We start from the raw sequence: 115,343 nt of genomic DNA on the forward strand, positions 1-115,343 counted from the left end.
CCGCTCTCGCCGAGTGGCGTCAACTTTGTTCCGGATAGGTTCGCGGTTCCCGCGGCACACTGAGACTGGTTCGAATTCGTCTGACAGCACCTCCCGGAAGACAAAAACAGTCTGCCTAGTTTTCATCATGCACAAAGATGCGAAAGTTGTCAGGAATAAGCTGCGCGGTATCAATAAACGGTTGACGTGCGTAGCACTGAAGTTGAGGCACAGGCTTATGGCTAAGTAACCATCTGGTAATCCGCTTAGCAGCCGTTCACGCCAAGGTCATCGAATGACTGCTGTGAGCCCAAATCCACCAAATGCTACACCGAATACCGATGTCTGCTTATCGGTAGTGATTTGGCAGAGGCCAGTCTGTAGCCTCTGCCCTGAGGGATCACTGATTGAAGAATTCAGCGTCAGCGTCACATGACGCTTTCACGGCTTCCGGCTTCCAGTAGAAATCAACGTGGCTGAACTCATCGAAAGCACGAACATCTGGGTCGTTCGTCAGCCGATAAATGAAGTTCGTTGAACAGATCGCCGTTGCCGCGCTTGTCCCGTAGATCACCATCGTCGGTTGCGTGATCTTATCTGCGTAGTGCTCGGCAATGTAAATCAGCGATTGCATGGGCTGATCACCGATGTGCTCGGCGGTAAAGTTCTTCACCTTTCCGGGGCCAGCAACGCCATCCTTGCCGTAGTAGTTGTAGGTGTTGTCTGACATTGGAATGCCAATGGCTTTGAACTCCTCCCGCGTCATGCTGTCTTGCAGAACAATCGGCCGCGTATAAGGCGTTCATGGCGTTGGCCGCGCAAAGCTTTGCGACTTTGCTGACAGAAACTGATCCGAAAGGGATCAGGGAATGCGCGAATGATCGATGCGTGCTGGTGTTCCGCGACATCTCAAAAAGCGGACGTCGCCGGTCGCGCAGCATGGAAACCGGCGGCGACCGAAGCAAGGCTGCCACATTGCGAGCAACATCGCACGAATAGGCTCTCAGCTTAAGAACTGCTCAATCACGGATGCCTGTTGCTTTTTGCCATCCGGGTCAGCTTCGGTTTTCAGGCGTGTAAACGCCTCACCCCAGTTTGAAGTGCGGATGCGGATCGGCGGGTCTGAGGCGTCAACCACGCCCATGACAACTGATGCCACTTGTTCCGAGGTTTGATAGATATCGCTGCCATCCATCCGCGCCTGCGCGCCGCCGATATACTTCTGGATAATGGGCAGATACTCATCCTCAAGCATTCCGCCCGTGGCCTCGACATGTTTCAGCACATTGGCGGCAAATTCGGATTGAATTCCGCCCGGTTCAACCGTCGAGAAATGGATGCCGAAATTGGGTGTAACATAGCTGGCCAGAGCCTCAGTGTATCCCTCAACGGCGAACTTTGCGGCGCAGTAGATCTCGTTGAACGGCTGACCCACAAGGCCGCCTACGGATGAGATTGAGATGACGTGACCCGAGCGCGCCGCGCGCATGTGTGGCATCACCGCTTTTGTGCAGCGCACGACACCCATGAAATTCACATCCATGACCCAGGCGACGTCTTCTTCTCTGGCTTGTTCGGTTGCGCGGACAAATCCAGCACCCGCATTGTTGATCAGTGTATCGATCCGGCCCTCGTTTGCGATGATCTTGTCGACTGCGGCGTTTACGCTGGCGCTGTCCTGCACGTCTAAGTTAAGCACGTTGAAATTGACGCCAGCGTCAGAGGCGGCCGCATCCAAAGTGCCGCGCTTGGCGAGGTTTCGCATCGTAGCATAGACAGTATGGCCTGCTCGGGCAGCTTGCACGGCAATTTGAACACCAAGGCCGGTCGACGTGCCGGTGATCAGAATGACTTTGGGCATAAGGGGAGCTCCGAATATCAAATGAATTGCTTGCGGCAACGATCCGATGTGTCAGGGCGAAGGTCAACAGCGGGACTTTAAGACGCCCAAAGCCTCATCGAAGGTATTCACATTCTCTTCTGCGCGTGCGGTCAGATGCGCGCCTTCCAAAAGGGCCAGTATCGCGCGGGCCTCCGAGATCGGATCGGTGATGCCAGTGATTGACATGTTTTCTTGGCCAAGCTTCAGGATCTCTTCGATTTGGGCAACCATCATGGCGCGGAATTTCCGGATCTTTTGGATCACGTCATCCGACAAGCTCTCCCGGCTGCTGATCAGCGACACGCAGAGACACAGGGTTTTCCCGTCATTGAGTGCATCGCGATACAATGCGATCAGGGCCAGCAATTGCTCAGCCCCGCTTTTGTGTTCTACCCGAATTCGGTTGCACGCTGCCTGCAGGGTCTCATGATAGCGATCCATGAGAGCCGCCGACAGCGCCGCTTTGGTCGGGAAATGATAGTGGATCGACGCCTTGCGAATGCCCACTGCCTCGGCCAGATCGGCATAGCTGAACCCGTCAAATCCGCGCGCCCGTGCGGCGTGTTCGGCAACATCCAGAAGGGCAGTCTTGGTATCACTCGTCATACGTGCTCAAACCTTTTCCGTCATGATCAGGGCCAGCGCGTTGTCCGCAGCCTCGAGGGCGCCTTCGATATAGCCCCCGAACTGTGGCGCAACTTCGGTCCCGCCAAAGATTAGTCGACCATCCCACAGACGGGTCATTGCATGGGGCAGCCCGTATTGCGGATGAGCGTATAACGGCTGTTGATCCGCTTCGACAGAGGTAAACGGATCGAAGGCCCAATCTTTGACAAAGAGTGTCTTTGGCTCCGCGGCTTCAGCGCCGAACAGCCGGGACAGTTGCTCTTTAAGCGCCTGCCGCAGCCGTTTTTCGTTGCTGCGGACGCGGGGAGGCAAGCCGATAAAGCCGAACAACGCGTAAGGTCCGCCCTCGGCAGGGGATGCGTCGTGTATTTCCACCATCGGCCCCCTGCGGCTCATCACGTCACCGGACAGCCCGGCCGTGCGCCAGAACGGGGTATCATAGACAGCGATGGCTTTGGCCTGTCCGGCCATCCAAGTCGCGATCCCGGTCATCGCCGCTAAAGCTTCATCTGCTAATGCAGGTGAGAACGCGATCTTGCTCGCCACGCGAGGAGGGAGGGCCAGTGCGACTTCCCGAGCATGGATGACTTGCCCAGTTTGAGTGGTCGCGGTGATCCCAGACGCAGACTTCTCTAACCCGACGATAGGCTCGGATAAGATAAGCCGCTTCTGCGGTATCTCAGCCGCCAACGCATCAATGAGGGCGCCCAGACCACCTTTCAGGCGATAAGACCCTTGCATCGAGGCAAACCCGCGATCGCGCTCGACCTGGCCTATCTCGTTTTCAAAGCTGAGCGCGCCTGTTGAATATTGCTCGAACCGCTCCAGTCCGAGCCGTTTTATCAACGCTGCAATACGCGGCTGTCCGGGCCAGAACCAGGCCGGACCCATGTCGAAATACCCACCCTCCAGCCTTTCCGTCAGGATACGTCCGCCCGGACGACCCCGCGCTTCGACCAGCAGGTAGTCATGGTTTTGTGCCTGTAGCTGTCGCGCAAGGCAGAGGCCAGAAAGACCTGCGCCAATGATCAGAGTTTGCGTCTGCACTGATCAGAACCCCTCAGATGCCGGGCGTATGTCCAGCTCATGGGTCCAGGTGGACTGCGGTTGGTGAACGATCTGCCAGTAGGCCTCGGCAATCTCGTCCGGATTCATCATCTTCGACGGATCCAGCGAGTGCAAATCCCACGAGCGCGGCGTATCGATGATTCCGTCCAGAACGACGTGCGAGACATGTACGCCAGCCTGTTGATATTCACGTGCCAGCGATTGTGTCAGCCCGCGCAGGGCGAACTTAGCCGACGCAAAAGCGGAAAACCGTGGGCCACCGCGCAGCGACGCCGTGGCCCCGGAAACGATCAGCGCGCCACCACCGCCGCGCACCATCGGTTGCAAAACACATTGCCCCAGCACGACCAGTGATTGCACCATTGATGTCCACGTCCTCTGGTAGTCCTCCAATGTGGTTTCGGGGAATGGCGCGATCACCAGCTCAGCCGTATTGTGTACCACGACCTTCGGCGGGCCATGCGTAGCGATCAATTCAGAAATAACTGGCGCAACCGCACTCGGATCGGACAGATCGACCTGATGAAACGGCGCGATCGTTTCCTGCGGCTGCGTACGTCCAAGACCAATGGTCGTCATGCCACCTGCCTGAAACCGCGCGAGAAGGGACTGGCCAAGGCCAGTCCCCGCACCGGCGACAATCGCCAGAGGTTTGTCAGAATTCATAGATCACACCGCTGGTGGTTGAGCAAAGGGCAGGTGGCCGGTTTTCATCCAGACCTTCGCCCCGTCCGGACCCGCAACTGCAGACAGCGCTTCGCCTTCGGGCAGGCGTAGCCAACCGTTCTTTTTCAGAACGTCATCGCCTGAGGTCAGCGATCCGCCAATCACCAACAGCTCGATACCACCTGGCGCATCCGAGGTAACCTCGGTGCCTGCATCAACATGGCTGTAAGTGACAACCTCGCGGTCATCCTTGTGCAGGGTCGCAGTGGCGACCCCGTTCACCGGTTCAGCCAGTTCGTCGGCCATGGTTTTGCGAAACTGATTGCGGTCATCCATGTCGAACTGCCAGAGTTTGACGAAAATCGTGCAGCCGGGTTCCGAGCCGGGCGTATGCCCGGTTGTGGGCGGATTGCGCACATAAGTGCCTTCCGGGAAATCGCCATGCTCATCCTGAAAGACGCCGTCCAGAACGATGAACTCTTCACCGCCTGTATGGGTGTGGGCCGAAAACTTGCTGCCGGGCGCATAACGCACAATGGTGGTGGCGCGGGCGACTTCGCCACCAATTCGATCCAGCATGCGCCGGTCCACACCCTTCATGGGCGAGGCCTGCCACTCAAGCTGATCAGAGTGAACAACGACACGCGAAGAGAAGTCCGAGTTGAGCTCCATGGGAGAGGTCCTTTCGACTTATATGGCAGTTCTTGCTTAGGTGGCGATAGATGGACGGGCCGCCATCTTAGCGCGCCAAGCTTGCAGGTTGGTCAGGGTTTCAGGAATTTCAACTTTGGCAAAATCGGCGAATGCCAATCCTGCAAAGGCAGTGATATCAGCCACCGAGAATGCGTTTCCGGCCAAGTATTCATTTTCGGCGAGAACCGAGTCCAGGTAGGTCATTGTGTTTCCGGCGATCTCTTTCTGCTTATTGCCCCATTCGGCGCATTGATAGGTTTCCAGATCGGGGCCCAGCCCAGGTGTAGCGTGGTGAAAATAAGTGCCTACTGCGTTCAGCAGACCGTTTTCGGCGCGCAGGTTCATCATCGAGATTTGTGCACGCTCTTTGGGGGTTTCGCCAGTCAGCGAGGGGCCTTCGAATTCGGCGTCAATATACTCGGTAATCGCGTTGCACTGCGAAATATGAGAGCCGTCTTCCAGCTCCAGACAAGGCACCGCGGCGTCGGGGTTCTTGGCTTTGAACTCAGGCGTACGATGCTCGCCGCCCATCACATCCACAGGGATGAATTCAACTTTATCTGCCACGCCTTTTTCAGCCAGCGCAATACGAACACGGGCAGGGTTCGGGAACCCTTCAACATCATAAATCTTCATCTGATTACCTCCGTCGGGGTTTGCGTTTCGTGCTATCTACCTATCGATAGGTAGATAGCATTACAACCCTTTTTTACCCTCCTTAACAAATGTTCTAATTCAATATGTTAAGATGCTCTCACTGATTTGGTTTGGTGCTGGTTCACTTTGTAACACCGAACTCAGCAAGAACAGATTCGGTATCTGCGCCATAAGTAGGGGCACTAAATAGTATCGTGGCAGAAGTTTTCGAGAACCGGGCCACAGCATCTGCTTGCCGCAGTCGGTCAGCCAATTGATGATCAAATTCCAACTGGGTTTTGTTCGTGCGGATTTGCGGATGTTCAGGTATCTGCGCACGGGTCAGGGCTGGCCGACACCAATGTAGTTCCATTAGTTGTACAGCGTCTTTGATGAGCCCATAAACACTGCGGCGAAAGCGAACTTTGTCCGCGCACCTGACCTTCGACGCCGACGAGACTTCGCAAGCGCACCGAACGGCCTGTGTGGATAGCTCCCGCATAGCAAGACATTTTTTGAAAGTAATTTCGCACTGGTCAGAAGCAGACGTGTGTCCGGCCTGTTTGCGCAGCACACGCGGCTGCTGGCCTTGATGGTTTCCGCGACCAAGTCCCATACGGGTATTGCGGACAACTAGTGTCCTTGCCGTTCGACGGGGTGTCTTGGCTGGCGGGCTGACGGTACTCCATCATTTCAAGGGTCTTGCTGTCTCGAGTATTCCCTTCTTGTTCTCTTAGATCGGGTGGGGACGGTAGTATTCGCTCTTGGTCAGCACAGCCCAGACGATCCGCGCCGTCTTATTGGCCATGGCGATTGTCGCCAAACGGGGAGGCTTGCGGGCGAGCAGGTCTATGGCCCATGGATCGACACGGTCGGGGTTCACCTTCATTTGCCGCAATCGCGCCGTCATACCGGTCACCAAGAGGCGCGGGATATATCGGTCGCCCATCTTCGTGATCCGCCCCAATCGTTCCTTACCACCACTGGATCGGTTGAGCGGCGTCAGGCCAAGCCAGGCTGCAAACTGTCTGCCGTTCTTGAACTGCTTCGCGTCACCGACGGTTGCAACAATTGCCGATGCTGTCACGGCTCCAATTCCTGGGATCGTGCGCAGCAACATCACGCGCTTGTCCAGTTTCGAATGCAGGCGCATGCGCACCTCGTACCAACGGAGGCGGAGATGCATGGCAACGAATTGATGACTCAGCTGCTTGAGAACATCCATCGCAATTTCAGGCAGGTCTGGTTTGTCTCCATCCAGAAGGCTCTTGGCATACTTCACGGCACTTCCTGTACCCTGCGCTATGATAATGCCAAACTCGACCAGCAGGCTGCGTAACATATTGCTGAGCTGTGTCCGTTGGCGGACTATCAGATCGCGAGCACGATGGAGAAATAGGACCGCTTGCTGCGCTTCCGATTTCGGCGCTACAAACCGCATTGTTGGGCGCGTCACTGCCTTGCAAACCGCCTCAGCATCAACCGCGTCAGATTTGCCGCGTTTCACATAAGGCTTCACGTAGTTGGCCGGGATCAGCCGAACATCATGGCCCAGCTTTGAGAGTTCTCGTGCCCAATGATGACTGGACCCGCATGCTTCCATCCCCACCAAACATGGCTCGAGTTCATCAAAGAAGGCGACAAGTTGGGCGCGCCGGATCGCTCGATTGAAAACGACGGTGCCATCCGCAGTAATCCCATGGACTTGAAAAACATGTTTGGCCAGATCGATGCCGACTGTTGTAACTTGCATTGGGTAGCTCCTTTCCTAGCAGTGATACACAACTGCAGTATGGCGCATTGCGACGCCGGTTGGAGCAGGAGCTATCCACCCCATCGGGTTTGACGAGCCGCAATGCAGCATCGGCGACTTCTGATGGATGGCGGCTTTGGGCCGAAATCTGCTTGCCGAATTCAAGCAGTTGTTTCGGCATGTTCGTTCATGGCATCGCGTTCTCAAACTACTCCGTCATTCTTGTTTGGCCTGAACATCCAAATGTCGAATTAGAACTCTTGGGATGGACGGTTAAAACCTACTGTGATCCTATGCTGTCGCAGTTCATGGGCATTTAATGCGATCAGCTTCGTATATTGTAGGTATTTTGGTAGCCATTGCCGCCAGCATTGGCCTTTATTTGGTTTCTTACCAGTACTTCGTTTCGGAGGAGCTTTCGAAGGTCTTGTCAGAAGAACTTTGGTTGAGCGTAGCAGGGGTGTTGCGTAGCTTTTGCCCATGACCAGACCTGCCTCTTTCAAATACTTTAAAACCAGTCCCGAGATCATCCGCTTGGCCGTGATGCTGTACATCCGTTTCCCGCTTTCGCTTCGGATGTCGAAGATCTGTTGCACGAGCGAGGCATCGACGTGAGTCACGAAACCGTCCGATATTGGTGGAACAGGTTTGGTCCAATGTTTGCGTCAGAGATCCGAAGAAAGCGTGTTCAGCAATTGAGAGCGTACTCCAAATGGAAGTGGCACGTGGACGAGGTATTCGTGAAGGTGAATGGCAAGAAATACTACCTCTGGCGGGCCGTCGATCATGAGGGCGAAGTGCTGGAAGCAATCGTTACCAAACGTCGAAACAAGCAGGCGGCATTGAAATTCCTCAGGAAATTGATGAAACGCCACGGCAAAGCGGAAACCGTCGTCACGGATCGCTTCGCATCCTACAAGGCTGCGCTTAGAGAAATGGGTGCTTTCGAAAAATAGCAAACGGGCAGGTGGCTCGACAACCGCGTCGAGAACTCACACCTGCCGTTTCGAAGACGCGAACGCGCCATGCAACGTTTCAGGCGCATGCGAAGTTTACAGAAATTCGCCTCCGTCCATTCCTCTGTCTACAACCACTTCAACCAGGAAAGATCGCTCACCAGCCGCGATATCTTCAAGCTGACCCGCGCCGCCGATCTTAGCGAGTGGCGTCAACTTTGTTCCGGATAGGTTCGCGGTTTCCGCGGCTAACTGAGACTGGTTCGAATTCGTCTGACAGCACCTCGTCATCGATTGTGGTATTGGCAATTGCCCTACCGTATACCCACAAACTGCATGGCGTCAAAAAAACCTATGTCTGCTGTGGGCGGGCTAACCGCCATTGTCTGCGATTGTGCCGATGGCGGCTTTGTCGACAGTTCTGAACCGCAAAGCCTATATTAGATAGTCTGGTTTGGGCTGGGAATTGCCGTTTGCAACGCAACGATCAACAGCGGCTTAGTCCGCATTGCGGTCGTTGTCGACATTTCGGCCAACATCCTCTGTGAGCCCATAGTTGACTCATTTCCATATCTACCTACCCTGCACGGCGGAAGATTGGCGCTCAGGCCCTGTCTGACTTTTAAGGCGACTGCAATCAAAAGTCGTTCATCCCACGAAGAGGCGACCACCTGAAGTCGTGCTCAAGGTGGCGTCACTAGACTATCTATGGGGAAACTTGACGTGGCGTCAGTCATAGTGCCACAGTTTGGGCTTCGGCGCCCGCGTCTTGGGGCGCGTTATTTTTTCAGGGAGGAAAAATGACAATGGAGACCAACCCAAAGTACACTTCAGAACAACTGGAAGATCTATCTTTTGACGATTTTGACGAGGCTATTAACCCGAAGCCGGAAAACAGTGAATTTGACGCAATTGTCGAAGAGGCTCTGTCACGGCGCGGATTCATGGGTGGTGTTCTGGCCTTTGGCGGTGTTGCAACCCTCGGAGTGGCCAGCACCGCGCTAACACCCATCAGGGCACACGCAAGTGACAATAGGTTCGGCTTCCAGCCTGTCGCCGCGAGTACCGAAGACACGATCATTGTGCCCGAAGGCTACAATTGGCATGTCGCCGCCCGGTGGGGTGACCCATTGTTCTCGGACGTGCCCGATTTCGATCACGCAACGCGGGGCACCGCTGACAGCCAAGCCCGCGCTTTCGGCGACAACAACGATGGGATGTCTCTCTTTACCGACAAGGACGGCCATCAGATTTTAGTCGTCAACAACGAGTACACAAACCGATCTGTTATGTGGGGCAACAATCCGGATGGGAAGTATGCCTCGGACGACGACATCAACAAGGGCAAGAATGCACACGGTCTGACGGCGGCGGAAATCAAGGAAGTCGACGGCAAATGGCAGATCGTCAAGGACTCACCCTATAACAGGCGTTTCACGCCGGACGAGCCGATGGATATCACCGGCCCCGCGCGCGGTCATGATTTGATGAAAACTACCGCTGATCCGGACGGTACAACGGTGCTTGGCACCTTCAACAACTGCGGCAACGGTCGCACGCCCTGGGGCACTTACTTAGCTTGTGAGGAAAACTTCAACGGCTATTTTGGCACCACGGATGCGGAAGGCTATGTCCAGGACGACGGCAAAAAGCGATATGGCGTCAGCGGTAAGGATCGCGGGTACGGCTGGTGGACGGTCGATGATCGTTTCGATGTCACCAAGGATCCCAACGAGTGCAACCGCCACGGCTTTGTCACCGAAGTCGATCCTTATGATCCGAACTCTGTACCGAAGAAACGCACGGCACTTGGACGTTTCAAGCACGAGAACGCAGAAGTGGTCGTCAACGCCGACGGTCGGATCGTGATTTACATGGGCGACGATGAACGTGGCGAATTCCTCTACCGTTACGTGTCCAACGGCTACTACGCTGAAGGCGGAAACACTGACGACCTAATGGAGAACGGCACGCTCTATGCAGCCAAGTTTTTTGCCGATGGCACCGGAAAGTGGCTTGCGCTCACACCAGAGACAACTGGGATGGACGAGGCCGAGATATCCATATTCACACGTATGGCAGCTTCCGAGGTCGGGGCGACAACGATGGATCGTCCCGAGTGGGTCGCGGCCAATCCGCTGAAGGCCGAAGTTTATTGTGCATTGACCAACAATAAGAACCGCGGCTTGAAACCGAATGCTGGCGGCGATCCTACGCCTGTCGGCGGCCCCAACCCGCGCGAGGCCAACAACTATGGCCAGATCGTGCGCTGGTGGCCGGGCGCCGGTGACCACACAGGCGACGCGTTCAGGTGGGATCTCTTCGTTATGGCGGGCAACCCGACTGTGCATGAGGATGCCAATGGCGGCTCGCACAACGTGACCGAGGGCAACATGTTCAACTCGCCTGACGGTCTGTCGTTCGACACCAAGGGGTTGATTTGGATCCAGACCGACGGAAACTACTCCAACGAGGAGGATTTTGCGGGACAAGGCAACAACCAGATGCTGATCGGCGACCCGGTCACCGGGGAAATCCGACGTTTCCTTGTCGGTCCAAAAGAGGCCGAAATCACAGGCATCGCTTGGTCTGCAGATCGCAGAACGGTCTTTGTGGGCGTTCAGCATCCCGGCGAGCGAGGAGATTCAAGCTGGCCGGATGGTGAAGGCAAGACGCCGCGAAGCGCAATCGTCGCTGTCCGTCGAGACGATGGAGCGGCCATCGGCTAATCGCAGGACTTGCAAAGGCGCGAGTAAACTTCTAGCCGTGCCTTTGCTCCGACTTACTGTTTCGGTAGGGCCAATTTCAATATCGGGACCGTCTTGTAAGAAGAACTTTGCTTGAGCGGGGCAGGGGTGTCGCGTAGCTTTTGCGCACGACCAGACCTGCCGCTTTCAAGTACTTCAATAGCAGTCCCAAGATCATCCGCCGTGCGGAGATGCTGTACATCCGTTGCCCGCTCTGGCTTCTGAATGTCCAAGATTTGCTGTATGAGCGAGGCATCGACGTGAGCCACGAAACTGTCCGATATTGGCAGAACAGTTTCGGTCCGGTGTTTGCCTCCGAGATCAGCCGACAACGTTACCAGCAGCGTCGTGTTCGTCAGAAATTACAAAGCGACCAGAGAACTCCGGCTGAGTTTAGAATTCGTCGGAATGCATGCGTTGTCTCGACACTATGAATCATAGTGTTGCAAATGAATAAGAGATACACCACAGTATGCCGCATAGTGTGGGGTCGTCCCCACACATTCCAACGGGCGATTGCCGTCCAATTCGGAGAGTACCGGAATGAAAAAGAAGCCTGCCATCTTGCCTCGCGGATATCGCACCTGCACTTCATCGCTTGCTGTTGCTGACGTTTCCGCAGCCCTGGAGTTCTATGAAAGCGCCTTTGGTGCAAGGATCCAGGCTCATGATGCGGAAGAGGCACCTGGCTTTGCCGCCATCAAGATCGGCAACTCGATGCTGTTCGTCACCGCAGGTTGGAGCGCGCATGCTCCGATGGTGCCGGGCGCGGTCACACCCGTTGGGCATCATATGTATGTCGAAGACACCGATGCCGCTTTGGCGACCGCGCTGGAAAATGGCGCGACCCTGATCGCAGAGGCAAACGATACCTATTGGGGAGAGCGTTGTGCGACAGTCGCAGACCCCTTTGGCCATATCTGGACACTGGCGACCCGGATCGAAAACCTGAAGCCCGAGGATATCAGCGAACGCCGCAAGGCACTGTTCCAGGCAAATCTGGATCAGGACGCCGAAGCCGCAGTCAAATCGACCGTATCGGCTGAGCTGACCGATGCCGCGTGATCCCGGCAGAAGTTGAACAACGGACGGGTCGAGAAGCACCGGATTGGGTGTGTTCTTTGACAGGCAAATTATGAGCGACGCACCCCTTCCCACATTCACGATCCGCCAGAACGATCTGGCAATCCTAGCTGCCGAAAACCGGATCGGTGACTATCCGGTCGCCGTGCGCACGGCGCGTGAGGTGGTCAGCGGCGGCTTTGCCAATCAGTCGGCGCACCCTAACACCTGGACGGTATACTTTTTGGTCGATGGCCAATGGGCTTTGGTCGAGTCCACGCGCGGGCTGCGGCGGGAATGGTCAAGTCTGGACCGTTTGGAAAAATGGCTGCGCAATTGCGGCTTCCGTTTTTTCTGGGTCCGAAACGACATCGATTTTGTGGAGCCTCTCGGAGAGGAAGCAACAGAGGAAGAGACCGGATAAATCAACTGCCTGCAAACGGTGGGCTTGCGTGACCACACGGTTTTGTGTTCCGATGAAGAACGCCAGATCAAAGCGGCGTTCGCAATCGGCAAGAAAATGAGAAGAAACAAGAAATGACCCCTTTTGCGATAACCGGAATTCAGATGCATGTTGGAGCGTTGCAGTCGAATGTCGACGCGATGTTGCATCGGATCGACATCATGATGGCCCGGTTCCCCTGGACCCAGATGGCGCTGTTCAGCGAACTGGCGCCGCATGGTCCACTCGACCGGTTTGCGCAGCCTTTTCCCAATGATGATCTGTCGCGCTTTCAGGATGCTGCTCGGCGTTATGGGATCTGGCTGATCCCCGGCTCGATGTTCGAAAAGCGCGAAGACGGGCGGATTTTCAACACCTCGGTGGTGATCAATCCTGACGGTGAGATTGTCTCGAAATATTCCAAGATGTTCCCGTTCAAACCTTATGAGCAGGGCATTGCCTCTGGCACGGAATTCTGCATCTTCGACGTGCCGGATGTGGGTCGGTTTGGTCTGTCGATCTGCTATGACATCTGGTTCCCCGAAACTACCCGCCACCTGACCAGCCAGGGGGTCGAGGTTCTGCTACACCCGGTCCTGACCGGCACAACCGACCGTGAGGCCGAGCTGTCGATTGCCAAGGCCACCGCTGCGCAGTTCCAATGTTATGTGTTTGACGTGAACGGTTTGGCCGCCGGGGGCGTGGGCCGCTCGCTGGTCGTTGATCCGTCGGCCACCGTGTTGCACCAGTCTGCAGGGCAAGAAGATATCTTCCCGATCGAGATCGATCTGGATCAGGTGCGCCGACAGCGCGAGGTCGGGCTGAAAGGTCTGGGGCAGGTTCTCAAAAGCTTCCGCGACCGCGAGGCGGAGTTTCCGGTTTATGATCGCACCAGCGGGGCGGACGCCTATCTGCACACGTTGGGTCCGCTGCGCATACCGCAGAAAGGCGACGCTGCGGGCGTCGCTGCATCCGACCCCAGAACGGCGCTGGGATATACCGAAGACGCCGCGACCAAGCCCGACAATCTCTATCTCTACAAAGGGCGCTCTGGCACAGACTGATACCGGGGCAGCTTTTCGGTATCGGCAGAAAGGATAAATTTCATGCACGGCATTTCCGATAGCGAAAAGCTCCACACCATCTCGGATTACTACAGCGCCTCGCAATTGAGGGCCGACCGATGGAGCGCGCTACGGGAAACGGCCGAATCTCTGGATCAGGGCGGTAGCGAAAAAGATCGGGACCGGGCGCGGCAATTGTTGCAGGCGCTGGCCCCGATCGAAGTATATTTTGCGTTTCCGGGCGGTTCTGCATTCGATTATCTGCGCCGGTTGCTGGACCATGGCAATTTTGGCGATTTCTCAACCGCCGTGCGCCGGGTGTCGCGAGCGTTGACCTCGGGCGCGTATCGCCGCCGCTCGATCCCTCTGATCGCGGATGAGGCAGAAGGTGATGAGTTCGAGGATGAAGCAGCCCAAAGCCACGAGGCGCGCGCGCTGGGGCGGCCCTATTTCGAAGTGATGATCGTCGACAACGTCAACGAACATCAGGAACGCTTCCTGCAAACCAGCCTGCAGCGGATGCGCCGCAGCGAAGACCCGTTCATCTATGAGACCGTCGTGGTGTCTAGCGTCGAGGACGCGCTGATCGGAGTTCTGTTTAACCAGAATGTGCAGGCCGTGATCGTGCGCCCCGGTCTGAGTCTCAAATCCAAGAACGAAACCAATGTGTTGGGCCGCTATATCAGCCTATATGGCGAAGGCGCCGATCTCGACGCGCTTTCACCTTCGGAATACGGTCCCGAAACCTGCCGCCGAATAGGTATGCTGCGGCCAGAGTTGGATGCCTACCTGATCACCGATAGATCTGCCGAGGATATTGCGGGGCTTGATCTGGGCCTGTGCCGACGAGTGTTCTATAATCAGGAAGATTTCCTGGAGCTGCATCTAAACATTCTGCGCGGGGTACAGCGCAGGTACAAGACGCCGTTTTTCACGGCACTCAAGGAATACTCCAAACAGCCGACGGGCGTATTCCACGCCATGCCGATCAGCCGCGGCAAATCGATCAGCCGCAGCCATTGGATTCAGGACATGGGCGCGTTTTACGGCTCGAACATCTTTATGGCCGAAACCTCGGCCACGTCGGGCGGTCTGGATTCCCTGTTGGAACCCCGTGGCCCGATCAAAGAGGCGCAAGAGGCCGCCGCGCGGGCGTTCGGGTCAAAACAGACATTCTTTGCAACCAATGGCACCTCGACCTGCAACAAAATCGTGGTGCAGGCATTGGTGCGACCAGGTGACATCGTGCTGGTCGACCGCGACTGCCACAAATCGCACCATTACGGCATGGTTCTGGCAGGCGCGAGCGTGGTCTATATGGACAGCTATCCGCTCCATGATTACTCGATGTATGGCGCGGTGCCGATCCGTGAGATCAAGCACAAACTGCTGACACTGAAGGCCGAGGGCAAGCTCGATCAGGTCCGGATGGTGCTGCTGACCAACTGCACCTTCGACGGCATCGTCTACAACGTCCAGCGTGTGATGCAGGAATGTTTGGCGATCAAGAAAGACCTTGTGTTCCTGTGGGATGAAGCCTGGTTCGGCTATGCCCGTTTCGCGCCCAACACGCGTGTGCGTACAGCGATGCGTTCGGCCAACCTGCTGCGCGAACGGTTCCGCACCCCCGAACATGCAGAAGCTTACGCCGCGCAGCAGGCCGAACTGGAGGGCGCGGATGACGAAACCCTGCTGAACACCCGCCTGATCGCGCCGCCGGATGCGCGGGTGCGGGTCTATGCCACGCAATCGACGCACAAAACGCTGACCGCGCTGAGGCAGGGCTCGATGATCCATGTCAACGACCAGCAATTCAAAGGCGCGGTCGAAGAAGCCTTTCACGAGGCTTACATGACCCATACCTCGACCTCGCCCAACTACCAGATCATTGCATCGCTGGACGTGGGCCGCCGGCAGGTCGAGATCGAAGGATATGAGTTTGTCCAGCGGCAGGTCGAAAGTGCTATGGCGATCCGGCGGGCGGTGACGACGCATCCATTGCTCAAGAAATACTTCCGGCTGGTCACCGCAGGCGACATGATCCCTGAGGAATATCGCGAAAGCGGCATGACCAGCTATTTCGATCCCGATCAGGGTTGGGCAGATGTTTGGGATTGCTGGGCCAAGGACGAGTTTGTTCTGGATGCCACACGCATCACCCTGCATGTGGGCGCGACGGGCTGGGACGGCGATACGTTCAAGACCAAGATCCTGATGGATAAATACGGCATCCAGATCAACAAGACCTCGCGCAATACCGTGCTGTTCATGACCAATATCGGCACCACGCGCAGCTCGGTCGCCTATCTGATCGAAGTGCTGGTCGAGATCGCCAAGGAACTGGACGATCTGATGGACGATGCGTCCAAGATGGAAAAGCGAGCCTTTGAAAAGCGCGTCAGGAACCTGAGCGAACACGTCCCACCGCTGCCAGATTTCAGCCGGTTCCACGATGCGTTCCGCTGCGAAAAAGGTACTGAGGCGGGGGACATACGCACCGCCTTCTTCCTGTCTTACGACGAAGACAATTGCGATTATGTAGAGCCGGACAAAGAGATGCTGGACCGGCTGGAGGCAGGGGAAGAAATGGTCTCAGCCACCTTCGTGATCCCCTATCCGCCGGGCTTTCCGATTCTGGTGCCGGGGCAGGTGATCAGCCCCGAAATCCTAAAATTCATGCAGGAACTGGACGTCTCGGAAATCCACGGATTCCGCGCCGATTTGGGCCTGCGCATTTTTACCGAAGACGCTTTGAAATCAATCAAGAACCCCTAAGAGGTCAGGGAGGACAACTATCATGCCAAAGAAGGTGCTTAAAAACATCTCGGAAATTCGCCGGTATTTCCACACCAATAAAGACCCGATCTATTTTGTATCGGCGACCAATTTCAACCTGTTGGGGCTGGATGAGTGGGTGATGAACTTCACCTACATTTGCTACATGGATTGCTTTGACGGGCGACATCCGAACGTTTTCGTACCTTCTGAAATGCCGCATGACGAATTTCAATCCATCGAGGACATCAACAACTATCTGCTACAGCACAAAGAAGTCATTGATCTGGTCAAACGGCGCGGCGGCAAGCCCAAGTTCGTCTTCCTGATGTTCGATGAAACCACTGAAAAACTAGTCAAGGAACTAGGCGGTCAGCTGTGGTTCCCCAAAGCCAAGCTGCGCACCAAATGCGACAATAAGATCGAAACCGTCCGCATCGGCAACAAGGCGGGTGTGCCCTCGGTGCCCAACACATTGAGCGTGGTCAAAAGCTATGATCACCTGAAAAAGATCTGTGACAAGGCCGGGTTGGGGAACGATCTGGTTCTGCAATCCGCCTTTGGTGACAGCGGCCACACGACGTTTTTCATCAAGTCCGAGGCAGATTTCAACAAGCATAAAGACGAAATCGTCGGCGAAGGCGAGATCAAGATCATGAAGCGGATCGACTGTCGCGGGGCAGCGATCGAAGCCTGTGCCACCTCGGAAGGCACAATCGTCGGCCCGCTGATGACTGAGCTTGTGGGCTTCAACGAACTCACCCCTTATCGCGGCGGCTGGTGCGGGAACGAGATTTTTTCGACCGCTTTCCCGCCCAAGGCCCGCGAACAGGCGCGGCAATTGACCTTCCAGTTCGGGGAAGAACTGCGCAAATCAGGCTATCGCGGGTACTTTGAGCTCGACTTTCTGATCGACAAGAAAACGGATGAGCTGTGGTTGGGTGAGTTGAACCCCCGTATCACCGGCGCCAGTTCGATGACCAACCACGCGGCCTTTGCCCATGCAGATGCACCGCTGTTTCTGTTCCATCTGTTGGAGTTCTCAAAGAAACCCTTTGAGCTCGATGTCGAGGAACTCAATGCGCGCTGGGCGGATCCGGACATGATCGACAGTTGGTCGCAGATGGTGATCAAATACACCGATGACAGTGTCGACCGGATCACGCAGGCCCCACAATCGGGCATCTACAAAATGCTGGAAGATGGCCGGGTGGTGTTCGACCGCTTCGACTATCACCGCCGCGCGGTGGGCGATAATGAAGCCTTCTTCCTGCGCATATCGAACGTCGGGGATTACCGTTATGAAGGCGCTGATCTGGGCATCCTCGTGACGCGCGGGCGGTCGATGACCAAAGGTTTCAAGTTGACGGACAAGTCGAAAAAGTGGATTCACGGCATCACCTCGGCTTATGCCGCCGAACCGCTGCCCGCCGCGCAGCCGATGGAAGACCCCGCTTTCAAAATTATGTAGAAAGCCACATGGCGCTTGTTTTTCGCTCAATCGATGAAGCGCAGCCCGGTCCCAAGCTGGCCGGGCTGTTTGCTGAATACTGGCCTGCCTACCGCAAATGGTGGGCGCAAGAGGGGTATTCGGCCCGCCCCACCTATCGCGAGTGCCTGCGCGCCCTGCAAAAGCACATGCCCGAGATCCTGCCGCTCTATGAAGAGGTCGTCGAACTGGTCGGCGGTAGCGACAGCCAAGCGCGGTTTCTCAGCTTCTATTGCCCGCCGAAATACCTGTCGGGGTGCAGCCAGGCGATCTGGCGCGGCAAGACGCCCATATTGGTGCGCAACTATGACTATCATCCGAAAACGTTCGATGCGGCGCTACTGAAAACACACTGGAACGGGCGCGGTGTGATCGGGATGAGCGACGGTGTTCTGGGACTGCTTGATGGGATCAACGATGCCGGCCTGACGGTCTCGCTCACTTTTGGAGGACGGCGTGAGGTGGGGGACGGCTTCGGCGTTCCGCTGATCCTGCGCTATGTCCTGCAAACTTGCGAAACAACCGCCGAGGCAGTTGACACTCTGTGCCGCATCCCTTGTCACATGAGCTATAACGTCACCATTCTGGATGCGAAGTATGACCACAGCACGGTGTATCTCGCGCCGGATCGACACCCACAGATCTCGGACCAGCCAGTGGCGACCAACCATCAAGGTCATGTCGAATGGTCAACCCATGCACGCTTTACGGCCACCGTTGAGCGCGAACGGTTCCTGCTCAACCGCCTCAACCAGCACCCGGAAAGCGAAAAGCGCTTCATCGATGCGTTCCTGCGCCCACCGCTTTATTCCACCGCGTTCAACTCGGGGTTCGGTACGCTTTATACCGCTGTTTACCGGCCAGCAACGAAGCAACTGCAACTGGTATGGCCAGGGACAAGCTGGGACCTGTCGTTCAGTAACTTCAGCGAAGCAAAGGTCGGTTTGATGTTGCCGAAGGCAGAAGTTGAGGTCCCGTTCTAGCACGGCAGCCTAATGGTTTTGTCAGAAGAACTTGGGTTTAGCGGTAGCAGGGGTGTTGGGTAATTTTTACCCGTGACTTGACCTGCCTCTTTCAAGTACGTCAAAACGGCAATGTCAGATTAAACTCACTTGGTGCGGGTGGGGCGGTTTCGTGGCGTCGGTCCATGACAAAATGCTCCCCATTTCGCTTCCAGAACGAGCCCGGAGATGATCCGCATGGCAGTGATGATGTGCGTTCGGTTGCCACTTTCGTAACGAAGCGTGGAAGACCTACTCCACGAGCGAGGCATTGACGCGAGCCACAAAACCGCGCCCATAGTCTCCGCGCGCATTCCAATCGGCGGCGGCACCGGGTCGAGATCACCATATCAACATCGAACGTCGAGAGCGCAATCGCGAGAGGGTCCGACGACGGTAGACTCTCGGAATTGAACCTTGAGGCGCATCGTATAGTGCTTCAAAGATCGTCACCTCGATCTACCCCGCGAGCGGTCCCAACGGCCGCTCGCAACCGCAAACCAGTCTTTTGTCCATAGAACTCGGACGGCTGTTTCGAGCCCGGAACGCAAATTTTGCTGCGTGCACATTGCCTTTAGGATTGCAGTGCAGCGAGAAGAGCGGTCATCCATGATTGGCGCAACGAAATTTCGTCGGGCAAATTTCAGATCGCGGACTTTGTTAGCATTCGCTGTGGCTTTACCAATGGATGCTGTGCGCAAAAAATTGTTATGATCGTTTCACAGCGACCAAAGCCCCCGCACAGAGGATGATAGCGATCCCGAGCCAAGTATGTGCTTTAGGCCAGTCACCGAACACAAAAAATCCAACAATGACTGCGGCCACAATCTCCAGGTAGACCAGTGGCGCAAGTATCCCCGCAGGCGCAAACCGAAAGGCTGCTATCGAAAGACCGTGTGATAGGCTTTGCAATACTCCTACTGCCGCAAACAAACCAAGGTAAGAAGGAACCCCGCCCAACCCTGACCACAGAGCGAATGGGGTTAGAACGATTGCCCCAAGGAACGCCTGATAGGCCAGAGCGGCCATAGGTGGTGCCTGACGCGCGGCGAGCCGGGTGGCGAGCATATAGAATGCAAACAGGATGCCTGCGAAAACAGCCCAGAGGATATTGGCGTCGAAGTTTTCATCAGGGCGCAAAACAATGATGACACCGATGAAACCGCCAATGACCGCGCAAATTATTGGAAATGTTATGCGTTCAGACAAAACAAAAGGTGCCAAAGCTGCGGCAACGAATGGCGCAACAAAATATGCGGAAATTGCGTTCGCGAGTGGAACCGACCGAATGGAAAAGAAGAAAACGGTCATAGACCCAACCAGCAACAAGGTTCGCGTTGTCTGAGACTTTAACCCCGCTGGCAACAGCGCTTCACGTCCGTGAAGCCTCATCGCGATTGGGACGGCAAAAATGGCAGCGGCAACATAGGTGCCCCAAGCGATGGTAAAGACGGGCAGAACATCCGTCATGTACTTTGCCATGCCATCCCTTAATGGAATGACGAACATCGCGGCGGCCATCAAACAGAGACCAAGCAAGACGTGGTCCACCGGTTGTTGTTTTTTGTCCGTCAAGCTTTCAGCCAATTGTGCAGCCTCGGTTATTTGATGAAATTTCTAAGTGATGCCAGTTAACTGCCCCGCTTGCTGTTGGTAAAGCCGTCATGCATGCAAATCGCAGCATTGGTCGAGGTGGGCTCACTGCCTCCATTCTCTGCGGTGGATTCAGGCAGGTGGTTTGAGCCCAAAGCCGCCTTTGATCACGCTTCGGTCTATCGCGAGCGCGGCAAGTCGCGACCCTCCGCCAATCCCATCATCATCTCGGCAAAGATGCCCTGTTCGTGGCGGCACTCGAACCAGTGGCATTTGCCACTCACCTCCACTGCTTCCAGCAACTGTACAGCGTCTTGTACGGCCCGTATTCCGCTGGGGCGTCGCGCCACCGTAAGCCATTGCGATTGATGATGATAATACCGCTCGACACGCGCTGATCATCGACGCGAGGTTGACCGTGCAACATTGGGAAAAAGGCCTCATGACGCGCCAGTTGCGCGTCCGCTAACCAGAAAAGATCAGACATGTTCACCGCTCGTTCTTCGAACCAGGAACCACGCGGCCAAGCTGAAATCAATAGGTCTTGAACCTAGGTATCGAGGCTATGTCCCCGCTCTTGTGCCTTCGCTGCAAGGTACCTTGTCCACGAATATGAAAAGCGAACATCGCCCGATTGCGGATTCGGATGTAGCCCTACGCGCACTTTTTGCAGAAAAGGATATCCTGATACCCTGCAGGAGGGTACGAAAGCTGTTCGACAAATGGCATCCTAATGACAAAGCCGCAAGACCAAGAACGTCGGGCAAGCTCTGACGTATACGCTCGTGCCGCTGATCATGAGCGAGGTCGACAATTTTCTTATACTCCGAAGTCCCCGATAAGACCGTTAGACTTTCCACTATGGCACCTGAAAAGAAAACGACAAACGCGCATCGCCTGATGCGGCCAGAGTTTGTTGTCGTCACCCGCTAAACCGCAGTTACCTTCAAGCGAACACTTCCTTTGTTGTTGCCATAGAATGACCAAACATCGTTGGCGAAACAGTATAGGTATCCGCTTTTTTGGGGGGTGAAGTTGGTTCCGGCGCCGATCTCAAATGTCTCGTGGGGGAGCAGCGTATGCGTTTTGGGGTCAACGCCAACACCGTTTGCCACAACACCGACAAGGCAAAAATAGGCGAGATCTTCTTCCCTGCGCGCACCACTGACGGATGCTCCTTTCTGTCCGGGCTTCTTGCGCCTCCGCCTCTGAAAAAACTCTGGAATCAGCGTCGCCTTCTGCAGCACCTGACCAGCGCTCCACCGGTCTAACGGTCCCTTAGGAGAGCACTTGATATTGTCGTCCAGCCACTCACCCCATGCCTCAAACTTGTAGTTGCGCCCGGCTTCAAGGTACAAACCAACTGAATTCCATTGCTCTCGTGCGAATATGTCTGCACTAAAACTCCCGGTCGACTGAAATGTATTTTTCGGCCAATAGTGCGGCTGCTCCAAAGGGGGATCATCGACACGTTGGTTGCCAACATTGTGAATATCGGTGCTTGCGACATTGGGAACACTTCTCGGAAGCGTGCGCAATTTTGCAAAGATACCTTTGACTGAGTTATGCAACAAACCCTGATGGTCCGGTTTTATCTGCGCCAATGCGGTGTTTTTGAAAGCCAACCCCTCTGCCTGAGCTTCGGTGATCATCCACTCCAGCGCCGCATCACCCAAGCCATGTTGCGCATAAGAACCTCCGACATCCCCATGAACGCCGGGAAACCAAACTTGCTTCACCCGAGCCGCGTCATACTCGGTCCACAGAGTGGGTGAAAACGTCTGGCGTTTTTCGTCCATGGCGACGGCATGCCGGGCGCATTTCACATTCTTGCCCAGAACAGTGTCGTGAAACCGAAACCTCTTAGGACGGTCAAAAACGTTGATCGTCAGTTCGTCCGGAATACCAAGGGCCCCGACTGTGTCCCAAACACCCAGAAAATCAATGTCCACGTCTTTGTGTCGCTTAAGTTTGTCGACCTCGGCCTGATGTTCTTTTTTGGGCTCCCGGTAGGTGTCATAGACTGTCTGTATGTTTTCCCAGAGGCTCGACTGGTCCACTGCGTCGTCATGAATCAAAATACCGTAGCGACCGATCAAACCCGCTAAGCTTCGCACCGAGAATGCGCCGCGTGAAAAACCGAACAAAAAGACCTTTGAGGTCTCGGGATCATAGTGGTCGCACAACCACTTATAAGCGCTCTTTATGTCATTGCTCAGCCCGACTCCCAACCCACCTCCGATCAGCCGCTTTAGAACGTTCCCCGAAGTACCGACGCCATTGCGATAATAGGCTGTTTGCGGCACACCTTTTTGATCTTGCTCCGCCAGCGCACCGTGCAACTTAAAAACGTTGGTCGGAGCGGGCTGCCCATTGTCTTCCTGATCAGGGGTGTTCCAGGTTCCGTCGCAACAAATGATCAAATTGGCCATTTCAGAGCCCTTTCAGTACAAATTGTTTGTTTTTGATAAATCTCTCCGAGAATTGTTCTCGTATCCTATGCATTCAGTATCGCGCGATATTTTTTTACAGACCACCTTTCACCGATCTATACGCAACTTTAGTCCAGCGAATAAAAAAATAGCCAGGCTCAGGAGCTTGATCCGAAGTAAGTTTGCAACCCAACGGCAGGAAACTCAATTTGCAGTATGGCGCCTAATACGGAAACCAGGTGAACTCCAATCAACAAAAATAAAGTTAGACGGGCCTCCGAAAGAAGGTATCCTGAGACAGTTCTAAACAGGTATTTTTTGATGAGCCAAACGTCCAAAGACGCATTTAGGCGCAATTTTACTGAACCACTCGAGTTCATTTACGGACCGGTTCTTGTTGCGGTGATTTTTGCAATTGCGGTTAATCTCGAGCAGTCCCGTGAGGTGATTTACGCGAGTTCTGAAAACTACGCTCAGATTCGCAAGGCACATGCGAAGTCGGTATTCGCTTGGCCCGTCGCAAAAGAATTTCTGACGTCGGTCATGCGTGTTGCCGTCATTGCAACATTGCCTGCATCCGTTGTGTCTGCTTCGCGTTGGGCGACGCGTGTCGGAGGTTACGGAGAAGAAGGGCAACACCTGCGCTTGGCTAGGTTGGCTGGCGCACTCGCTTGGGGCGGCTACGTTATTGCTCTGATCCGTGTTCTGGGCGAACGAAAGCAAATAGAGGGCCAATATGATTTAATCGCGGAGTTTGTTTTCGCGGTGTTGGTATTTACCTTTTTCATGGCGGTCTACCTAATAGTCGATGCGCGCATGAATCTCCGCTCTCAGGGTCAGCAGCGGGACACAACGATACAGCGCAACTGGCGGCGATCCATCATTGCAATCGCATCGGTTTTCGTGCTGATTAATGTCTTTTTCCCAAGGGCAAGCATCATTCTGGGTCCAGTCGCGACCTCGGCGGGTATGCTGTCGATCATTTCTTATGTCTTCGCCGGTCTTACCGTGTTTTCTGTGCGAAATCAGAGAATTCCCTTTCCTGCCATCTTTATCTTGATTTGGCTGATTGTAGTCGTGTCGGGACAATGGCAGGCACTTTACCCGGCTTTTGCCGCACTCTTGTTTGCTTTGGGGACACTTCTGGGGCTGGCCATTCCAATCCTGCGGGATTTCCGATTTGACATGAGCGATCTTGAATCACCTACGATAATGCAGCGCATACGGCACGCCCTAAAACAAATCTGGTTGAAAATCATCGAGATTGCTAAAGCCTTTTCAGATGCAGTGACCGCGTTTTTTCGACGGTTTTTGGATTTCGGTACCGAAGCGCCAATGGAACGATGGATCGTCGCTATTGCTGTTGCGTCAGTCCTGGTTTCGATCAGTTATAAATTCGTGCCCGACTGCCGAACATACTCCGGTTGCAATCCGGTTGTGGGCAAGGAATCCAGCCAAGACCGCTGGCCCGATCCCGCTACACTCGTCGAACATAATTTCAAGACAGGTGACGATAGATCAGGTGACACTCATCGAAGGATAACTATGGTCGGTGCACAGGGCGGTGGTCTCTACGCGGCCTATCACGCAGCGTACTATTTGGCTCATGTTGCTGACAGCGGCGACGGCGCAGCGGACGACATCTTTGCTGTCAGCAGTGTATCCGGCGGATCTGTCGGAACAGGTATTTTCTGGGCCATCTACAATTCGGGCCTCTGTCAAAGACAAGCGAAGGAAGGTGCGAAGGATTTCGGCGACTGCCACAAAAAAGCGGTCCGACAGATCCTTGGCGAAGACTATTTATCGCCCATGTTCGCAACCTTCTATACGCGCGATTTGGTAGATACCGTTGTTCCGGTATCGGCCCTTGCAACTGTTTTGGGGCTGGGTCCTATTGACCGGGGCGCTGTTTTTGAGGCGCATCTTGTAACCGCGTACCAAAACTGGTTCGACGACCGCAGCCGCGATCTTAAACTGTGTAAGACTACACGGGAATGTCGTGACTTACCCGGTCGCGATCTGCTGTCGATGACTGTGACCGACGCAGGTCGAATGTTCTCCGCATCCCCGATGCCGATATTCAACGCAGTCGATGTTGACCAAGGCGATCTGATAGTGATGTCTCCGTTCAGCAAGTTGCATGATGATCGGCGAGGATACACGACGCTCAGTGGCGATGAAGATGCTAAGTCTGATCTTACGATGGTTCAGGCTATGGTTGCGTCGGCACGGTTTCCGATTATCACGCCGCCTCTACGGTTACCGTACCATAACAATAGTGTTCAACAAATTGCTGATGGCGGGTATTTTGACAACTCGGGAATCGAGTCGATCTGGGATGTCATCGACAACCTGATTGCGAATGAGATTGGCTCGCTGGAAATCCACGTCGTGTTGCTGACGCTCGAGGACGAAGAGGATGACAAACGACCCGCTCTTCACGGCACGCTCGGCTCACCAGTTTCCGCCTTCATGGCCTCATGGCGATCCCGGCAGAGTTTATTGAAATCGCGCTTCGAGAATTTTGCGGGGCGTGACGACGTCCAAGTCGAAGTATGTGAGGCGCGAGTAGACCTGACGGATGATATTGCGGGCAACTTTACGCTTAGCTGGTTTTTAGCAAAAGCTTCTTTGGAGAATATCGAAAAGAAACTGTTGCAACTTGAAGGCAATGCATTTTGTAGCGAATACCTCTAGCTTTCTAGATGACGCAAATGCGTAAGGCACTCTCGGGTACTAATCAGGCAGAGAATAGGTCGGCGTGTCTTTGCAATTGTCGTATCAGCTAAACGGAGTGCGCTTCCTTGGCAGCTTGCTTCGATGTTCAATTCTTCGGTTTTGCACATTTGCGTCGTTCGTCCAGTATCAAATATGCCTAGAATCGCACAACCTCCGGCCTTGGCAAAACTCTGGCTGGGTTTGACAGGTTGTTGTCTGCTTTTTTTGAATTTTGGAAATTCATGCACCGCACAGCATCGTTAAATTAGGCCAAGCATTTGTTCTTGCGGCATCTGAACTGAAGGAACTTCGTCCGGATCTTGACATTGAAGAACAAACGAGACTCCTAATATTCAGCGTTCCCGAATGCTCGGGGCAATGGCGGGATGGATGGCTAAGAGCTGGCCTGCCAATCTAAGAAAGCGAAACCAAATAGGTGATCCAATCAGGCGGTTTCATCCACCTAGTGTAAGCTGGACCAACCTGAGATTTTGCGCGCACGGCGAAAGTCCGGAATCCGGCAGCGACTGCAGCATCGGGTGGCCATGATCAAGGACGGCTCTGGGCCGTATCAATCTGATCCCATTGCCATGTTACCTTCAACGGAAGTCTGGCGTCCAACAACAATTCATCTTCTTCAACATCAATAGCCAAAGACAATTTGAACGTCGTCAGTACGATAGTAAGATTGGGACCGTTCTAAGCAGAAAGCGATCAACGTGTCCCGGCTCAAACTCGAACATCTACAAACATTTCTTGCGGTTGTGCGCTTCGGTAGTGTCAGCAAGGCAGCAGAAGTGCTTAACCTGACCCAGCCTGCGGTGACAACTCGCATCAAATCCTTGGAAGATGGCTTGGGAACGTCGTTGTTCGAACGTGAAAGCGGTGGCATGCGCCTCACCAAGCGTGGCGATATGCTGGTCTACTATGCCGAGCAATTTCAGCACCTTTCAGATCTGGTCGAAGAGCACGTTGTGGATACGAGTGCCGTTGACAGGTTGATCCGCCTTGGCGTGTCCGAGACTATCGCCCAAAGTTGGCTGCCCGAATTTGTCGGCGCATTGCGAGAAAGGTACCCGTCTCTCAAGATCGAAATCAGCGTCGACATTTCATTGAATCTCCGGGATCAGTTACTGGGGCGAGAAATCGATCTGGGTATTCTGCTAGGGCCTGTTTCAGACTACACAGTGGACAATGTAGTTTTACCGGATGTGCCACTGGCCTGGTTCCGGGCGGTGGGTGGAACTGTGGGACAAAACGTCGATCTGGCTAGTATCCCAATCGCGACTTACGCCAAGAATACCCGGCCGTACCGGGAACTGAGGGCCGCACTTTTCGAACGATTCGGTTCTGAAATTTCCTTGTTCCCGTCCTCTTCTTTGTCTTCTTGTTTTCGGATGGTCGAGGCCGGACTATGCGTTGGCGCGCTGCCGATCTCGCTGGCGATGAAGCTGGTGCAAGAGGGAAAGCTGGCCGAATTCGACCCGGGCTGGGTTCCCGAACCTCTTCAATTTTCTGCCTCTTACTTGGGTGATCCGCGCAATCATCTGCTTGAGGCCGCAGCGGGCATCGCCAGGGAAATTGCACTTCAACAACCATAAATGAATTTTATGTAGAAGGCAAAAATAATACAATTTGATTTTATGCCTCGGTCGCACGAACGTATTCCAAATGAGGGAGGCGTTGTGATGAGCGATCTGTTTGAGCCACTAAAATCTGCGACAACAGCGTCTGTGCGCGCGCAGATCCGGTCGCAGGCCTATCGCGGCCACACCGCCGGTTTGGGCGGAAATACCCTGCAGGCCAATCTGGCGATTTTGCCCGCGCCTTACGCGTTGGATTTCATGCGCTACTGCCAGCGAAATCCAAAACCCTGCCCAATTGTTGGCGTGTCCGACACAGGCAATCCGAAAATGGATACCTTGGGCAGTGATATCGATATCCGAACCGACGCTCCGGCCTACTACATCTATCGCGATGGCATCCACACTGACACGGTTCATGATCTCAGGAACCTGTGGCGCGATAATTTTGTAGCTTTTGCTTTGGGGTGCTCGTTTACCTTCGAACATGCATTGCAACAGGCCAAGGTACCGCTCTGGCACATCGAAAACGACCGTACTGTGCCGATGTTCGCGACCAATATTCAAACGATAAAATCTGGTCCATTCGAGGGGCCAATGGTTGTCAGTATGCGTGCGATCCCTGATGCCAGGGTGGACGAGGTTGTCGAAATTTCTCGCAAGTTTCCTTTGGCACACGGCAGTCCGGTGCATTGGGGCGATCCGGCGATCATTGGTATCGCCGATGTTAGCAGTCCGGATTGGGGCGATCCGGCTCCGATCCCAGACGGAACCACACCAATGTTCTGGGCTTGTGGTGTCACACCGCAGGCTGCGATCAAGAATGCCAAACCTTCAATCGCGATCACGCACAAGCCGGGTCACATGCTGATCACCGACATCGCTGATGATGCCGAAACACCCATCTACCAATCAAAATAATGCAACAGGAGAGAAACAAGATGAAGAAACTCGCAACAACACTCGGCGCGCTCGCTGTTTCAGCGACCGCTGCCATTGCCGACAATCCCGTGGTTCTGAACGCCGTTGGAACTTGGTCCAGCCTGACGAATTACCAGAAACACGAAGAGCCTTTCTTCAACCAGCGGCTCAACGAGGCATCAGGTGGAGAAATAGTCGGAAAGATCCAATCGCAATCCGGTTTGGGGCTAAAGGGCTTCGAAATCATGCGCATGGTCAAGAACGGCGTCTTTGATTTTGCATTTGGGTTGCCTGGCTATGTCGCCGCCGAAAATGCGATCTTCGAGGGTGCCGATTTGTCTACCCTGACACAGGATATCGACACTCAGAGAAAGGTGGCCGACGCTTATTTTGACACACTGTCCGCGGCGTTTGAAGAAATCTACAATGCCAAGCTTCTGATGCTGTACCCGTTCCCAAGCCAAACCTTGTGGTGCAACGCTGAAGTGAACGGAATTGCCGATCTGGAAGGCAAGAAAATCCGTGTCTATTCAACGACCTTGGGTGACTTCGTCGAAGGGGTCGGGGGCACATCCGTGACCGTCGCCTTTTCCGAGGTTATCCCGGCACTGGAGAAAGGTGTCGTCGACTGCGCGATCACGGGGACGATGTCAGCCTATACGGCCAAGTGGAACCAGGTCGCCACCCATGCTTATACCTTACGTGTCGGTTGGGGCCTGGCATTCGGAGCCATGAACCTGGACAAATGGAACAGCCTGTCGCCCGAACAACAGGCACTCTTGGAAACCGAACTCGCGGTTCTGACGGACTCCATGTGGGCTGAGACGGCAACCGAAGATGATATTGCAATTTCCTGCATCACCGGCGGCACATGTGAGATCGGAGAAGCCGGATCCATGATGCTCGTCGAGCCCACGGCAGACGATTTGACCGCACGGGACAAGATCGCGACCGATGTCGTGCTGGCCCGTTGGGCGGAACGCTGCGGCGCCGATTGTGCTGCAAACTGGAATGAAACCGTTGGCCCGATCCTTGGCCTGAAAGCCGAAGCCAAGTAATCCGGCCTATTCAGTGGGGCGGTCGAACTCCCGCCGCCCCACCACAAAACATCAGGTAATCAAAATGTTAGACAAGCTCTTAGGCGGCGCGCAAAGGCTGAGCCTTTGGATGACGTGGCTGGGTGGTACACTGATTGTGTTATCGGCCTTCCTTATCACTCTCGAAGTTTTTCTGCGTAAAGTTTTCAACATCTCTCTGGGCGGGGCGGACGAAATCTCGGGCTATGCCTTCGGTGTGGCAACCGCGTTGGCGCTGTCTTTTGCGCTGTTTGAACGCGCTCATATCCGAGTTGACGCCCTGCTTGGAGCAATTCCCAAAGCGCTGCACCCGTTTATCAACCTGTTTGGCCTCTTGCTTCTGACGGGATTTGCGTTGGTCATCGTTGTGATGGTGTGCGGAATGGTGGCCGATACGCTGGCTAACGGTTCCCGGTCAATCACACCGATGCGCGTTCCGCTGGCCATTCCCCAGATACCGTGGCTCTTGGGTTGGATGTTCTTTGTCGGCTCAGGCGTTCTGATCGCTCTGGCCGCGATCAGACAGTACTTCCGAGGCGATCTGGCCGCAGTACAGGACTTGATCGGCGTGAAATCCCTGGACGAACAAATAGAAGACGAGACGGTATAGACCAATGCTGATCAAGACACTCCTGATCCTTCTTGCTCTCATCGGTTTGGCCGTTCCTATTGCCGCCTCGTTGGGTTGGCTGGGCCTGATCCTGCAATGGACCGACAGCCCGATGCCGTTGCACCGCGCAATATCGGATATGGCATGGCAGACCAGCACGGACTTTCTGCTGGTGGCAATCCCGATGTTCGTAATGATGGGAGAGATCCTTTTGCGTGCTGGCATCACCGAACGGATGTACGACGGTATCGTCAAATGGCTTGGATGGTTGCCGGGTGGGTTGATGCATTCCAACATCGGATCCTCGGCTCTGTTCGCGGCCACGTCTGGGTCATCCGTAGCCACAGCCGCAACCATCGGAACGGTGGCTGTGCCGCAGATCAAAAAACGGGGTTACAACGAACGGCTGTTTCTTGGCACGGTGGCTGCCGGAGGAACGCTCGGCATTCTCATCCCGCCTTCGATCAACCTGATCCTGTATGGTTTGTTGACCAATACGTCGGTGCCGGAACTGTATCTGGCGGGCTTTCTACCCGGATTTCTGCTGGCACTGTTGTTCATGGCAACCGTCGTTGTGGCATGCATGATCAAGCCGGAATGGGGTGGCGACCAATTACGCCACAGCTGGGCAGAGCGGCTTGCTGCACTTCCCGCACTGATCCCCCCTCTTGGCATCTTCATGGTGGTCGTCGGCTCGATTTACGCAGGTCTGGCGACGCCGACCGAAGCCGCAGCATTGGGCGTTGTTGCCTCGATGGCGCTTGCGGCAATCAACGGCAAGATGTCGATGGAAACCATGCGTCACGCGATCGAAGGCACGATGCGCACGACCGCCATGATCATGCTGATCATCATCGCTGCGGTGTTCCTGAACTTTGTCCTTTCAATCATTGGACTGACCCAGGCTTTGACCGATTTTGTCACAGGGCTGGGCTGGAGCCCAATGCAAACCATGTTGATGATCGTCGCGGTGCTGATCCTCATCGGCTGCTTCATGGAGACGCTTTCGATGCTGTTAACTATGGCACCGCTGGTCACTCCGATCGTCGTGGCGCTCGGCTTTGATCCAGTGTGGTTCGGCATCTTGTTGATGGTACTTCTGGAAACCGCTCTGATCACGCCGCCCATTGGGATCAACCTTTATGTGGTGCAAGGGATCAGGAAAGCAGGACCTATGATGGATGTGATCCGCGGCGCATTGCCATTTGTTGTTACCATGTTCGTCATGCTCGGGCTTCTTTTGGTTTTTCCGAAGCTCGCAACCTGGTTGCCTTCACTGGTGTACTAAACCGTCAAGGCACCTTTCCCCTTCATGAAATTCAATGCCGGTTTGGCCGGCAAACAGAGGAGTTATGTCCATGTGGCAGTTTTGGGTTGATCGTGGTGGCACGTTCACCGACATCGTTGCACGCAAGCCGGATGGGAATTTGCTGACACATAAATTGCTGTCCGAAAATCCCGAACGCTATGCTGACGCTGCCGTACAAGGTGTTCGTGAATTGCTGGGTCTGGAAAGCGATCAGGACATCCCAAAAGGGTCAATTCGTGCGGTAAAGATGGGAACCACAGTTGCGACCAACGCGCTGCTGGAACGCAAAGGCGACCGGACCATTTTATTCATAACCAAGGGGCTGCGTGATCTTCTGCGGATCGGATATCAGAACCGACCGCGCCTGTTCGATCTGAACATCCAACTTCCCGAGCTTTTGTACGAAGACGTAGTCGAAGTCGAGGAACGTGTCGCGGCGGATGGCGAGGTCGTAACACAGCTGGATATCGACAAAACGAAAACCGCGTTGGAAAAGGCCTATTCGGACGGGTACCGATCCGTCGCTGTCGCGTTGATGCACAGCTTTCAGCATCCCAATCATGAAAAACTGATTGGTGAGCTGGCGCGTGCTGTTGGGTTTCCACAAATCTCGCTTAGCCACGAGGTGAGCCCGCTGATCAAACTGGTGGGCCGCGGAGACACCGCAGTTGTAGACGCTTACCTGTCTCCCATTCTTCGCCGATATGTAGAGCAGGTAGCGACTGCCTTAGGTGCGGATGAGGGCGGCTGCGATCAACTGATGTTCATGCAATCCAACGGAGGATTGACCAACGCGGATCTGTTCCAGGGTCGTGATGCCATCTTGTCCGGGCCGGCGGGCGGTGTCGTCGGGATGGTGCGCACCGCTGCCGACCATGGCTTTGACAAACTGATTGGTTTCGACATGGGCGGTACGTCTACGGATGTGTGCCACTATGCCGGTGAATATGAACGGTCCTTTGAAACCGAAGTTGCAGGCGTCCGGATGCGTGCGCCGATGATGTCGATCCATACGGTCGCCGCAGGTGGCGGTTCCATCCTCTCCTTTCGCGATGGCAGGATGCAGGTCGGGCCGGAGAGTGCTGGCGCCAACCCCGGACCTGCTGCCTATAGACGCGGTGGCCCGCTAACCGTCACCGACTGCAATGTTTTGCTTGGCAAACTGCAGCCCAAGCATTTTCCGTCGGTCTTCGGCCACGAAGGCAACGAACCGTTGGATAAGGAAATCGTGCGCAGAAAATTTGAAGCTCTGGCGGCTAAAATGGGTACGGATAAGTCGATTGAAGAACTTGCCCAAGGGTTCTTGCGCATCGCTGTTGAGAACATGGCAAATGCGATCAAGAAAATCAGTGTGCAACGCGGTTACGACGTTACCAAATACACCATGAACTGCTTTGGGGGTGCCGGGGGACAGCACGCCTGTTTGGTCGCCGACGCGTTGGGGATGGAACGGATTTTCATTCACCCTTATGCGGGCGTGTTGTCGGCCTTTGGAATGGGTTTGGCGGACATCACGGCGATCCAGGAACACCAGTTCCAGTCCTCTATTCTGGATACAGAGGCACAGAATATCTGTGATGCTCTGGCGCAGTCCGCTACGGCTGAGGTTGCAGCGCAGGGTGTGGCAGAGGTCGATATTTCGATCTCAGCAACTGCCCATATCCGCCCCGCGGACGCTCAGCAAAGTCTGTCGGTGCCGTTTTCCGACCCGGGTACGATGCGCGACGCATTTGTCGTGGCGCACAAGCAGCGCTTTGGATTCGCGCCGGATACCAGCGATCTGATCATCGAGATGCTGGTGGCAGAGGCAATCGGAAAGACGGGTGAGCAGGTCACCTTGCCCGACAAAATCGCGGCCGGGGCCACTCAGACCCCGGTGACGCTTTATAGCAGTGGGCGACACCAACAGGTTCCCCTTATCGATCGGACGCAGCTTGGTGTTGGCCAATCGATCAAAGGCCCGGCGATCTTGACCGAACCCACCGGAACAAATGTCGTTGAAGACGGCTGGACTGCCACCTGTCTGAGCGGTGGCAACCTGGTCCTGACGCGTGAAACACCGCTGAAACGGATTGAGGCGGTCGGCACAAATGTCGATCCGGTCATGCTGGAAGTATTTAACAACCTGTTCATGTCTATCGCCGAACAGATGGGGGCAACGCTCGCGAATACGGCGTATTCTGTGAATATCAAAGAACGATACGACTTTTCCTGTGCGATATTTGACCAAAACGGTGATCTGGTCGCCAACGCACCGCATGTGCCTGTGCACTTGGGCTCGATGTCGGAAAGTGTTCGTACGATCCTGCGCCAAAACAAGGGCAAGATCCGTCCTGGCGACGTGTTCATGATGAATAACCCCTATAATGGCGGCACCCACCTTCCCGACGTTACTGTCATCACCCCGGTTTTTGATGAAGCAGGTGAGAAAATTGTCTTCACCGTCGCCTCGCGCGGCCATCACGCTGATATCGGAGGTAAAACCCCTGGGTCGGCTCCGCCCGATAGTTGCCACATTGAAGAAGAAGGCGTGTTGATCGACAATTTCTTGTTGGTCGATCAGGGTAAATTGCGAGACGGCGCGGCGCGCGACCTGTTGGGTTCAGGGCGTTACCCGTGTCGCAATGTCGATCAGAACATGGCGGATCTTGCGGCACAGATTGCAGCGAACGAGACCGGCGCAGCCGAACTGCGCAAAATATCGGCGCAGTTTGGTCTCCCGACAGTCCACGCCTATATGGGGCACGTGCAGGATAACGCTGAGGAAAGCGTGCGACAGGTTCTCGACGTCCTGCGAGATTGCGGCTTTTCCTACCCATTGGATGGAGGGGCAAAAATCGAGGTTGCAATTTCGGTAGACAGGGCATCCCGAACCGCCACTATCGATTTTTCGGGCACATCCGGTCAATCGCCCCTCAACTACAATGCACCGTTGGCAATTTGCCGTGCCGTTGTCTTGTACGTGTTCCGAACGTTGGTCGGCAGCGACATTCCGATGAACGAAGGCTGTATGAAACCTTTGAATCTGATTGTTCCAGCGGGCACGATGATCAATCCCAACGCACCCGCGGCCGTCATTTCCGGCAATACAGAAGTCTCGCAAGCCATTGCGGACACCCTCTATGGCGCACTTGGGGTTGTCGCTGGTAGCCAGGGCACGATGAACAATTTTGTCTACGGAAATGCCTCCTACCAAAACTATGAAACTATCTGCGGTGGAACCGGAGCTGGCAAAGGCTTTAACGGCACGAGCGCGGTACACAGCCATATGACAAACACCCGCATGACGGACCCGGAGGTTTTGGAAAGTCGGTTTCCCGTGCGTCTGGAAGAGTTCTCAATTCGCTCCGGTTCTGGTGGAAACGGTCAATTTCAAGGCGGCGATGGTATTCGCAGGCGATTGCGCTTCTTGGAAGAGACGACTGTTACGGTTCTGTCATCTCACAGGGAGACGCAACCACACGGTGCCTCTGGCGGATATGCAGGTGCAACTGGGCAGAATGCTGTCGTCCGAAGCGGCGGGTTAGTCCAAGAGCTTAGCGGTAACGACCAGTCAGTGCTGTTTCCAGAAGACGTTTTCGTAATGGAGACACCAGGCGGTGGTGGGTTCGGCCAACCAAACAAAACGGTCTAAATTGGAGACATACGACGAAGGAAAGGTTTTCGTATTACTAGGATGCCTTTGGCTTGCCTGAGATATGGCGAAAACGCTTTCTTTCGCGACGAAAAAAACAGCTGAGGCCAGCTTTGCCCCGTGGTGCTGGCCTTCTGCGGATCAGCTATCATATTGTCGTGAACGACCGCTGTGACGTTTGCAACTTTTGCGAGCGCGGCTTCGAGTCCAAGCTTACCTGTCCGCCCTTTCGCGCCCCCAAAAAAGTTCCAAAACCGTCTCCTTTCAATCGGATACAGCGTTTACGACCTGCCTCAGGCGGAGAGGCACATCTTGTTGCTGTCCAGATCCCTGACATAGGCCGAGAAGCGCGGTCCACGTCGGTTGGATTCGCCTTCGCTTTTACCACCAAGCTCGATGGCCAATGCGTGCAGCCCTTCGACCTCTTCAGCCGACCCAAGCTGAAGCCGACCATGGTTCCGTTTCCATTGGTGGCGGGGTCTTCGTCGAACGGGATGGCAACTGCGAAAGCAAAATCAGGTCCGAGCCAATATGTCATTCTGCCGGTGGGCGAGACGCGCTCCACGCCTGTTTGGCCAAATAGCTGGTCATAAAAGTGCGTTGCGGCGCCCATGTCGTTGGTACCGACGACGAAGTAGTTCATTTGCATGGTGCGATGTCCGTTGCGAAAGCGCTGAGTGTTGAGAGCGTCACTGATCGGTCAGTCTGAAAAACTCGATCAGCTGACCGTTGGGATCGGTGATCTTGAGCAAGTGGATGCCCGGCTCTTCGATCAATTCAAGCGCGGTCACACCGGCGATAGTGGCGCGGGTGTGCAAGACTTCCAGATCGGCGGATTGCAGGTAGGGAACCGCGCCCGAACCTGCCTCGGACCCCGGTGCGTACTTGCCCCGTGACACGATTGCGAACCAGCCGCCAGCGACGTTAAACGCCACGAATTCAGGTAGCCCGATTGTCGGTTCACTGTCGAACAGGGCGCGGTAGAAGGCCTCAGACTCCTCCATGTTGTCGGTCGGCACATAGGCGCCCATGGCCATGATCGGCGCGGTTCCCGGCTGCTCCGCCGACTCCGCAACGAGCGCTGTTGGCAGAACCGCAGCGAGGGTTAGAGCAATGAAACGTCTCAAATTCTGGTCTCCGTTTTTTGGATGTCTTTCCGACTTCTACCGCGCCTATGCTGACAGCGTGTTGTCAGCATAGTGTCAGTATGATCTGTTTCATCGAAAGGAGAACCCATGAGGCGCGGCGACAGGCTATTTGAAGTCATCGAGATCCTGAGGCGTGCCAAAAGCCCGATCTCAGCGCAGACCATTGGTGAAGAATTGGGCGTGACCAAGCGCACGGTGTATCGCGATATTGCTGCGCTGATGGGGCAGGGCGTGCCAATCAATGGCGAGGCCGGGGTCGGCTATGTGTTAGAGCCCGGCTTTCATATGCCACCGCTGATGCTGACCCCGGACGAGATCGAGGCCGTTATGCTTGGCGTGCTGTGGGTCCAGACCCGAGGCGAACCCGAGCTTGCGCTGGCGGCTGAGAAGCTGATCACCAAGCTGGAAGCTGTCGCACCTGAAAAGTACCGGACGTCGTTTCTTCAACCGGCCGTCAGCGTCGCGCCCGTCGTTCAGCCGGATGAAGTACTCGGTGCCGCGGTCATTCGTCTGGCCATTCGGCGTCGCAAGAAGATAGCCCTGAAATATTCGAACAGCTCAGGCCAAAAAACCCGCCGTGTGATCTGGCCCATATTTCTGGGCTATCGGGACACCGACCGCATCATCGCCGCATGGTGCGAGATGCGAGAAGACTTTCGTTACTTTCGGACGGAACGGATCATTGGGGCGGAGGTCCTCGAAGACAGTATTCCGCGGCGTATGGACCTGCTTCGCGCAGAGTGGCGCGATGCAACGGATGCAGAACGTAAGCGCTATGAAGAGGGGGCATAGACGGGGGTCGCCGAAGGACCGCTTTGGGGAAGCTGCAGCGCGGTGGAGCGCTGCTTAAGCGACGGCAGGTTTGCGCCGCTCAACATCATACGGGCAAATGGATAACAGGGTGGACTAGATGCTCACTACAAATATTGAACAGAATTCAATTTGACCTGTAGGGTTTAAGTTCGACTTTGCACAATAAAGATACTCTTCCGAGGCCGAAGCAAGAGGGATTGCCATGAAAATAGCTGCTGTCACTGGCGCTGCGGGGGGAATGGGACGCGCCATTTGCCGCCAGTTATGCGCGGATGGGATGCATGTAGTTGGGTTAGACCTCAACGCAGATGGTCTGGACGAAATGGCCATGGAACTCGATTCTAGCTTCACGGCGATATGTGTTGATCTCACACGGCCGGAAGCCATTTCTCAGACATTTGCGGATATCAGGACGGCGCGCGGTGGGCTGGATGCTTTGGTCAATAACGCAGGTACCTGTTTCATGTCAGATTTTCCAAACATCCCTGCCGAAGAATTCGATAAACAGATGGCGATAAATTTTTCCTCTGCATTTCACTGCTGCCAGCACGCGGTGCCAATGATGCTCGAACGTGAAGGCGTAAAAAAGATCGTCAACATATCATCAAACGGTGCGTACAATTTTGATGTCTTCGATCCTCCGCACTACCGGGCATCCAAGGCGGCGATGGATACTTTGACCAAGGACCTCGCCCGGCGTTATGCGCGAGACAAAGTTTGCGTGAACTCGCTGGCCCCCGCCATGACCGAGACACCGCTTTTTGGCGTCCTCACTGACGACGTCTTGCAAAAAGCCATTGATGCTATGCCACATGGCCAAGCGATGCAGCCCGAACAAATCGCATCCTGGGTCAGCTTCCTTATTTCCCCGGTAGGTGACGTTTCCAGCGGAAATGTGATTATCCTCAATCAAGGGCGCGACGTGCGATAGGTCTCTGCTGCGAGGAGTGCTCAGCGAATTTGAGGCGGAGTCGCTTTCGTGATCAGCGATAGATTTCTGGTGCTTTTTTCAGTTCAGGCCATTGCTCTGGACAATGCCCATAAATCACGAAGGCATCCCGCTGGGATGCCAGACGCATGAGCCGGTCTGCACTTGCAATCGCGGCCTGCTCATCCCAGGACCCCGCAAACTTCTCGTCAATCTCAGCGGGCCGGGAGATTGCATCGCTCGTCAGCAAGAATGCACCCGATGGAAGATCAACCATCATGGCAATCTGACCTGGCGCGTGTCCGGGGGCTGCCAGCACTGTAAGACCAGGACCGATTTCAACATCGTCTTGAACCTCAAGATAGTCCCGATCGGGCCATTCCAAAGGTTGTACATCGCCCCAATAGAGCGGTCGCGGCAAGGCCCGTTCGATGGCCGATATTAGGATCGGTGAGTCCGGAAAATCACCCAAGCCACCAACATGGTCAATATGAGTATGTGTACAAATCTGCAATGAGACGCCTGCAGGCTTGATCCCCAGTTTGGCGAGTTGTGCTTGAGGCAGGTTGTCAGGTCCACAGATCAAAACCTCACCAAACTCAAACAACCGGTCTTCTTTCACTGCGGCGTCAGTGTCGGTCGCGTATTTTGCGGGAAAGCCGGTATCGATCAGGATCACCTCGCCGGAATCTGTGCGGATCACAAACCCGCAAATTCCGATGATCCTCCCATCGGAATGGACCTTGAACAGGCCATAGTCCAACACGGCCAGATCAATTGGTCGTCCTTTGACAAACCCCTCTGCTTGCACGCACTCTCTCCCTATCTGGTCACAAGGGTTTACGGTCGGGGATGAAAGTCAAGATACATACGCTTTTTCAGTATTTGCTAGATACTACAGAAACGGCCCCTGAAGCGTTCATTGGGTTTTCTTTGTCTGAATCGCCTCGTTTGGGAACCTTCTTGGAAGCGCTGGATCCCGATCTTCCGCTGGACTGGAACCAGAAGAGCTTTCGCGGATTGCCTGAATTAAGGAGCCATATTTTGGACAGGGCGGGTCTCTCTGGTCTTTGTCAGCCAGATGACGTTCTGATCACGGCTGGCACCGCAGAAGCCAATTATCTGGCCTTCATGCAATTGGTTCAACCGGGTGACGAAGTCGTGACGGAACGTCCCGGATGGCCGCAAGCTGGCGTGCTGGCCGATGCAGTCGACGCCACGCAGAAAGTGATCGACCGCGATGAGGCGTCAGAATGGTCCTTGCCGCTTGATGCTGTTGAGGCCGCAGTAACCCACCGAACGCGGCTTATTTTTCTAACCAACCCCAATAATCCCACCGGGCGCCTCATGACCCGTCGCGAGCTTGAAAGGCTGGTCCAGATCGCTGATCGCGTGGGTGCGTGGCTTGTTGTGGACGAGGTGTATGCCGGGTTGGAATGGGGCAGCGATCGCGCGCCTTCTATTGCTGGCATGTATAACCGGGGGATTACGACGGGTAGTGTATCCAAGGCGCTGGGGCTTCAAGGGTTGCGTACCGGTTGGATGATTTGCCGTGATTCCGATCTCATTTGGGACGCAATTATACTACGGGAAAACTCAAGCGAGATCATGAACATACTTGGCGAGGTCATTGCTGAAATTGCCCTGCGGCCTGACAGGTATGACCAAGCGATACGCACAGCGCGGGCAGCTGCGCGAGAAACGCTTGAGCGCCTTGATCGATTTGTCGCTGAACAGTCGCGCCTGACATGGATCAAACCGCAGGCCGGGTTGATTGGCCTTGCACGGTTGGACGGCATTGACGGAGATGTTTTCGCCAAACGTTTGCTAGCTGAACCCTACCGAACGTTCCTATTGCCAGGATCGTCATATGGCATGCCCCATCACATTCGATTGGGTGTCGGCGGAGGTGTTGCAGCCAATTTGGAACTCGGACTGGAGCGAATGGGTAAATTGTTGGCGAATTTGCAGGGCTAAATTGGGTCGCAGATGCGGCAGGGTTCAGAGGCCCCCTTTGCGCGATGTGTCTCGCAGCTTTTCGCTACGTATCATGCTGATCCAGTACGTCGCCAGACGTGAAAAACCGCTTCAATGATGAAGTGTCAACAATGAAGGTCATACTAGAAGGCCGCGACTTCAATCAGCGACAACTTGGGCACGGCAATGCAAAGTAACGAGCTGTCATTCCTGCCGAGCGCAACGGAAATTCGTCAGACAATGAGCGAAGCGCGGGACAAAGCCGCTATGGGACAGACATACTGTCCTAGCTGATACACTTTCGATTTGGTCTGACATCGTCGATCGAGCACTTCCGCCGCCTTTCAGCAAAGGCACAAGGATATTCAGGTCAGCAGGCGCTCAGCTTGAGATGGAGAAACCGGCGGAGCGCCTACGATATTGTAATCACAAGACAGTTTTACACCCGATCGGGTTTGACCGGAGCCACATAGGGAAGACGGGCTCGTGCTTTGGTGTCCGCTGCGCCAGCGTTGCGGATGTACCGTTGGTCGTCATCTTTGCGAACAGTGTACACGTATGTGGGATCGCCTGCGGTCACCTGGTGAATGGCAAGGCGGCGCAGCTGGCTGGCGCGGATCGTGTCATACAGCTCGTCTGGGTTCCAGCCATCGAACAGAATAGCCTCAAGTTCGGCCCGGAGGTCGGCGCAATCGGGATCGTTTGCGCGGTTGTTCACTTCGTTGGGGTCTTCATCCACGTTGTAGAGCAGCGTATCCACCCCTTCGAGCCACATCAGTTTCCACGGGCCTTTCTTGACCATGCGGCTGGGGCCGGTGGACCCGTCCGCTGCAAATTCCGAGATCGCAACATCGGAGAGGCCCGACGTATCGCCGTTCAGCGCAGGAACCAGGGATTGCCCGTCGATGGGTGCTGCATACTCATCGTATGAGCCGCCGGCGGCGAGGTCCGCGAGTGTGGGCAACAGGTCAATCAGCGAGATATTCTCCTTTACCCGCGACGTTTTGAAACGATCCGGTGCGTAGACGATGAAGGGCACACTTGCGGCCCATTCAAAGAAGTGTTGTTTGAACCACATGCCGCGCTCTCCCATCATCTCGCCGTGGTCGGCGGTGAGGATGATGATGGTGTTTTCGATCTGTTTGGTTCTCTCCAACACGTCGACAAGGTGCCCGACTTTCTCGTCGATATACGAGATCATCCCGTAATAGCCGTGGCGGGCTTTGCGGCGGTCTTCAGGCGTGACGGTAAATTCGTGACGTGACTGGCAGTAATGAAGGTTGCGGCTGAGATGATCCATCTCGTTCAGTTCCAGTGGCGGGACGGCCGGGTATTCGATCTCATCATGATCATAGAGGTCCCAGTACTCCTGTCCGATCACGAAAGGCGAGTGCGGAGAGGTAAAGGAAACCGTCAGCATAAAGGGTCGGTCATCGTCCTTTCGCGCCAGATCATACAGGGCCTGAACGCCGTGGTATTCGACTTCGTCATCATAATCCATTTGCATGGTGCGGATCGCGGGACCGCTTTCCAGAATGGGGGCCATTGTCAGGTTGGTGGGCTTGTATTCGCGGCCCTTGGACCAATCCACGGTCCAGGCAAAGTTGGCCGGGTAAATCTCGGTCGTGTGACGTTTGTCATATCCGTGCAATTGATCGGGGCCGACAAAGTGCATCTTGCCGGACATCTCGACCCGGTAGTCCATGCTGCGCAAGTAGTGTGCGAAGGTTGGAATGTCGGCATGAAATTCGCTGGCGTTGTCATACATGCCAATCGAAAAAGGCAGCTTGCCTGCATGCATCGACGCACGGGACGGCCCGCACATGGGCAGGTTGCAATAGCAATTTTCAAACACCACACCATTTTCCGCAAGGCGGTCGATGTTCGGTGCCTTGACTGTCTTGTTTCCATAGGCCTTCAACGCGTTCGCTGCGAGCTGGTCCGCCTGAATGAGTAGGATGTTTGGACGTGCCATATTCGTTTCCCGAGAATTATGAAGATTTGCCCCGGGCGGCTGGTTAAGGGGAGGGCCGCCCGGGATGCCGAAGTTGTTACTGGATTACCATTCCCAACTTTTCGGCAGTGTCGCTGAAGGTCTGAACCTGGCCTTCCACGAAGGTCTTTGTCTCGTCGGGTGAAAGTACAGTCGGGACCGAACCCAGTTTTTCGGTGGTCTCGACCCAGCTTTCATCCGCAGATATCGCCCCAAGAACTTCGACCCATTTCGCCACAACGTCTTCGGGCAGGTCTTTGGGGCCCCAGACTCCGGTCCAGCCGACGACGTTTTCCAGGTTCGGGTGACCAAGCTCCTGTGCGGTGGGCGTGTCCGGGATCGCGCCAAAGCGCTCTGGTGTGGTGGTTAGCAATGGGCGGATCTGGTCTGATTCAATGGCACCGGACAAGCCCGAGAGATTATGGAAGATTAGATCTGCATGCCCACCAACCACGGCTGCTGTGGCCTTGCCGCCGCCTTTGAAGGGGACATGGATCAACGCTTCGGAATCGCCCCCCAGATCGTCCAGCATGATGAGCATGGCCATATGCAACAATGTACCCACACCGGCGGACGCATATGAAAGGCGTTCGCCGTTTGCGATCGCTGTCTTTAACTCATCAAAGTTCTGATAGGGCGAGTCCGCGCTGACGCCCAACACAAACGGGTTCTTTTCGATCAGGCCCAGAAACGTGAAGTCGTCCCACTTGTATGGGATCGTGCGATTGATTGCGGGTACGGTGGCCTGAGATCCCACACGCGCCATCAGCAAGGTGTAGCCGTCGGGACGGGATTTGGCGACCTGAGTCGAGCCAACGACTCCACCCGCACCGGTCTTGTTTACCACCAAAATGTTCTCACCCAGGTAGTCCGGAGCCTCTGTGCTGAGGGTACGGGCGGCCAGATCGGCGGCGCCGCCCGGGCCATAGGGCACCACCAAAGTCACTGGTTTACTTGGATAATCTTGCGCCAAAGCTCCCATCGGGATCGCGAGCAAAGCAATGCTGCTCAGCGCTGCGGTCATTGTGGTTCTTAGTGTCATCTGTTGCGTCTCCCTGAATCGAATGAGACTCACCATAATAAAATACTTGCAGTAAGTAAATAATTAAGTAAAGATACATTCAGGAGGTGCAAAATGGCAGGTTGGTCACAAGAGGAGATCGGTCGCGGGAACCGGCAGCGGGTTCTTGGTGAGATTTTGGGATCAGGAACCATTTCGCGAACGCAGATAGCAGATAATCTCGCGCTGAATGCCGCGAGCGTTTCAAGGATTACGCGCGAACTGATTGACGCGCGTCTGGTTCAAGAGGTCGGTGTATCCAAGCCCGAAGGGCGCAGAGGGCCAAGAACCAAAAAGCTAACCATGGACCGATCCGGTGGTTATGTGATCGGGATCGGCATCAATGCTTACCAGCAAGTGGTCACGCTTGCCGATTTGTCGAACAACCGTATCGCGTCATGGGATGCAGGTGGGGCAGGGCTGACTGATGGCACAAGTTTCATCAGGGCGTGCTGCAAGCAAGCTAAAGCGTTGATTGAAGAGCATGTCCCGGACAAAGACCGGCTTTTCGGGGTGGGTCTGACCATCGCTGGCAATCTGGATAAGGCGCGTGGGATCGTCATTTCAGCGCCCACTTTGGGGTGGGGCGAGGAAACCAATGTTTGCGGGATCGTGAGAGAAGAGCTTGGCGTTCCGGTTGCGCTTGAAACACCCAGTGCCGCGATCTGTCAGTCAGAGGTTGCCTTTGGTGCGGCGCGAAATATTGAAAATGTCGCCGTAATCTATTGCGCGATGGGGTTTGGGATTGGCCTACAGGTCAATGGAGAGCCTTACAGCGGGATCGGCAGGGTGGGTGGCGTTCTGACCGAAGCCAAGACCACTGAAGGAGTTGGGTCCAACACGCCTATTTCCCTGTCCGACCAGTGCGGGGGTAGGGCGTTGCTGCGTCAGCTGCTGACGCCACAAGTGTTTGACGCATTGTCCGACCAGGAAAGGGCTCAGAAAGTCTGGGATGTCGTTTCTTCCGCGAATGAGACTGAGGGTGAATGCAGAACGGCCTTGGAGGATTTTGGCGCCCGGGCGGCAAACTGCTTTTCGCTCAGCCTGACGGTCTTGCAGCCCGAACTGGTGTTGCTTGCCGGCCCATTGGCGCAGTCGCCTTATTACTTGGAGGCGTTTCGAAAGCAGATCGACAACCTGAAGGCCGATCTGCAGCAGCCAATCAAGATCAAGTCGAGTGCGATGACCCACATGGGCGCGGCGCGGTTGATGTCACTCAATGAAAACATCGCAAACGCTGAACTTGATCTCGATGTACTCAAGGGAGGGGCCAGGTAATGGACCAGTCAAAGAAAAGAGACCTTTTTGCCGGGGCACTTTTCCTTGTCCTTGGCATTCTGACCTTGATGATCCTTATCCCGGCAGGTGTCGATTCACCGGGTTCGGTGGAGATTTCGGCATTGTCGCCAGAGTTCTGGCCCCGGGTGATTTCGATCGCCGTGGTTCTGGTCGCGCTGTGTTTGCTGGCCGAGTCCTACTTCTTGAAAACGCCGCACCTTGATCCGGACGAGGACGCAGAAGCAGATGCTGTCTACAAACTGGACACGCTTCCCGGAACCCTTCGAACCGTTATTCTAATCTTCGCCTTGTTTGCGTTTTACTTTGCGTTGACGACCTTGGGTGTCGTTGCCAGCTCGATCGTTCTGATGCTCTCTATGATGCTCTTTTTCGGCGAGCGTAAATGGTACTACATCGTTCCGATCAGCATCGTTCTTCCTGTCCTTTTGTACCTGTTCTTCCTGCACGTCGCAGGGGTGCCTATGCCTCTTGGCATTTTCGAAACGCTAGGTTGAGGAGAACCTGAGCATGATCGAGAATATTTCTACAGCATTTCAGCTATTCCTCAGCTTCGAGAACATTCTGGTCATCGGCATCGGTGTTCTGATCGGTACCATCATCGGCGCGATACCCGGGATGACCACCCCAATGGGCGTTGCACTGGCCTTGCCGTTTACCTTCACAATGCAGCCCGTGACCGGCATTCTGCTGTTGCTGGGTGTATACAAGGGCGGCTTGTATGGAGGGTCGTTGACAGCGATCCTGATCAAGACGCCCGGTACACCGGCTGCGTCTTGTACCATACTTGATGGCTATCCACTGGCGCAAAAGGGGCAGGCGCGAAAGGCCCTTGATATCGCACTTTATGCATCCTGTGTGGCCGATCTGATTTCGAACATCGCCCTGATCATGTTCGCGGGGTTCCTGGCAACTTTTGCGCTGCGCTTTGGGCCGCCGGAGTTCTTCACTCTGATCGTCTTTTCCCTGACTATCATCGCCGGTGTTGCTGGCCCCAGCCTGACCAAAGGTATCCTGTCTGCCTGTCTGGGCCTGATGCTGGCGACGGTTGGGTTGGATCTGATCTACGGCACGAACCGGTTCATTTTCGGGAACTACGAACTGATGTCAGGGCTGAACTTCATTCCGGTACTCATCGGCTTGTTTGCGATCCCTGAGATACTCGACCGCGCGACGCGCCGTCCTCGTCCACCCGGCGCCCAGCGTCAGGAGTTGGGTAGCGGTGCAAGCTTTGCCGAATTCCGAAAAACCCTGAAATCGGTTATCCGTGGCAGTTTCATCGGCGTGATACTGGGGGCCATCCCCGGCATCGGCGGCGCACCGGCGGCTTTCCTGAGCTATAGCGAAGCGCGCAGAAACTCGAAACACCCGGAAAACTTCGGCAAAGGTGAGCCCGAGGGCGTCGCCGCAGCCGAAGCCGGAAACAACGGCGTGGCCGGAGCGACGATGATCCCGCTGCTTGCGCTGGGTGTACCGGGGGACGTGATCACGGCGGTTATCCTAGGTGCCTTCATGATTCATGGCCTGCGTCCGGGTCCCATTCTCTTTGCGGAGAACCTGCCGATGATTTACGCGTTGTTCATGGGGATACTACTCAGTTCCGCGTACCTGTTTGTCGTGGGCAAAGTCGCCATCAAGACCTTCAGCCGCGTTGCGCTGATCCCGAACCGCATTCTTTACCCAATTGTCTTCACGCTCTGTGTCTACGGAGCATATGCGGTAAACAACAACCTGTTCGACATTCTGGTTATGCTTTGCATGGGCCTTGTTGGTTTCGCGATGCTGCGGTTGGATATCCCAGTCGCGCCGTTCCTGATCGCCTTCGTATTAGGGCCGCTCCTCGAGGACAACTTCCGGCAGTCGCTGCTGTTGTCCGATGGCAGCTTGTCGATCTTTGTCAGAAACGCGATTTGCTGGCTATTCTGGCTGCTGACCGCGCTGTCGATTTTTGTACTGATCCGGTCCCGCATCCGCGCTTCGCGCACTGGCCAGGCTTCTGTGCTGACCACCGGTGGATAAACCCGAAGAGCAAGGAAAAAAAATGGGTAATGCAGACGACGCTGGCCTGGGGCGCTTTGCGTACAGCTTTGCAGTCATTTCAGATACGCATGTCAATCCGGATGAAGACATGTGCAATTCGCCCTTCCCGGTGAACGCCCGCGCCAATCGACGGTTTCGCTATGTTGTGGCGGACATAAACCGCAGAGAGGTCGATTTTGTCGTCCACCTCGGTGACCTGCTTCATCCCGTCCCCGAGACCGGAAACCTTTATGCGCAGGCTGCCGATGCCTACCGCGCGATTGTGTCCGAGTTGACGGTTCCGATCCATATGCTGCCGGGCAATCACGACATCGGCGACACTCCGATCCGCGGCGGGCCTGCAAGTCCGACCACGCCCGAAATGATCGATGCATGGGAACGTGAGTTCGGGGCCCATTATCACAGCTTCGAAAAGGGAGGGGTGCGTTTCATCCTGCTGAATGCGCAACTGATCAATTCCGGGCTACAGGCCGAGGCGGATCAGCGGCGCTGGGTCGAGGCGGAATTCGCGGCAGCCAAAGGGCAACGCGTCATGCTGATGCTGCACCACCCGGCCTATCTGTGTCATCCCGACGAACTGGACCACTATGACAATACCGATCAGCCGGGTAGGGGATGGCTGTTGGGGCTGCTAGAGAAACACGGGGTCGAGGCGATGTTCTCAGGTCATGCCCATAACTTCTGGTATGACCGATACCGTCAGACGGATTTCTACCTTGCACCATCAACCAGCTTTGTTCGGCAGGATTACTCGGAAATGCTGCGCGCGATCCCGCCCGAATTCAGCGAGTTCGGTCGCAACGACGTGGCAAAGTTGGGATATTTTGTGGTGAACGTTTACGAGAACGGTCATGTCACGAAATTTGTTCGGACATACGGGGCCGAGCTTGCGCCGGAGGAAATAACGGCGGGCGAGAAACTTGAACTGGCCCCAGAGCCACGGGAAAACACCAACCCGCTGATCGGCTTTGATCTGCGGCAGGACTGGGCCGAAATTTCCGAAGTGCCGCCAAGCGGCGGCCTGGACGAGTTCGACCGAAAACCCGTTCGGAACGACTATCACCTGCTGGCACTGCAAGAAATGGGTGTCCGCGATATTCGCGTCCCGCTACATGATCTGCTGGACCCCGCGCGCCGCGCACGGATTGGCGTTCTGAAACATCTCGGGTTCAGAATTACACTGTTCGGATTTGGCTGCCTCGATGAGCACTTGGACCTGATCGCGTCGCAAGCAGGCAATCTGGCCGATTGGGAAATCACTTTGAATTGGGGCGATGTCGCGACATCGGCAAAAACGCTGGCCGAAGCCCACGCAGCGACAGGCTTGCCGATCTATATCTCACGCATGCGAACCAAAGACGATATCAGGTCCGAGGGTACCTATTTCCACGTCATCAATCATGGCTTTAACAGCGACGACACCGATCAGCTTGCGAAACTCGCCGCGCTGCCTGGATCCTGCGGTGTTATTGGGGCCGTATTTCGGCTCGGAAACAGCGATCCGGTCGACCCGAGTTTGAAAGCCATCGACCGCGCTGTCGCCATTCACGCCCTGAAGGCATCGGTGCACCTGAGGGTCGCCGGTGATAACCCCGCTGTTCCGCACCTGGACGATAACACAACCGTCGCGCGGGTTGTTGAGGCAATGGACATCCGGTCAAAACTTCAAAATACGCGCGTCTACTGCGATACCTTGGTCGATGTTGATCGGGGGTACTTCGTGCGCAACGGAGCCATTGACCGCTGCAACAACCCACGGCCACTGCTGGAAGCTGTCCGCGCGCGGCACGCTCGGAACGTCTAAATCTCACCAAAGAAAGGCGCTCGTCAGAATAGTCGGTGAATCTCAGCAAACTTGCGAAGACCTAAACTGCATCGCAGCAACTGCAAAAGCCTGACCAGAAAATCACTCACGCCGAGATCAACCCGCCACTTTCTGCGCCAGCAATACGTTGTTTCTTAGAAGAATCGGTGAGAGGTGGGCGTTCTCGGCGTGAACGCATAGTTTGTGACGGGACGCCAAAACGGACATTCAGCTATCAGGATGGCAACTTAGCAAGACTAACGTTCGTTGAGACCCGGGACCGGATTTGGTCAATGTGAGTCCTGTCCTCGGATTCTCAGAGCAAGCGGCTATTTGATGGCGTCGCGGTAAACTATGCCTGTCGGGTGGATCGTTTCAGCATCTCAACAAAATCGCGACAAAGCCGTGCGTTTGAATTGCTTATCCCAACCGGTAGGCCTCGGTCGCTTGATCGCGGCAAAGGTAGGGCGCGAGCCTCTCTGCGTCCTGTTTCGACAGGCGCCCGCGTTCAATCTGGTCTGCCAAGTGCAGACACACGCCTCTCCGCCAAGTGTTGTGCCGGGCCGGGATCGACAAAAAGGCACGAGTGTCGTCGTTGAAGCCGGCGAGATTGAAGTACCCGGCCGTTTCAATGACCTGGTCAAAGAAGCGCTGGATGCCGTTCGCGCTGTCGTGGAACCACCATGGTGGACCGATCCGCAGGCTTGGCCAATGACCCGCCATCGGGGCCAATTCGCGCGAATAAGTGGTTTCGTCGAGCGTAAACAGGATGACGCGCAATTCCGGATCGTGTCCGACCCGGTTCAGCAAGGCATCCATGCCTTCGACCCAATTCACTGCGACCGGAATGTCAGACCCCATATCGGGTCCATGTTCTGCCAGAATGCGACGGTTCGTGCTGCGGCGCGAACCCACATGCAGTTGCATAACCATTCCGTCTTCGGCAGACATCTGCGCCATTTCGACAAGAAGGTGCCCGTAATATGCCAGTGCCTCATCCGGGTTCAGTGTCTCTTTCGATGCCCTTGCATGCAGGGCCTCGATCTCACTCGGCGCGAGCCAAGTGATTGCCAGCACTGGCACATCATGGTCCGTCGCTGTCGCGCCAAGTTCACGAAAGGCGGCGCGACGCATGCGGATCGCTTCGAGATAGCCGGAATAGGTCGTTGTGTCTTGATCGGTCAGCTCTCCGAGCCTGTTTACGTCAGACCGAAAATCGGGACGCGCGGGGTTCAGTAAGCTGTCCGGTCGGAAGGTCGGGACAATTCGCCCACTCCACCCCGAGGCTGCGATCGCCTTGTGATGCGACAACGGGTCATTGGCGGGATCGGTCGTTGCAAGCACTTCGATATCAAAGCGATCAAACAGCGCTCGTGGCCTGAATTCCGGCTGCGCGAGGCTCTCGGCAATCTGATCAAATACGATGTCTGCGGAGTCAGGTGAAAGCGCCCGATCTACGCCCAGTGTCCGGTAAAGCGTAAATTCCATCCATTCCCGCGATGGTGTGCCCAGAAAACAATGCCAATGCCGGGCAAAACAGCGAAAGATCTCCCGCGCGTTTCGGTCTTCTGGCGGCACCCCAATACCAAGATCGGACAGTGGTACGCCTTGGGAATAGAGCATCCGAAAAACATAGTGGTCAGGAATGATCAAAAGCTCGGCCGGATCGGGAAAGGCGGCGTCTTCGGCCCACCAGCGCGGATCGCAATGTCCGTGGGGCGAGACGATGGGCAAATCCCGCACGGCTTCAAAGAGATCGCGGGCGCGTGGGTCCAAAACGGGTTCGGTATAAAAACTCATATCGACAAGGCTCGTTGCGTTGCAAGAAAGTCCAGAACGGCCTTTCGAACTTGCGGGGTCTCGTAATGTCCCGCTGCCGGATCGCGAAGGACCGTAAGCCGTTCGGGGACCGCATCATAAGCGGCGCGAAGCCGTTTGATCGCCGGAGCATAGGCTTCATCCGGGGTCAACGGATCTTGCCCACCGGTGGCCACGAACTGGGGTCGCGGCGCGACGAGGGCCGCAATATCGCTCATGTCGTGGTGGTCAAGAAGTCCTGGGATCGTCAAATACGGCCCGTGCAGATCATGTGCGCCCGTTTCGATTAGCGGCGCGATATTGGAAAAGACACATAAGTGCAGGGCGGCGAATACATCGGCACGAAGCGCCGCAACCAGATAGGCCAGCGTGCCCCCCATCGAGAGTCCCAGCGTCGCAACACACGAAGGTCGCGCAATATCCCAGAGCGCATCCAACGCCAACATCTGATCGGCAACCATTTCCCCAATGAGGGTCTTGCCATGCCAGGAAACAGCTTTGGCAAGCGCCGTTTCCGGGCCCTCGGCCTGACGATCCCCGAAACCGGGCATATCGGCACAAAAAACCGTCCAGCCCGCGGCTGCGATATCTCTGGCGAGTGGCGGTTCAAGAAGCGCCGGCCGGCCATCGGTAATTTCTGATTTGCCGATGGCATATGCGTTTCCGTGGGCGTGGCAATAGAGCAAACCGGGCGCACCGGGCTCCATATCGACGGGTGATAAGGAGATCGCCGGGATCTGCGTGTCTCCAAGGCGGTAGGCCCGCCGACAAAGCCCGTCTACCATGCTTTCGCCCACGATGCGCCAGCTTTGCGGTTCTGGCGTTCTCAAACGCAGCAGTCGCTGCAAATCGGGTCGGGATAGAGATTGCATTTGCGTGAGGGCTCAAAATTGGTACACTAGTATACAAGTATACGAGTCAGGGGAAGATGTGCAACAGGCTTGGCGTTGGTTTGGACCCAAGGACACAGTGCGGCTGAGCGATATTCGTCAGGCCGGCGCGACGCATGTTGTTACCGCCTTGCACCATATCGCAACCGGCCAACCCTGGCAGAGCAACGACATCCGGCAACGACAAAACGAGATTGCTGTCGCAACTGGTGGTGCGCTGGAATGGAGTGTCGTCGAAAGCCTGCCCGTATCAGAAGACATCAAATCCCAGTCAGGCAACATGCGCGATCACATCGTTGCCTATCGTTCGTCGCTTGAGGCTTTGGCGGAGGCGGGTATCAAGGTCATCTGCTACAATTTCATGCCCGTGCTCGATTGGACGCGGACCGATTTGCGGGCTCCGATGTCCCACGGCGGAACCGCCATGCGCTTCGATCTGCCGACATTCGCTGCTTTCGATCTCTATGTGCTTGAACGTAAGGGGGCTGAGGACGAGTACGACGATGCCACTTTGGACGCGGCGCGCGCGCGCTTTGCCTGTATGAGTGACACGGAACAGGCGCAGTTGACACAAACCATAGGGGCCGGTCTGCCCGGCTCGGCCGATCACTGGTCTCTCGATGAATTGCGTGACGCACTGCGGCGATATGACGGGCTGGGCGCAGATCGATTGCGTCAACATCATATCGACTTTCTTAGCGAGGTCGTGCCGACGGCAGAACGGCTGGGTGTGCGCCTGTGCTGTCATCCAGACGACCCTCCATTTCGCCTGCTCGGTTTGCCGCGTGAAATGTCTACTGCCGACGACTATGCGCACGTGCTTAACGCCGTTCCGGATTCCGCGTTCGGAATGACGCTTTGTACGGGTTCGCTTGGCGCGCGCCCCGACAACGACTGCGTCGAGATCACCAGAAAGTTTGCACCGCGCATCCACTTTGCGCACCTGCGCAACGTCACTCGCGACTCCGACACTATCCCGTGTTCGTTTTTTGAAGACGAACATCTTTCGGGACAGACAGACATGGTCGGCGTCGTTCGCGTATTGCTCGAGGAAGAGGCCCGCCGCCAGAGCGAGGGGCGCAGTGATTGGGAAATCCCAATGCGCCCCGATCATGGGCAAGAAATTCTAAGTGATCTGACCGCAGGCGCTCAACCCGGGTATCCGGCGGTCGGTCGCCTTAAGGGGCTGGCCGAACTGCGTGGCGTAATTGCCGGTCTCGGGGTGGAGGTCGCATGAACATGAGACTCGTCGATCACGGTCTGGACCGGACCCAACCCATCCCGAAGCAGCTCTACGAAATTCTCAGGCGCCGCATCGTGGCCAACACTCTCCAACCTGGCGAGCGCATCTCAGAAGCCGCACTTGCGCAGGAATTCGATGTCAGCCGCACGCCTCTGCGGGCGGCGCTGCAGCAACTGGCAACCGAAGGGTTGGTGACAGTACGCCCTCAGGTCGGCACGCTTGTGGCCAAGCTCGACGTGGCGCAATTGAACGAGGCTGTCTTCATCCGCTCGGCCCTTGAATGTGCCGTTGTCGAAAAACTGGCCAGAGAAAGCGTTGATCTGGGCGCGATTGAGCGTCTGCTCTCGCTTCAGGCGGTTGCGGCCGATGTGGATGACTATGCTACTTTTTTTCAGCATGACGAAGCGTTCCATGCAAAGCTTGCCGAACTGGCGGGGACGCCGACATCGTGGAAGCTGGTGCAATCGGTGAAAGGGCATGTTGACCGTCAGCGCTATACCCTGATGGCAGGCATACCGATGCGCTCACAACGCGCGTTTCAGGAGCATCAGGACATCATCAACTGCATTCGGGCGGGTGACGTCGCCGGAGCCTCAAAAGCGATGGCTATCCATGTGGCCTCGGTTCTCGAGCTCGAACAATGAGAAAGACAGCCCTGCCGGGCGCTTAAACAGCGAACTTTTCAAGGGAGGAAACTATGACCGGCACATTTAAGAGACTTGTGGGAACAAGCGCACTTGCGCTTGCATTTTCGGCGGGTTCCGCGCTTGCGCAGACGGAACTGCGTATGACGTGGTACAACGACGGCATCGAAGGCGAAGTCATGCAAGGGCTTCTCGATCGCTTTGAGGAAGCAAACCCCGACATCTCGGTGGTTCTTGATGTCGTCCCCTATAAGGCGATCATCGAAAGCCTTCCGGTACAGCTTGCCGCTGGCGAGGGGCCGGATCTTGCGCGCGTCACCGACCTTGGCGGTCTGTCGCAATATTATCTCGATATGACGCCCTACATCAGTGACACCGAGTATTGGCAGACGAGTTTCGGACCGTTCCTCAAGTGGCTCGACCCTGACGGGGACGCCATCAACGGGTTTATGACCCAGCTCACCGTCACCGGTCCTTATGTCAACAAAACGCTATTCGAGCAGGCCGGGGTCGAGATGCCCGGCGATGGCGCGACTTGGGACGACTATGCCACCGCCGTAAACGAAGTCGCCGAAAAGCTTGAAATTCCGATCCCGATGGCATGGGACAGATCCGGCCACCGCGTTTCAGGTCCGGCGATTGCGATGGGCGCCAAGATGTTTGACGCCGAAGGCAATCCTGCGCTTGTTGATGACGGGCTCAAGGCGATGGCCCAGCGGCTTTATGACTGGCATCAGGATGGCACCATGTCCAAAGAGCTCTGGGGCTCGGTGTCGGGTTCCACCTATCTTGGCGCGAACGAAGATTTCGCCAACGCGCAGGTCGTGATGTACATGTCCGGCTCGTGGCAGATCCCGCAATTCGCTGAAACCATCGGCGATGCGTTCGACTGGTGGGCAGTACCCGCGCCATGCGGACCCGCAGCCTGCACAGGCATGCCTGGTGGAGCGGCACTTGTCGGTCTGGCCGGTACCGAACACCCCGAGGAAGTGGCCAAGCTGATGGATTGGCTCGCTCAGGAAGAACAACTTGCCGAATTCTACGGTAAGACCTTGTTCATCCCCGGGCACCTCGGGTTGGCCGAGGGTGGCGTGTCGTTTGACACCCAGGACCCGCGCGCTCAGCACGCTCTTGAAACCTTTGCAGGTGCCGTTCCGGCGATTTCGCCCGTGGCCTTTGACCTGCAGGGCTACGCCAACAACCGTGTCATGTTCAACGCGCTGATCAGCCGTCTGAACGAAGCGATCGTCGGCGAACTGACACTTGACGAGGCGTACGAACGGATGACCGACGACGTTACCAAGGAACTGGCAGAGAAAGAACGCCAGTAATCACCGGACCTGCCCCGGCCCGCCTGCGCGGGCCGGGGCACCACGCGAAGGGGGAAGCCTCGATGGCGCAACAAAGCGATCAGACCACGGGTGACCGGCTTGCCAGTCTTGCGGGGGCACCTGTGCGATTGTTGTTCCGCGCGCTGGACCCGTTATTTACAGCGATCCAACGGGGTATCGGCACCAAGCGGATGCCCTGGATCTTTCTGTTGCCGAACCTGGTGTTCTTTGGCCTCTTCGTCATTTTGCCGCTTTTTATCAACTTCTTCTATTCTCTGACCGGGGGAACGCAGCTCTACCTGACGGACCGGCCCTTTATCGGCACTGAACAATACGGTTATCTGCTGGATTGCGAGGCCTTTACCGATCCCCAGACCTGTCGCGAGGATCGGTTCTGGAAGGGCATTTACAACACGCTGGTGTTTATCTTCTTTCAGGTGACCTTCATGGTCCTGTTCTCACTCATCACCGCGCTGATCCTGAATCGCGAAATCCGTGCGCGCGGGTTCTTTCGCGCGGTCTTCTTCTTCCCCGTCCTTCTGTCACCGGTGGTCGTGGCGTTGATCTGGAAGTGGATCCTGTTGCGCGATGGAATTCTGAACGCCTTTCTCGTCTCGATCGGGCTCGACAAGATCCTGTTCTTTGTCAGTCCGGAATGGTCGATGTTCTGGGCGATCTTCGTGTCGATCTGGGCGCATATGGGATTTTACACGCTGATCCTTCTGGCCGGGCTGCAGGCAATCCCGCCCGACCTTTACGAGGCCGCCGAGATGGACGGAACCAGCAAGGAGCGCGTGTTCTGGCGTATAACCCTGCCGCTTTTGTGGCCCAACATGCTGGTTGTAATCGTGCTCGCGCTGATCAAGGGCGTGCAGATTTTCGACGAGGTCTTCGTGCTGACCGGTGGCGGGCCGGGCACGGCCACGCAGTTCATCGTTCAATACATCTACAACACCGGCTTCACCAATCAGGTGCAGAACTTCGGTCTCGCCTCTGCCGCCTCGGTGGTGCTTGGTGTGGCGCTCTTTGTCCTGACCATGGCCCAGTTGGCCGCGACCCGGAGGAAAGACGATGTCTGACGCCGCCGCGACTTCTTCGCGTTCGATCAGGGGCCTGCTTGGTGCCACGCGCGGCACCAACGGGCGCCTGCACTGGACCGATGTTTTTACCTACATGTACCTGGGCTTTGGCGTTCTGTTGATGTTTGGGCCGGTTATCTGGTTAGTCTTGTCTTCGTTCAAAACATCCTCCGCACTCTTGGAGTTTCCACCGACCTTCCTGCCGCTTGGGCAAATCGAAATTCAGGTCGATGGATATGACGATCCGTTACCGCTTTTTGAAGCAACGCTCGAGGACGGCTCGGTCAAGCAACTGGCTCAGGTGCGCCGGATCGGGATCATGAGCCAGATGGTCGATCCTGAAAACCCCGGCGAGACGATCCAGGTACCCATCAACCAGCGCACCGAAGTCCGCGAATTCCGCATGGCTCTGGAAAACTACCGCGATCCGTTAGAGCGGTTCGATTTCACCCGGTACCTGTATAACTCGGTCGTTGTAACGGTCGTGGCGACGCTTGTGACGCTCTTGATCAACTCAATGGCGGCCTACGGGCTGGCCATTTACGAATTCCGGGGACGCGCCGCCATCATGCTCTTGGTGATTGGCACGTTGATGATCCCGATCACGGTCATTCTGGTGCCGGTCTATCTGGTCGTAACTTCCATGGGCATGATCAACTCGCTCTGGGCCGTGATCCTGCCGGGGGCTGCGACCCCGACTGGCGTGTTCCTGTTGCGGCAGTACATGCTGACCATTCCTCGCGATCTGATCGAAGCGGCGCGTATGGATAAGGCCAGCGAATGGGCGATCTATTGGAAAGTCGTCCTGCCACTCGCCATGCCCGCGATGGCGGTATTGGCCATCTTTTCGATCATGTGGCGGTGGAACGATTTCCTCTGGCCGCTGATCGTTCTGAACCGGTCTGAAGTCTATACGCTTCAGGTCGGTCTGAATGCCTTCCAGGGAGAGCTGGATGTCCAGTGGCACTACATCCTCGCGATGACCGTGGTCACTCTGATCCCGGTGACGCTTGTGTTTGCGTTCCTTCAGAAATTCATAACGACCGGCATCGCGTCATCGGGGATGAAATGAGCCGCCCGCTGATCTTCATGGATCCGTACCCCCGTACTCAGGAGATGGTTTATACGCCCGATTGCGCAGCGGCGCTCGATCAGATGGGCGATGTTGTAACCCATTGGGGATCGCGCGCGCCCGACGATCTGGTCGAGGCTAACCTCGACCGGATGACGATCCTGATCGGTCAGACGGCGATGGACCGTGACCGGTTGGACAGGGCGCCAAACCTGCGTGCGATCCTGAACGTCAAAGCCAACTGGGAACCCAATATCGATTACGAGGCCTGTCAGGCCCGTGGCATTCACGTCCTGTCTGCTGCTCCGGCAATGGCGCCCGCAGTTGCCGAATACTGTCTGGCCCAGGCAATCGTCTCGCTGCGGGGTCTGGGAAACGCCGACGCGCTGTTCCGGTCCGGGCAAGAGGCGTATGGCATCGCTGGCAATCAGAGTGCCAGATCGCTTTTTGGTGCGGATGTCGCGCTGGTGGGATATGGCAATCTCGGACGTGCGCTTGTTCCTCTGCTGCGTCCGTTCGGTGTGCAGCTCAGTGTTTACGATCCTTGGCTGTCGGACGGGTACCTTCGGGCCGAAGGGGTCGAACCTGTCGGACTTGAAGCGGCAATTTCGCAATCGGACGTGCTGTTCCTGCTGGCTGGTGTCACGACCGAGAACGAAGGTTTTCTGACCCGATCGCGCCTGGCATCAATCCGCCAGGATGCAACGGTTGTTCTGGCCTCGCGCGCCGAGATCGTCGTGTTCGACGCCTTCCTTGAGCTTGCCGCGTCCGGTGCGTTTCGCGCGGTAGTGGATGTCTTTCCCCAGGAACCTGTACCGAATAACAGCCCGTGGCGGTCAAACGACGGCACGCTTTTCTCGGCCCATCTGGCCGGCGGGCTAACGGCGTCATACGCCCGCATTCGCGAAGCAATGCTTGACGATATCGGTCAGATTCTCAAAGACCACCCGCCGCTTCGAATGCAGCGGGCCAATCCAAAACATGCAGCGGCGATGCGCAGCCGATAGGACTGAAAGGGAAACGATGACTGAAATACGATTGTCGGAGGTGAAAAAGGCCTATGGTTCGGTCGACGTCATCCACGGGATCGATCTGGTGGTTGATTCCGGCGAGTTTTGCGTCTTTGTCGGGCCGTCCGGCTGCGGCAAATCCACCTTGCTTCGGATCATCGCGGGGCTGGAAGACATCACCAGCGGCGAGGTGGTCATCGATGGCGATACCGTCAACTCGATCCCGGCGTCAGAGCGGGGGTTGGCCATGGTGTTTCAGTCTTACGCTCTCTATCCCCACATGTCGATTTACAAGAACATGGCGTTCGGGCTGGAGAACTCGAAACTGCCCCGCGCCGAAATCGACGAACGTGTGAATTCTGCCGCCCGGATGCTGCAGCTTCAGGATTACCTGCATCGCAAACCCAAGGCATTATCAGGCGGCCAGCGTCAGCGGGTGGCCATCGGACGGGCCATTGTGCGCGATCCCAAAGCTTTTCTCTTTGACGAACCGCTTTCAAATCTCGATGCCGAATTGCGCGTAACGATGCGCAAGGAACTGGCGGCACTTCATGCCGACATCGGCGGCACGATGATATACGTCACCCATGATCAGGTTGAAGCGATGACGCTGGCGGACAAAATCGTGGTGCTTCAGGCGGGTCGGATCGAACAGGTCGGAACACCGCTTGATCTCTACAACAAACCCCAGAACGTTTTTGTGGCAGGGTTCATCGGCTCGCCCCGGATGAATATCTTTGACGCCACCGCAGAAGCGGACGAGAGCGGTTTGATCCTTCGGTCCGGGCCATGCACCATGGCGGTGCCGCCGATCGAAGGGCTGGCACCGGGTGACGCGTGTTCCTTTGGAATTCGGCCCGAACATCTGGATGTCACCGAAAACCACGAGGCCGATTTGGTGGCAAGTTGCTCTCTGGCCGAGCAGCTGGGCGGTGAGACCTATCTGTATTGCGATGCCGAAGGACTGCCGCAGATCACCGCGCACCGTCCAGGCCAATTGTCCGTTGCCGAAGGTCAGGAGGTCGCACTCCGCATCGACCGGACCAACCTGCATGTCTTTGACCGGAACGGTCAGACGCTCGCAAACGGGTTCGCGGGATGAGCGACAAGATCCGATTTGCGGTCGTTGGGCTTGGTATGGCGTCCAGACCTCATGCCCTAGCGCTGCAGGCGTTGTCCGATCGAATTGATGTGATCGGTGCCTATGCTCGCAGCCCCGCAGCGCGGCAATCCTTTTCCGACACCTACGGGTTTAAATCAGCCTCTGATCTTGGGTCGCTGGCCGACGACCCGGATGTTGATGCGCTGCTTCTGATCACGCCGCCCAATGCGCGCCAGGATATCGTCACCCAATTCGCGCGCGCGGGAAAACATGTCTTGTCCGAAAAACCGCTGGAGCGTGATCTGAAGCGGGCGCAGGCGATCGTTCAAACCTGCGAAGACGCTGGCGTGCGCCTTGGCGTGGTTTTTCAACACAGGTTTCGCGCTGCGTCCGAGGCGCTTGATCGACTGATCCGGTCGGATGACCTGGGTGCGGTTCGGGTGGTGCGGGCCGAGGTGCCCTGGTGGCGTGATCAAGCATATTACGACGAGACGGGCCGGGGCAGCTATGGCCGCGACGGTGGCGGCGTCCTGATTAGTCAGGCGATTCATACACTGGATCTGATGTTGTCTTTGACCGGCCCTGTCGCCGCGGTTAATGCGATCTGCACAACCACGCCGTTTCATGAAATGGAGGCCGAGGACGTTGCCGTTGGCCTTTTGCAGTTTGCCAGCGGGGCGGTTGGTCAGCTCTTTGCCAGCACCGCAAGCTTCCCCGGTGAGGCCGAAAGCCTGCGGTTCGATTTTGATCACGCCTCGGCGACGCTGAGATCGGGTGTGCTGACAGTTCAGTGGCGCGATGGTCGGGTCACGACCTATGGCAACGAAGCAGAGGGAACTGGCGGCGGAACCGATCCGATGGCGTTCCCGTTCAGCTGGCATCAATCACTGATCGCGGATTTTGCTGATTCCATTGATCAGGGTCGCGATCCGCGTGTTACCGGCGCGATGGCGCTGGAGGTTCACCGGTTGATCGCCGCGCTGGAACAGTCGTCGCGCACACAGCAGCGCATTGAGCTGGAGACAATCTCATGAGTTTGACGCTTGGCGTGATCGGGATCGATCACCGGCACATATATGGGCAACTGGGACAAATGCAGGCCCGCGGATGTAGCTGCAAGGGGTGGTATACCGAAGGTGACCCTCAGCCCTTGGCCGGATTTTTGCAGCGGTTTCCTGACATCCCACGCGTTACCGATCTTGGGACGCTTCTGGATGATCCCGAAATCGACCTGATCCTGATCGCCGATATCCCGAGCCGACGGGCCAGTCTGGCCATTGAAGCGATGCAGGCCGGCAAGGACGTTATGACCGACAAACCGGGCTGTACCACCCTTGACCAGCTGGCGGCATTGCGTGCCTGTGTGGCCGAAACGGGTCGCATCTGGTCGGTCGACTTTTCCGAACGTTTCGAAGTTCCGGCCGTCACGCGCGCGGCCGAACTGATCGCCGAAGGGGCAATCGGGACCGTCGTCCAAACGGTCGGGCTTGGCCCGCACCGCCTCAACCTTCCGACCCGTCCGGACTGGTTTTTCGATGACGCGGCCTATGGCGGTATTCTGACCGATATCGGATCTCATCAGATCGATCAGTTTCTTTACCTGACCGGGTCGGACACCGCCGAAGTCGTCGCGTCGGCCATCGGCAACTTTGCAAATCCCGACCATCCCGGTTTGCAGGATTTCGGAGAGATCCTGCTGCGTTCAGACAAAGGCAGCGGCTATATCCGCGTGGATTGGTACACCCCAGACGCCCTGCCAACCTGGGGGGATGGACGCCTGACCATTCTAGGCACCGAAGGGTATATCGAACTGAGAAAATACGTCGACGTCACCGGGCGCGAAGGCACGGACCATGTCATCCTCGTCAATGGTGATCGCTGCGAACATATTGACGCATCCGGCGCGGCTTTGCCGTATTTTGACCGACTGATCCAAGACGTACAGAACCGGACGCAAACCGCGATGCCGCAGAGCCACTGTTTCACTGTGATGGAGCTGGCGCTTAGGGCGCAGGCCAGAGCAACGCGGCTCCGAGGTCTTGCGAATGCTTAACGTCGCGATACTTGGCTGCGGGATCGGTGGTGAGCATATCGGTGGGTATGCCCAGCTGACCGACAGGTACAGGATCGCGGCGATTTGCGATACAAACCAACAGCTTGCCCAAAAATACGCAGCGACCACTGGTGCACGCGCAACGACGGATATTGACGACGTTCTCGCCGATCCGGGTGTGGATATCGTCGATATCTGCCTGCCGCCATCGATGCATGTTCCCGTAGCCATACGCGCCCTCGACGCAGGCAAGCACGTGATCGTAGAAAAACCCTTGGCCGGATCGTTGAGCGACGCTGATCGTCTTGTTGAGGCCGAAAACAGATCGCAACAACGCGTGTTCCCGGTGTTTCAGTACAGGTACGGTCGGGCGTTTGATCAATTGCGCGTTCTGCGCGCGGCTGGGTTGCTGGGGCGCCCTCTGGCGGCGTCAATTGAAACGCACTGGAGCCGCGACAGTGACTACTACGCCAACCCGTGGCGCGGCACGTGGGAACGCGAACTTGGCGGAGCGGTGCTCAGTCATGCCATTCATGCCCATGATCTTTTGACCCAACAGTTCGGACCGGTGGCCGATGTTTCCGCGATGCTGACCACCCGCGCCAATCCCATCGAAACCGAAGATTGCGCCGCCATCTCGCTGCGAATGGTGAACGGTGCGGTGGCCGCGTCGTCGATTACGCTGGGCGCCGCGACTGACACAACGCGACTGCGGCTTGTCTTTGACCACCTTACCGCGGAAAGCGGCTGTGCGCCGTATACGCCTGGTCAGGATCAATGGCAGTTCATCGCGCGAGAAACATCGGTACAAACAAGGGTGGATGAGGTGGTCAACAATGCGCCGACTGCCCCTGAAGGGTTTGCGGGACTTTTTGAGGCCATCGCAGACGCGTTGGAGGGGCGTGAGGGGCGCGAAGTGACGCTTGCAGAGGGGCTTGCCTCGATCGAATTGGTGTCAGCGATCTATCAATCGGATCGGTCCGGGGAACAGGTAACGCTTCCGGTTGATAGGATGTTGCCAATTGCAGCATCGTTGCGGCCATGAGACTGACCGACGCCGCACTTTCCGGATACGCAGGGCCCGGGCTTCGGCCGGGCTATGACAGAGCAAGGATCAGTGCCGGGATCGTGCATATTGGGATCGGCGCGTTTCACCGGGCGCATCAGGCCGCCTATGTGGATACCGCTTTGGCAAAGGATCCAAGCTGGGGTATTCGCGCAATATCCATGCGCAGCCCCGACACGCTTGATCGATTGGGTCCGCAAGATTTTCTCTACACATTGGCCGAACGCGGCGCTGCGGGGATTTCAGCGCGGGTGATCGGCTCGATAATGTCGATCGAGGTCGGCCAGGACGCGGCGGTTGCGGCCTTGGGCGACCCGAGTATCCGCTTGCTGACGCTGACCGTGACCGAAAAGGGCTATACGCCCGCGCTTGCAGCCACGATTTCTGCAGGGCTGGCGCGGCGGGCAGAGATGGGCGCAGGGCCGCTGACGATCCTGTCATGCGACAATCTCAGCGATAATGGACGCGTCACCGAAACGCTTGTGCGATCTGCGACCAAAGGTCGGGCGGTTGGGCGATACATCGACCAGTCGGTCCGCTTTCCAAGCTGCATGGTGGACCGGATCACACCCGCTACGACCACACAGGACTGCGTCGAAGTTTCGGCCCTGACCGGCCTGGAGGATGCCTGGCCCGTCGTGACCGAACCTTTCTCTCAATGGGTGATCGAGGACAATTTCGCCGATGAACGCCCGCCACTACCAGGGGTCGATTGGGTCGCCGACGTTGCCCCATATGAAGAGGCGAAACTCAGGTTGCTCAACGGCGCCCACACAACTTTGGCGATGCTTGGGCCGATGCTGGGTCATCGTTACGTGGCCGATGCTGTGGCCGACCCGGTTTTGCGGCGCTTGATCGATGGGACCGCGCGCCACGAGGTGATCCCGCATCTGTCTCTTGGGGCGGCTGTTCTCGCGACGTACTGGCAGGCTCTGCTCGAACGGTTCGACAACCCGGCTCTCAATCATGCGCTGTCTCAGATTGCCAGCGACACGTCGCAGAAAATCCCACAGCGACTGGTGGCACCGCTTCTTGACGCGCGCCGGTCGGGACGGAATGCTCCAGGGCTTGTACTGGCGATTGCCGCCTGGCTGGAACGCATCCGTCGCGAAACCCGCGCCGGGCGCGCATTGCGCGATCCCTTGGCTGACTGGCTCGACAATCTAGCACCGATGCCGCCCGAAGCCGCGCTTAAGACCCTTTGCGGCGCAAAGGCCCCGCTTCACGCCCTGACGCCCGATCTCATCACTGCAGTTCTAGCAGCACATCTGGTACTCGACGGTAAGGAAGGCGCGGATCTTGCCGACTGCCTTAGGAAATATATCGAGGCCCACGATGCTTGAAAGATCAGAGCTTGCTAAAAACGCACTGGCGCCGCTTCATGACGAAGGCTACGGCAAGGCGTTCGATCCCCAAAACCTCAATGCCCAGACCATGATCTTTACCGGCGGGCGTGAGGGGCGGTCGCTGAATGGGGACTGGAACTTTTGTGTCGATCTGCTCGATACCGGGTTGCGCCAGAAATGGTTCGCCCTGTCACCGTCATCCGCCGGAGAACGCACCGAACCCTGGGACTATGACCCTTATGACGGTGAAACGGTCCCTGTGCCGTCGTGCTGGCAAATGCTGCGCGACCGCTGGTACTTTTTTGAAGGTTCGGCCTGGTACACGCGTGCCTTTGACTATCATCTGCCCCCCGGTCGACGGCTTTTCTTGCGCATCGGCGCGGCTCAGTACGATTGCAAGGTTTTTCTAAACGGCAAGTTTCTGGGCAACCATGTTGGCGGCTCGACCCCTTTTTGCGTCGAACTGACCGCTGCGTTAGAGGCGGGCACAAACTGGGTCATGCTTTGCGTGAACAACACTCGGACCTCAGACCGTGTGCCGATGAAGAATACTGACTGGTTCAACTATGGGGGGGTCTATCGAGACGTTGAGCTGTTCGAGACATCGCAAACGGTCATACGGGACCTATTTGTCCGTCTTTCAGGCAGAAATATCCGTGTCAGCGCCAGAATTGACGGACCTGCCACAGAAGCCACGTTTAAGATCCCGGCCCTCGGGGTCGATGCAACGCTGCAAGTGTCAGACGGTACCGCCCAAGCAACGATCCCAGCGCAACCAGATCTCTGGTCGCCCGAGACGCCGGTTCTTTACGACATCACGCTGACCGCCGGAGAAGACCGCGTCAGCGATCGCGTAGGCTTTCGCCGGATTGAACGGCGCGGCACCGAGATCTTTCTCAACGGTCAGCCCGTCTTTCTGCGTGGTATCTCTGTTCACGAGGATGACGAGCGCGCGGGCAAAGTCACCACCGAAGCGGACATCCGTCGCCGATTTAGCCATGCACGCGAACTGGGCTGCAACTTTCTGCGGCTGGCTCACTATCCCCATCACGAACTCGCCGCCCGGATAGCGGACGAGGTCGGGCTTATGCTTTGGGAAGAGATACCGGTCTACTGGGCCATAGATTTTGCCAACCCAGCGACCCGGCGAGATGCGGAAAACCAACTGCGCGAGCTTATCCAGCGCGACCGGAACAGGGCCAGCGTCATCATTTGGTCGGTTGGCAACGAAAACCCGGATACAGACGCCCGGCTCGACTTTATGAAAGGTCTGAACGACCTCGCCAAAACCGAAGACCCAAGCCGCCTGACCGCCGCCGCGTGTCTGATTAACCACCACTCTCTGGCCATCGAAGACCGGCTTGCGGCCCATATCGATGTGATCGGGATCAACGAGTATTACGGCTGGTACGAACAGGACTTTCGCGATCTGCAGACAATCGGCAAGAACTCCAATCCCGACCGCCCCGTGGTCGTCTCGGAAACCGGTGCCGACGGCGATCACACCGCGGGACCCAATACGGGGCTTTTCAGCGTCGCTTATCAGGCCGAAGTCTATCGCCGACAGATCGAGATCTTGCGCGGACTGAACTATGTAAAGGGCATGACCCCTTGGATTCTTTACGATTTCCGAACCGAACGGCGTCAGGGCATCTATCAGCGCGGATTCAATCGGAAAGGCCTGATCGCCGCCGACAAAACGACCAGGAAACCGGCCTTTGAAGTGCTGGCGGCATATTATTCAGAACTCGCGGGCAGCACGGAAGACTAGCCGACCTCCTGCAGCCGATCGATGCTTTCGTCGACCGCTAGAACCACCGGCGCTGCCACGAAAGCCTGCAAAACCTCAGGCCGCTGATGTCTACTTGGGACGCGGGCAGACCACTCTGAGACAACGAAAGAGGATCAAACAGAAGACAATAAAACCTACGTGTTTGCTCCACCAAAAATCCGCCGCATAACCAGACCAATCGGATGAGCCGCATCTTTTCTTAGCTAAGGCCGCTATCACTCCCAAAATCCCTGACGAAGGACATCAGGAAATAGAATTTGTTTTGACAAATTTTTTCCGCCAATCGAAACAACAAGAGAGAGCGTTGCGAACAAACTGCGTCGAATGCGCTCAGTCCAGTGCAAGGGAATTGGCACCCAGTTTTAACGGCAGCAAGCGGCCATCAGACGGTAAGTGATCTGGGCAGCGGTGAAATCCCAAGCCGCGTCTCCGTTGGGTGCGAGTTCGACAACGTCAAAGCCAACGCAACGCCGCCCTATCAGCGCGTTTTCCACCAGATGCAGCGCCTGATAGAACGACAGCCCCCCGGGGACAGGTGTACCGGTTGCGGGCATTTGGCTTGGGTCAAGCCCATCCACGTCAAAGCTCACATAGACCAGCTCCGGAAAATCTTCAGGAAGGTCAACGGCGTGGATGTTGCCCGTCACCAGGTCTTCCGCATCAATGTGAAAGACGTTGTGGGTCACTCGGCTTTCCGCCTCTTGCGGGCACAGAGCCCGCACACCGAACTGGGCCAGACGCACACCATCCTCGACCAAGAGATGCATAACCGACGCATGTGAGTGCTTCTGGCCTTGATAGGCAACGCGCAGGTCGGCGTGGGCATCGATCTGCACAATCCCAATCGGCTGCCCCAATGCGCGCACGACGCCAGAAACCGCCCCATAGCTCAGCGAATGCTCGCCGCCGAGGGTCACCGGAATCTTGCCCGCTTTCACGACGGCTTCGGTCTGCGTGGCAATGGCCTCCATCACGTCTGGCAGCGGGCCATCACAGTCCACTGGCGCGAGGGTATGAATGCCTTCGGCGCAAGGTTCCTCGCCTTTGCACAGGCGCTCCAGTTCATTGGACGCCTCGATGATCGAAGCGGGGCCGGTCCCTGTGCCAGATCCGTAGGAAACTGTGCGCTCCAAGGGCACCGGGATCACATGAAACCGCGCCGCTTCTCCGCGTTCGCCGTCAGTAAGCTCACTGTCGAGAAAGACGCTCATGAGAGGCGCTCCTTGAAGTCTTGATAACCAAACTGTTTCACGATGCTTAGCGCGTCGGACTCGCTGTTCCACAAAGCAATCGTGGGCAGTGGAACGCCGTTGAAGGTGTTGGTTTTGACCATCGAGTAATGGCCCTGATCAAGAAAGGCAAAGCGTTGGCCGATCTCAAGCGGCGCACCCCAAGTAAAGTCACCAATTACATCGCCAGCCAGACAGGACGGGCCGCCAAGCCGATAGGTATGCCCGGCCTCAGCCTCGTCCATCAGGGCCGGGCGGTAGGGGGCTTCGATTACGTCTGGCATGTGACAGGTTGCCGAGATATCGGTGATGGCAAGGGGCATGCCATTTACAGGCAGGTCGAGGATTTCTCCGACCAGAATTCCCGCGTCCAGTGCCACAGCTTCGCCGGGTTCCAGATAGACTTCTACGCCATGCTTGGCGCGCACCTGCTGAAGGAATGCGATCAGTGCCTCGCGATCATAATCGGCGCGGGTGATGTGATGTCCGCCACCGAAATTCACCCATTTCAGATTGGGCAAGTAGGGCGTTAGTTTTGCTTCGACCGAAGCCCAGGTCCGAGCCAAAGGCTCAAAACCCTGTTCACAAAGCGTGTGCATGTGAATGCCGTCCACGCCTGTCAAGGTATCCGCGGTCAGCATGCTGACCGGAGTCCCCAATCGAGAACAAGGCGCGCAAGGGTCGTATATTGGGATTTCGCCCTCAGAATGTTCCGGGTTGATGCGCAATCCGACCTGAACCTTAGCAGCCTGCGCCTGAGCAAGAAACCGGTCTTTCTGGGCGGGGCTATTGAAGATTACATGATCCGAGAGGTCGAGGATTTCTGCCATCTCCGGCTCTTTGTAGCCTGCGCAGAAGGTTGCGACTTCGCCGCCATATTCCTCGCGACCCAGACGCGCCTCAAACACTCCGCTGGCGCAGGTGCCGCCGAGGTACTGCCGGACCAATGGCGCCAGAGAGAACATGGAAAACGCCTTGAGCGCGCTCAGCACATGGGCGCCAGAGCGATCAGACACGTCCTTGAGAATTGCAAGGTTCCTCTCCACCGCCTTTTGGTCGACGACGAAACAGGGGCTGGGCACGCGGCTCAGGTCAAAGTCGCGAAATGCTCCGGCATCACCGGCCTGAGTGGTCATCATCTCGGACATGGCACCCTCCTTGGATTGGAAAGAAACCGGCCCCGGACACGGTCAGGGGCCTCTGGAAATTTGACGGGGTGCCCCAGGTCGGGCCTGGGGCGCACAGATCTTAGAACTCGACCGGGCCGTCCAACTCATGCACTTGCCATGGCAGACCGTGGTCGTTGAGCATATCCATGAAGTTGTCGGGGTCGAGCTGTTCCATGTTCCACACGCCAGGTTCAACCCAGTTCCCCTTGAGGACCTGAGCCGCGCCGATCATCGCCGGAACGCCTGTGGTATAGGACACGGCCTGCGAGCCGACCTCGGCATAACATTCCTCATGGTCGCAAATGTTGTAGATGTAATAGGTTTTCTCACCCGAGCCGTCCTTGGCCTGACCAGTGGCAATATCGCCAATGCAGGCTTTGCCCTTGGTCTGTTCACCCAGATCACCGGGATCGGGCAGCAGGGTTTTCAGGAACTGGATCGGAATGATCTCTTTGCCATCATGCATCACCGGATCAATTCGGGTCATGCCGACGTTCTCAAGAACCTTGGCATGCATGATGTAGGCGTCGCCAAAGGTCATCCAGAAACGTGCGCGCTCGATCTCGGGGAAGTGGGTAGACAGGCTCTCCAACTCTTCATGGTACATCAGGTACATGTTTTTCGGACCGATACCCGGGAAATCGAATTCGACCTTGTGGGTCATGGCTGGTGTGGTCCGCCAGTCGCCTTGTTCCCAGTGACGTGCCTCCTGCAGCACTTCGCGCAGGTTGATCTCCGGATTGAAATTTGTCGCAAAGGCCTGGTCGTTCGAGCCGCCATTGGCATCAAGCACGTCGATCTGTCGGATCGTGTCGAGCTTGTGCTTTTTCAACCAGGTCGCAAAGACCGAGGTCACACCTGGGTCAAAGCCGGACCCAAGGATCGCCACAAGACCCGCTTCCTTGAATTTGTCCCGATAAGCCCATTGCCAGTGATATTCGAATTTGGCTTCGTCTTCCGGCTCGTAATTGGCCGTGTCGAGGTAATGACACCCCGCCTTAAGGCAGGCATCCATCAATTTCAGATCCTGGTAAGGTAGCGCCAGGTTCACCAGAATTTCAGCCCCGGTCTCGCGGATCAAAGCCACGGTGGCGTCCACGTCCATCGCATCCAGCTGCGCGGTCTTGATGTCCACGCCAACACGTTCCTTGACGCTTGCGGCTATGGCGTCGCACTTGGATCTGGTCCGGCTGGCCAGCGTGATATCCGTGAAGATATCGGCATTCATAGCCATCTTGTGAACAGCGGCATGGCTAACGCCGCCAGCGCCTACGACAAGTGTCTTTCCCATAGCTTCCTCCTGAGCGTGTTTATTCAAAGTAAGTGTATCCGTTCATCGAGTCACGATAGGCCCCGATCAGAGTTTTGCGTTCGTTGGCCTTGATTTCACCAGCCGAGATCGCTTCGTCCACCATCTTGCGGAAAGCGGCGATGCAATCGGTCGGATCATACTCGACATATGAGAGCACCTGAGCGATCGTGTCGCCCTCTTGCTCGTGCAACAGGTCGAAATTGCCGTCCGCCCGAAGGTCGATCGTCACAACATTAGTGTCCCCGAAGAGGTTGTGCAGGTCGCCAAGGGTTTCCTGATAGGCGCCGACGAAGAACACGCCCAGGTAATAAGGCTGGTCTTCTGGCAGCGAATGAACGGGCAGCGAAGGTGCAATTTCGCCGTTCAGGATGAACTGGTCCAATTTCCCATCACTGTCGCAGGTGATATCCGACAGAACCGCACGGCGATCTGGGGCCTGGTTCAGCATCTGCAAAGGTACGATGGGATGTAACTGATCGATCGCCCAGACATCCGGAAGGGACTGAAATACAGAGAAATTGCAGTGATACACGTCCGCTATCTTTTGCAGCTCTCTATCCAGTTCGCTGTTTTGTTCAGCTTCATGCGCGATGTCCTTGATCCGCGCCATGAGATTCAGATAAACGCGCTCGGCCCGCGCCATCTGGCGCAGCCCCACGTAACCACGCCGAAACAGGGCGCGCAGTTCGTCCCTGTAGAAACGCGCATCATTCCAGCACTCCTGCACCCGTGCCGGAACAAGATAGCCAGAAATTGCGGCCAGATCAGCCAGGAGATGGTGATCGTCGGGACTTGCCGACGGTGCGTCGGGGGCATCGTAAAGGGTGGTTTCCAACACATCGAAAATCAGCATCGACGAAGTTGCGGAAACCGCTCGCCCGCTTTCGGTTACGAGAACCGGATGATCAACGCCTGCTTCATCCATGGCATAGGCTACGGTTTCTACCACATTGGTGCAGTACTCTTCCATCGAGTAGTTGATCGAGTTTTCAGAAGCCCGCTTTTCGCCGGTGTAGTCCACCCCGAGACCACCGCCCAGGTCCAAATGCGTGAGCGGCACGCCTTCACGGGTAAGTTCGGTAAAATACCGGCAGGCCTCGGTAACGGCCCGGCGCACATCGTTGACGTCAGGCACCTGGCTTCCGAGATGGGAATGTTGCAATTTCAGGCATTGCAGCAGCCCTTCGCTTCGCAAACGGTCCAGAACTCGCGTAAGCTGGTCAGTGTTCATGCCGAATGCCGAGCGATCACCCGAACTGCTTTGCCACTTTCCGCTGATCTGATTGGTAAGTTTCACCCGAACCCCAAGCAGCGGTTCGATCTGCAATTCCCGGGCGACTTCGATGACTATCTCGACCTCTTTCGGACTTTCCAACACAATGACTGTGTTGAACCCCAAACGCCGGGATAGAATTGCAAGCCGGACAAATTCAGCATCTTTCACCCCATTGCAGATGATGAGCGCGTTTTTTGACAAGCGATGCGCCAGCGCGATCACAAGTTCCGGTTTTGATCCTGCTTCAAGCCCGTAGTCGTGCTGACGGCCATACTCGACAATGCGATCCACCACTTGGGCCTGCTGATTCACCTTGATCGGGAACACTCCGCGATAGGGTGCCTGATACCCGGTCTTGCGAATTGCTTCAGCAAAGCTGTTGTTGAGGCGACGGATTTCCGCCTCCAGAAAGCTTTTGATCCGCAGCACCAGTGGGCTTGCGATGCCTCGCTGGTGCAGGTCATGCAATATTTGCGGCAAGCTGATGGCAGCCGCTTCGGCGTGTGCCGGATCACACAAGGCAACATCGCCGTTGGGTAATACGGTGATCAAGCCTTTGCCCCAATGGTCGATGCCGTAAATGGAGTCGGAAGGAGGTTGTTCTTCGGTCATTAGAACAAACCTTTTTCAAAGATGTATTGAAGATGGAGTGCGGTCGCGCGGTTTCTGTGCCTAGCAGGGCTACGCGGGTTCGATCTGTCCGGCATTATTGAGATGAAGCCATTTCATCTACGTGAACTCCTGGTCGAACTCTCCTCAGAAAGCTGGATGGCAAGTATATATACTGGGGCAGTGAGTCAATGAAAGAATTCTATGCCGACTGATTAGTATCTGAAGCAATCAGCCATGTGTGAAAGATCAAGATGAAAAACTTGAATATGGTGCTCTGATCTAAGAGACGATGCGCTTCATCCGAGTGGCCTAATCGTGTGGCGGATTTGTGGTGGAGATCGCACCTGTTCCTAATTCTCTTCTGTTTGATCCTTTATTGTTGTTTTAGAGGGGTTTGCTCGCGTTCGAGGTAGGCGTCAGCGGGCGTGAGGTTTTTCAAGTCCTCGTGGTGGCACCGGTGGTTGCTGTCGTCGACGAAAGCTTCGATCAGAGGCTGGAGGTCACCGGGCAGATAGTAGTTTTTCAATAAGATGCGGTTCTTGAGAGTCTCGTTCCAGCGCTCGATCTTGCCTTGGATTTGTGGGTGATGACAGACTAACGTTGCGGATATTCGAGCGAAAATCCATGCCGCAAAGCGACGTGACCTATTCATTGGCCCATGGTAGTGGCCAACTGAAAGGGCATTCCATGACACCGGCACAAAAACTACAGAACCCGACAGCTGGTATTGCGTTCGTGCTGATCGGAATATTGGCGATTTCTATAAACGATATGCTGATCAAATTCCTGTCTGGTGGTTACCCTTTGCACCAGATGGTGTTTACAAGATCGTTGATCGGGATCGGGTTCAGCTTTGCCCTTGTCCAGATTGAGGGCGGATGGCGCATCCTCAAAACCGATCAGCCGGGACTTCACTTTTTACGTGGCCTGCTGATTGTCATTGCCAATTTGACGTTCTTTACAGCCCTGGCAGTAATGCCGCTGGCGGAGGCAACCGCTGTCTTTTTCGTTGCGCCCTTGATGATCACTTTGCTGAGTATCCCGCTGCTAGGCGAAAAAGTAGGTCCGATGCGGATCGGTGCCGTTCTTGTGGGATTCATAGGTGTCGTGATCATGACCCGCCCATGGGAGGCCGGTGGCGAGCGTGAAGTTAGTCTGCTGATGTATGCCCTTCCGGTTCTTGCTGCCTTCACATATGCACTCAACAACGTTCTCACCCGTTTCCTTGGCGCAAAGTCCAAGGCTTCAGCAATGGCTGTGTACATTCAGGCGTGCTTTATCGTCGTCAGCCTCTTGTTCTGGTCAGTGGCAGGGGATGGGCGTTTTGCGAGCGCATATGAAAACGAAAGTATGATTTTCTTACTGCGCGCCTGGGTTTGGCCCGAAGGGGCTGATCGCTGGTTGTTTATTGGCCTCGGATTCAATTCTGCAATCATAGGATATTGTCTCGGTCAGGCATACCGCATGGCAGATGCGGCCACAGTGGCACCGTTTGAGTATGTCGGTCTTCCCATGGCTATTTTTTGGGGATGGATCATTTGGGGGGAACTCCCAAACCTACCGGTCGGAATCGGCATCGCACTGATCTTGGGTTCTGGACTGTTCGTCTTTTTGCGTGAGCGTCAAAAGAAGAGGCACGTTGTTACCGAAAAGAGAGTGCACCGTCGATATTAGGTGCCAAATCAATGCGGGCCCAAGGCCGCTCAAGAATACCCTGGGATATTGGATGTCAATCGCAGTTGAGCGCTGATGGTTTTCATAGTTTGTATGAATTTTGATGCGATAGGTCTGAAGTTTGCATGAATGATATTCCACACTGCCACGAGAGACCTCATCACCCAGGCTATGCCGGCGTCTCCTAATATGCACCCTTGGTCTCGTCTGTGACAAACTCGAAACCAGCTTTGCCAGTGTGCCCCCGCCTTTCCGCAAATCTGTGACTATTCGGTGAAACGCATCCAAGTCTGATACATACTCAAATAGAAATTGGGTTTTAGCACAGGTGAGCGATGGACATTACAGGCAGCGTGGCTTTGGTGAGCGGTGGCAGCGGCGGACTTGGAGGCAAGATTTGCCGATTGCTTGCCGCCAATGGCGCCAAAGTGATCGTCGGATACCACAATGGCGCAGACCGGGCGCAAGCCGTATGCCAGAGCATCGTCGATCAGGGGCAAATCGCGAAAACAGTAAATGTAGATATTAGCGACCCAGAGTCCATCGCCGAGTGTCTTAAAAATGTCGTCGACACATTTGGTGGCCTGGATATTCTGGTGAACAATGCCGGTATGGCGTCTGGTGGCCACGAACTTCCTCCCGGAGACCTAGACGCACTGACCCCGGAAATCTGGACAGAACTGCTGCACGTAAATCTAAGCGGACCATATTATTTGACCAGAGCGGCCGCCCCTTTTCTTCGCAAGTCAAATTGGGGTCGTGTGATCAATCTTTCGTCCACAATTGGGCACGGAGTTTGGGGCGCAGCAGCGGCTTACGCTCCCAGCAAGGCAGCCGTAGTGCCTCTTACCCGGTTTTTGGCGGCGGCATTGGCCCCGGATGTCACAGTCAACTGCATTTCCCCGGGGTTAATGCAGGGCACGCAAGTGTCCGGGGGCGCTCCTGACGCGTTTGTTTCCATGTGGCGCGACCGAGCGATCCTAGGCGTGACGACATCCATCGATGACGTTGCCCAACAGGTATTAACGTTTTGCAGGAGCCCGTCGGTCACAGGGCAAACAGTGGTTATTGATGGGGGCATTCACCTCAATTGAGGTCAGCTTTGTGCTACGGCCTTTCATCGACGCGGCATACAGATAATGCCAGCGGTGAGCCAATACTGTTCAATGCCCACTTGTGGTGTAAACGCACAGTTATCACAGGGTAAACCTCACGATTTGCAGGATTGACAGCTTTGACGTGACGGCGAACACTTTGCGATCTCGTGTTAAGCTAATGCACCCTTTGCTTTCAAAGCGATCGGCCAGGTTTTTTGTTGCATGTGCAGTATTTGGGCGGCGCGTCGTTCAAATGCTTTGGATCAGGTCCGCTCGCGTCTCGCTTTTAGTATAGGTCTCAGCTTGCGTAATCTTCGCTTCTGGCATTCAGCATGCGCATCAGCCCAGGCCATTCCGTTTTGCCGTCGTAATTGTAGTGTGCGGACGCAGCCATTTGGTCCTGATAGCGCGCGACTTTTTGCGGATCGATGAGGTGCAAGTCACGCCCCATCGACAAGGTCCTGATTTGCGTGCTGCAAGTTTGCCGCAAGAAATAGGCACGGAAGAATGCGGCCGCGGCGGTGTCGCCCAGCGCGTAATAGCCATGGTTGCGGCTAATCAGTATCTGGTTGTTGCCAAGACATTCGACAAAGTGCGCGCCAAAGGCCTCGTCTTCCTCAAACTCATATTCAATATAGCCGGTGATATTGCCAAGATAGACAGCAGGTTGGTTGAGCGGCAAGAGTCCTTCCTTTATTGACCCAACCGCCATGACTTCTTCTTCGTGTCCATGTACAAAGAAGTTGGTGTCAGGCCGCGAGCCCAATATCCATTGGCAGAGGTTTTGTACCCCATCATTGAGCCAAGGCGCATCAGGATCCACAGGCTGGCCTTCGGCATTGATTTTGACCATGGATGAGGCCTGTGCTTCTTCCCAGAACATTCCATAGGGGTGCACGAGGTAGTGATCCGGTTCATCCGGCACCCGTGCGCAGACCGCGCCATTGGCAAGATCGGACATCCCATAATGGGCGATGATGCGAAACAGCGCGGCAAGGTCGACGCGGGCCTGCCACTCAACCTCAGAGCAGTTCTGACGGGTTTTGATCGAAGCGAGTGTCATAGAAAGATCCTTTTCAAAGCGCGCTGGCGGCGCGAAATTGACGTTTGAGCGTTCGGATGCGCGAGTGCAGATCGTCCCTGTCGGAATAAATGCCTTCAATGTACCTTGCGCCGCCCTTGGCGTCGTAGCCTGCACGCCCATGCAGCGCGCGGCGGTTGTCGAAGGCCAAGAGATCACCGGGCTCATACCGGAACCTCATTTGGTACTCTGGGCTCTGCGCCCTTACAGAGAACGCGCGATAGGCTTTGTAAGCCCGTGCCTGAACCCCAAGTGGGGCCCTCATTGGCGCACGCAAGAACGTGTTATAGCGCACCCCGGTGATCGTACCTAAGGTATCCGTTTCAATGACCGGACCCCGACCGCGATAATCCGAGGTCTTGGAGCGGTTGTTGTATTCCCAGATATCCGTAACCAACTCTTTTGCGGTCCATAGAATATGCGGTGCGGGCTTGTCTGTTCCGAACCATGCAGTCCCACGAAGCCAACCCGGGTGGAACTCGGTCTGAAGGCCATCGGAGAAAGTAACGTCAACCGCACCCGAGGCCAGAATCTGAGCACCCGTAAGTTGCGGGTCTTCTGAAATCGCTTCGGGTCCAATCGCCATTTCGCGCGCCTTCGGGTGGGTTGTTGCAGGGTCGGGACTGTTTTCACGCAGCAACAAGCTGTGGTGTTGTGAAGTCAGACCGTCCGTACAGGTGATCGACAGCGCATCCTTGGTCAGGTTGAGGCTTTGGACACCATGATCAATTGGCCAGACATCAAAGTCGGGTGTGATCGGAAATGCAGTCATTGGGGTGCCCTCCTTTACTTCAAATACATCAGGATAACGGGGTATCTCTTGACAGGAATCAGCGATTGCTTGACCTAAATTGACATGTCGTGAGTGAACCATGCCAAACGTCGCAATCGTATTGACTGATCATTTCCCGATCCTGTCCCTTACATTGGTGACCGAGCCACTGCGGGTGGCCAATCGCGAATTGGCCGAACAGACATGGCAATGGCGGATATTGTCGGCCTCGGGCGGAATGGTCCGCAGTTCTAGCGGTATCGATGTGTCTACTGCGCAATTTGACGACGCACGGGACGATATCTTGTTGTTGTTGTCCTCATATGCGCCAGAAAGCGCGCTGACCAAGTCATTTGTCGGGTGGCTCAGGCGCAGGGCGCGGGCCGGAACTCTGATGGGATGTGTCGATACCGGTGCAATGATCTTTGCAGAAGCAGGTCTGCTTTCAAGGAACCCTGCCGCCGTTCACTTTGAAGCGCTGCGCGGCTATCGCGAAACCTACTCAGAGCAGATGTTTGTGGATCGTATGTTTGATCTGTCGGACAATCGCTGCTCCAGCGCCGGTGGCGTGGCTACGTTTGATATGACACTCGCCTTGATTGAGCGGTATTCCGGTCGAGATTTGGCGAAGCGCGTTGCGGAAATCCTGACCTATCGCCCAACAGAACATATGGGGCCGCAGCAAAAAATGCTGTCGGAGACCTCGCTGGCAAAGATGGATCGCACCCTTGGCCGTGCTGTCGACCTGATGTTGGCTCACTTGAGCGAACCGTTAAGCGTCTCAACCATCAGTACCCAAATCGGTGTCCCGCAATGGACACTTGCGAGACTGTTCAAACGCCATCTGCAACAGTCGCCCTCGGCCTATTACCGGTATCTGCGTCTGTCCCAGGCCAGAAATCTGCTCGTGAACTCTGCGTATCGGATCAGCGATGTTGGCGCGCTGTGTGGCTTTGACAATCCCGAGAGCTTTGCGCGTGCCTATCGGAAGCAATTTGGTGAAACCGCATCGCAAACGAAATCGGCATCCGACGACGCCCGCTAGTTGACGTTCATATACCCACGCGTTGCCGATCAGTAGAAGCGGACATTCAGTAAATCCGAAGCCGACCGGCGTATTGCAGATGTTTCCATAGCGGACGCGGTTCCTTACCGGTTTACGGTCTCTTAAGGTTTGGAATCATGTTCAGACGGATTATCGCGCTCATCAAGGTCCAACACTGAAGGGTCGATCAGGCGCTTGTTGGCACTTATCTTGACAGAATTTCGCATGGCTTCACTGCGCCGGAGCAACCGACGGAAACGCGTTTCGTCGAGTACAAGCAGTGTCGACGGTGCCAGCGCCCGTACATTCACGGGGCGTGGCCGCTTTGATAACATGGCCAACTGCCCGAACATTTCTCCACGACCCAACCGGGAAGTGTGCCTGCCAAACTCCACCTCGACTGCCCCAGAAGCGATGAAGAACACACTCCGGGCCAATTCATCTTTGGCAATGATGGTATCACCCGCATTGGCATAACGGGTGCGCAGTGCACGGCTGAGTTTTCTCAGGGACGCTTTGTTGAGATCAGAGAATAGCGGAAACTGTCTAACCAGATCCCGACCCTTAAGGGCAATATCCAGCACCGGACGGCCTTCAGTCAGAGCACGTCGCTCTGCCACTTCCCGCATCAACACCGAATAGAGTTCTTCGCCGACCAGGCCGTCCTCGCGCATGATCGCGTATTCACGCTCTTCCAGTCGCAAAGCGGTCCGTCGGATGAACCGCCGTTCCAGCTTTTCGGCATAACCTGGATATTGTAGCCGCAAACCGTCAAGCGCAGTCTCAACCGCCTCGGACCGGCGCGCCAAAAGATCATCAAGCAATTCCGCAACCCGGCGGCCGTGAATCCGGCGTATGCGGCCCCGAACGAATCCGTCGAGATCGCGCAGGATCAGGCGCTGCATGAGCAATCTTTCAAATCGATCCGTTGTGATGCGCGTAAGCGGGAACGAGATCCGAAGTCGGTTGTGCAGGAACACAGCGATCCGAAAGGACCTGCCGTAGACAACAGACCGGTTTGACGCGCGCTGATAGCCGATCCGCCCTCCGGTCCGTGCGCCTTCTATGAGCCGATCAGCGTCGGACAGAATCTTCTCACTCAGAACCGATGACATGGTGCGCTCGCGCATCCGAGCCAATACGGTATCGCGCTCGGCACCCGCCAGCGCAATAAGTCCGAGCGTGATCCGGTCACGATCAAGAATCTGTGCGCTGTCTTCCGCGACTTTTACAGCTTCGTCGAGGCGTTCGCTGAACAGTTTGGCCTCGTTTCTGACGATATCGTGGGTCAAGTCGTAGTTTTCCGCGGTGCGGGACACGTCCTCGCGAACCGATTGCAGGGCCACGGCGACCACCTGGCGCGAGAGGGCCGCATCAAGCGGAGAGAGCCTGTCGAGCCCCAATTTTGTGATCACCATGCGCAGCGTTGTTCCCTGAACGATCAGTGTGAACAGGGTAAAGCCGGTGGCCAGAATGCCGACCAGGCGCTTGGTCTCAAGCGGGATCTGCGCGCTTTCGGTGACTGACAGCGCCAGCGCCAGCGTCACGGCACCACGCAGCCCACCCCACAGTATTGCAACGCGATAGGGGCGTTCGACAGCAGGCGACACACCGATTGCCGTGAGCAATGGCAACAATCCGAACAGAACCGCTGCCCTCGCGAATGTTGCCGCAAGAACCACGACGGCCAGCAAGACGAAGTCAGAAGGCCGAACCCCTTCCAGCAACCGTGGTATCAGCAACGCGGCAAGAATGAAGATCAGCGCTCCTGCCCAATGGGCTAGAAGATCCCATACTTCTTGCAGGTTGGTCCAAGCGATCGGCGACAAACGACCGGGGGCTGTGAGGTTAAGTGTAAGACCCGCAGCCACAACCGCGATGACACCCGACGCCCCAACGCTTTGTTCTGCGACGATATAGGCGAGATAGGGCAGTGCGACGGAAATCGAAATCTGCGCCATTACCCAACGGTCTACGTAAGCCATCACCCAAACCGCCATGCGCGCCATAAGCCAGCCGGTGATGACACCACCTGCGATCAACTTCGGGAATTGTCCGCCGGCTTCGCCTAGTGACGGATCGGGCCTTCCGAGCATGACAAAGCTCATGAACAGCCCGAACAGCGCAATCGCAGCAGCATCGTTAAGGAGGCTTTCGCCTTCGATGATTCGCGATAACCTGCGCGGTGCCGAGATTGATCGAAATATGCTGACAACCGCCGAGGGATCAGTTGTCGACACGATGGCGCCAATCAAAAGGCAGGCTACCAACGGTAGCGTGCTTACCCAGCTGAGCGCGTAGCCAATCGAAAGTGTTGCCACAATCACTGCCACAACGGCCATCATCAGGATGGGCATCCAGTCGTCCAGCATCCTGCGCAGGTTCATCCCGATTGTCGCCTGAAAGAGCAGCGTAGGTAGGAAAACATATAGGAATACGTTGGACCGGATTGGCAGATCGATAATCGCTTGCGCCCCCGGGTTCAGCGCATCCGTCAAGTCGGTGTTGAGAAAGAACGTCGCACCAAGCCCAATCACGATCCCCATAAGGGCGAGAATAACGCTGTAGGGTAAGCGCAACCGTGCAGCCAGTGGTTCCGCCACGCCGATGACAATAAAGAGAGAAGTGATGATGGTCGTAATGACGACGATGTCCATAATTCCGTATTACCTGAGAACCGGGGATTAGGGAATCCACTCTTCAGGCCAGAGCGAACACGTTGGATCAATTTGGGTACTTACACCCGTCGATTAGAGCGCGCAGTCGCCGCGAATGTCGAGAATGTGGGACCGCACCGCTGCACCATCGCGATGGTTGTGAGGGCAAAACACGACCCAATTTCCTTGCGGAAATATGTTGCTTCGAACGGGTGCCACGCGCACTGGTCTCCAACCCGGCATTGATCGGGGCATTACACCTCAAAATGCGGCAACAGCTCCGACGACCGCAGCGAGCCTAAAGCAACTGATGTCGCGATGTGTATGAACGCCCGCATTTAATAGGTTTGCGGCATGCCATTTAGGCCACATGTCCCGGATCAGGGGCCCGGCGGAACTGGCGTCGGGGCAGATGTACGTGGGGATTTGTCGATTTCCACTCGTATGTCCAGAAAGTCCTTCTTGCCGTCCACTGTAAGTTGGCGGCGGTTAATGCCCCCGGGGTTCAACGCGGTGGCCGGGAAATCGTACTTGATATTGTGCTTGAACGCCTGAACGCGGATTCCAAAAGCGTCTGCCACGTCCTGTATAAAGGACTCTGACATTCCGACTTTGCACCCATAGATGACGAAGACAGCGTCCTTTTGAAATCGGGAGCGCACATCATCCCAAGTAAAGTCTGGCGGCCTGTCAGGGTCGCCGTCTCCAACAAGAATTCCCGTCTTTTGCAAACCTTCGATAACGCCGAGATCCATATCGTCCAGAAAATGGACATTGCCATCCACCACGTCGCCGAGGAAGCCAATCGTGGCGGCCTCGCCATGGGTGATGATGCGGATTTCCTTGATGGAGCCAACGGGCTTGCTGAGGATCAACCCGACAAATTCACCTGTCGAGCCAATCTCGATGATACCTCCGTTGCCTCGGTAACGACTATTCTTCATTACTGCATTGAAATCTTGTGAAGACGGGAACCATGAGCCCCCTTGGATTGCGTCGATTTCGGCCTGATTGGTCTGCCACGGGGGATCAAACACACCGGTCAGTGCAAGTTTGACTGTTTTGCCTTTCCCCGCAGCAGGACTTCCCAGAACTTCGGCCGTCTTTCCGGTGACGCGATCGCGGATCGCTTCGCTGCCCAAAACCGCCTGACTGAGAATTTTCTCAAGCGTCCCCATTGCCGCGCCCCTGTGTACCGTTCGGGTCCTCGGGCGGACGGTTCGGATCGGTGGGTCTGTCCTCGCCACCGGGTTCTTCCGTAGTTCCGTCATCCACCTCGCAGCAGCATTCAGGAATACAACAATAGACTTCGTGAAATACCTGAGCGCGGTCCAGATCGCCTTCGGCTACGATTTGACGTGCCAGTTCCATCTTCTCTGCTTCGCGTGCGGAAATGTCGTTTTTCAAAGCGAGCTCGCGCACGGTCTCAACCTGTAGCCCGGCTGAATACGTATCGAGAAGACCAGCTTCTGGATCACCGCCTTTACCGAGGAAGCCGTCAACAACGACGCCCTCAGTGCGCATCGTGATAACATTTTCCTTAAGCACGACACCCGGCACCTCAATAAATTCTCGATCTTCAAGTTGCCTGCGAAGTCCAGCGTTGACTCTTAAGTACGAGACGTTGTCAGGCAGCGGCACGGTGACATCAAGGTCGCCGAACACATTTTGCAAAGCGATCTCGCTTTGCGGAAAGTCCAGTGTTGCCACTTCAAGGAAGGGCTGCGGCTCGTTTTGATAGTCGAATATAAAGAACAGTTCGCTGATGATATTCTGAAGAACCAGCCGCTGCATGTCTGGATCTTCGGAAAAATACTCGGCGAGAAACTTGTCCAGCTCGTGGATTGCAAATTGCGGATAGGGGCCGGCGGATTCGTCATAAAGACCGATCTTCACGTCAGTGAGATGAATTACCGAGATGAATTCCTGAACCATCTGCCGAAAGACTAGGTTAAGTGTCCGGCTGACATTGACGTTTTCGATCTCGCGCTCGATCACCTGTTCGGTTTCCGTTGTGTCGGTGGTCGAAGATTTCTGCTCGGAACTGGTGTTGATCTCGACGTCTCGCTTCGACGACGCTCGCGCAGAGTGTTTGAACAGCGCACTTTCCACGTTACTGGACATTTCTTCGCGTGCCTGCCGCGTACCCCACTCACCGGTGGTCTGGCTCGACTGTTCCGAACTGCCACGTCCACCAGCCTCAACCAATCCCCAAAGAACCTTGGCCTCGCCACCGCCGCCCTTGTTCGAGTGGTCGCTTTGACTGTTGAGGATATCCATTTCGCTGTCAGTGAACTTTGACGACGTTTCACTCTGGATCGAATTTTCAAAATCGACGGCCGCCTCTTCTGTGACCGAGTCCAGAATTGAAGAGCCGAAATTTATCTTCGAACTCTCTTTGGTCACCGTCTTCTTGTAGTTTTTGACCGAGATTTTGGTTTTTTCGCCCGGGAAAAGCGAATGGGTCTTGATCACGCGGCCAGCGCCATAGTTCCCCAGGAAAGTTGAAATCTGGATTTTTTCAAAGAACAAAATCTTCGGGAAAATCTGCTCGGGGGGGCGGGGCCTCGGTCTGATGATGTCGAAATCACCCGAAAAGCCCAGCATTCCTTCTTTGGGCTTGAAAATGAAGCTTCCGGGAAATTCCTCAAAAACCTCGGATGCTGCCGCGAAACCGCGAACGGTTCCGACACCATCATTGCGGTTTACAACCTTGAAATCCGTTACCCTCAGACCCGGAATTGTCGGATCCGTGCGCTTCGGTTCTTTCTCTGCAAGGTTCTCACGAATTTGGTCACGAGTTGCCTGGTTCAGAAGCTCTTCGTCGATATCGATTGCGATGACCGTTGTTCCAACATGGGCGGTCGCTTCGGGTATCGAATAACTGAGCTGCGGCGCCTGATCGGCATCGTCTGCCAATAGTATGAAAGGGGCCTCATTATCGGCCATGACTCTCTCCAAAATTCGATGAAACTATGTAGGTGAGCATACACGAAAACTGCGATTCCCGCTAGATCGTGTCAGCAACGGTATAGCCAAAGCAAAAGTTGGCGTCGTGCCAAAGAAGTCTGGAATGCTTGCCGCAGTCGTGTCTTTCGGGCAGCGACTCTCGGAACATTCCCGCAGTTGTCGAAGCAGTTTTTTGGGACCTTATTGTATTTGGTTCTGAATGCGCCAGACAGCACCTCCTTAACCCACGGACAAAACTGTAACTCTGTATCAGCAAGTCATTGTTGGTGTTTGCGCGACCTGCGAGTTTCAAATTTTCACTTGTCAAATTTGGAACGTTCCATTAAACGTTTGGAACGTTCCAAAAGATGGAGTTTTTTGATGCATTGGGCATTTGCCGGGGCGAGCACAATAGCTTCGCAACACATGCTGGACGCGGTGCGCCGGCAGGCGAACAACGACGTGGCTTGGATTGTCAGCACTTCCCCCGAGCGCGTGAAGACATGGGCCCAGGATCATGAAATTCCCAACGCGACAACCGATCTGACCACAGCGCTTTCGGACGAAAGCGTTGGGGCGGTCTATATTTCTTCGACCAACGAGAAACATCATCCACAGGCCATGGCTGCGATTGCAGCCGGCAAGCATGTCCTATGCGAAAAGCCGCTTGGAATGACGCTGGCAGAGGCCGTCGAAATGGTGCGGGCGGCTGAGGCGGCGGGTGTGACTTTCGCTACTAATCACCACCTGCGCTGTTCGGGCAGTCATCGTGCCATTCGCGATCTCATCGCAGACGGGCGCGTCGGGGACGTTCTTTCGTTACGGATCCACCATGCGGTGCATTTGCCCGGGAACTTGCAGGGGTGGCGTATAAACTCAGCCGACGCTGGCGGCGGTGTGATCCCAGATATCGTTGTCCATGACGCGGATGTGACTCGCTTTCTGCTGCAGGAAGACCCTGTCTCGGTCGTCGCCCAGATGGCCAGTTCGGGAATGGGCCAGGGGGTCGAGGACTCCTGTATGTCTGTTTGGATGATGCCCTCGGGCGCAATGGTCACCACTCATGAGAGTTTTACGCACCCCTTTGCCGGGTCGGACCTTCAAGTGCACGGAACCAAAGGTTCGATCTTTGCCGAAGGCGTCATGACGCAGCGCCCGGTTGGAAAGATCACTCTGGTGACAGATGCAGGTCGTGAAGAGATCCCGTTCTCCGATCATTCGCTCTATGTTCAGGGCGTGTCAGAGTTCGTCGCTGCGACGGCGGGTCAGGGTCGCCCGGCGGCGAATGGTCCTGACGGGATCAAATCGCTGTCCGTAGCGCTTTGCGTTCGCGAAGCCGCAGACACAGGCCAGCGTCTCAAAGTGGACTATGGTGGTTTCTGATGAGCAAACTTGTCTCTGTTTCCGAGGCCGTTTCCCGCATTCCTGACAATGCGGTTATTACCGTGTCTTCGTCCTCGGCGCTGGGCTGCCCTGACGCCGTTCTCAAGGCGTTGGGTGAAAGGTTTCGCGTAGAAGGGCATCCACGCAATATCACAACGCTGCATCCTATCGCTGCTGGCGACATGTATGGCGTCAAAGGAATGGACTATCTGGCACAGGACGGTTTGCTGAGCCGGGTTCTTGCGGGATCATACCCTTCCGGCCCGTCCAACCTGGAGATGCCGGAAATCTGGAAGATGATCGTAGAAGACCGGGTTGCCGCCTATAACGTGCCATCGGGAATTCTGTTCGACATGCACCGCGAAGCCGCCGCGCATCGTCCGGGGGTGCTCACACAGATCGGGCTTGAGACCTTCGTTGATCCAGTGCGCGAGGGGTGCGCGATGAATGCGCGCGGATCGGCTGCGCCCATCGTTTCAAGAAAAGAGTTCGACGGCCAGACCTGGTTACACTTTCCCAACATCAACCCCAACGTTTGCGTTCTGCGTGCGACCACCGCTGATGAGTTCGGTAATCTGACCTACGAGCACGAAGGCGCATATTTGGGCGGTCTCGAACAGGCGATCTGCGTACGCAATCACGGAGGTTTGGTGATCGCACAAGTCCAGCGCGTAACCGCTACGGGCAGCCTTCGCCCACATGACGTGCGTGTTCCGGGGCATCTGGTTGATCTGATCGTTGAAGACCCCGCGCAGATGCAGACGACGGAAACGCCCTATGATCCTGCAATCTCGGGCCAGGTCATGCGCCCGTGGGACAGCTTTTCCCTGGCTGAGCACGGTGTCGAAAAAGTCATCGCCCGCCGTGCGGCACTCGAACTCAAGGCAGGGATGAGCGCCAATCTGGGCTTCGGCATCAGCGCGATGGTTCCGCGTATCCTGCTGGAAGAGGGGCACCCTCAAGCTGTAACATGGGCAATTGAACAAGGCGCGGTTGGCGGCGTGCCCTTAACGGGCTTTGCCTTTGGCTGCGCGTCCAACGCGCATGCCTTTGTGCCTTCGCCTCAGCAATTCATCTATTTTCAGGGCGGTGGGTTCGACATGTCATTCCTCTCGTTCCTCGAGGTTGACGTCGAAGGCAATGTGAATGTCTCAAAGCTGGGCAAGAAACCCTATTTGACTGCCGGATGCGGTGGCTTTGTCGATATCACTGCGCGCGCGAAACAGATCGTGTTCTCTGGTTGGTTCGAAGCCGGTGCCAAGATCGAACTGACCGAGGACGGTATTCGCGTGAATGCGCCGGGCAAGTTCACCAAAATGGTCGATCAGGTCGAGCATGTCACATTCTCAGGCAAACGTGCCCGTGAAACCGGTCAGGATGTACTCTATGTCACCGAGCGCTGCGTTATTCGCCTGACGGACGAGGGGCTGGTTGCTACAGAAATCATGCCCGGTATCGAAGCGCAGCGCGACATCGTCGATGCCTCGAGCGGTCGGGTCAAAGTCGCGGAAAATGCGACTCAGATGCCGAAATCGCTGTTTGCCGAAGGCCCAATGGGGCTGACGCTGTGAGCGGGATCGGCATTCATATCACGGATGCGACGGCGATCCTGACATTGGATAACGTGGCCAAGCTGAATGCCCTGACCGTCGACATGCTGGATGCGCTGGACACCCGATTGACGGAGGTCGAGCGTGACATGTCAATTCGCGCCCTGATCTTGACCGGTGCAGGCGAAAAAGCGTTCTGCTGCGGGGCGGATATTGGTGCATGGGGTTGTCTCAGCCCTGCAGAATTCGCGCGCCATTGGGTTCGTGATGGACATCGGATCTTTGACAGGCTCGCGCGCATTGGTAAGCCGACAATTGCAGCGATCAATGGTCACGCCTTTGGCGGTGGTCTTGAACTTGCAAGCTGCTGCGATCTGCGTTTGATGGCACCCCGCGCCACGCTTGCGTTGCCCGAAGCACGCGTTGGAATCGTGCCGGGCTGGTCCGGAACACAACGTCTGACCCGACTGATCTCGGAGACGGCGGTAAAAGAAATGGCGCTGTTTGGACGCCGGATCGGTGCTGAACGGGCCGTTGCGTTGGGCTATGCTACCGAGATTGCCGATGATGTTCTGACGCGCGCGCTGGAGATTACGTCCGAGCTTGCTGATCTCTCACCTCGCGCCACCGAAATATCGAAGAATATGATCCATGCTGCGGTCGGTGAAGATACCCACGCCGTGGTCGAAGCCCTCGGCAGCGCAGCAATCGCCGCAACGGCGGACCGCGAAGAAGGCGTCGCGGCTTTCATGGAAAAACGTAACCCAAATTTCTCAGGCCTCTGACGATATGAAAGATATCACCATAAACCCTGCCATCCCGTTTGAGATGCCGCCACTGTTCGAAGGTCGCCACCTCATCGACGGTGCATGGCAGGACAGCGCATCAGGCGAGACGTTCGAGCGTCGCTCGCCTTCGCATGGGCACATCGTCAGCCGTTCCGCAATGGGTGGTGAGATCGAGGCCGAGGCTGCAATCCAAGCGGCGCGAACTGCTTTCGATAGCGGAGTTTGGAGTCGGGCGTCGGGCAAAGAACGCGCCACTGTTTTGCTGAAAGTCGCGGATCTGATCGAGCAAAATGTTGACAGGATCGCCCTGATCGAAACGCTCGAAAGCGGCAAGCCGATCAGCCAATCGAAGGGCGAAGTTGGCGGTGCTGCGGATCTATGGCGATACGCCGCTTCGCTCGCGCGTAGTACCCATGGCGACAGCCACAATACGCTGGGCGCGGACATGATGGGCGTCGTGCTGAAAGAGCCGATTGGTGTCGTCTCTGTCATCACACCCTGGAATTTCCCGTTTTGGATTCTCAGCCAGAAACTGCCGTTTGCTCTGGCCGCAGGCTGCACCGTTGTCGTCAAGCCATCCGAGATGACACCGTCGACAACCTTGATGCTGGGTGAGTTGCTGGTTGAGGCAGGACTGCCCGCGGGCGTCTGCAATATCGTGCTGGGCCACGGTGTTCCTGTGGGCAGCGTGATGTCCAGCCACGAAAGTGTGGATATGATCAGCTTCACCGGTTCGACCGCGGTTGGCAAAACGATCAGCGCAGTTGCGTCAGATACGCTCAAGAAAGTCGCGCTGGAGCTGGGCGGCAAGAACCCCCAGGTCATATTCCCCGACGCCGATTTGGATGCTGCCGCAGATGCCGTTGTATTCGGCGTCTATTTCAATGTTGGCCAGTGCTGCAATTCCAGCAGTCGCGTCATTGTGCACGAAGATATAGCCGATGAATTCCGTGAGCGCGTCATCGCCCTTTCGCACAGGGTAAAATTCGGTGATCCTCTGGACCCGTCGACGCAGGTTGGCGCTATAGTAACGCCCGAACACAACGCGAAAATCGACGCATATGTCAAACAGGCGCAGGCATCGGGGGCCACGATTGCGCTGGGCGGCGAGCCGCTGCAGGTCGAAGGGCTGGGAAATCAGTTCTATCAACCTACCGTCGTCACCAACGTTCACCCCGATATGCCCATTGCCCGGGATGAGGTGTTTGGCCCGGTGCTTTCAGTTCTGACCTTCAAAACACTGGACGAAGCCATCGCGCTGACCAATGATAGCGCTTACGGTCTGTCGGCAGGGGTCTGGAGCGAGAACGTCCACACCTGCCTGGAATTCGCCCGTCGCGCAGAAACGGGAACGGTCTGGACCAACACCTGGATGGACGGGTTCCCCGAGGTTGCCTTCGGTGGGTTCAAACAATCCGGGCAGGGGCGGGAAATCGGACGCTACGGGTTCGAAGAATTTTTCGAGGTGAAATCAGTGGTCATGCGCATCGGCAACAGCCGCGCGCCATGGGTTTCGCAAGATTAAGACAGGGCTCTGCGACAAAGGCCCAAAAGTATGAACGCATTAAGGGAGGAAACAAGAATGCGTAAACTGCTAAAGACAAAATCGCTGATTGTGGCTGGTCTGCTTTGCACGACCAGCATTGCGCAGGCCGAAGAGGTCGAGGTTCTGCACTGGTGGACGTCGGGTGGCGAAGCAGCCGCGCTGAACGTTCTCAAAGACGACCTGTCCGGGCAGGGTATTGGCTGGACGGATATGCCGGTCGCTGGCGGTGGTGGTGAACAGGCCATGACCGTTCTGCGCGCCCGGGTTACGGCTGGCAACGCCCCAACTGCGGTCCAGGCGCTGGGCTTTGACATTCTCGATTGGGCCAATCAGGGCGCATTGGCTGACCTGAACGAGGTGGCTGCCAAAGAAGGTTGGGACGACGTTGTTCCGGACGCCCTGAAGGCGTTCGCCAAGCATGACGGCAAATGGGTGTCTGCACCAGTCAACGTACATTCAACCAACTGGGTCTGGGCAAACAAGGCCGTTCTGGACGCCAATGGCATTGCCCAGCCGACCAACTGGGACGAATTCGTTGCCGCCGTTGAGGCCTTGAAAGCCGCCGGTGTAACGCCGATCGCGCATGGTGGCCAGGCGTGGCAGGATGCGACCATATTCGACGCGGTCGCGATGTCGACTTTGGGGCCGGATGGCTACAAGGCGGCATTTGTTGATCTGGACGAAGGAACTCTGGGTGGCGACGCCATGAAAGAAGCCTTCGACCGCATGGCTTTCATCCGCGATAACGTGGATGAGAACTTCTCGGGTCGTGACTGGAACCTTGCAACCGCCATGGTCATCAATGGAGAGGCCGGTTTCCAGATGATGGGCGACTGGGCCAAAGGCGAGTTTCTGAACGCGGGCAAAGTACCGGGCGAAGACTTCCTGTGCTTCCGTTTCCCGGGCACGCAGGATCAGGTCACGTTCAACGCCGACCAGTTCATGATGTTTGATCAAGGTGGCTCGGTTTCGGCTGAACAGGCGGCGCTGGCCAGCGCAATTCTGTCACCGTCGTTCCAGATTGCCTTCAACAAGGTGAAGGGTTCGGTGCCTGCTCGTACAGACGTTGACGGCAGCGATCTGGACGCTTGCGGTCAGCAGGGCATGAAGGATCTGGCGGCGGCTGCTTCGTCCGGCAACCTGTTCGGTTCGATGGCGCACGGACATGCAGCGCCCGCATCGGTGAAGAATGCGGTCTACGACGTCGTGACCGCTCATTTCAACGGCGAATATGACAGCGAAACGGCCGTGGTCGAACTGGTCGACGCTGTTTCGATCGCCAAGTGATCCCAACGTGATCCTCCCGATGGGGCGGCGGTTTGGCCGCCCTGTCACCTAAGGGGGGCGAACGCTCCGATCTTTTGTACTCGAACGAGGAGGGCGCGCCATGGCTGCTTCAGCCGACGCGGATTTCAAGACACGCCTTCAGAACTGGATACCCAAGCTGGTCTTGTCACCTTCACTGGCGATGATGCTGGTCTTTGTCTATGGGTTCATTCTGTTTTCGGTCTACTTGTCCTTCACCGACAGCCGCATCCTGCCGACCTTCGGCTGGGTCGGTTGGGAAAACTATGACAAGCTTTGGCGGTTAAGTCATTGGGAAACCTCGCTGATCAACATGGGGATCTTTGCAAGCCTCTATATCGTGATCTGCACTTGCATAGGGCTTGGTCTCGCCATTTTCCTCGATCAGAAAGTCCGCGGTGAAGGGCTGCTGCGCCCGATTTACCTATACCCGATGGCGCTGAGCTTCATCGTCACAGGCACCGCATGGAAATGGTTCCTTGATCCCGGCATCGGGCTGGAAAACGTGATGCACACTTGGGGTTGGACCAGCTTCGAGTTCGACTGGATCAAGAACCGAGACTACGCGATTTACACCGTCGTGCTGGCGGCGGTCTGGCAGACCAGCGGTTTTGTTATGGCAATGTTTCTGGCCGGTCTGCGTGGCATCGACAACGAAATCCTGCGCGCGGCGCAGATGGATGGGGCCTCGAACTGGAACCTTTATCGCCGGATTATCATTCCGCAGTTGCGCCCGGCGTTTCTGTCGGCTTTCGTGATCCTCAGCCACCTTGCGATCAAGACCTTTGACCTTGTGATTGCCCTGACCGGAGGCGGGCCGGGTAGGGCCACGGAACTGCCCGCGACCTTCATGTACTCCTACACCTTCACGCGGAATCAGATGGGGATCGGTGCGGCCTCGGCCACCATCATGTTGATGACCATTGCCGCGATCATGATCCCGTACCTGTATGCTGAACTGCGGGAGAAACGCTGATGTCTCAAGCAACTCAGGATACCGCAATCCGCACGGGCCGCGTCACGCGCACGCTGATCTATCTGGTGCTGCTGCTGTTCGGACTGTTCTATCTGCTGCCGCTTTACGTGATGCTGGTGAACTCGGTCAAACCGCTGGAAGAGATTACCGGCGGTGGCATGATGAACCTGCCGCAGGTCTTCACGTTGGAGCCGTGGCTCAAGGCATGGTCCTCGGCTCAGATCGGTGTCGATCCAACCGGGTTGAAGCCTTATTTCTGGAATTCCATCAAGATGGTTGTTCCCGCGGTGATCGTCTCGACTATTCTCGGAGCGCTTAATGGTTACGTCCTGACCAAATGGCGGTTCAAGTATGACACCATCCTGTTCGGCTTGATGCTGTTTGCCTGTTTCATTCCGTTTCAGATCGTTCTGATCCCGATGGCGCGGATGCTGGGCCTGATGGGGCTGGCGGGCACCACTTGGGGTCTGGCGCTGGTGCATGTGGTTTACGGGATTGGATTTACGACGCTGTATTTCCGCAACTACTATGCCGTTTTCCCGACCGAGTTGATACGGGCCGCTCAGATCGACGGCGCGGGGTTCTTCCAAATCTTCTGGCGCATCCTTCTGCCCAGTTCCGGGCCGATCGCGGTGGTGTCGGTCATCTGGCAGTTCACCAACATCTGGAATGATTTTTTGTTTGGTGCGTCCTTTGCCGATGCCAACAGCCAGCCGATGACGGTGGCACTGAACAACCTCGTGCAATCATCGCACGGCGTTAAGGAATACAACGTTCATTTCGCTGCGGCCATTCTCGCCGCCATGCCAACTCTGCTCGTCTATATCGTGGCCGGTCGATACTTCGTCCGCGGCCTGATGGCGGGTTCCGTGAAAGGATAAGGCTACATGGGTTTTTTGGACATAGATAACGCGACCAAGTCCTATGGGTCGGTCGAGGTTCTGCACAAGGTCGATATCTCAGTGCAAGAGGGCGAATTCCTCGTGCTGGTTGGTCCCTCGGGCTGTGGCAAGTCGACCTTGCTGAACATGATCGCTGGGCTGGAAGAGATCACCAGCGGAGAAATCCGTATCAAGGCGCAGGTGATGAACGGGGTGCACCCGTCGAACCGCAACATTGCAATGGTGTTTCAAAGCTATGCGCTCTACCCGAACATGACGGTCGGGCAGAACATCACCTTTGGGCTTGAGATGCATGGCGTCCCCAAGCCAGAACGGGACAAGGCGATGCAAGAGGTCGCCGGGTTGCTACAAATCGAACAATTGCTGGATCGTAAACCCGGTCAATTGTCGGGTGGCCAGCGCCAGCGCGTTGCCATGGGTCGCGCATTGGTGCGGGAACCAGATGTGTTTCTGTTTGACGAACCCTTGTCCAACCTCGACGCCAAGCTGCGCGTCGATATGCGGACCGAGATCAAGAAGCTGCACCAGAACCTCGGGACGACAATCGTCTATGTGACTCATGATCAGATCGAAGCGATGACCCTTTCCAGCCGCATCGCGGTAATGAATGGCGGTTACGTGCAGCAATTGGGGACGCCACAGGAAATCTATGACACGCCCGCCAATATCTTTGTCGCAACGTTTATGGGATCGCCTGCGATGAACGTGGTGCCGGCGAAGGTTGTCGTTTTGAACGGGCGCCCCCATGCTGAGGTCGCCGTTCATGATGGAACGATGGCTCAACTCCCGTTTAGTCAGGACAATTTGACTGAATGGGAGGGTCGCGACATTTTGCTGGGCATTCGGCCCGAAACCATAACCGATATGGATGGTGCTGACCGGAAATCCACCAATATCGCGCAGATGACCAACCGGATCGTGGTGACGGAACCCGCAGGATCGGACACCTTCGTCTCGATGCAACTTGGGGGTCGCGATGTGATTGCCAGAATGCGCTCGGATGCCGAGGTCGCACCGAGGCAGGATTTCGATTTTGCCGTGAACATGGAAAAGGCTGTGGCTTTTGATCCCGAAAGTGAGATGCGGATCATTCCGTGAGACAGGCGGACGTCATAATCATCGGATCGGGGATCGGAGGGGCGACGCTGGCCGCAGCGCTGGCCCCGTCTGGTCGCCGCATTCTGATCCTTGAGCGCGGACAGCATCTGCGCCCTTCGCCCGTGGATCGGGATCCGAAAGCAATCTTTGCTGATGGTTATTTCCGTCCCAAAGAAACCTGGCTTGACGGAGATGGCCGTCCCTTTAATCCGGGAAACTATTATTGCGTCGGCGGTAATTCCAAGTTCTACGGGGCCGCTTTGATCCGGTATCGCAAAGAAGATTTCAAGCATCGCCGGCATATGGGCGGTGAAGCCCCAGGTTGGCCAATATCCTACGAAGAGCTGGAGGCCGACTATACTGCGGCCGAACAACTCTATGAAGTCCACGGAACAACCGAAGAAGACCCAACCGAGCCCGAACACAGCGCGCAATACCCGCACCCTCCGGTGGCAGAAGAGGCAGATATCGCGGACTTGCGGGATCGATTGCGTCGCAGCGGATTAACCCCGTCCTCAGTCCCGTTGGGCGTGGATATCGACACATGGCTTGCGGCGGGCCAGACCACCTGGGATGCCTTTCCAAACACATGTGGTGGCAAGATGGATGCGGAAACGCAGGCGCTTGCGCAGGCATTGGCGCATGAGAACGTTGAACTTATGACCGGAGCAACTGCGGACAGGCTGATTGCCGCAGAGGATGGGCGGATAATCAGTGTCGAAGTGAAAGGACTGGGCAGTTTCACCGCCCCATTGATTGCGCTGTCTGCAGGCGCAGTTCAATCTGCCGCCCTGTTGTTGAAGTCCGCAAACGACAATTGCCCGACAGGTCTTGCCAACCGCTCGGATCAGGTTGGACGCAACTTCATGAACCACAATTGTTCGGCAGTTTTGGCCCTGCATCCACTGCGCCGAAACCGGTCCGTGTATCAGAAAACACTGATGTTCAACGACTACTACAATGACGATGGCAAGGGCGGCTTCCCGCTTGGGAACATCCAGATGCTTGGCAAGATCACGGGGCCAATTCTTGCGGCGCAAACCCGTTTGCCCGGTTGGTTTGCCAATCTTATCGCAGGCAGAAGTTTTGATTTCTACGCGATGTCCGAAGATCTGCCCAATCCAAATAGTCGTGTCACGATTGAACGGGGCCACATTTGCCTTGATTGGAAACGATCGAACTGGGCCGCACACGAGGCGCTTGTCGCCCAATTGAAAACCCATCTGCGTCAGGCCGGTTTCCCAATCGTTTTGTCGCGGCCGTTCGATCGCCGTACGCCATCACATCAATGTGGAACCGCGCGTATGGGTAGGGACCCGAGTTGCAGTGTTGTAGATACCCATTGCCGAAGCCATGACCACAAAAACCTGTTTATTGTCGATGCCTCGGTGCTGCCGACCTCGGCTGCGGTGAATCCTGCTTTGACCATTGCCGCGCTGGCATTGCGGGCGGGCCGTCATATTACTGAGACGGAGTTTGCGGCATGAGCGGTATTGCCTTGGTCACCGGGGGGCAACAGGGCATTGGTCTTGGCATCTCACGCGCCTTGGTTTCAGCAGGGTACAAGGTGGTGCTGGCCTCGCAATTTGCGCCTGATGCGTCAGTGGTGCGCGAAGCATTGAGCGAGCTCGGTCCAAACGCAACCTATATGCAGCATGATGTGTCCGACATTGCGCATGTTCCTGCGTTGCTGGATCAAATCGAGGCGGATTGGGGGCCGGTCACAACACTGATTAGCAATGCAGGTGTGGGCGCGCCTGTGCGCGGTGACATGTTGGAGATCGAGCCCCAGAACTGGGATTTCGTCCTGAATATCAACACACGCGGCGCATTCTTTCTGGCGCAAGAAGTGGCCCGGAGGATGCTTGCCCTACCGCAAGAGATATATCGGTCGATCATATTCGTCACTTCGGTCAGCGCGACAATGGTATCGATAGAACGGGCCGAGTACTGCGTGTCCAAAGCAGCAACAGCGATGATGGCGCAGCTGTTCGCGGTACGCCTGGCGCCACATGGTATCGGCGTCTTCGAGCTGCGTCCCGGCATCATTGCAACGGGTATGACCGCGGGTGTGCGCGACATCTACACCGACAGGATCGAAGGTGGCCTTGTTCCTGCTGCGCGCTGGGGCGAACCCGAAGATATCGGGTCTGTCGTTATCCCGCTTGTTTGTGGGCAGATGCACTTTTCCACCGGTGCCGCCATCCCGGTGGATGGTGGCTTGTCTATTTCACGTCTGTAAGTCAGGGCGCAACAGAATGTCTGAAGGATTTGATTTCATTGTCATCGGAGGCGGTTCGGCAGGATCGGTCATCGCCGCACGGCTCTCTGAGGAGCCATCCGTAACTGTGCTGCTGCTCGAAGCCGGGTCGTCCGACCGCCATCCGTTCTTTCACTTGCCTGCCGGCTTTGCGAAAATGACCAAGGGCATCGGCAGCTGGGGCTGGTCGACCGTTCCGCAGAAACATATGCAGAACAAGGTCTTCAACTACACTCAGGCCAAGGTCATCGGCGGCGGTTCCGCGATCAACGCACAGATTTATACGCGCGGCGCAGCGCAGGATTACGATGACTGGCGGCAAATGGGGTGTGAGGGGTGGAGCTATGCCGACGTGCTGCCCTATTTCAAAAAATCCGAAGACAACGACACCTACGAAAACGAATACCATGGCAAGGGCGGACCGCTGGGCGTGTCCATGCCCGCTGCGCCCCTACCGATTTGCGATGCTTATATCAAAGCCGCCGGACAATTAGGCATTCCCGAAACCCGCGATGTAAATGGCGTGAAACAGGACGGGGCAGGGTACTATCAACTGACTCAACGCAACGCGCGTCGCTCGTCCGCGGCGATGGCGTTCATCGCGCCCAACCGCAACCGTCAGAACCTAACAGTACGTACAGGCGCGCAGGTGCGCCGCATTACTGTCGACAAAGGCAGGGCGACAGGGATCGAAATGATGAACGGTGAAAAGATCACCGCGTCGAAAGAGGTCATTTTGTCGTCCGGGGCCATCGGATCACCGCGCTTGTTGCAGCTTTCGGGCATTGGCCCGGCAGATCAATTGGACGGTCTCGGCATCGACGCGGTCTATCATCAACCTCAGGTAGGTGCGAACTTGCAGGATCATCTGGACCTGTACTCGATTTGCGAAGTGACCGGCCCGCATACTTATGATCGTTTTGCCAAGCTGCACCTGTCTGCTTTGGCAGGGTTGCAGTATCTGCTCACGCGCAAAGGGCCGGTGGCGTCGAGTCTGTTTGAAACAGGTGGGTTTTGGTATGCCGATCCGGATGCGCGCTCGCCCGATCTGCAGATGCATCTGGGACTTGGCACCGGCATCGAGGCCGGGGTCGAGGCGATGCCAAATGGCGGTGTTACCCTAAACGCCTGTTTCCTGCGTCCACGATCGCGCGGCACAGTGCGATTGCAAAGCGCCGATCCCACGGCGACGCCGCTGATCGACCCCAACTATCTGGCGGATCCCTATGATCGCGAAATGTCCATCCGGGGTCTGAAACTGGTTCAGAACATCCTGTCGCAAGATGCTCTCAAGCCCTACATTCTGGCCGAACGGCTGCCGGGGCCGGATGTGCGGACCGAGCAGGAATATTTCGACTTCATCTGCGTACACTCCAAAACATCGCACCATTGCGCCGGCACCTGTCGGATGGGCAGCGACGCCGAGGCAGTGCTGGACCCGCGCTTGCGGTTCAACGGGATCGAGGGTCTGAGGGTCGCAGATGCCTCGGTCATGCCAACGGTCAACTCATCGAACACCAACGCTCCGACCATCATGATCGGCGAAAAGGCCGCTGACATGATCAAACAAGATCAGGGTATTTGACATGATCCGCCATATCGTACTGACCAAATTCCGCTCTGACGTGACCGAGGAGACCATTGCTGCTATCTACAATGGTCTCGCTGAAGTGTCCGATGAACTACCGGGGGCCCATGGGTTTACCGGCGGCCGCAGCGAAAGCCCTGAGCAGATCGAGCGCGGCTATATGCATGGTTTCGTGATCGATTTTGACGATTGGGCCGCGTTGGACAGATACCAAAACAACGAAACGCACAAAGCGCTGGGCGCTCAACTTGTCGAAAACGCCGTTGGTGGCATCGACGGTATCCTGGTTCTGGATCTGGAGGTCTGAGGCTATGCAACTGGTTCTGCCAAATTCCGAAGGCCATCTCGAAACCTATACGCTGACCGGCACACCTCTGGTGCCGCGTGCGCCCAAGGTGCCTTTGACTCGTACCGCGTTTGCAGCAGCACATGTGGTCTCGGACCCATTGGCCGAACGCAACCCGTGGGATGGTCGCCCGGCGGTCGATTGGCAGGCAACGCTACAATTCCGAGAGGGCCTTTGGGATCAGGGTCTGGGTCTCGCCGAAGCCATGGATACTGCTCAGCGCGGCATGGGTGTCGACTGGGAAACCGCACTGGAGTTGATTCAACGGACCATGAAGGCGGCAAAGGCGCATCCGTTGTCGCCTCGGGTCGCGTGTGGGGCAGGGACCGATCATCTGCCACAAAGCGCTTTGAACACTGCGGGCGAAATCTTGTCGGCCTACGAGCACCAAGCCGAGTCGATCGAAGCAGCCGGAGGTCAACTGATCCTTATGGCATCGCGTGCTTTCCCAGCGATCAACGCAGGCCCGGACACATACCACGACGTCTATCGCGCGCTGATCGATGGCGCGGCAGAGCCGGTAATCCTGCATTGGCTGGGGGACATGTTCGATCCTGCACTGACAGGCTATTGGGGCAGTACGGATGTCGACGTGGCCAGCGATTTCGTGCTGTCGTTGATCAACGAGAATCCCGCCAAGGTGGATGGGATCAAGATCTCGCTTCTGGATCAGGCACATGAGGAAGCCTTTCGCTCGCGACTGCCTGATGACGTCCGCCTTTATACCGGTGACGACTTCAATTATGCCCATCTGATTGCCGGAGATGGCGCGCACTTTTCTCATGCTCTGCTTGGGATTTTTGCCGCTATCGCTCCGGCTGCAAGCCAAGCGCTTGAGGCACTGGCGATGAATGACATGGATCGCTACAATGCGCTGTTCGCACCGACCGTTCCCCTTAGCCAAGAGATTTTTCGCGCACCAACCCGGTTTTACAAAGCTGGCATCGCCTATTTGGCGTGGCTGAACGGATCCCAGTCTCATTTCATCATGCCAGGTGGGTTCCAATCCAGCCGTGACATCTGCCATTACGCACAGGTGTTCAGACTGGCGGATCAGGCCGGTTTGCTCTCGGACCCTGAACTGGCTAAAGCACGGATGACCACGCTTCTCAGCCAGTACGGAGTTGAACAATAGCCTGAATGCGCAGACCCACGATCATAGATGTCGCCAGCACAGCGGGTGTTTCCAAATCGACAGTTAGCCTTGTGTTGCAGGGCAGCCAGCAGGTTAAGCCTGAAACACGCAAGCTGGTTCATGCCGCGATGAAGGAAATTGGCTATGTCTACAACCGGTCGGCGGCAAATCTGAGATCTACGGGAACGGCGCTCATTGGTTTGGTTATCAACGACCTGACCAACCCATTCTTCACGGAGTTTGCAACTTCGTTGCAGATGGCATTGGGGTCCCGAGGTTATGCTGTCGTCGTGGCCAACACAAACGAAGACCCCGCGCTTCAGGATCAGGTGGTGGGCGCGATGCTTGAACACGGCGTATCCGCCTTGATCCTGTCACCTGCTTATGGCGATGTCTCAAACACTCTCTCAGCTGTCGAGCGAGCCGGCATCCCTTTGATGCAGGTCTTGCGGCAAGTTGACAACGAAACCGCACGATATCCCTTCATAGCCCCCGATTATGCAGATGGCGGGCGGTCAGCCACACAATACCTGATCGATACCGGCGCACGGCACATCGCCTTCATTGGTGGCTTGGACGGTGCGGAAGTCACCCGGGAAAGGCTGTCGGGTTACATTGATGCAATGAAAGACAACGGCTTGCAAGCCATTGTAAAAACAGGGAAGTCCAGTCGATCATTTGGGCATCAGGCTACCGTGCGATTGTTCAAGGAGCATCCCGAATGCGATGCCGCTGTTTGCTTCAATGACCTCGTTGCTTTTGGAATGATCAATGCCTGCCATGAGGCTCAGGTTAACATTGGCGACGCGTTCCAGGTCGTCGGATTCGACGACATCAAGGAAGCTGCTGAATGCTGGCCAGCATTATCTACTGTGCATTGTGGCGTTTCGGGATTTGGCGAAAGGGTCGCGGATACAGTTTTGCTTTGGTTGCAGGACGGAACCAGGCCTGCGCAACACGTGCGCACGCCCACGCGTCTGGTTTTGAGACAGACCACGAAAAACAAAAGATAACCTTACAGGCCGGGTCAAAGAACTTGGTTCGAGAAAACCAAGGGTGCGCGGCTTCCGTCCGCGCGAGAACGGTCGCCTGGCAAGAATCGCGGAACCAGCACTGAAATTACATGTCAGGCCGTGGTGGTATGTTCTCGATCCCTGCTACCGCAACGGAATGTCGCAGATCTATCAAATGAGCGCAGCGTCGAAGTTAGCCGCAAAACTTTCCGCTAAGGGACCATTGCGGTCCGCTGTTCCTGCCCGCTGGAACGATTTATTTGCGACCTTAAGCAGCTCTGCTGGCTCTGGCTGAGACAGTGTCATCGATTGCCATTCGGGGTTGAATGAGCAAATAAACTTCGCAAAGCCCGCATTTGAACGCGGGCTTTGTAGCTTCGCGAAATCACAAGTTGCCTCGAATCGAAAGCAAATACGTTGTCATAAGAATCCGGGTTGAGGTGCGCAGGGCGTTCATTAGGCCAGTCGAGCTTTTGCGCATGTCGTTTAAAGGACACGGACACGCTCTGCGACCAACCATTGCCGAAATACCGGTTCGAATTTGATGCCGTTCCCGCGCTACCCCAATTGGTCGCGAGAAATCCGGACGTCACACTTGGCGTTCAACCGCGGCGGCCGGTGTTTCAAGCGTCCGCCAATATCAAGTCGCTGGCCTTTTCACCGATCATGATCGCTGGTGCATTGGTGTTGCCGCTGACGATTTCCGGCATGATCGAGCAATCGGCGACCCGCAGGTTCGCGATGCCGTGAACCTTCAGTTTTGCATCAACAACCGACGCCTCTGATTGCCCCATCGCGCAGGTGCCGGTGGGGTGATAGATCGAAGCGGTGTTCGATCTGGCCCAATCCAGAGTGCCTTCGTAGTCATCGCTACTCAAATCTGCGGTTGGTCGAAACTCTTTAGATATCTTCGAGGCCAGCGGGTTCTGTTTGGCAATCTTGCGCGCGATGTTCACGCCATCGACGATGGTTCGACAATCTGTTTCGGTGGACAGGTAGTTCGGGACGATCTTGACGTGCTTGGAAGGATCTGGACCATTCAGGCGAAGCTCGCCCCGGCTTTCCGGGCGAAGTTGACAGACCGACATTGTGAAGGCTGAAAACGGATGTACTCCTTCGCCAGGGCTGTCGGCAGACCAGGGCTGGACATGGAACTGAATATCAGGTGTCTCGACATCAGGGCGGGTTTTCATGAAGCCTGTGGCAAGGCTTGCTGCCATTGTCATCGGGCCTGCGCGGAACAGCGCGTATTTCAGCGCGATACGCGCCTGATTGAACAGGCTGCGGACTTCGTCGTTCAACGTGGGTTCATTGCATTTGAACACCAAACGTGCCTGTAGATGATCCTGAAGTCCCTTTCCGACGCCCGATAGGGCGTGTAGCGGTTCGATTCCGTTTTCCTTGAGGTGAACCGGATCTCCGATGCCTGACAGCATAAGAATCTGCGGTGAGTTGATCGCACCACCTGACAGGATGATCTCGCGACGTACCTTCAGGGTCTGCTCGACCCCCGATTTGTCGCGGTACACCAGCCCCGTTGCTTTCTTCCCATCCAAAACTACGCGCGTTACCAGAGCTTTGGTGATGATGTTCAGGTTCTTGCGATCGCGAATTGGCTTGAGATAGGCCACCGCCGCGCTGCATCGGCGACCGTTGCGGGTGGTCAGTTGGAAATAGCCGACGCCCTCTTGTTCGGCCCCGTTGTAATCGGGATTGAAGGGATAGCCTTCCGCTTGTGCGGCTGCGACCCAGGCATCGCAAATAGGGCGCTGAATGCGCATGTTGGACACGGACAATGGCCCGCCAACACCGTGATATTCATCCGCGCCTCGTTCCTGATCTTCGCAGCGTTTGAAAAGGGGCAGGACATCTTCCCAGCCCCAGCCTTCGTTGCCCATTTGCCGCCAGCGGTCATAATCCTCTTTTTGGCCGCGAACATAAAGCAACCCGTTCAGAGAAGATGAGCCGCCCAGCACTTTGCCGCGTGGCCAGTCGATGGACCGGCCATTCAGGCCGGGATCGGGTTCGGTCCGATAGCACCAATCGACCGATGGGTTATGCATCGTTTTGAAATAACCGACGGGGATGTGAATCCACGGGTTTGTGTCGCGACCACCGGCCTCAAGAAGGGCGACCGATGTGTTGGGATCGGCACTTAGCCGATTCGCAATGACACAGCCCGAAGATCCCGCGCCAACAACCGCATAATCCACCTCCATGATCGCCTCCTTCCAACGTCGATGAAAAAAACTCTATGCAAGATGCGAGAATTATACTAGCCTTTTTTGATACAAAACGTCTCAATAATTGCGATCAGGGAGGTAAGCAATGGAGATCGGACGGAAACTAAGTGGTATTTCACGGCGGGATTTTTTCCGTGTGGCCGGGCGTTATGGCATGAGCTCGACGCTGCTGGCGGCTGGCGGCTTTGGCGGCGCGATGAGCCTGGCGAATCTGGCGCAGGCAGCCGAATCAACCTACGAAAAGCGCTTTTCGAAAGAGCCGAAGCACACACTGAAATTTGGCGCTTCGGGTTTCAATACACGCAATCTGCTGATCGAGCGCGCGGGCGCGATCGAGTTTGCGCGGGATCTGGAAGAGCGTACAGACGGTGAGATTCGGATCGAATTCATTGGCGACAACCAGATCTGCGGCCAGCTGAGCTGTGTTGAAAAGACCCAGCAGGGGATCGTCGATATCTATGCGGCCTCGACCCAGAACTCGGCCGGTGGTGCGCCATATCTGAATGTGCTGGACTATGCCTATATGTTCCCCAGCCGCGCGGCGCAGTACCACTTCTTCTATAGTCCTGCGAGCCAGCGCATTCTGCGTGACCCGTTAGAGAAACGGCACGGGCTGAAGTTCCTGTTTACGCATTGCGAACTGCGTGGTCTGCAGATGGGGTCGACCTTTGCCGACAAGCCGACGGTCACCAAGCTGGAAGAACTGTTTGGCACCAAAAACCGTGTGACGGGTACGCAGCTTGGCCGAATCGCCATGCAGCTGCTGAATCTGAATCCTGTTCCGGTGGCATGGGAAGAAACACTTGATGCTCTGAAAACCGGTCTGATCGATGGCGCCGAAACCTGGGCCTCGGCTGTGGCTTACGCCAACATGTCGCCGGTGGTATCGCAGTCGGTTAACCTGAAGTTCTTCTGCGGAACCGAGCACACCTCAATGTCCGCCAAGGTCTTTGACGGGCTGAGTGGCGAATTGCAGGATGCCGTCATGGAATCGTCCTACTTTACGCAGGCCCTGATTCAGGGCGCGAACGAAGCGGCACTGCTGAACACAGTTGGCTTCTCGGACCCGCAACTGCCGAACACGATCTTCGCCGAAAATGGTGTGCGGCCGGCTTTCCTTGCCGATGATCAGATCAAACTGGCCGAAGAGATGTGTGCGCCGAACTATAACCCCGAGCCTTGGGCGCAGTGGCGTGAGCGTCTGAACAAATGGGCAGGCGGCATCGACACCTATCAGGAGATCTACGACATCGCGCGTGAGATCCCCGCAGACACAATCGCGGAAAACGTCGAGCCGCGCCGTTGGTGGAGAGGCGAAGCCTAACCTAAACTCAATACGAACCGGCCCGTGTGGGCCGGTTCCACCAAACACCGACTGGGAGGACGGGGTTCATGTCATTTTGGGCAGATGTCGGCTCGATATTCAGTGCGTTGCTCACCTTCGATTCATTCGAGATTCAATCCGCGCTGGAATCCGACGCAACATGGGTTGTGGGCGCAATTGTCTCGGCCCTGGGCGGGCTTCTCATCATGTGGATTTACCGGAAAGTGCCGTTTGTCGAACGTCACTTTGAACGGGCCGTAATGGTCTATTCCTACCTTGCGATTGCCTTCATCATCTTCTGGGGGGTGATCGACCGGTTTGTGTTCAACGATCAAGAGCCTTGGTCGACCACTATTCCTCCACTCCTATTTATGGTGATGGCGTGGTTTGGGGCGTCGTACAACGTCCGCCTGCGCACACATCTGAGCTTTAGCGAATTCCGCACTTCAATGCCGCGCGGTGGGCAACTTGCTTGCCTGTTTCTGGACGCGGTGCTTTGGTACATCTTCGCGGTCATCGTCATCGTCACCACCACTCGACTGGTGGCCCTGTCGGCGTCGAACTTTCAGATCGTTCTGGGGACCGACAACATCATGCAATGGTGGTTCCTTCTGGCCGCGCCGCTGTCCTTCTTTCTCATGGTTGGACGGGTGTTTCAGAACCTCGCAGATGATTTGCACAACTGGAAAACTGGCGAGCCTCTGATCAAGCAGGCCGTGATCGGAGCAGACTGATGACAGACGGAACCATGGTCACACTGATCTCGCTTGGGGTCACCTTTCTATTCATGCTGGGCGTACCGGTTCTGCTGGTCATCGGCTACTGGGTCATCGGCTGTTCGTTTGTCCTTGGCCTGACGCTGGACAACATGGGCGCCGAATTGCTGAATGTGTTCAACAAAGGGTTCGCCCTTCTGGCGATGCCGCTGTTCATCCTGACCGGAGACCTGATCAACAAATCCGGCATCGCGCGGCGGCTCAGCGATTTCGCCTATGCCTGTCTTGGTTGGATACGCGGCGGGTTGGCAATGGCATCGCTTGGCGCTTGCGGATTGTTCGCGGCGATCTCGGGGTCCAACTCGGCCACAACCGCAACGATTGGCTCGATGCTGCACCCTGAGATGGTCAAGGGTGGCTATGACGAACGTTTCAGCGCGGCTACTGCGGCGGCGGGTGGAACGGTCGGTATCATCATCCCTCCGTCGATTATCTTCATCGTCTACGGCTTCCTGATGAATCTGCCGATTTCCGAGCTGTTCGTGGCGGGTATTCTTCCGGGCGCGCTCATGGTTTTCGGCATGCAGTTTGCGTGCTGGATCATTTGCCGCATAAACGGATGGGGTTACCTTATTCCGCTACAATTGAACCGGGTGCTCAAGACCGCATTTGGCGCCTGGCTTGGATTCTTCGCCATCGGGCTGGTGCTGTGGGGCATCTACACGGGCAAGTTCTCTCCGACCGAGGCAGCGGGCGTGACCGTTGGCTTCTGCGTGATCGCAGGGTTGGTCAGCTACCCAATCAACCGGATCATGGGCGCGCGCAACGACATACCGCCAACCGAAAAGAGCTTTGCCGAGATGTTCGTCGTCGAAGGCTTCACGATCCCAGAGATCCCCTCGATCGTGATCCGCTCGGCCCAGATCACTGGGATCCTTGCACCGCTGATCGCGATTTCGGTGGTGATGCAGCAGATCCTGTCCTTGTTGGGTGCGCAGCAAACCATCGGGGATTTCGTGACCTCGATGGGAGGCTACCATGCGGTTCTGTTTACCTCGATGGTGATCGTCTTCTTTTCGGGCATGGTGCTGGAAAGCCTGCCGGTCACGATTATCCTGGCCCCGATCCTTGCACCGATTGCGGCTTCGGTTGGAATTGATCCGATCCATTTCTCAGTGATCTTCCTTGTGGGCGCTTCGATTGGCTTCATCACACCTCCCTACGGGCTCAATCTATACGTGGCATCTGGGGTGACGGGCGTTCCCTACTTCCGTCTGCTTCGGTACACCGTACCCTATCTGGCGGCGCTGATATCAGTGTGGATTTTGATCTCGCTTGTGCCCGATCTGGCCTTGATCCTGCTGCCAAATAACTAGACTGTTGCGGGATGGCCGTAACGGAAACACAAGACAAAGAGGCTCAGATCCCGACCAACTTGCGCCTTCTCCTTATCCTTGAGGAGGTGGCGCGGCGCGGGGTCGCCGTTAAACCATCGGACCTGATCGAAACACTCGGGCTGGCGAAACCAACAGTTCACCGCCTGTTGCAAACAGCCGAAGCCGAAGGGTTTCTGCAGCGCGATCTGGATGGCCGCTCATACGGTCCTGGACATCGATTGCGGTTGCTTTCGGTCAACACGATGTCCTCCGAGCATCTGCGTACGGCCCGTCTTGCGATCTTGCGCAGCGTGGCCGAGCAGGTGGGCGAGACCTGCAATCTCGCCATCCCGGACCGGGAAGGGATGATCTATCTTGACAGGGTCGAGACGAAATGGCCTTTGCGCATTCAATTGCCCGTCGGTACGCAGGTGCCGTTTCATTGCACTGCCAGTGGCAAAATGTACCTGTCCACATTGCGGCAGAAAACGCTGGATGGTTTCCTTTCGGCAGGCAACCTGCAACCTCAGACCGAGCGTTCTTTGATCGACCCCGACGCCTTGCGTACAGAAATCCTGCGCATCGCAGAAAGCAACTACTCTACCGATGATGAGGAGTTCATGACCGGGATGTCCGCCCTTGCCGTTCCTGTTCTGGACGGGCAACGCCGCCTGGTGGGTACACTTTCGGTTCACGCCCCAACGCAACGCCACGAGGTCAAAAGCCTATTGTCGTTTCTGGGCATTTTGCAGAAAGGTGCGAAAGAGCTTTCGGCTCTTTTGGCTGAGTGATTATCAGCTGCGACGCCAATTCAATTCGATTGGGCTTTGGAGCCGACTACCGCTTCTATCAAGCTCGGTCGCAAGTCTTTTGCCCGCCAGGTTGGTCGTTCTCGGAGAACAGGCCTTGAGGCGGGAAGGGCGCCTGGTATGCCTTCGCACATGACTAAACGATCGCCCTTCAAATGCATTACCCAAAAACGCAGAGGAGCTTTACCGCGCAAAGTGTGTCGTCAAGGACGATAACATCCGGCGCTCAATCCCTCTGCGACGATGAGTTTTGGCGACTTGTTTTGGTTTGAAAAGATTGGCGCCCACTGCGACCCACTTGGTTTCGTCCGGTGTGGCGCCGAGGTCTATCGATGGCGGTCCGTTGCGGGGACAGGCAGGACATCCGAAGGTGCCTCGGGCAAGCCTTCTTCAATCTCGGGTGCGGGCGAGATCCTGGTGAACCTGCCACTGATCGAACCCAAAACCAATCCGCGGATGCGCAGTTCCTCTGCGCTGCAGATATACTCGAACTCGTAATGCCGGTCTTGCCCTTCGAGTTTCAAATCGTTGTTGGAGTTGAGCGATCCGACGCTGCGATGGCCGTCTGAAGTTACGAAATCACCATAGCCGCGCGCGACGTCGCGATCTTCGCAGACGTAGAGATTGGGGCCGCTGCTGCCCCAATATCCCAAAGCGGCGTTGAGGTTGTAGACGGTCTGCGTGCGAACCCAGTTGGTGCCCTCTCGCGCTATGACGTCAGAGGCAAAGGGCTGATCTGATCGAAAAAGCCCGCCCGGATAAAACGTCCAGACCGGGGGCGGGTGATTCATGTACAAAACTTCGGTCCCGTGGACGGTGGATTCAGTCGGCGGCACCCAGGTTTCGTCGCGCCAGCGCCCTACCAGGCATTCGTCAAACGCTGTGAGCAGATTTGTACAGCTTCGTCGACATGTATCACCCACGCGGTCCGCTCGGATACTGTACCTTGATGTGTCCTTGTCGACGCCAAAACTGGCCAGAACCAGTTCCATGTCTTCATCGCAGCGCGTATCGATAATCACTTCGCTGTCAATTGGAATCCACGACCCGTCCGGATCGCCGTTCGGCAGGATATCGGAGAGGAAAATTGTGCCGCCGTCCTTGGGCACAAGCCGCCATTGACCCGGTGCTAGGACCAGCGTCGTACGCATCAGTTTGCCCAGAGGCACTTCGATACCCATGGTCTGATCCTCATCAAGCCGGTATCTGGCGCGAGGATTGCGATGACTGGGCGTCAGGGTGCGTCCGTCGGGCAAGCGGATCTGATAGGCGGAATACAACTTGGCGAAATCGTACCAGCGTTCGGCCTCCATCAGGCGGTTGATTTCTCGTGCATTATCGACGCTGCGTTCGATACCTCGCATGAATGGCAGGATCGCAGGCGGGCCATCCTTGGCCGCCATCCAGGCAAAGAATGGCCATGCGGTGTATTCAAGCTCGGTGAAGTCTTTGTCGTCTGCCCAGAACTCGAACGCCACTAAATCCACCATGGGTGCATTTGGGATCGCAAATTGACCGAACCAATCGGCTGCACCCTCCAGATACCAGTATCGAGGGTCGGGTTCAGTGGCCGTGCCCCGGCCCGCAAAGCTGTCGCCAAGATGTTTGCGCACGATGCAGTGAAAAATCTCGTGTGCGACGGTACGTTGTAAAATGAGTGGATCGTCGGTGAACATATTGGGGCCGATGGCGATGTTGCAGCGCGACCAACTCACGCCCGAACGATAAAAGGATTCACCGTCAGCTTTTGGATGGCGTGTTTTGCTGACAACCAGTTTGACGACTTTGCCAAAGTCTATCTCGGATCCCAGCAGCTTTGCGGCGACCATCGAGTGGCGGATTGCTTCTGTTATGGCCTCCACACCTGCAGGGTTGTCCGGCGCGCCGACTTCGATACCGATTTCAACATGAATGCCGGAGCTTTCGGGATCGTCCTCCCAAATGCGAAAGCTATCTACGACTGGCCAGGCACACATCGATGTTCGGAAATCGAGGAACATCGATTGGTGTGGGAGCACTCTTGGGTCAAGTTCCGGTGCGCAGGGTTCAAGGTCCTGCCCCGCTGCGGGTGAAGCCATGACCACAATGGCAATTGCTGCGGCCCGGATGGGGTTCACGGCGCGCCACATTTGAATGTGGTTTCGCCCATGAAGTCGGAAACGGACTGCAAGAATGCCTGCGCGGCCCCGACGCCTTGTGTGGCGGCAATCTGCTGGCTGGTGATCTGACCGGCAAAAAACTTGGCGACGGTATCCTGCTGATCCGCCTCAAACATGCTATCTGCGACATCCTGCATGCAGTTACAGGTCTCAGTATCCCATGTGCCGCGCGCACCACAGGCCTCGGCGATCGGGGCAGCTTGCATGCTAGTGGCAAGAAGAACGAACATGGTCGTGATGGCAAGGCGCGTCATGTCAGGTTTCTCCTCATTGTTCCAAGACACAGGCAGGGCCGTTCAACAATTCGGTCATTGGGTCAGGGTTTTCAGAGGAATAGTGCAGCGTAGCGGTCTGCCCGCCCAGGAACGTGACCGTGTCAGCGCCTTGTTGAATAAAGTCAGCCATAGTCGCTCGCGCTTGGCTGTCGAGCGTACAGCGCGTTGTCTCGCCTCCAAGCCCCTTCATGGTGACGACGCAATCATCGCCTTCCGGACCCGCGACCGATCGACCCACGGTGCCGCGTACCAATGGAACCCAAGCGTCCTGCTCAAGCGGAGTGCAAGTTTCCAGGGCAGCAAGATACGCCGAAGCCTCACGCTGCACGCGCAGGCTACCGAAGAAGTAACTTACCAAAACGGCTCCGATCGCCACTATTGCGGCCAGAATGACAGCGACGCGAATGACCCACTTCATCGAATTCACCCGGCAAAATTACATACTCTGAATTGCCCAATGGTATTATGAAATGCCGTGCGCATCAATGTGCAGGCGATTTCCCGAAAGCCGGAACCAAAGCTAAGACGGTCGCAGCTGGCCCGATTGGTGTCCGCTGCCAGCTCAATTGGGGCGTCGCCAATGGTTGCGGCAGTCGGGTCGGATCCAAACCCGCAGAATTCCGCACAGATGGTCAAAGGCCCGTTTTGAAGAAATCAGTGTCGCGGCGTGAAGAAGCCAAAGAAGATCCGCTTGGAGCTACTGTCGGATTTGCATGTCTTCGCGCGTCCTTGCACCATTAGGCTTATGCAAGGAGGCGAGGATGATATACGCAATCACTATCTATGGGGAACCCGGCGTGTTTGAAACGCTGCCCAAAGATCGTCAGGACGACGTGATGTCGGGCCACGGAGCGCTGCAATCGGCGTTGACGAACCGGGGGGCGTTCGTGTCGATGAAGCTGATGCCGCCAACATCTGCCGTGATGGTTGAACCAGCCCCGACCGACGGCGCGGCACCGCTGATCACCGACGGTCCGTTTGCAGAGACGAAGGAGAATTTCCTTGGGTTTTATGCCGCCGAATTCAAAGACCTCGATGAAGCTCTGGAATACGCAAAGATGATCTCGTCTCCTGTCGCAAGGCTCGAGGTGCGGCCGGTTGCTTGGGCTGGTGGCGTGATCTCGTCGGAATAGACCGTGTCGGACTGGCTTGAGGCGACATTTTCCCTGCACCGACCGCGCGCGCTTGCGGCCCTGACCCGATTGTTTCGGGATATCGACACGGCCGAAGAAGCGTTTGCAGATGCTTGCCTCAAGGCTCTGACGGTTTGGCCCAAAGACGGTGCGCCGCGTGATCCGTTGGCGTGGCTGCTGACGACGGCACGTAATTCGGGCCTTGATCATCTGCGTAAGTCCCAGCGCCGCGCCGCGATCCTGTCGCGCCATAGCGAGGAGTTTCAGCTGATGCCAGCCGAAACACCGGACCCTGATGAGATGCGGGATGACGTTTTGAGGTTGCTGTTCATCTGCTGCCATCCGGAACTCGACCGGCGGGACCAGATTGCGATCGCGCTGAAGGTGGTTCTGGGGTTGAGCGTCAATGAGATTGCCCGGGGGTTTCTCGTCAAGCCCAAAACGATGGAGCAGCGGATCACCCGAGCCAAGAAGAAAATTTCGCTTAGCCCCGTCGCCTTTGAAACCCCAACTCCGGCAGAAAGGGGCGCACGGTTGGGGGAGGTGTCCCTGATGGTCTATTTGATGTTCAGTGAGGGGTGGTCGACCTCGACCGGTCCGAAGCAAATCAAGCTGACTTTGTGCGAGGAAGCGATCCGCCTCGCCCGTCTACTTGCAGCACTGTTTCCGGCAATGGGTGAACAGGCCGCCTTGCTGTCGCTTTTGCTGTTTCAACACGCCCGGCGGGATGCGCGTATTGATCCCGGGGGCAAGCTTGTGGCGCTGGACGATCAGGATCGAAGTCTATGGAATCGCGCGGACATCGCCGAGGCGACGGCCCTTTTGCAAAAGGCCCAACGAACCGGTCATCATGGCGTCTATATCATTCAGGCTGCAATCGCGGCGACACATGCCCATGCAGACTCGGTCGGAGACACGGATTGGGCCTCGATCGAAAGCCACTACGCCGCCCTCTACGCATTACAGCCGACGCCTGTCGTCCGACTCAATCAGATTGCGGCGCAGGCCAAACTGCATGGCCCGGATTATGCGTTGAAAGCGATGCAGCCTCTGGCACAGGATTTGTCCAGTTACCGCTGGTTTCACGCGATGCGCGGGGGGCTTTTACAGGAAAAAGGTGATCACAGTGCAGCGATTGCAGCCTTTGAAACGGTAATGACGCTCGGCCCGACCGCCCTGGAACGTCGCGCGATCACAGAAAAAATTATGGTTAGCCAAGAAATTTTGCGCCGCGTGTAGGGAACACTGTGCTTCGCGCGTCCTTGGTTCAGACCCGTATGTGGCGGGCGCAACCAAGGGAGATGCACATGAGTATTCTTGAGATGACCACGGTCGGAAACTCCGGTTGGATCGGGCATTCCGGTCCCGATCAGGGCAAGGCCAAAGCGTTCTACCAAGATGTGCTGGGCTGGACGATCAACGACATGCCCATGCAGGACGGGTCGAGCTATTCTGCGGCCGTTGTGGGCGAAACCGCCATTGGTGGTTTCTCTCCGATGCCAGAGGATCAGGGAAGCTGGACGATCTTTTTCACTGTCGCCGATGTGGACGCCAGCGTTGCCAGCGCAAAAGCCAAGGGTGCAACGGTCGTTCAGCCTGCGATGGATATGCCTGGGGTCGGCCGCATGGCCACGCTGAATGACCCGCAAGGCGCGCGCTTTGCGCTGATTACCTATGAAAGCATGGCGTCCTGAACGTGGTCAGAAGGGAGGGTTCAGATGGAACAGTTTCCGCAAATCGCGCTGGTTGTCACAGCCATTTTTGTGTTGATGAGCATTCCGATGGCGATCGCCGTCGGTGTGCGTCGTACCAGGACCGGGATTTCCTTGCTTCACGGCGAGGATGAGAGCCTGCTGCGGCTGATGCGGGCGCATGGGAACTTTATCGAGTACGTGCCGCTTGCCTTGTTGGCGCTCGCAGGGGCAGAGATCGCCGGAACCCCACCCTGGCTGGTCGCCGCCTGTGGTGGCGTTCTTCTGCTCGCACGCCTCATGCACTATTTCAGCCTGAGTGCGACTGTGAACGGAAAAGGGCGTGCGGTTGGAGCGGCGCTCACGACTCTGACCATGCTGGTGCTTGCGCTGGCGATCCTCTGGCAACTTTGGATAGCCAACTGATGCCCGTCGATAACGTGCTCAATGCCCGCATGCGAGACAATTTGGCTGCGCATGCGGGCATTTCCAAATAGCGAACCGTGGGCGGCATAATTTTTTGATCACGTCAGTGTCTCAGCATTAATATTTCCTTGAAGCTAACGCAGCGTCACGTTCCTGTGGGTAACGCTGCCGCCGATCGCCTCGCGCCATGCTTGACTGTTTTGTAAGGTGCGAGCGCCTTGAAAAACAGGGATTGGACGGTTGGTTCAGCAGTAGGGCAGAAAGGATAGGCCTTTTATGTTGACGCCGCGCTTGGCAGGCGCAAAGACAATGGGGACGCGACGCGAAGCAGGGCGAGTGCGCTGAAATCAGTCCCTCAGCGGTCGCATTCGTTACGACGATGGTCTGTTGATTTGAAAGCCCGATACTAGCCCATTACCAACTTTATGCTAACATCAGTGCGTTGTTTCATGTTTGTCGCCGGGTGGTTTTTATGTTTCGAAGATGCGGTTCGCAAAGCAAAGTCCGTCGTCTGATATTGGCAATTTGTTTCTCAGCTTTTCCGGTTCTGGCCGGGGCCAAAGGCGACCATGTCGCTCTGGTGATAGGCAATTCCGCTTACCAGCATGTCTCTGATTTGCGTAATCCCTCAAATGACGCCGAGGACATTTCGAAATCTCTGAAACGCATCGGGTTTGACGTCACCGAAGGGCTGAATCTTGATTACAACAGCATGCGTATTGCGCTGCGCGACTTTGCCGAGGCAGCGGCGACAGCGGATGTCGCGTTGTTGTATTTTGCGGGGCACGGGATCGAAATCGAAAACACGAACTATTTGATACCGGTAAATGCAACGCTCAAAAGCGATCGCGATGTTGAGTTCGAAGCTATCCAACTGAACGCCATCGTCAATTCGATCTCGGACTCTCCCGGTCTCAAAATCGTTCTCGTTGACGCCTGCAGGAACAATCCGTTCTTAGCTCAGATGACGCGTGTTTCCGATACGCGATCAATCGGACGCGGTTTGGCGGCGGTGGAACCGGGTGGAGTTGTCGTCGGATATGCCGCCCGAGGCGGAACTCTGGCGCAGGATGGGGATGGCAGAAATAGCCCATATGCAAAGGCGCTGTTGGAGCATATCGAGCAACCTGGTCTTGAACTGGGCAAAATGTTCCGCCGGGTCAGGGATCGTGTTTATCAGCTGACCGACGGTTTCCAGGAACCTTTCATATATGGCTCGCTTCCGGGCAAAGATATTTTCCTGGTGCCCAGCGTGGAAACAGCCCTACTGGAGCCGCCGAAAACACAGGTTGCAACAGCGCCTGTTCCACAGCCATCGCAGATAACGCGCCAGGATGTCATGGCGGCGGCCATGAAAATCAATACGATGCGCGGATGGAATTTGGTGGCCCAGAAATACCGCACAGCCTCGATAGTCGAACCTGATGCGCTGAAGCGAATGGCTGAGATCAATCCAAAATGGATTGCAAAGCGCGGAAACCTGAAAAGCCTGGAAGATGCTCTGTTGCCGGATCGCGCCGCCAAAACACAAGTACAGGAAGGCCTCAATGATACTGGGATTGACGTTGGCACGGCTGATGGCGCGTTCGGACCTAAAACCCGTGCGGGGCTCAAAGCGCTTCAAGCCGCAAACGGGCTTGAGCAGACCGGTTATGTCGATCTGGCGATTTTGGCTATTTTGAGACTGGGATCACAGCAAGAAAGAAATGAAACTTTCATCAGTAATCCGTTCGCAGGGCGTCAAAACATAGATGAATTGGAGTTGCTCGGAGAATCCGAAGAAATAACAGAAGTTCTGCGATGCCTTGGACTACGGCAGAGCGTTTATGGCAAATTTGGCGGCCACTTTTATATTGTGATGAAGCACTCGGGCAATGTCCAGATTGCGCGCAGCCTCGCTCAGAAATGCGGGGTAGATCTCGCTTCGATCACGTCAGCCGAGGAAAACGCGTTTGTCGTCAGAATGATCGAAAATGACCCGGCATTCTTTGAATTAGGATACGATAGCAGAACCAATTACAGTTACAAAGCAGGGCCTTATATTGGATTCAGAAAGGACCCGAAAGAAGGAGACGCTGTTATCGGCTGGCGTTGGTACGGCGGTGAGCCAGTGACCTACACAAATTGGTTTCCTTCCAAACCAAACAACACTCACGGAAAGGGTAAAAAGGCCTTTGCGCAGTTTTGGTATCAACAACGCGGGCGTCGCGATCTGAGCAACGTGGTGGCATCGAAATGGTTCGACGGGTCGGGTAATAATGTGCGTTCAGTCGTACTGGAAGGAAGCCTGAATTGATGCTTTGGAACGGAAATCACTCTACCTGCTGACCAAAATACTGCATTTCGACCAATCTGAGCCAATGAATTTGTTCGGAAAATCACCAGGTTCAAAAAAATACGATTGTCTGCTGCCATTCGTCGTGACATGCGTGAGCGCGAGCGTGCGGTCAGACAAACGAGCACCGATCGCGCGCTTGAATGCACCGTTTCCATAAGCCAACCGACCTGAATAGACCCCGTCGCTTTCATAGCTGAGCTTTACCCGTCGCGAATTGCCTGTCCCGGCCTCTCCGGGGCATTTGACGGTAACGATCTTCCAAACGCCTTCCAACAGGTTGGGGCTTTCGACCGCCCGCCTCAGAAACGAACATGCTGCGGTTGGTTGAGCCCGCAGCACATTCAGCGTTTGGGCATTGTCCAAAGAGGCCCCGCCTTCGACCCCAGAAAGCAGAGATGCGGCCAGATCATAGGCGTTTCGTGTTTGGGCACCTATCACGCCGTCGGGTTCACCTGCGCCACAGCTCAGTCGATTGAGCTCTTCCTGAATCGAGCGGACAACCAAAACGGTTGGCATCACCGCGTCGCCGAACTCTCCCAACGCGATCTTTCGCAGCTTGTACGCCTGCGCAACGCAATCCGGATCGGCACCGCATTCATCACGCGAATTGCGCCAGTTCATTTGTTCTACAAGGGCTTGCCCGCGGGGTGCGCCGCCTCGGACAATCTCGAGACGTTTTTGAAACAGCTCTGATACCTCGCTGTCGTATGCGAGAAGGTCGGGGTCGCGGCAGATCAGAGATTGTGTTGCGTTCTTCGGATTTCCGCACCATTTCGGCAGGTCGACGGGTGGCGGCGTCTGAGTGGTGTCTTTGCGATACCGTTCGGCGATGGACAAAGCCAGCGCGGCGTAGGCGGTGTCTGGATAGGTATTTGCAAATGCCTCCAACGCGTCCGGCGACGTGCTTTCGCGAAAATCATCCCAAGCTGCCTCGGCTTTTTCATAGGTCGACTGAGGCGTCGTTGCACTTTGCTCCGTTGCGATGGCATGCGTCGGTTTCGGCGGGGACACGAGGTAGATGTCATGGCCTGGTAACGACCCATAGGTAAACGGTTCCTGATAGCCGTCCGTCAACTCGAATACGGTGTCCCGCACTTTGCGGAACATTTTTCCCAATTCCAGACCGGGTTCTTCGATGTGGCGCAGAAGAGCTTGGGCATAGGGGCTGTTGCGACCGCTGCCGTCCAGCGCAAGTGTGCCGCTGCGCGCTGCATAACCCACCAAAACACCGCTCGGATCTATGCGCGCAAGCCCATGACCAATGGATCGTGTGGCGGACGTGCGCGTCATGTTGGGGACGAAGGGGTTGTTGCGGCATGCGTCGATCAGAATGATCTTCAGACCGTCGCTGCCGGAAACAGAGCCGATCAGCGTGTCCAAACGGATCGCCTCAAGATCTATGTCCCGATCACTCTGCAACTCGGCGTCCACCGGTATCAGATAGTTGGTATTGTCAATTTCAATGCCGTGACCTGCAAAGTAGATGAGCACCACTTTGGCATCTGCCGCGGCTTCGGCGAAATCACGGATCGCGATACGCATCTCGCGAAAACTCAAATTCGACCCTCGGGTCACGTCGAACCCGATGCGCTCAAGCGCGTCGGCCAAGTCGCGGGAGTCATTGAAAGTGTTCGGCAAGCTCGAGACACGCTCGTATGTGGAATTGCCAATTACAAGCGCAACACGCCCGTCCTTGGCGTTCGACGCCGCAGCAAAACAAAAAAGACCAGCAATGACCAGAAATTGTAGAAGAAAACTTGTGTGGCGAAAGACAGCAATCATACTACAAAACCTGAACCAATCCCGTCGAACATTGCCATAATACAACATCATATGGCATTTTTCGATGGTCGAGCGCTTCGTTGCGGAAACTGGACACAGTTCGGAATCAAATTTAGATTGAAACATAAGGGTTCATTTGTCGGTAGTTTTGTTTCGCGAGGCATCGTGTGTGGTGCAGTAGGTTTTCAAAAAACGCGTTAATTGCAATTTTGATCGCAGTTCTTTTGCCGGGCGGTAAATTTGCGGCTGCCAATGAAAACAATACCCCAGACACGACCGAGGAGGTCGTATTCGTACCTCCGAAAATGGGAGCACCCAAAGAGCGAATGGGGGCGGGGACGCGGGACTCTGCTTTGGATAGCGAAAATGCCGGTCTGTTGTTGCTGGCGCCCGAAGACGGCGGTTTGACGACACTGGCGACGCCTCCGCTGGTTTGGCATTTGGAAACCGGGCACCGGGGCGATTTGGTTTTTGCGCTGAATCCGGTTGGATCGCCGGGCGACCAGGTGCTGATCACCGGTCCTTTCCCACCGGGCTATTACGGTCTGGATCTGGTTCGGCTGCGGCAACAACTGGAAACCGGCAAGATTTACGAATGGCAAATTCTGCTTCTCGGCAAGAATTCAGATACGGTGAAGGCGCGTTCGACGCGTCTTGTCGAACGTGTTTCTGAGGAGTTGAGTTCTGCAAGCCCGTCCGCGGATGGGTTGTGGTTTGACGCATTGTCGCCCCTGGTCGAAATCAGTCTGAGTGGTCGCGCTCGACCGGTGAATCCCGAGCAATTCGAGCAACTCCTGCGTTCAGCCGGAGTAGGTTATTGATCACTAAAAGCCAAAAACAAGCAGGCTCGATGACTTCATCGCTTTTGCCGAATTGGCAACGTTGGGCGCTGGCCGTATCGATCAGCTTGATCGCCGGAAGCCTGATCGTGGCCCTTCAGAACAAAGGGGCGCTGGAGCCTCTTGAGCTTGCTCAGTACGATTGGACCACATCGGCAATTGCGAAAAATACGCAGGCCGAAGATGTCTATCTGGTTTCTATATCAGACCAGGACCTGGGCGAATGGGGTTGGCCCATACCGGACGCCCAGCTTGCGCAAATCATAGAGAATCTGCTTGAGGCCGGCGCAGCCGCCGTTGGGGTGGATATCTATCGGGATGTTGCTTCCGGTTCCGGGCGTGAAAATCTGCTGGAAGTTTTGGATGATCCCCGGGTCGTCGTGATCTCGAAATTGCCAGATGAAAGTGGTACAGGCATTGCCGCACCGCCCGGGGTGCGGACAGGATTTTCCGATATACCCATTGATCCTGACGGCGTGGCCCGCCGCGCCTTGCTGCTGGTCAGCGATGCACAAGGGATTTCCCTGTCTTTTCCGATGCAATTGGCGGCCGAATTTACGCGTCGGCCCGCGCTACAAAGTGACCCGGACGATCCGCGCAATTTGATGTTCGGAAGCACGGTGACACCCGCTTTGAAACCCGGTTCCAATCTGTTTCGAAATGTCGATACGTCCGGCTATCAGATTGTCATCGACTATAAGAACGCGCTGCCCAACGTGAACCGGATAGCTGCTGCGGAGGTACTGGCCGGGCGCGGCATGGAACCTATTCGGGAGAAGGTGGCAATCATCGGCTTAACCAGCCAGTCGGTAAAGGACTATTTCGGGACACCTCTTAACCGCTCGACCGGGGCAAGTTTCACTTATGGCGCTGAAATACAAGCGGCCATTTTCCAACAACTGGTTGGCTACACCGGCGGCAAACTGTTGCCGCTACACTCTTTGAGCAGTTTGATATCCTCGATATTGATTTTTGCCGCGGTCTTTGTCGGCGCAATGGTCGCAATGTTTGTTCGGGTCACGGCGAACTCCATCGGTCTCGCCCTGTTTGGCGGCGCGGCTTTGATCCTTGCGATGTCGTTGTTTCAAAAAAGTGCCCTCTTGCTGCCTGTCGCACCATCCGCGTTGGGTTGGTTTCTGGGATATTTGTCTGCATTTGCGATCATCTCTGGCGTTTCACGCAATCAACGGCGCGCGATCGTTCAGGTTTTTTCCTCTCATTTGTCGGAAGAGTTGTCAGCAGAGATTT

Annotated in this window: 92 protein-coding genes and 4 pseudogenes (1 of these 96 running past the window's edge); 64 read left to right on the top strand and 32 right to left on the bottom strand. The window is 56.1% G+C overall.

Going from position 1 to position 115,343, the window contains the following annotated elements; genetic code table 11:
• Window positions 1–379: 379 nt before the first annotated feature.
• On the bottom strand, window positions 380–745 hold the full coding sequence (locus tag ACR0JA_RS16915) for a hypothetical protein (protein WP_480577450.1): 366 nt from the start codon (window positions 743–745) through the stop codon (window positions 380–382).
• Between the two features lie 38 nt (window positions 746–783).
• Between ACR0JA_RS16915 and ACR0JA_RS16920 the strand changes: the two genes are divergently transcribed.
• Window positions 784–978: a CGNR zinc finger domain-containing protein gene (locus tag ACR0JA_RS16920; RefSeq protein ID WP_480577453.1), complete on the top strand. Its 195-nt coding sequence runs from the start codon at window positions 784–786 to the stop codon at window positions 976–978.
• A gap of 4 nt (window positions 979–982) precedes the next feature.
• Here ACR0JA_RS16920 and ACR0JA_RS16925 read toward each other — a convergent pair whose 3' ends face one another.
• From ACR0JA_RS16925 to ACR0JA_RS16955, 7 genes are all read right to left on the bottom strand, one after another.
• A complete protein-coding gene (locus tag ACR0JA_RS16925) occupies window positions 983–1,840 on the bottom strand; it encodes an SDR family oxidoreductase (RefSeq protein ID WP_480577456.1) in 858 nt (285 codons plus the stop codon).
• A 63-nt stretch (window positions 1,841–1,903) separates the two neighbouring features.
• Complete coding sequence (locus ACR0JA_RS16930) at window positions 1,904–2,467, bottom strand: TetR/AcrR family transcriptional regulator (protein WP_480577459.1); 564 nt, start codon at window positions 2,465–2,467, stop codon at window positions 1,904–1,906.
• A 6-nt stretch (window positions 2,468–2,473) separates the two neighbouring features.
• Window positions 2,474–3,535 (bottom strand): flavin monoamine oxidase family protein, encoded by a 1,062-nt coding sequence (locus tag ACR0JA_RS16935; protein WP_480577462.1) that lies wholly within the window; start codon window positions 3,533–3,535, stop codon window positions 2,474–2,476.
• 3 nt (window positions 3,536–3,538) lie between these two features.
• Window positions 3,539–4,222, bottom strand: coding sequence for an SDR family NAD(P)-dependent oxidoreductase (locus ACR0JA_RS16940; RefSeq protein WP_480577464.1), 684 nt, complete (start codon window positions 4,220–4,222; stop codon window positions 3,539–3,541).
• Window positions 4,223–4,225: 3 nt separating this feature from the next.
• Complete coding sequence (locus ACR0JA_RS16945) at window positions 4,226–4,894, bottom strand: cupin domain-containing protein (RefSeq protein ID WP_480577467.1); 669 nt, start codon at window positions 4,892–4,894, stop codon at window positions 4,226–4,228.
• A 36-nt stretch (window positions 4,895–4,930) separates the two neighbouring features.
• Window positions 4,931–5,551, bottom strand: coding sequence for a glutathione S-transferase family protein (locus ACR0JA_RS16950; RefSeq protein WP_480577470.1), 621 nt, complete (start codon window positions 5,549–5,551; stop codon window positions 4,931–4,933).
• A gap of 733 nt (window positions 5,552–6,284) precedes the next feature.
• Complete coding sequence (locus ACR0JA_RS16955; protein WP_480577473.1) at window positions 6,285–7,304, bottom strand: IS110 family RNA-guided transposase; 1,020 nt, start codon at window positions 7,302–7,304, stop codon at window positions 6,285–6,287.
• A 480-nt stretch (window positions 7,305–7,784) separates the two neighbouring features.
• On the opposite strand from ACR0JA_RS16955, the pseudogene ACR0JA_RS16960 reads away from it, so the two are divergent.
• From ACR0JA_RS16960 to ACR0JA_RS17000, 9 genes and pseudogenes are all read left to right on the top strand, one after another.
• A pseudogene (locus ACR0JA_RS16960) lies at window positions 7,785–8,491 on the top strand (IS6 family transposase).
• A gap of 575 nt (window positions 8,492–9,066) precedes the next feature.
• Window positions 9,067–10,989, top strand: a complete 1,923-nt coding sequence (locus ACR0JA_RS16965; protein WP_480577834.1) for a PhoX family protein — start codon at window positions 9,067–9,069, stop codon at window positions 10,987–10,989.
• A gap of 140 nt (window positions 10,990–11,129) precedes the next feature.
• Window positions 11,130–11,369: pseudogene (locus ACR0JA_RS16970) on the top strand (IS6 family transposase); the annotation flags it as partial.
• A gap of 181 nt (window positions 11,370–11,550) precedes the next feature.
• Window positions 11,551–12,072, top strand: a complete 522-nt coding sequence (locus ACR0JA_RS16975; RefSeq protein WP_480577476.1) for a VOC family protein — start codon at window positions 11,551–11,553, stop codon at window positions 12,070–12,072.
• 70 nt (window positions 12,073–12,142) lie between these two features.
• Complete coding sequence (locus ACR0JA_RS16980) at window positions 12,143–12,493, top strand: hypothetical protein (RefSeq protein WP_480577479.1); 351 nt, start codon at window positions 12,143–12,145, stop codon at window positions 12,491–12,493.
• 113 nt (window positions 12,494–12,606) lie between these two features.
• On the top strand, window positions 12,607–13,575 hold the full coding sequence (locus ACR0JA_RS16985; protein ID WP_480577482.1) for a carbon-nitrogen hydrolase family protein: 969 nt from the start codon (window positions 12,607–12,609) through the stop codon (window positions 13,573–13,575).
• Window positions 13,576–13,617: 42 nt separating this feature from the next.
• Window positions 13,618–16,350 (top strand): aminotransferase class I/II-fold pyridoxal phosphate-dependent enzyme, encoded by a 2,733-nt coding sequence (locus tag ACR0JA_RS16990; protein WP_480577485.1) that lies wholly within the window; start codon window positions 13,618–13,620, stop codon window positions 16,348–16,350.
• Between the two features lie 22 nt (window positions 16,351–16,372).
• Complete coding sequence (locus ACR0JA_RS16995; RefSeq protein ID WP_480577488.1) at window positions 16,373–17,821, top strand: biotin carboxylase; 1,449 nt, start codon at window positions 16,373–16,375, stop codon at window positions 17,819–17,821.
• Between the two features lie 8 nt (window positions 17,822–17,829).
• Complete coding sequence (locus ACR0JA_RS17000; RefSeq protein ID WP_480577491.1) at window positions 17,830–18,822, top strand: C45 family autoproteolytic acyltransferase/hydolase; 993 nt, start codon at window positions 17,830–17,832, stop codon at window positions 18,820–18,822.
• Window positions 18,823–19,548: 726 nt separating this feature from the next.
• Here the strand turns inward: ACR0JA_RS17000 and ACR0JA_RS17005 are convergent.
• From ACR0JA_RS17005 to ACR0JA_RS17015, 3 genes and pseudogenes are all read right to left on the bottom strand, one after another.
• On the bottom strand, window positions 19,549–20,391 hold the full coding sequence (locus ACR0JA_RS17005) for a DMT family transporter (RefSeq protein WP_480577838.1): 843 nt from the start codon (window positions 20,389–20,391) through the stop codon (window positions 19,549–19,551).
• A 328-nt stretch (window positions 20,392–20,719) separates the two neighbouring features.
• Window positions 20,720–20,920: pseudogene (locus tag ACR0JA_RS17010) on the bottom strand (transposase); the annotation flags it as partial.
• Between the two features lie 442 nt (window positions 20,921–21,362).
• Window positions 21,363–22,865, bottom strand: a complete 1,503-nt coding sequence (locus ACR0JA_RS17015) for a DUF2235 domain-containing protein (RefSeq protein WP_480577494.1) — start codon at window positions 22,863–22,865, stop codon at window positions 21,363–21,365.
• Window positions 22,866–23,186: 321 nt separating this feature from the next.
• Here ACR0JA_RS17015 and ACR0JA_RS17020 point away from each other — a divergent pair, with 321 nt between their 5' ends.
• The 7 genes from ACR0JA_RS17020 to ACR0JA_RS17050 all read left to right on the top strand — a co-directional run bounded on the left by ACR0JA_RS17020 (window position 23,187) and on the right by ACR0JA_RS17050 (window position 34,716).
• Window positions 23,187–25,562, top strand: coding sequence for a patatin-like phospholipase family protein (locus ACR0JA_RS17020; RefSeq protein ID WP_480577497.1), 2,376 nt, complete (start codon window positions 23,187–23,189; stop codon window positions 25,560–25,562).
• A 740-nt stretch (window positions 25,563–26,302) separates the two neighbouring features.
• A complete protein-coding gene (locus ACR0JA_RS17025; protein ID WP_480577500.1) occupies window positions 26,303–27,184 on the top strand; it encodes a LysR family transcriptional regulator in 882 nt (293 codons plus the stop codon).
• A gap of 87 nt (window positions 27,185–27,271) precedes the next feature.
• Window positions 27,272–28,087, top strand: a complete 816-nt coding sequence (locus ACR0JA_RS17030) for a putative hydro-lyase (RefSeq protein ID WP_480577503.1) — start codon at window positions 27,272–27,274, stop codon at window positions 28,085–28,087.
• 20 nt (window positions 28,088–28,107) lie between these two features.
• Window positions 28,108–29,145 carry a TRAP transporter substrate-binding protein gene (locus tag ACR0JA_RS17035; RefSeq protein WP_480577506.1) on the top strand — a complete coding sequence of 346 codons (1,038 nt, stop codon included), beginning with the start codon at window positions 28,108–28,110 and terminating at the stop codon, window positions 29,143–29,145.
• Window positions 29,146–29,209: 64 nt separating this feature from the next.
• A complete protein-coding gene (locus ACR0JA_RS17040) occupies window positions 29,210–29,773 on the top strand; it encodes a TRAP transporter small permease subunit (protein WP_480577509.1) in 564 nt (187 codons plus the stop codon).
• Between the two features lie 4 nt (window positions 29,774–29,777).
• Window positions 29,778–31,061: a TRAP transporter large permease gene (locus tag ACR0JA_RS17045; RefSeq protein WP_480577512.1), complete on the top strand. Its 1,284-nt coding sequence runs from the start codon at window positions 29,778–29,780 to the stop codon at window positions 31,059–31,061.
• A gap of 70 nt (window positions 31,062–31,131) precedes the next feature.
• A complete protein-coding gene (locus ACR0JA_RS17050; RefSeq protein ID WP_480577515.1) occupies window positions 31,132–34,716 on the top strand; it encodes a hydantoinase B/oxoprolinase family protein in 3,585 nt (1,194 codons plus the stop codon).
• A gap of 689 nt (window positions 34,717–35,405) precedes the next feature.
• Here ACR0JA_RS17050 and ACR0JA_RS17055 read toward each other — a convergent pair.
• The gene (locus ACR0JA_RS17055; RefSeq protein WP_480577519.1) at window positions 35,406–35,843 is read right to left on the bottom strand and encodes a VOC family protein; all 438 of its coding nucleotides are present in this window, start codon (window positions 35,841–35,843) and stop codon (window positions 35,406–35,408) included.
• A gap of 108 nt (window positions 35,844–35,951) precedes the next feature.
• On the opposite strand from ACR0JA_RS17055, the gene ACR0JA_RS17060 reads away from it, so the two are divergent.
• A complete protein-coding gene (locus ACR0JA_RS17060; RefSeq protein ID WP_480577522.1) occupies window positions 35,952–36,656 on the top strand; it encodes a helix-turn-helix transcriptional regulator in 705 nt (234 codons plus the stop codon).
• 223 nt (window positions 36,657–36,879) lie between these two features.
• Complete coding sequence (locus ACR0JA_RS17065; RefSeq protein ID WP_480577524.1) at window positions 36,880–37,608, top strand: SDR family NAD(P)-dependent oxidoreductase; 729 nt, start codon at window positions 36,880–36,882, stop codon at window positions 37,606–37,608.
• 52 nt (window positions 37,609–37,660) lie between these two features.
• Here ACR0JA_RS17065 and ACR0JA_RS17070 read toward each other — a convergent pair whose 3' ends face one another.
• On the bottom strand, window positions 37,661–38,416 hold the full coding sequence (locus ACR0JA_RS17070) for an N-acyl homoserine lactonase family protein (protein ID WP_480577527.1): 756 nt from the start codon (window positions 38,414–38,416) through the stop codon (window positions 37,661–37,663).
• A gap of 152 nt (window positions 38,417–38,568) precedes the next feature.
• Between ACR0JA_RS17070 and ACR0JA_RS17075 the strand changes: the two genes are divergently transcribed.
• Window positions 38,569–39,582, top strand: a complete 1,014-nt coding sequence (locus tag ACR0JA_RS17075; protein ID WP_480577530.1) for a pyridoxal phosphate-dependent aminotransferase — start codon at window positions 38,569–38,571, stop codon at window positions 39,580–39,582.
• A gap of 439 nt (window positions 39,583–40,021) precedes the next feature.
• Here the strand turns inward: ACR0JA_RS17075 and betC are convergent, their stop codons facing one another.
• Together betC and ACR0JA_RS17085 are read right to left on the bottom strand one after the other, a co-directional pair.
• Window positions 40,022–41,557: a choline-sulfatase gene (betC, locus tag ACR0JA_RS17080; RefSeq protein ID WP_480577533.1), complete on the bottom strand. Its 1,536-nt coding sequence runs from the start codon at window positions 41,555–41,557 to the stop codon at window positions 40,022–40,024.
• A 76-nt stretch (window positions 41,558–41,633) separates the two neighbouring features.
• Entirely contained in the window at window positions 41,634–42,617 is a 984-nt protein-coding gene (locus ACR0JA_RS17085) for a Bug family tripartite tricarboxylate transporter substrate binding protein (RefSeq protein ID WP_480577535.1), read from the bottom strand.
• Window positions 42,618–42,710: 93 nt separating this feature from the next.
• On the opposite strand from ACR0JA_RS17085, the gene ACR0JA_RS17090 reads away from it, so the two are divergent.
• The 4 genes from ACR0JA_RS17090 to ACR0JA_RS17105 are packed head-to-tail and all read left to right on the top strand — an operon-like array spanning window position 42,711 to window position 47,775.
• Entirely contained in the window at window positions 42,711–43,913 is a 1,203-nt protein-coding gene (locus tag ACR0JA_RS17090; protein WP_480577538.1) for an ROK family transcriptional regulator, read from the top strand.
• Window positions 43,913–44,428 (top strand): tripartite tricarboxylate transporter TctB family protein, encoded by a 516-nt coding sequence (locus tag ACR0JA_RS17095; protein WP_480577541.1) that lies wholly within the window; start codon window positions 43,913–43,915, stop codon window positions 44,426–44,428. Before ACR0JA_RS17090 ends, ACR0JA_RS17095 begins: the two co-directional genes overlap by 1 nt.
• 13 nt (window positions 44,429–44,441) lie before the next feature.
• Window positions 44,442–45,950: a tripartite tricarboxylate transporter permease gene (locus ACR0JA_RS17100; protein WP_480577544.1), complete on the top strand. Its 1,509-nt coding sequence runs from the start codon at window positions 44,442–44,444 to the stop codon at window positions 45,948–45,950.
• A gap of 22 nt (window positions 45,951–45,972) precedes the next feature.
• Window positions 45,973–47,775 (top strand): metallophosphoesterase family protein, encoded by a 1,803-nt coding sequence (locus tag ACR0JA_RS17105; RefSeq protein WP_480577546.1) that lies wholly within the window; start codon window positions 45,973–45,975, stop codon window positions 47,773–47,775.
• Window positions 47,776–48,195: 420 nt separating this feature from the next.
• Here ACR0JA_RS17105 and uxaC read toward each other — a convergent pair whose 3' ends face one another.
• Complete coding sequence (gene uxaC / locus ACR0JA_RS17110) at window positions 48,196–49,575, bottom strand: glucuronate isomerase (RefSeq protein WP_480577549.1); 1,380 nt, start codon at window positions 49,573–49,575, stop codon at window positions 48,196–48,198.
• On the bottom strand, window positions 49,572–50,465 hold the full coding sequence (locus ACR0JA_RS17115) for an alpha/beta hydrolase family protein (protein ID WP_480577552.1): 894 nt from the start codon (window positions 50,463–50,465) through the stop codon (window positions 49,572–49,574). Before ACR0JA_RS17115 ends, uxaC begins: the two co-directional genes overlap by 4 nt.
• A 58-nt stretch (window positions 50,466–50,523) precedes the next feature.
• On the opposite strand from ACR0JA_RS17115, the gene uxuA reads away from it, so the two are divergent.
• The 12 genes from uxuA (at window position 50,524) to ACR0JA_RS17175 (ending at window position 64,200) form a co-directional block, all read left to right on the top strand.
• Window positions 50,524–51,720 (top strand): mannonate dehydratase, encoded by a 1,197-nt coding sequence (uxuA, locus tag ACR0JA_RS17120; protein WP_480577555.1) that lies wholly within the window; start codon window positions 50,524–50,526, stop codon window positions 51,718–51,720.
• Window positions 51,717–52,370, top strand: coding sequence for a GntR family transcriptional regulator (locus ACR0JA_RS17125; protein WP_480577558.1), 654 nt, complete (start codon window positions 51,717–51,719; stop codon window positions 52,368–52,370). Before uxuA ends, ACR0JA_RS17125 begins: the two co-directional genes overlap by 4 nt.
• 53 nt (window positions 52,371–52,423) lie before the next feature.
• The gene (locus ACR0JA_RS17130) at window positions 52,424–53,701 is read left to right on the top strand and encodes an ABC transporter substrate-binding protein (protein ID WP_480577561.1); all 1,278 of its coding nucleotides are present in this window, start codon (window positions 52,424–52,426) and stop codon (window positions 53,699–53,701) included.
• Between the two features lie 62 nt (window positions 53,702–53,763).
• A complete protein-coding gene (locus tag ACR0JA_RS17135) occupies window positions 53,764–54,780 on the top strand; it encodes a carbohydrate ABC transporter permease (RefSeq protein ID WP_171181439.1) in 1,017 nt (338 codons plus the stop codon).
• Entirely contained in the window at window positions 54,773–55,852 is a 1,080-nt protein-coding gene (locus ACR0JA_RS17140) for a carbohydrate ABC transporter permease (protein WP_480577564.1), read from the top strand. The genes ACR0JA_RS17135 and ACR0JA_RS17140 overlap by 8 nt, the downstream gene beginning before the upstream one ends.
• Window positions 55,849–56,859, top strand: a complete 1,011-nt coding sequence (locus tag ACR0JA_RS17145; RefSeq protein WP_480577567.1) for an NAD(P)-dependent oxidoreductase — start codon at window positions 55,849–55,851, stop codon at window positions 56,857–56,859. The genes ACR0JA_RS17140 and ACR0JA_RS17145 overlap by 4 nt, the downstream gene beginning before the upstream one ends.
• A 16-nt stretch (window positions 56,860–56,875) precedes the next feature.
• Complete coding sequence (locus ACR0JA_RS17150; RefSeq protein ID WP_480577569.1) at window positions 56,876–57,964, top strand: ABC transporter ATP-binding protein; 1,089 nt, start codon at window positions 56,876–56,878, stop codon at window positions 57,962–57,964.
• Window positions 57,961–58,998 carry a Gfo/Idh/MocA family protein gene (locus tag ACR0JA_RS17155; RefSeq protein ID WP_480577571.1) on the top strand — a complete coding sequence of 346 codons (1,038 nt, stop codon included), beginning with the start codon at window positions 57,961–57,963 and terminating at the stop codon, window positions 58,996–58,998. Before ACR0JA_RS17150 ends, ACR0JA_RS17155 begins: the two co-directional genes overlap by 4 nt.
• Window positions 58,995–60,017 (top strand): Gfo/Idh/MocA family protein, encoded by a 1,023-nt coding sequence (locus ACR0JA_RS17160; RefSeq protein WP_480577574.1) that lies wholly within the window; start codon window positions 58,995–58,997, stop codon window positions 60,015–60,017. Before ACR0JA_RS17155 ends, ACR0JA_RS17160 begins: the two co-directional genes overlap by 4 nt.
• Entirely contained in the window at window positions 60,010–61,062 is a 1,053-nt protein-coding gene (locus ACR0JA_RS17165; RefSeq protein WP_480577577.1) for a Gfo/Idh/MocA family protein, read from the top strand. Before ACR0JA_RS17160 ends, ACR0JA_RS17165 begins: the two co-directional genes overlap by 8 nt.
• Window positions 61,059–62,426 carry a mannitol dehydrogenase family protein gene (locus tag ACR0JA_RS17170; RefSeq protein ID WP_480577580.1) on the top strand — a complete coding sequence of 456 codons (1,368 nt, stop codon included), beginning with the start codon at window positions 61,059–61,061 and terminating at the stop codon, window positions 62,424–62,426. Before ACR0JA_RS17165 ends, ACR0JA_RS17170 begins: the two co-directional genes overlap by 4 nt.
• Window positions 62,419–64,200 carry a glycoside hydrolase family 2 protein gene (locus ACR0JA_RS17175; protein ID WP_480577583.1) on the top strand — a complete coding sequence of 594 codons (1,782 nt, stop codon included), beginning with the start codon at window positions 62,419–62,421 and terminating at the stop codon, window positions 64,198–64,200. Before ACR0JA_RS17170 ends, ACR0JA_RS17175 begins: the two co-directional genes overlap by 8 nt.
• A gap of 383 nt (window positions 64,201–64,583) precedes the next feature.
• On the opposite strand, the gene speB is transcribed toward ACR0JA_RS17175, so the two are convergent.
• From speB to ACR0JA_RS17200, 5 genes and pseudogenes are all read right to left on the bottom strand, one after another.
• A complete protein-coding gene (gene speB, locus ACR0JA_RS17180; protein ID WP_480577587.1) occupies window positions 64,584–65,432 on the bottom strand; it encodes an agmatinase in 849 nt (282 codons plus the stop codon).
• On the bottom strand, window positions 65,429–66,598 hold the full coding sequence (nspC, locus tag ACR0JA_RS17185; RefSeq protein ID WP_480577590.1) for a carboxynorspermidine decarboxylase: 1,170 nt from the start codon (window positions 66,596–66,598) through the stop codon (window positions 65,429–65,431). Before nspC ends, speB begins: the two co-directional genes overlap by 4 nt.
• Before the next feature lie 100 nt (window positions 66,599–66,698).
• Window positions 66,699–67,910, bottom strand: coding sequence for a saccharopine dehydrogenase family protein (locus ACR0JA_RS17190; RefSeq protein ID WP_480577593.1), 1,212 nt, complete (start codon window positions 67,908–67,910; stop codon window positions 66,699–66,701).
• 19 nt (window positions 67,911–67,929) lie between these two features.
• Window positions 67,930–69,819, bottom strand: a complete 1,890-nt coding sequence (gene speA / locus ACR0JA_RS17195) for a biosynthetic arginine decarboxylase (RefSeq protein WP_480577596.1) — start codon at window positions 69,817–69,819, stop codon at window positions 67,930–67,932.
• Between the two features lie 373 nt (window positions 69,820–70,192).
• Window positions 70,193–70,405: pseudogene (locus tag ACR0JA_RS17200) on the bottom strand (integrase core domain-containing protein); the annotation flags it as partial.
• A gap of 101 nt (window positions 70,406–70,506) precedes the next feature.
• Between ACR0JA_RS17200 and ACR0JA_RS17205 the strand changes: the two are divergent.
• Complete coding sequence (locus ACR0JA_RS17205; protein WP_480577599.1) at window positions 70,507–71,493, top strand: DMT family transporter; 987 nt, start codon at window positions 70,507–70,509, stop codon at window positions 71,491–71,493.
• A 335-nt stretch (window positions 71,494–71,828) separates the two neighbouring features.
• Window positions 71,829–72,587: an SDR family NAD(P)-dependent oxidoreductase gene (locus tag ACR0JA_RS17210; RefSeq protein ID WP_480577601.1), complete on the top strand. Its 759-nt coding sequence runs from the start codon at window positions 71,829–71,831 to the stop codon at window positions 72,585–72,587.
• Window positions 72,588–72,888: 301 nt separating this feature from the next.
• Here the strand turns inward: ACR0JA_RS17210 and ACR0JA_RS17215 are convergent, their stop codons facing one another.
• A complete protein-coding gene (locus ACR0JA_RS17215) occupies window positions 72,889–73,653 on the bottom strand; it encodes a class II aldolase/adducin family protein (RefSeq protein ID WP_480577604.1) in 765 nt (254 codons plus the stop codon).
• A gap of 13 nt (window positions 73,654–73,666) precedes the next feature.
• On the bottom strand, window positions 73,667–74,443 hold the full coding sequence (locus ACR0JA_RS17220) for a TauD/TfdA family dioxygenase (protein ID WP_480577607.1): 777 nt from the start codon (window positions 74,441–74,443) through the stop codon (window positions 73,667–73,669).
• Window positions 74,444–74,543: 100 nt separating this feature from the next.
• Here ACR0JA_RS17220 and ACR0JA_RS17225 point away from each other — a divergent pair, with 100 nt between their 5' ends.
• Window positions 74,544–75,488 (top strand): GlxA family transcriptional regulator, encoded by a 945-nt coding sequence (locus ACR0JA_RS17225; RefSeq protein ID WP_480577610.1) that lies wholly within the window; start codon window positions 74,544–74,546, stop codon window positions 75,486–75,488.
• Window positions 75,489–75,610: 122 nt separating this feature from the next.
• Here ACR0JA_RS17225 and ACR0JA_RS17230 read toward each other — a convergent pair whose 3' ends face one another.
• From ACR0JA_RS17230 to ACR0JA_RS17240, 3 genes are all read right to left on the bottom strand, one after another.
• Complete coding sequence (locus ACR0JA_RS17230; protein WP_480577613.1) at window positions 75,611–78,145, bottom strand: cation:proton antiporter; 2,535 nt, start codon at window positions 78,143–78,145, stop codon at window positions 75,611–75,613.
• Window positions 78,146–78,525: 380 nt separating this feature from the next.
• A complete protein-coding gene (locus ACR0JA_RS17235; RefSeq protein ID WP_480577616.1) occupies window positions 78,526–79,323 on the bottom strand; it encodes a hypothetical protein in 798 nt (265 codons plus the stop codon).
• On the bottom strand, window positions 79,310–81,094 hold the full coding sequence (locus ACR0JA_RS17240) for a hypothetical protein (protein ID WP_480577619.1): 1,785 nt from the start codon (window positions 81,092–81,094) through the stop codon (window positions 79,310–79,312). Before ACR0JA_RS17240 ends, ACR0JA_RS17235 begins: the two co-directional genes overlap by 14 nt.
• A gap of 381 nt (window positions 81,095–81,475) precedes the next feature.
• On the opposite strand from ACR0JA_RS17240, the gene ACR0JA_RS17245 reads away from it, so the two are divergent.
• The 14 genes from ACR0JA_RS17245 to ACR0JA_RS17310 all read left to right on the top strand — a co-directional run bounded on the left by ACR0JA_RS17245 (window position 81,476) and on the right by ACR0JA_RS17310 (window position 96,984).
• Window positions 81,476–82,477, top strand: coding sequence for a Gfo/Idh/MocA family protein (locus ACR0JA_RS17245; protein WP_480577622.1), 1,002 nt, complete (start codon window positions 81,476–81,478; stop codon window positions 82,475–82,477).
• Window positions 82,477–84,048: an acyl CoA:acetate/3-ketoacid CoA transferase gene (locus tag ACR0JA_RS17250; RefSeq protein WP_480577625.1), complete on the top strand. Its 1,572-nt coding sequence runs from the start codon at window positions 82,477–82,479 to the stop codon at window positions 84,046–84,048. Before ACR0JA_RS17245 ends, ACR0JA_RS17250 begins: the two co-directional genes overlap by 1 nt.
• Window positions 84,045–84,812, top strand: a complete 768-nt coding sequence (locus ACR0JA_RS17255; RefSeq protein ID WP_480577628.1) for an enoyl-CoA hydratase/isomerase family protein — start codon at window positions 84,045–84,047, stop codon at window positions 84,810–84,812. Before ACR0JA_RS17250 ends, ACR0JA_RS17255 begins: the two co-directional genes overlap by 4 nt.
• A 4-nt stretch (window positions 84,813–84,816) precedes the next feature.
• A complete protein-coding gene (locus ACR0JA_RS17260; RefSeq protein ID WP_480577631.1) occupies window positions 84,817–86,340 on the top strand; it encodes an aldehyde dehydrogenase family protein in 1,524 nt (507 codons plus the stop codon).
• A gap of 57 nt (window positions 86,341–86,397) precedes the next feature.
• On the top strand, window positions 86,398–87,648 hold the full coding sequence (locus tag ACR0JA_RS17265; RefSeq protein WP_480577634.1) for an ABC transporter substrate-binding protein: 1,251 nt from the start codon (window positions 86,398–86,400) through the stop codon (window positions 87,646–87,648).
• 100 nt (window positions 87,649–87,748) lie between these two features.
• Window positions 87,749–88,642: a carbohydrate ABC transporter permease gene (locus ACR0JA_RS17270; protein ID WP_480577637.1), complete on the top strand. Its 894-nt coding sequence runs from the start codon at window positions 87,749–87,751 to the stop codon at window positions 88,640–88,642.
• A complete protein-coding gene (locus ACR0JA_RS17275; RefSeq protein WP_480577639.1) occupies window positions 88,642–89,523 on the top strand; it encodes a carbohydrate ABC transporter permease in 882 nt (293 codons plus the stop codon). The genes ACR0JA_RS17270 and ACR0JA_RS17275 overlap by 1 nt, the downstream gene beginning before the upstream one ends.
• A gap of 6 nt (window positions 89,524–89,529) precedes the next feature.
• Window positions 89,530–90,642, top strand: a complete 1,113-nt coding sequence (locus ACR0JA_RS17280; protein ID WP_480577642.1) for an ABC transporter ATP-binding protein — start codon at window positions 89,530–89,532, stop codon at window positions 90,640–90,642.
• A complete protein-coding gene (locus ACR0JA_RS17285; RefSeq protein ID WP_480577645.1) occupies window positions 90,639–92,129 on the top strand; it encodes a GMC oxidoreductase in 1,491 nt (496 codons plus the stop codon). Before ACR0JA_RS17280 ends, ACR0JA_RS17285 begins: the two co-directional genes overlap by 4 nt.
• The gene (locus ACR0JA_RS17290) at window positions 92,126–92,884 is read left to right on the top strand and encodes a 3-ketoacyl-ACP reductase (protein ID WP_480577648.1); all 759 of its coding nucleotides are present in this window, start codon (window positions 92,126–92,128) and stop codon (window positions 92,882–92,884) included. The genes ACR0JA_RS17285 and ACR0JA_RS17290 overlap by 4 nt, the downstream gene beginning before the upstream one ends.
• 16 nt (window positions 92,885–92,900) lie before the next feature.
• Window positions 92,901–94,487, top strand: coding sequence for a GMC family oxidoreductase (locus ACR0JA_RS17295; RefSeq protein WP_480577651.1), 1,587 nt, complete (start codon window positions 92,901–92,903; stop codon window positions 94,485–94,487).
• 1 nt (window position 94,488) lies between these two features.
• Window positions 94,489–94,797: a Dabb family protein gene (locus ACR0JA_RS17300; RefSeq protein ID WP_480577654.1), complete on the top strand. Its 309-nt coding sequence runs from the start codon at window positions 94,489–94,491 to the stop codon at window positions 94,795–94,797.
• Between the two features lie 4 nt (window positions 94,798–94,801).
• Window positions 94,802–95,971 carry a dihydrodipicolinate synthase family protein gene (locus ACR0JA_RS17305; protein ID WP_480577658.1) on the top strand — a complete coding sequence of 390 codons (1,170 nt, stop codon included), beginning with the start codon at window positions 94,802–94,804 and terminating at the stop codon, window positions 95,969–95,971.
• 5 nt (window positions 95,972–95,976) lie between these two features.
• Window positions 95,977–96,984: a LacI family DNA-binding transcriptional regulator gene (locus ACR0JA_RS17310; RefSeq protein ID WP_480577661.1), complete on the top strand. Its 1,008-nt coding sequence runs from the start codon at window positions 95,977–95,979 to the stop codon at window positions 96,982–96,984.
• A gap of 623 nt (window positions 96,985–97,607) precedes the next feature.
• Here ACR0JA_RS17310 and ACR0JA_RS17315 read toward each other — a convergent pair.
• Entirely contained in the window at window positions 97,608–99,203 is a 1,596-nt protein-coding gene (locus ACR0JA_RS17315) for a GMC family oxidoreductase (protein WP_480577664.1), read from the bottom strand.
• 109 nt (window positions 99,204–99,312) lie between these two features.
• Between ACR0JA_RS17315 and ACR0JA_RS17320 the strand changes: the two genes are divergently transcribed.
• The 4 genes from ACR0JA_RS17320 (at window position 99,313) to ACR0JA_RS17335 (ending at window position 103,434) form a co-directional block, all read left to right on the top strand.
• Window positions 99,313–100,551 carry a TRAP transporter substrate-binding protein gene (locus ACR0JA_RS17320; RefSeq protein ID WP_480577666.1) on the top strand — a complete coding sequence of 413 codons (1,239 nt, stop codon included), beginning with the start codon at window positions 99,313–99,315 and terminating at the stop codon, window positions 100,549–100,551.
• 68 nt (window positions 100,552–100,619) lie between these two features.
• The gene (locus ACR0JA_RS17325) at window positions 100,620–101,285 is read left to right on the top strand and encodes a TRAP transporter small permease (protein WP_480577669.1); all 666 of its coding nucleotides are present in this window, start codon (window positions 100,620–100,622) and stop codon (window positions 101,283–101,285) included.
• A complete protein-coding gene (locus ACR0JA_RS17330) occupies window positions 101,285–102,643 on the top strand; it encodes a TRAP transporter large permease (RefSeq protein ID WP_480577672.1) in 1,359 nt (452 codons plus the stop codon). Before ACR0JA_RS17325 ends, ACR0JA_RS17330 begins: the two co-directional genes overlap by 1 nt.
• An 11-nt stretch (window positions 102,644–102,654) precedes the next feature.
• A complete protein-coding gene (locus ACR0JA_RS17335; RefSeq protein WP_480577675.1) occupies window positions 102,655–103,434 on the top strand; it encodes an IclR family transcriptional regulator in 780 nt (259 codons plus the stop codon).
• A gap of 344 nt (window positions 103,435–103,778) precedes the next feature.
• On the opposite strand, the gene ACR0JA_RS17340 is transcribed toward ACR0JA_RS17335, so the two are convergent.
• The 3 genes from ACR0JA_RS17340 to ACR0JA_RS17350 are packed head-to-tail and all read right to left on the bottom strand — an operon-like array spanning window position 103,779 to window position 106,304.
• Complete coding sequence (locus ACR0JA_RS17340; protein WP_480577678.1) at window positions 103,779–105,569, bottom strand: hypothetical protein; 1,791 nt, start codon at window positions 105,567–105,569, stop codon at window positions 103,779–103,781.
• Window positions 105,566–105,865 carry a hypothetical protein gene (locus ACR0JA_RS17345; RefSeq protein ID WP_480577681.1) on the bottom strand — a complete coding sequence of 100 codons (300 nt, stop codon included), beginning with the start codon at window positions 105,863–105,865 and terminating at the stop codon, window positions 105,566–105,568. The genes ACR0JA_RS17340 and ACR0JA_RS17345 overlap by 4 nt, the downstream gene beginning before the upstream one ends.
• Before the next feature lie 13 nt (window positions 105,866–105,878).
• On the bottom strand, window positions 105,879–106,304 hold the full coding sequence (locus ACR0JA_RS17350; RefSeq protein WP_480577684.1) for a hypothetical protein: 426 nt from the start codon (window positions 106,302–106,304) through the stop codon (window positions 105,879–105,881).
• A gap of 343 nt (window positions 106,305–106,647) precedes the next feature.
• On the opposite strand from ACR0JA_RS17350, the gene ACR0JA_RS17355 reads away from it, so the two are divergent.
• From ACR0JA_RS17355 to ACR0JA_RS17375, 5 genes are all read left to right on the top strand, one after another.
• Complete coding sequence (locus ACR0JA_RS17355) at window positions 106,648–107,019, top strand: YciI family protein (RefSeq protein ID WP_480577687.1); 372 nt, start codon at window positions 106,648–106,650, stop codon at window positions 107,017–107,019.
• Window positions 107,020–107,022: 3 nt separating this feature from the next.
• Window positions 107,023–108,258 (top strand): RNA polymerase sigma factor, encoded by a 1,236-nt coding sequence (locus ACR0JA_RS17360; RefSeq protein ID WP_480577689.1) that lies wholly within the window; start codon window positions 107,023–107,025, stop codon window positions 108,256–108,258.
• Between the two features lie 68 nt (window positions 108,259–108,326).
• Complete coding sequence (locus ACR0JA_RS17365) at window positions 108,327–108,713, top strand: VOC family protein (protein WP_480577692.1); 387 nt, start codon at window positions 108,327–108,329, stop codon at window positions 108,711–108,713.
• A gap of 24 nt (window positions 108,714–108,737) precedes the next feature.
• Complete coding sequence (locus ACR0JA_RS17370) at window positions 108,738–109,136, top strand: MAPEG family protein (RefSeq protein WP_480577695.1); 399 nt, start codon at window positions 108,738–108,740, stop codon at window positions 109,134–109,136.
• A gap of 472 nt (window positions 109,137–109,608) precedes the next feature.
• The gene (locus tag ACR0JA_RS17375) at window positions 109,609–111,432 is read left to right on the top strand and encodes a caspase family protein (protein ID WP_480577698.1); all 1,824 of its coding nucleotides are present in this window, start codon (window positions 109,609–109,611) and stop codon (window positions 111,430–111,432) included.
• Window positions 111,433–111,453: 21 nt separating this feature from the next.
• Here the strand turns inward: ACR0JA_RS17375 and ACR0JA_RS17380 are convergent, their stop codons facing one another.
• Window positions 111,454–113,256 (bottom strand): caspase family protein, encoded by a 1,803-nt coding sequence (locus tag ACR0JA_RS17380; protein WP_480577701.1) that lies wholly within the window; start codon window positions 113,254–113,256, stop codon window positions 111,454–111,456.
• A gap of 326 nt (window positions 113,257–113,582) precedes the next feature.
• On the opposite strand from ACR0JA_RS17380, the gene ACR0JA_RS17385 reads away from it, so the two are divergent.
• Window positions 113,583–114,077 carry a DUF928 domain-containing protein gene (locus ACR0JA_RS17385; RefSeq protein WP_480577841.1) on the top strand — a complete coding sequence of 165 codons (495 nt, stop codon included), beginning with the start codon at window positions 113,583–113,585 and terminating at the stop codon, window positions 114,075–114,077.
• Between the two features lie 29 nt (window positions 114,078–114,106).
• A protein-coding gene (locus tag ACR0JA_RS17390; RefSeq protein ID WP_480577704.1) for a CHASE2 domain-containing protein crosses the window boundary here: on the top strand, window positions 114,107–115,343 show its 5' portion. Its footprint extends 644 nt past the window's final position; the window shows 1,237 of its 1,881 coding nt (coding positions 1–1,237); the start codon lies at window positions 114,107–114,109; the stop codon falls past the right edge of the window.

The organism is Ruegeria sp. AM4, from assembly GCF_056540665.1.

Bases quoted from the DNA above. Each gene is read 5' to 3' on its own strand.
- ACR0JA_RS17250 (WP_480577625.1), top strand. From the start codon at position 82,477: ATGAGCAAACTTGTCTCTGTTTCCGAGGCCGTTTCCCGCATTCCTGAC.
- ACR0JA_RS17350 (WP_480577684.1), bottom strand. From the start codon at position 106,304: ATGAAGTGGGTCATTCGCGTCGCTGTCATTCTGGCCGCAATAGTGGCG.
- ACR0JA_RS17170 (WP_480577580.1), top strand. From the start codon at position 61,059: ATGAGACTGACCGACGCCGCACTTTCCGGATACGCAGGGCCCGGGCTT.
- ACR0JA_RS17240 (WP_480577619.1), bottom strand. From the start codon at position 81,094: ATGGCCGATAATGAGGCCCCTTTCATACTATTGGCAGACGATGCCGAT.
- ACR0JA_RS17175 (WP_480577583.1), top strand. From the start codon at position 62,419: ATGCTTGAAAGATCAGAGCTTGCTAAAAACGCACTGGCGCCGCTTCAT.
- ACR0JA_RS17365 (WP_480577692.1), top strand. From the start codon at position 108,327: ATGAGTATTCTTGAGATGACCACGGTCGGAAACTCCGGTTGGATCGGG.
- ACR0JA_RS17325 (WP_480577669.1), top strand. From the start codon at position 100,620: ATGTCATTTTGGGCAGATGTCGGCTCGATATTCAGTGCGTTGCTCACC.
- ACR0JA_RS17375 (WP_480577698.1), top strand. From the start codon at position 109,609: ATGTTTCGAAGATGCGGTTCGCAAAGCAAAGTCCGTCGTCTGATATTG.
- ACR0JA_RS17115 (WP_480577552.1), bottom strand. From the start codon at position 50,465: ATGCAATCTCTATCCCGACCCGATTTGCAGCGACTGCTGCGTTTGAGA.
- betC (WP_480577533.1), bottom strand. From the start codon at position 41,557: ATGGCACGTCCAAACATCCTACTCATTCAGGCGGACCAGCTCGCAGCG.
- ACR0JA_RS17050 (WP_480577515.1), top strand. From the start codon at position 31,132: ATGTGGCAGTTTTGGGTTGATCGTGGTGGCACGTTCACCGACATCGTT.
- ACR0JA_RS17155 (WP_480577571.1), top strand. From the start codon at position 57,961: ATGAGCGACAAGATCCGATTTGCGGTCGTTGGGCTTGGTATGGCGTCC.
- ACR0JA_RS17335 (WP_480577675.1), top strand. From the start codon at position 102,655: ATGGCCGTAACGGAAACACAAGACAAAGAGGCTCAGATCCCGACCAAC.
- speB (WP_480577587.1), bottom strand. From the start codon at position 65,432: ATGAGCGTCTTTCTCGACAGTGAGCTTACTGACGGCGAACGCGGAGAA.
- ACR0JA_RS16945 (WP_480577467.1), bottom strand. From the start codon at position 4,894: ATGGAGCTCAACTCGGACTTCTCTTCGCGTGTCGTTGTTCACTCTGAT.
- ACR0JA_RS17020 (WP_480577497.1), top strand. From the start codon at position 23,187: ATGAGCCAAACGTCCAAAGACGCATTTAGGCGCAATTTTACTGAACCA.
- ACR0JA_RS17355 (WP_480577687.1), top strand. From the start codon at position 106,648: ATGATATACGCAATCACTATCTATGGGGAACCCGGCGTGTTTGAAACG.
- ACR0JA_RS17145 (WP_480577567.1), top strand. From the start codon at position 55,849: ATGAGCCGCCCGCTGATCTTCATGGATCCGTACCCCCGTACTCAGGAG.
- ACR0JA_RS17065 (WP_480577524.1), top strand. From the start codon at position 36,880: ATGAAAATAGCTGCTGTCACTGGCGCTGCGGGGGGAATGGGACGCGCC.
- ACR0JA_RS16920 (WP_480577453.1), top strand. From the start codon at position 784: ATGGCGTTGGCCGCGCAAAGCTTTGCGACTTTGCTGACAGAAACTGAT.
- ACR0JA_RS17090 (WP_480577538.1), top strand. From the start codon at position 42,711: ATGGCAGGTTGGTCACAAGAGGAGATCGGTCGCGGGAACCGGCAGCGG.
- ACR0JA_RS17210 (WP_480577601.1), top strand. From the start codon at position 71,829: ATGGACATTACAGGCAGCGTGGCTTTGGTGAGCGGTGGCAGCGGCGGA.
- ACR0JA_RS16930 (WP_480577459.1), bottom strand. From the start codon at position 2,467: ATGACGAGTGATACCAAGACTGCCCTTCTGGATGTTGCCGAACACGCC.
- ACR0JA_RS17060 (WP_480577522.1), top strand. From the start codon at position 35,952: ATGAGGCGCGGCGACAGGCTATTTGAAGTCATCGAGATCCTGAGGCGT.
- ACR0JA_RS17225 (WP_480577610.1), top strand. From the start codon at position 74,544: ATGCCAAACGTCGCAATCGTATTGACTGATCATTTCCCGATCCTGTCC.
- ACR0JA_RS16925 (WP_480577456.1), bottom strand. From the start codon at position 1,840: ATGCCCAAAGTCATTCTGATCACCGGCACGTCGACCGGCCTTGGTGTT.
- ACR0JA_RS17125 (WP_480577558.1), top strand. From the start codon at position 51,717: ATGAACATGAGACTCGTCGATCACGGTCTGGACCGGACCCAACCCATC.
- ACR0JA_RS17230 (WP_480577613.1), bottom strand. From the start codon at position 78,145: ATGGACATCGTCGTCATTACGACCATCATCACTTCTCTCTTTATTGTC.
- ACR0JA_RS17220 (WP_480577607.1), bottom strand. From the start codon at position 74,443: ATGACTGCATTTCCGATCACACCCGACTTTGATGTCTGGCCAATTGAT.
- ACR0JA_RS17270 (WP_480577637.1), top strand. From the start codon at position 87,749: ATGGCTGCTTCAGCCGACGCGGATTTCAAGACACGCCTTCAGAACTGG.
- ACR0JA_RS17000 (WP_480577491.1), top strand. From the start codon at position 17,830: ATGGCGCTTGTTTTTCGCTCAATCGATGAAGCGCAGCCCGGTCCCAAG.
- ACR0JA_RS16940 (WP_480577464.1), bottom strand. From the start codon at position 4,222: ATGAATTCTGACAAACCTCTGGCGATTGTCGCCGGTGCGGGGACTGGC.
- ACR0JA_RS17385 (WP_480577841.1), top strand. From the start codon at position 113,583: ATGGGGGCGGGGACGCGGGACTCTGCTTTGGATAGCGAAAATGCCGGT.
- ACR0JA_RS17280 (WP_480577642.1), top strand. From the start codon at position 89,530: ATGGGTTTTTTGGACATAGATAACGCGACCAAGTCCTATGGGTCGGTC.
- ACR0JA_RS17100 (WP_480577544.1), top strand. From the start codon at position 44,442: ATGATCGAGAATATTTCTACAGCATTTCAGCTATTCCTCAGCTTCGAG.
- ACR0JA_RS17265 (WP_480577634.1), top strand. From the start codon at position 86,398: ATGCGTAAACTGCTAAAGACAAAATCGCTGATTGTGGCTGGTCTGCTT.
- ACR0JA_RS17160 (WP_480577574.1), top strand. From the start codon at position 58,995: ATGAGTTTGACGCTTGGCGTGATCGGGATCGATCACCGGCACATATAT.
- ACR0JA_RS16975 (WP_480577476.1), top strand. From the start codon at position 11,551: ATGAAAAAGAAGCCTGCCATCTTGCCTCGCGGATATCGCACCTGCACT.
- ACR0JA_RS17260 (WP_480577631.1), top strand. From the start codon at position 84,817: ATGAAAGATATCACCATAAACCCTGCCATCCCGTTTGAGATGCCGCCA.
- ACR0JA_RS17235 (WP_480577616.1), bottom strand. From the start codon at position 79,323: ATGGGGACGCTTGAGAAAATTCTCAGTCAGGCGGTTTTGGGCAGCGAA.
- ACR0JA_RS17345 (WP_480577681.1), bottom strand. From the start codon at position 105,865: ATGACGCGCCTTGCCATCACGACCATGTTCGTTCTTCTTGCCACTAGC.
- ACR0JA_RS16950 (WP_480577470.1), bottom strand. From the start codon at position 5,551: ATGAAGATTTATGATGTTGAAGGGTTCCCGAACCCTGCCCGTGTTCGT.
- ACR0JA_RS17215 (WP_480577604.1), bottom strand. From the start codon at position 73,653: ATGACACTCGCTTCGATCAAAACCCGTCAGAACTGCTCTGAGGTTGAG.
- ACR0JA_RS16965 (WP_480577834.1), top strand. From the start codon at position 9,067: ATGGAGACCAACCCAAAGTACACTTCAGAACAACTGGAAGATCTATCT.
- ACR0JA_RS17095 (WP_480577541.1), top strand. From the start codon at position 43,913: ATGGACCAGTCAAAGAAAAGAGACCTTTTTGCCGGGGCACTTTTCCTT.
- ACR0JA_RS17320 (WP_480577666.1), top strand. From the start codon at position 99,313: ATGGAGATCGGACGGAAACTAAGTGGTATTTCACGGCGGGATTTTTTC.
- ACR0JA_RS17035 (WP_480577506.1), top strand. From the start codon at position 28,108: ATGAAGAAACTCGCAACAACACTCGGCGCGCTCGCTGTTTCAGCGACC.
- ACR0JA_RS16915 (WP_480577450.1), bottom strand. From the start codon at position 745: ATGACGCGGGAGGAGTTCAAAGCCATTGGCATTCCAATGTCAGACAAC.
- ACR0JA_RS17085 (WP_480577535.1), bottom strand. From the start codon at position 42,617: ATGACACTAAGAACCACAATGACCGCAGCGCTGAGCAGCATTGCTTTG.
- ACR0JA_RS17305 (WP_480577658.1), top strand. From the start codon at position 94,802: ATGCAACTGGTTCTGCCAAATTCCGAAGGCCATCTCGAAACCTATACG.
- ACR0JA_RS16995 (WP_480577488.1), top strand. From the start codon at position 16,373: ATGCCAAAGAAGGTGCTTAAAAACATCTCGGAAATTCGCCGGTATTTC.
- ACR0JA_RS17165 (WP_480577577.1), top strand. From the start codon at position 60,010: ATGCTTAACGTCGCGATACTTGGCTGCGGGATCGGTGGTGAGCATATC.
- speA (WP_480577596.1), bottom strand. From the start codon at position 69,819: ATGACCGAAGAACAACCTCCTTCCGACTCCATTTACGGCATCGACCAT.
- ACR0JA_RS17380 (WP_480577701.1), bottom strand. From the start codon at position 113,256: ATGATTGCTGTCTTTCGCCACACAAGTTTTCTTCTACAATTTCTGGTC.
- uxaC (WP_480577549.1), bottom strand. From the start codon at position 49,575: ATGAGTTTTTATACCGAACCCGTTTTGGACCCACGCGCCCGCGATCTC.
- ACR0JA_RS17190 (WP_480577593.1), bottom strand. From the start codon at position 67,910: ATGGGAAAGACACTTGTCGTAGGCGCTGGCGGCGTTAGCCATGCCGCT.
- ACR0JA_RS17245 (WP_480577622.1), top strand. From the start codon at position 81,476: ATGCATTGGGCATTTGCCGGGGCGAGCACAATAGCTTCGCAACACATG.
- ACR0JA_RS17130 (WP_480577561.1), top strand. From the start codon at position 52,424: ATGACCGGCACATTTAAGAGACTTGTGGGAACAAGCGCACTTGCGCTT.
- ACR0JA_RS17150 (WP_480577569.1), top strand. From the start codon at position 56,876: ATGACTGAAATACGATTGTCGGAGGTGAAAAAGGCCTATGGTTCGGTC.
- ACR0JA_RS17370 (WP_480577695.1), top strand. From the start codon at position 108,738: ATGGAACAGTTTCCGCAAATCGCGCTGGTTGTCACAGCCATTTTTGTG.
- ACR0JA_RS17040 (WP_480577509.1), top strand. From the start codon at position 29,210: ATGTTAGACAAGCTCTTAGGCGGCGCGCAAAGGCTGAGCCTTTGGATG.
- ACR0JA_RS16985 (WP_480577482.1), top strand. From the start codon at position 12,607: ATGACCCCTTTTGCGATAACCGGAATTCAGATGCATGTTGGAGCGTTG.
- ACR0JA_RS16990 (WP_480577485.1), top strand. From the start codon at position 13,618: ATGCACGGCATTTCCGATAGCGAAAAGCTCCACACCATCTCGGATTAC.
- ACR0JA_RS17275 (WP_480577639.1), top strand. From the start codon at position 88,642: ATGTCTCAAGCAACTCAGGATACCGCAATCCGCACGGGCCGCGTCACG.
- ACR0JA_RS17310 (WP_480577661.1), top strand. From the start codon at position 95,977: ATGCGCAGACCCACGATCATAGATGTCGCCAGCACAGCGGGTGTTTCC.
- ACR0JA_RS17205 (WP_480577599.1), top strand. From the start codon at position 70,507: ATGACACCGGCACAAAAACTACAGAACCCGACAGCTGGTATTGCGTTC.
- ACR0JA_RS17140 (WP_480577564.1), top strand. From the start codon at position 54,773: ATGTCTGACGCCGCCGCGACTTCTTCGCGTTCGATCAGGGGCCTGCTT.
- ACR0JA_RS16955 (WP_480577473.1), bottom strand. From the start codon at position 7,304: ATGCAAGTTACAACAGTCGGCATCGATCTGGCCAAACATGTTTTTCAA.
- ACR0JA_RS17330 (WP_480577672.1), top strand. From the start codon at position 101,285: ATGACAGACGGAACCATGGTCACACTGATCTCGCTTGGGGTCACCTTT.
- ACR0JA_RS17300 (WP_480577654.1), top strand. From the start codon at position 94,489: ATGATCCGCCATATCGTACTGACCAAATTCCGCTCTGACGTGACCGAG.
- ACR0JA_RS17030 (WP_480577503.1), top strand. From the start codon at position 27,272: ATGAGCGATCTGTTTGAGCCACTAAAATCTGCGACAACAGCGTCTGTG.
- ACR0JA_RS17290 (WP_480577648.1), top strand. From the start codon at position 92,126: ATGAGCGGTATTGCCTTGGTCACCGGGGGGCAACAGGGCATTGGTCTT.
- ACR0JA_RS16980 (WP_480577479.1), top strand. From the start codon at position 12,143: ATGAGCGACGCACCCCTTCCCACATTCACGATCCGCCAGAACGATCTG.
- ACR0JA_RS17135 (WP_171181439.1), top strand. From the start codon at position 53,764: ATGGCGCAACAAAGCGATCAGACCACGGGTGACCGGCTTGCCAGTCTT.
- nspC (WP_480577590.1), bottom strand. From the start codon at position 66,598: ATGTCCGAGATGATGACCACTCAGGCCGGTGATGCCGGAGCATTTCGC.
- ACR0JA_RS17295 (WP_480577651.1), top strand. From the start codon at position 92,901: ATGTCTGAAGGATTTGATTTCATTGTCATCGGAGGCGGTTCGGCAGGA.
- ACR0JA_RS17105 (WP_480577546.1), top strand. From the start codon at position 45,973: ATGGGTAATGCAGACGACGCTGGCCTGGGGCGCTTTGCGTACAGCTTT.
- ACR0JA_RS17315 (WP_480577664.1), bottom strand. From the start codon at position 99,203: ATGGAGGTGGATTATGCGGTTGTTGGCGCGGGATCTTCGGGCTGTGTC.
- ACR0JA_RS17045 (WP_480577512.1), top strand. From the start codon at position 29,778: ATGCTGATCAAGACACTCCTGATCCTTCTTGCTCTCATCGGTTTGGCC.
- ACR0JA_RS17015 (WP_480577494.1), bottom strand. From the start codon at position 22,865: ATGGCCAATTTGATCATTTGTTGCGACGGAACCTGGAACACCCCTGAT.